This is a genomic window from Flavobacterium pectinovorum, from assembly GCF_900142715.1.
GTDB lineage: Bacteria > Bacteroidota > Bacteroidia > Flavobacteriales > Flavobacteriaceae > Flavobacterium > Flavobacterium pectinovorum.
In genome coordinates this window covers 1-115,343 of sequence record NZ_FRBX01000005.1, presented here as the reverse complement: position 1 = coordinate 115,343, position 115,343 = coordinate 1, and the positions used below count along the sequence as shown (strand labels likewise).

Below are 115,343 nucleotides of genomic sequence, written 5' to 3'. Positions count from 1 at the left end.
AAATTAACCATAAAGCTGCTATAGGTTTAACAGCAGCTCTTTTAGAATGGGTAAATTGGCGCTTTACAGGATATACAAAAGCAGCAAATGATATCGACAGACGTATCGACGCACTTTGGGCTTCAATTGTTAATCCTGAATATTCAAGTCCTCTTGATTTTGATACAGATTTAAACATTCCTGCAACAAATTCTGTAAACGGACCAATTTGGGTTGCTCTTATGAATGTGAAAATGGTAGATGTAAGATATAGAAAAGGATCATACTATCTTCAAAACGAACTTGTTGGTTTAGTTTTACTTGCACGTCATATTTCTCCAAAAAAGAAAGTATTTGATAAATGGTTTAGTAGTAGAATAATAGAATTAGCCCGTTTGTTTCCTTGCCAATATAGTGATGAGAATCTTGACGAAACAGACGAAGCAATTTATGATTCATCAAATGAACCTGTAATTTGCAGAGAGTTTTTCTTCGATCCTAAATTCAAATATTCTCCTGAAGCAGCAACACAATCTCTTAATGAGTTTATAGATCATTTAGATCAAAAAAGAAATTCATTTTTACAAATACAAGAAATGGCTTATTAGTTCAAATAATTTCAAAAAAAACCGAGTCTAAATTTTAGATTCGGTTTTTTATTATTCAAAGGTTTTCAGACCTGAAACTTTTGAAACAAAATTTTAAGGTTGAAACTTCAATGGTAAATGCACGACTTTTTTAGTCTCAAAAAACTCATCCTCAAAAATAGTCGACAAATCATATAATGTTGCTTTTGGGAAATCTTTTAATTCTTCTGCCAAATCACCGCCTTTAAGATATAAAATCCCGTTTTTTAATGTATGCTTATGTTGCTTTTTGATTTTATCCTTAATCCACGAAACAAAATCCGGCATATTGGTAACGGCACGACTTACAATAAAATCAAAATCTCCTTTTACCAATTCGGCACGCTTTTGTTCCGCTTTTACATTTTTCAATTCTAAAGCATCAACAACGCCCTGAACGACTTTTATTTTCTTGGCTATAACATCGATTAAATAAAAACGGGTTTCAGGAAAAAGAATCGCTAACGGAATCCCTGGAAATCCTCCACCGGTTCCAACATCAAGAACAGTTGCTCCAGGTTCAAACTTCATTATTTTTGCAATTCCAAGTGAGTGCAAAATGTGTTTTGTATATAAGGCATCAATGTCTTTTCGCGAAATAACATTGATTTTTTCATTCCAATCGTGATATAAAAAGTCTAATTTTTGAAATTGTTCGATTTGAATGTCGGTCAAATCAGGAAAATATTTCAATATCTCATCCATTGCTCTAATTTTTTAACAAAAGTACTACTTTACGATTGAAATATTTAACTCAATTTTGCAAATTGAAAATTTATAATAATTACCTTTGAAAACTATTTAAATTAATTATGAATAACACTGCGCCTACATTTGCTAAGCAAGACAATCTGAAGTTCTTCAGAACACTTAACTCACGAGTAAACAATTACTTCAAAGAGAACAACATTCAGAAAACCGGAAACTGGAAGCTGCACTTAAAAGCCATTATTCTGTTTGCCGTTTTTTTAACGCCATACTTTTTGATATTAACTCTTGACATGCCTTTTTGGGCACAATTGTTATTAAACATTCTTATGGGAGTTGGAATGGCTGGAATAGGTATGAACGTAATGCACGATGGAAATCATGGGTCTTACTCTTCTAAATCCTGGATCAATAAAATTATGGGCGGAAGCATTTATGTTTTGGCCGGAAATGTACACAATTGGCAAGTACAACACAATGTACTTCATCATACGTATACTAATATTCACGGTCATGATGAAGATCTTGATGCCGGAAGAATTATTCGTTTTACAAAAAATGCTGAATGGCACAAATTTCATAAATTTCAACATTATTATTCTTTTTTCTTATACGGACTTTTGACTTTTAATTGGGCTTTAACGACTGATTTTAAACAAATGAAAAACTATCTGAAGAGAAAATTATCATACGGAACACCACAAAGTCCGGCTAAATTATGGACCGTTTTAGTGATCACTAAAATAATTTATGTTTTAATCTGGATGGTTTTACCAATGGTTTTAGGTGTAACATGGTGGAAAGTTGTTATTGGCTTTTTCGTAATGCATTATGTTGCGGGATTAATTTTAAGTGTCGTTTTTCAATTAGCACACGTAATTGAGGAAACTTCAAATCCGGTTCCAAATGAAAACGGCGAAATGGAAAATACATGGGCCATTCACCAATTATATACAACGGCTAATTTTGCTCCAAAAAACAAAATAATCAACTGGTTTACCGGTGGTTTAAATCACCAGATAGAGCATCATATTTTTCCAAATATCAGTCACATTCACTACGGAAAAATTGCTGAAATTGTAAAACAAACTGCAAAAGAATGCAACTTGCCTTATCATGAATTCAGAACCATGAGAGGAGCTGTTATAGCACATTACAAGCACTTAAAAGATCTTGGAATGAAACCGGAACTAGCATAAAAATCAAAAATCTATTAATAATTAACCTTCCTTAATTAAGTTGAAATTAAGGACATTCAAAATTTTTATAATGAATCATATTCTTTCAGACAGAATTAACAACTTAGCGACATCACAAACCTTAGCAATGGCTGCTTTAGCACGTGAATTAAAATCGCAGGGAAAAGACATTATCAGTTTAAGTTTAGGTGAGCCAGACTTTAATACACCAGATTTTATTAAAGAAGCTGTTAAAAAAGCAGTTGACGAAAATTACAGCACCTATTCTCCGGTAGAAGGTTATTTAGAATTGAGAGAAGCTATTTGCAGAAAATTCAAAAGAGATAATAATTTAGAGTACAAACCAACTCAAATTGTAGTTTCTACAGGAGCAAAACAATCTTTATATAATATTGCACAAGTAATGTTAAATGATGGTGACGAGGTTATTTTACCAGCACCTTACTGGGTTTCTTATTTCGAAATTGTAAAATTGTCTGGCGGAGTTCCTGTTGAGGTTCCAACGTCTGTAGATACTGATTTTAAAATTACACCAGCACAATTAGAAGCTGCCATTACACCAAAAACAAAAATGATGTGGTTCAGTTCTCCTTGTAACCCATCTGGATCTGTGTACAGCAGAGAAGAGTTAACAGCTCTTGCAAAAGTTTTAGAAAAACACCCAAATATATATGTGGTTGCTGATGAAATTTATGAGCACATTAATTTCTCAGGAACTTTCTGCAGTATCGGTTCAATTCCGGGAATGTTTGAAAGAACAATTACTGTAAACGGAGTGGCAAAAGCATTTGCTATGACAGGATACAGAATTGGTTACATCGGTGCGCCGGAATTCATTGCAAAAGCGTGTACAAAAATTCAGGGACAAGTAACTTCAGGAGCAAACTCTGTGGCGCAACGTGCTACAATTACTGCTGTTGATGCAGATCCTAGCGTATTAAACCACATGGTTAAGGCTTTTCACGAACGCAGAGATTTGGTTGTTGGTTTATTAAAAGAAATTCCGGGAGTAAAAATCAACGTTCCTGAAGGAGCATTTTATGTTTTCCCAGACGTTTCTTCTTTCTTCGGAAAAACATTAAAAGGAACAGAAATTAAAGATGCAAACGATTTATCAATGTATCTTTTAGGTGAAGCAAACGTAGCAACCGTAACAGGAGACGCTTTTGGAAATCCAAACTGTATCCGTTTCTCTTACGCAACAAGTAACGACATATTAAAAGAAGCTTTACGCAGAATCAAAGAAGCTTTGGCTGTGTAATCTTATATTAATTATACAAAAAGGGTGCTTCACAGCACCCTTTTTTATTACTCGTTATTGCAATACTAAAGCAGTAATATCTCTCGTAAGCGCGGTTGGCGAATTACAATCACAATTACTCAATCCTATTACATAAACCTGTTCACCAGGTTCATAAACTCCCATTGATTTAAAACCGAAAATACTACCTCCGTGCTCACGTACCAATTTTCCGTTTAAATCTTTTATATGCCAGCCATATCCATAATCAATTTTACTGCCATCCTTTAAAGTATAATTCGTAAACGCTTTGTCGGCAATTTTTGAGCTAATTAATTTATTAGAATCAATTGCATTTTGCCACTTTAGCATATCATCTACATTAGACATAATTGAACCAGAAGCATATGGTATCGAAAAACTAATATAATTTGCATTCACAACTCCGTCCTTGTTACGATAACCAGAAACCCTGTTTTTTATTATTTTATCATGACTTGCATAATAACTGTTCTTCATCCCTATTTTTTCGAAAATATGATTCTGTATAAAATCTTCATAAGTTTGACCAGATACAATTTCAATAATATATCCTAAAACAACATATCCTGAATTACAATACTTAAACTGTTCTCCGGGTTTAAAATCAATAGGCTCATTTTTAAAAAAATCAACCAATTCTTTTGGAGACAAATCCTCTCTGGCAATATTTTTTATAGCTTTCATGCTCGTAAAATCTTTAATTCCAGAAGTGTGTGTCAATAAATGATGTATCGTAATAACATTTCCGTTGGTTGGATAATCCGAAATAAATTTCGTGATATCATCATCCAGCTTAATCTTGCCTTGTTCTACCAGCATTAAGACAGAAACAGCCGTGAATTGTTTGGTCATAGATCCAATTTCAAAAACAAACTCAGGCTGCATTTTTACATTCAATTCCAAATTCGCCTTTCCAACGGCTTTCCTGTAAACCACTTTTCCTTTCTTAGACACTGAAAAAACAGCTCCCGGACCGTCTGCCTTAAATTTCTCGTTTACCAGCTTATCTATTTTAGATTCTAAATTTTGACTAAAAGCAGCCGAATAAAATATTAGAAAAAACACCATGTACACTTTAAAAATTGATTTCATTTTTACTATTAATTAATGATTGATCTACTTTTGACGACATCATCATTAGCTTGGTTACAAAAACAAATAGCACTCAAATATTTTGGGCGTGTCCCTCCGGGTCGGGCTATTCGCTACAAGTCCTCGCACTTCCTTCGTCAGGCTGTGGGCTTTCCGCTGCTATCCCTCACGCAAACAGTAACAACCAATTTTTCGTTTTAAAAAATCAAATTAAATCTGCCTAATCTGCTAAATCTGCGTGAGAAATAAATTTTCCTTTCAAAATTCCCATTCCACAATCCTATAAAAACCCATTGTAATTCTATAAGAATTAAGGCGTTATAAAATCTCAACTTTGTATTATACATTAATTTAAAAATTAAAGTCATGACACATACAGATGAAACAACGACAGAAGCGGTAAGTATCTTAAATGGATTAATTTCTATTTTGGAAGATGGAAAACTGGGTTATACAAACGCCGCAGAACATGTAGAAAATCACGCAATCAAAGCCGAATTTTTGGATTATGCCCGTGAAAGAGCTTTATTTATTGTTGAATTACAAGATGAAATTAACAAATTAGGAAAATCAACAGATACTTCGGGAGGCGGACCATTAGGAGTTTTACACCGCGCCTGGATCGACATTAAATCATCCTTTACAAGCGGTGATACAGAAGCTATCGTAAATGCCTGCGTAACAGGAGAAGAAGCTGCTGTTGAAAAATACAAAATGGCTTTAGAGAAAAACGAATTAGACGGAAGTCAAATCGCAATTCTTTCAAAACAATTAAACAGTATTCAAAGCACATTGGATAGAATTAAAATGAAATCGAATTAATATCTAAGATATTTGTTCTTTCAAAGAAAACCTTCTCAGTTTGGTAAATTGAGAAGGTTTTTTTTGTTTTCAATAGATATTTTTAATTAAATTTGCGAATCGCGAATCGCGAATTAAAAATATGATTATGAAAAAACATAATGGAATGCGACCTCATGATATAGTTATATTATTAAAAATAATTAGCTATGGTCACGAAAATTGGCTGATGAAAGATTTAGGTTATGATCTGTATATTAGCTTAAGTGAAATTAGCGAATCACTAAATAGAAGTGTGCTTAGTGGCTTAATTTCGAGCAATAAAAAGAGAATTATGAAATCTTCCTTATTGGATTTTCTTGTTTTTGGATTAAAATATGTTTTTCCTCAAAAGCCAGGTCCCTTGGTCAGAGGCATTAAAACCTCACATAGTTCATTACCATTATCAAATATAATTTTAAGCGAAGAAATTTATGTTTGGCCTTATTCGGAAGGAAACAGCAGAGGTTTTTCTATAGAACCTTTACATCCTAATGTTCCTAAAGCCTGCATTAAAGATCCTAATCTACATGAATTATTATCATTGGTTGATGCAATAAGGTTAGGCAATAAAAGAGAATTTAATATTGCGGTGGAAGAATTAAAACAAAGAATTTCGTAATGAAAAATACAATTATAAATAAACAAATTATCAATAAGATTTCTAACGCTTTAGGTGAATTAAACAATGAAGTCATTTTTGTAGGAGGAGCAACTGTAAGTTTATACATTAATGATGAAGCTGCCGAAGATGTAAGACCAACTAAAGATATAGACATCAGTGTAAGTGTAGCAACCATTAATGAGCTTGAAGATATAAGAGAAAGATTGGCTTCTAAAGGATTTTTACAATCCGCAGAATTAGATGTAATTTGCAGATTTAAATTTGAAGACATATTAGTCGATGTTATGAATACAAACCCAATTTCATGGGCACCAGCAAATAAATGGTTTATAAAAGGATTTGAAAATATGGAGGGAATTAAAATTGAACAAAACACAATTCAAATTATGCCCTTCAATTATTTTTTAGCAAGTAAATTTACTGCATACGAAGATCGAGGTGGTAATGATCCCCGATTTAGTCACGATATAGAAGACATTACTTATATTTTGGACAATAGAAAAGATTGGGAAAATTTATTAATAAACGAAAAGGACGAAGAAGTTAAAAGCTATATTATTAAAAATCTAAAATTGATAAAAGAAAATTCAAAATTTCAAGAAGCCTTTTTAGGTAATTTATTCTATGAATCAGCAGAAGAACGTTTCAAATTAATTTTAAATAAAATTGATTCTGTATTAAATTATTTTTCTACTACTTTAAAATAATCAATTACCTTTTTTACTAAATCAAAATACAATCATTCCATATTACCTAACTATTTCAAAAAAAGTCCTTTCAGCATTAGTAAACTTGGAATATTTATAAGAACTTTGCAAACTTTTTTCCGTGAATACCACAAAAGCCTAAAGTTCTAAAAATGAAGAAGAAAATTGAAATATTAGCTCCTGCTAAAGATTTAATTGGAGGAATGGCCGCCATCAATAGTGGCGCCGATGCAGTTTATATTGGTGCACCGCAATTTGGCGCGCGCTCAAATGCCAACAATTCTATCGAAGATATTGCCGCATTGGTACAATATGCACACTTATTTAACGCTCAGGTTTTTGTGGTAATGAATACCATTTTGTACGACAACGAACTAGAAACATGTCGCCAAATGATCTGGGAATTATACGAAATTGGTGTTGATGCCCTGATTATTCAGGACATGGCGATTATGGAAATGGAGTTACCTCCTATCGTACTTCATGCCAGTACACAAGCCAACAATCGTGACGCAGATAAAATTAAATTCCTTAAAGATGCGGGAATCAAACGTGTGGTTTTGGCCCGCGAATTAAATCTGCATCAAATTAAAACAATATACGACGAGGCAGATGTTGAACTAGAGTTTTTCGTAACCGGAGCTTTATGTGTTTCGTTTAGTGGAAACTGCTATATGAGTGTGGCGAACGGAGAACGCAGCGCCAACCGTGGTTCTTGCGCTCAAAACTGTCGTTTGCCTTATAACTTAATAGATGGAAATGGAGAAACTTTAATCAAAAACAGTCACTTACTTTCGATAAAAGATTTAGACATTTCAGATCAGATTCCGAATTTGATCGAAGCCGGAATCGTTTCTTTTAAAATCGAAGGAAGATTAAAAGATGTTGTTTATGTAAAAAACAATGTATCGTTTTTACGTCAAAAACTAGACAGTTTCTTAGAAGGCGAAGGAAGCGATAAATACATGAAAGCTTCATCAGGAACCTGTACCTATACTTTCGATTCTTCTCTAAGCAGAACTTTCAACCGCGGTTATACTGACTATTTTGTAAACGATAGAAATCATAGTATCGGATCTTGGGAAAGCCCAAAATCAAAAGGACAATATATTGGAAAATTAATCCGAACTATTGGAAACGCTTACGAAATCGAAAACGGTGAATTTTTAAACAACGGTGACGGACTTTGTTTCATCAACGAAAATAACGAAGCCGACGGAATTTATGTCAACAAAGCCGAAAACGGAAAAATATATCCAAACGTTTTAAAAGAAATAAAAGACGGAACTTTTATTTACCGAAATAACGATGCTGCTTTCATCAAAATTGTAGAAAGAGAAGATAGTGCTGTTCGAAAAATCAGCACAACTTTATTGCTTACAGAAAATGAAACCGGCTTCGAATTAATCGCAACCGACGAAGACGGAAACGTAAGCACCGTAAATTTAGAACATTCAAAAGAGCAGACTAAAACGGGCGAATCAATCGAAGAAAACATCAAAACGCAATTGGCAAAAACAGGTTTTACACCTTATACAGCTAATGAAATTAATGTAATGTTTTCTCAAAACTGGTTCCTTCCTATTTCAAAAATCAACGAAATGAGAAGAACTGTTTACGATCAGTTAACCGAAATTCGTTTAAAGAACTACAAACGCGAAGAACACCAATTGGTAAAAACGTCGCATCCTTATCCTGAAACCAAATTGGATTTCATGTACAACGTTTCGAACAAAACGGCTCGTAAATTCTACGAACGTCACGGCGTAACCGAAATCGAAAAAGCATTCGAATTACAATGGGATCCGGGAAAATCTCGTGTTATGACAACTAAATATTGCATTAAATACGAATTAAAAAAATGCCCAATACACCAAAAAGACATCATGGGTGTTAAAGTAAAAGAACCATTAGTTTTAAAACAAGGCGAGCTTGAATACAAACTAAAATTCAACTGCAAACCTTGTGAAATGGAAATCTGGGAAAAAGACGCCGAATTTGAAATCGAAGAAGATCATTTTCATTAAAATACAAACCGATACTTAATTAAGTATCGGTTTTTTATTTTGGGCGTGTCCCTCCGGGTCGGGCTATCCGCTGCAAGTCCTCGCACTTCCTTCGTCAGGCTGTGGGCTTTCCACTTCTATCCCTCACGCAAATCGTAAAAAAAAGAAAATTCATTTCAAAAAAAAATGAAGCTCCAGGTTGGCTTTAACCAAAACCGAGTATTTGGCTAAAGCCCTGACTATTCAACATTATTCCTCCAGCTAAAGCTGGAGGCAATTCAAACTACTTATTTTCAAAAAACTAAATCCGCCAGATCTGCAAAATCTGCGTGAGAAATCCTTTGCGAACTTTTTTATCTTAAAAACAAAAACTTCGCGTTCTCTGCGTAATCCTTTGCGAACTTTGCGGTTAAAAACATTTTTCCCTACTTTTACTACTCCAAAATTCAAACCTTCCCCCTATGAAAATACTACTCCTCGGTTCAGGTGAATTAGGCAAAGAATTTGTCATTGCCGCACAACGAATCGGTCAAACCATAATTGCAGTTGATAGTTACGAAAATGCTCCTGCAATGCAGGTTGCACACGGTTTCGAAGTCATCAACATGCTAGACGGCGAAGCTCTTGACCGAATTGTAGCCAAACACAAACCAGATTTTATAGTTCCAGAGATAGAAGCCATTCGCACAGAACGTTTTTACGATTACGAAAAACAAGGTATTACTGTTGTTCCTTCAGCGAAAGCGGCCAACTTTACCATGAATCGTAAAGCCATTCGTGATTTGGCAGCAAAAGAATTAGGTCTAAAAACAGCCAAATATCAATACGCAGCTTCGGCAAAAGAATTACAAAAAGCCGTTCAGGAAGTTGGGATACCGTGTGTGGTAAAACCCCTAATGTCTTCTTCAGGAAAAGGACAATCGACAATTAAAACCGAAAGTGATATCGAAAAAGCATGGCAATATGCCGTTGCAGGTTCACGTGGAGATGTTATTGAAGTCATTGTAGAAGCTTTTGTTAATTTTCATTCTGAAATCACGCTTTTAACAATTACGCAAAATAATAATCCAACTTTGTTTTGTGCTCCAATTGGTCACCGACAAGAACGCGGCGATTATCAGGAAAGCTGGCAGCCTGCTTTAGTTTCAGAAAAAGACCTGTACGAAGCGCAGGATATGGCTGAAAAAATTACCGAAGCACTTGGTGGAGCAGGGCTTTTTGGCGTTGAATTTTTCTTAACCAATGAAGGCGTTTATTTCTCAGAACTTTCCCCTCGTCCACACGATACGGGAATGGTAACTTTGGCGGGAACTCAAAACTTCAATGAATTTGAATTGCATTTACGTGCAATTTTAAGTTTGCCTATTTTCGAAATTACATTAGAAAAAGCCGGAGCAAGCGCTGTAATTTTAGCTTCAGAAGATTCTGCAAATCCAACTTTTACCGGAATTGAAAAAGTAGCGGCATTGCCTAAAACTGATTTCAGGATTTTTGGTAAACCAACTTCAAGACCGTACCGAAGAATGGGAGTTGTTTTAAGCAACGATTCATTAGCAACTCCAATCGAAGAAATCATAGAAAGAGCCAAAAAAACAGCAACATTAATCACTGTAAATTCTTAAAAAATGAAAAAAATACTATTCATGATTTTCCTGTTTATCGGAATTTCAATTCAGGCACAGAATAAAAAAGTAATTGATAAACCTCAAATTGTTGAAGCCTCTTGTGGTGAATGCCAATTTGGAATGAAAGGCAAAAGTTGTGATTTAGCCGTACGAATTGACGGAAAAACATATTTTGTTGACGGAACAACAATTCACGATCACGGCGACGCACATGCTGAAGACGGATTTTGTAATGCTATTAGAAAAGCTTCTGTAACGGGAACAATCGAAAAAAACCGTTTTAAAGCAACTTCATTCACTTTGATAAAAGAAAAATAATGGAGTTGATTCTTGAAAACATTGCCAAGCATGTTTCTCTAACAGCAGAGGAACAAGCACTTTTTTTATCCAAATTAGAAACAAACATTTACAAACCTAAAACTATCTTATTGAATGCCGGCGAAATCTGCAAACATTCGTATTTTGTAAATTCAGGGATTTTAAGAAGTTTCAATATTAATGACAATATTGTTGAACATGTTTTATCATTTGCCTGCGAAGGCTGGTGGATGAGCGATATGTACAGCTTTTTTTCGCAAAAACCAGGACAGCTATTTATTGAAGTTTTAGAAGAAGCTGAAGTAGTTTCTTTATCCAAGGAAAATCAGGAACAATTGTATCTGGAGATTCCAAAACTGGAACGTTTTTTCAGGATTTTAATTGAAAACTCATTAGTTGCCAATCAGCAAAGATTAATGGACAACTTAAGTTTACCAGCCGAAGAAAGGTTTGAAAAGTTTTGTACCAAATACGGAACATTGGTTCACAAAGTTCCCCAAAAACAAATTGCTTCTTTCATTGGTGTAACTCCCGAATTTTTCAGCAAAATGAAAGCCAGGCTTTTGAAAAAATAAAAATAATTTCACCATTAAGATATATTAAGTTTCATTAAGAGAAAAGCTTAATATTCTTAATTAAACCTAAAACTTAATTTTCTTAATATCTTAATGGTAAAAAAAATAAAAACCAGTTCAAATGAACTGGTTTTTATTGAATTAAAATTGCTCAACCTCCGTAGAATGCTTCATTGCTGTTGTTGTTGATTTTCCAATTGTTACGGTGTTTTGAACCGCATCAAAATAAGAAGTTCCCACAAAAGCCTGGTGTTTTACAGCTCTGAATCCGTTTTTCTGCAAAGCAAATTCGCGTTCCTGCAATTCAGAATATCCTGCCATTCCGCGCTCTTTGTACGCTTTAGACAATTCGAACATACTCGTGTTTAAAGCATGAAATCCCGCCAAAGTAATGAACTGGAATTTATATCCCATTGCAGCCAAATCTTCTCTAAAAGTTTCCATTTCTGCAACTGATAATTTTGCAGCCCAATTAAATGAAGGCGAACAATTATATGCCAACATTTTATCTGGAAATTCTTTTCGCATTGCATCGGCAAACTTTTTAGCATAAACCAAATCTGGATTACTGGTTTCCATCCAAATCAAATCGGCATAAGGAGCGTAGCTTAAGCCTCTTGCAATTCCCTGATCTATTCCGTTTTTTACATAAAAGAAACCTTCGTTTGTTTTTTCACCCGTAATAAATTTAGCATCTCTTGGGTCGGCATCGCTGGTTAATAAATTAGCCGCATCAGCGTCTGTTCGCGCTACAATAAGCGTAGAAACTCCCATAACATCCGAAGCTAAACGTGCCGCAATCAGTTTATTAATGGCTTCCTGCGTCGGAACTAAAACTTTCCCTCCTAAATGCCCGCATTTTTTAGCAGAACTTAATTGATCTTCAAAATGAACTCCAGATGCTCCGGCTTCAATCATTGATTTCATCAATTCGAAAGCATTCAGATTTCCGCCAAAACCAGCTTCGGCGTCGGCCACAATTGGAACCAGGTAATCTTTTTTATCTTTAACCTCATTTACAACCTGAATCTGATCAGCTCTCAATAAGGCATTGTTTATTTTTTTCACTACAATCGGCACACTATTTACCGGATAAAGCGATTGATCCGGATACATTTCTCCCGCCAAATTCGCATCGGCAGCCACTTGCCAGCCACTTAAATAAATGGCTTCCAAGCCTGCATCGACTTCCTGAATCGCCTGATTTCCTGTCAATGCGCCCAACCCAGCTACATAATCCTGACTTTTTAACTTTTTCCATAATTTTTGCGCTCCCATTTTGGCAATAGAATGCTCAATTTGATAAGAACCCTGAAGCGTCACTACTTCTGTAGCGGTATAAGGACGCTCAACGCCTTTCCATCTCGGGTTCGTAATCCAATCGTTAATCAATTCCTGAATTCTGTCTTCTGTTGTTTTCATAAATAATATAGTTAAGTTGGTTAGTAAAGCATTTCATTCAAATTAAAAATTGAGAATTAAAAATTAAAAATATTTTTTTTACGCAGATTTAGCAGATAGTACAGATTTTTAATTTTTAATTCCAAATTTTTAATTATCTAAAGGTATTTGTAACACGGAATCGTCAAAAAGTCAACAAAATCAGTATTTACAACTAATCTTTCCAATACTTTTTCGGCTAAAGGAAATTGACGTTTTTCGTAATTTTCTTCTCCCAGTTCCGATTTAATTTTCTGATATTCATCTAAAGCCAATTCGTGATAATAAGCAAGATTTAAAATTTTGCCATTATCTAAAGTCACTTTATTCTGAAGCCATTGCCATAATTGCGATCTCGAAATTTCTGCAGTTGCTGCGTCTTCCATCAAGTTATGCAAAGCCGCTGCACCTTGACCGCTCAGCCATGAAGCCAAATACAAAACACCTACATTGATATTTTTTCGAACACCGTTTTCTGTAATGATCCCGATTGGCGGTTCCAGCAAATCTTCTTCCGTAATTTTTCGATATTCTCTTTTAATATGAATTTGATTCGGAGTTGGCATTCCGGCATCAAAAACTGATTTTGCTAAAGAAACTAAATCCGGATGCGCCACCCAGGTTCCGTCGTGACCATTTTTTACCTCGCGTTCTTTATCTGTTTTTACTTTTGCGAAAGCGATGGCATTCGCTTCTTCATCATTTTTAATCGGAATTTGAGCTGCCATTCCGCCAATTGCGTGAATTCCACGTTTGTGACATCTCTGGATTACCAGATTTGAATACGCATTCATAAAAGGCGAAGTCATGTTTACCTGATCGCGATCCGGAACAATGAATTTTGGGTTCTTACCGAATTTCTTTATGTAAGAGAAAATATAATCCCAACGACCGCAATTCAAGCCAACAATATGTTCTTTCAATTCGTAGATAATTTCATCTAATTGAAAACTGGCTGTTATCGTTTCAATTAAAACCGTCACTTTTATAGTTCCTCTTTTCAGTCTTAAATGATTTTCGGTAAAATCAATTACGTTATTCCACCAGCGTGCTTCCAGATAATGTTCCAATTTTGGAATATAGAAATACGGTCCGGAATTGTTCTCCAATAATTTTTTATGATTATGAAAAACATAAAGCCCAAAATCTACCAAAGAACCCGAAACTTCTTTTCCATCAATTAAAAGATGCTTTTCAGGCAAATGCAATCCTCTTGGACGAACGATCAGCGTTGCGATTTTTTCATTTAACTGATAAGATTTATTTTTAACCGAATCTGTATAAGAAATCGTTTTATTGACAGCATCAATTAAATTCATTTGACCTTCCATCAAATTTTGCCAGGTTGGCGAAGTACTATCTTCAAAATCAGCCATAAAAGTCTTTGCTCCCGAATTCAGCGCGTTGATAATCATTTTACGATCAACCGGACCGGTAATTTCTACTCTTCTGTCCAACAAATCCTTCGGAATTTCTCCAGCCACCCAATTACTTTCTCTGACGGTTTTGGTATCTGAAGGAAAAGAAGGCATAATACCCAGATTTAAAGCGACTTGTTTTTGGTCACGTTGTAATAACAATAATTTGCGTTGCGCTTCAAATTTTCGATGCAATTCTGTTATAAAAACAATTGCTTCTTCTGTCCAAATTGTTGGATAAGAAAACTTTTTTTCGGCTAAAAATTCCATTGCCGTTTCGGTAATTTCTAATTGGTTTTTCATAGCTGTGGATTTTATTTTTATTAGTAAAATCAAAATTGTTACTCAATTTGTATCTCTTGTAAAAACATTTTAATTATAACAATCTGATATCTAATAATTTCTACACCACAATATTATAAAAAAGTTTTTTACAAAACAAGCGAACGTTCGCTAAATATTAAAAATAATATTTTGGCGATTATTTTTTAAATAGCTATATTTGAATCATGGATATCGAAAAAGACTATATAAAGCTGATATTTGGGCTCAAACTGAAACAGGTTCGAACTCAAAAAAATCTTTCCCTTTTTGGCTTAGCCAAATTGACAAATCTTTCAAAATCGTATTTAAACGAAATTGAAAAGGGAAAAAAATATCCAAAAACAGATAAAATCTTACTGCTTTGTAAACATCTTGACGTTTCATACGATCAAATGATATCCTTAAAACTCGATAACAACCTCGCTCCTATTGGCGAGATCTTAAAATCCGGAATTTTAAAAGAGATTCCACTAGAACTTTTTGGCATTCAGGAAGCTGATTTAATTGATATTATCGCCAATGCTCCGGCCAAAGTCAATGCTTTTATTAGTACAATTATCGAAATTGCACAGCATTATAATTTAAGCAGAGAAAGTTTTTTCCTGGCTGCGTTACGTTCATATCAGGAAGCGCACAGCAATTATTTTGAAGATTTAGAGGAAAAGGTAATTGCTTTTTCGAAATCCTTTCAAATTAACCTAGATTCGAAAATTACGATTGAAGAATTAGAAGCGATTCTTAAAGAAGAATACGAATATACTATAGAAGAAATTGCTTTTACAGATCAGGAAGCTTTAGAGGATTTACGTTCTATTTATGTTCCAAAAAGCAAAACGTTATTGCTTTCAACAGAAATTGATCATCCACAGAAAGCCTTTATTTTAGCCAAAGAAATAGCCTATAATTACCTAAAAATATCAGATAGACTACTGACTTTCAGCTGGATTAAATTTGATAATTTTGATCAGGTTTTGCATAATTTTTATGCTTCTTATTTTGCCGGAGCTTTATTATTACCAAGACAATTGGTAGTTAATACAATCAATGATTTTCTTTTAAACGAAAAACCAAATCCGGAAGAATTCGTTGCTTTGATCGAAAGTTTTGAAGTTTCTCCCGAGTCTTTTTATCAAAGATTAACCAATTTATTGCCGAAAGATTTTCATCTGAAGAACTTATTCTTTTTAAGAATGTCGCATAAAATTGGTTCTGATTTTTATCAAATCAAAAAAGAATTACACATAACGAATCAGCAGGAACCGCACGCCAATGAAACCAACGAGCATTATTGCAGAAGATGGGTTTCGGTAAAAACCATAGACGAGGCGATCAAACAAAACAAACCTCATTTTTTTGACGCTCAAATTTCGAGTTATGTACATAGCGGAAATGAATATCTGGTTTTTTCATCGGCCACAAAAGATCCTTTTATAAAAGATAATATTCGCAGTATTTCTGTTGGAATTTTAATCAATCCGACAATGAAAAAGAAATTCAAGTTCATTGAAGGAAAACCACTTGTAAAAAGAATTGTAGGCGTAACCTGCGAAACCTGCGATGTAAAAAACTGTCTTGAACGCGTCGCGCCGCCAATTGCATTGGAGAAGAAAAAGCGTCATGAAAATACGGATTTGGTTGTTCAGCAGTTTATTTCTCAGTATAGCTAATTATGATTGTAGATTGTAGATTGTAGATTGTAGATTGTAGATTGTAGATTGTAGATTTTAGATTTTAGATTTTTACGCAACATCGCTAAAGCTCCTTCGGAGCATCATATTTATAGCTAAATATACAATCCAATACCAAAGCTCCAGCGGAGCGAAATATTAGTGCTAAATAAAATATATCGCTCCGCTGGAGCTTTGGTGATGTATTTCAATAATTCCTATAAATATTCTGTCCCTCTGGGACTTCTCTTGTTTCTATCATATTTTCGATCAAGATAAAAAACCTTAGAATCTTAGTGCCTTAGAAACTCAGAACCTTCAAAAAACTTTCTTAATCTACATTAAGTGCTCTTCATTGACCTTGATAGTATCTTTGTACTATAAAAATACAAAACATACACATCATGGAAAATATAGTATTACATAAAGCAGAAACAAGAGGAAATGCAAATCACGGATGGTTAAACGCTTATCACAGTTTTAGTTTCGCAAGCTGGTACAATCCAGATAGAATTCAGTTTGGTGCACTTCGTGTTTTGAACGATGATACAATTGCGGGCGGAATGGGTTTTGGTACGCATCCTCACGATAATATGGAAATTATTACAATACCGCTTGAAGGTGATTTAGCACACAAAGACAGTATGGGAAATACTGAAATCATCAAAAACGGCGATATTCAGGTTATGAGTGCGGGAACTGGTGTGCAGCACAGTGAGTTTAACCCAAATGAAGATCAGCAAACTAAATTGTTGCAAATCTGGTTGTTCCCAAATAAAAGAAATGTAACACCACGTTACCAACAAATAACTTTGGATGTTGCTGACAGACACAATAAATTATCTCAGATTTTATCTCCAAATGCAGATGATGAAGGAGTATGGATTCACCAGGATGCCTGGTTTAATATGGGTAATTTTGACTCAGGTGTATCTACTGAATACACAATCAAAAAAGAAGGAAACGGAGTTTACGCTTTCATCTTAAAAGGAAATGTAACTATTAACGGTCAGGAATTAAACACTCGTGATGCCATTGGTATTTCAGGAACTGATGTTTTGAATATAAAAGCAAACACTGATGCTGAATTTTTATTAATGGATATTCCGATGAACTATTAATTCAGGACTTCTTTCAAACAATAAACAAAACAAATTGGATTCAAAAACACTTCGTTATTTATTTCTTAATCTAGGTTAAGTGCTTAATGAAGACACCCGAAGTAACTTTGTCCTATCAAAATGAAATTAATATTTAAAAAAATAAAAATTATGGCAACTACAAAATGGTCAATTGACCCAACTCACTCAGAAATTGGTTTTAAAGTTAAACACATGATGTTTACAAATGTTTCAGGAAAATTTGGAACTTACGATGCTTCAATCACTACAGAAGGAAATGATTTTGAAAATGCAGCAATCGAATTTTCAGGCGATATTGCTTCTATCGATACTGCAAATGCAGACAGAGACGGTCACTTAAGAAGCGCTGATTTCTTTGATGCTGAAAACAATCCAAAATTAACTTTCAAAGCTTCTTCATTCAAAAAAATTGATGATGGAGATTATGAAATTACTGGAGACCTAAACATCAAAGGTATTTCTAAATCAGTGACTTTTCCTGTAGATTTTAGCGGAATCATGACTGATCCTTGGGGAAATACAAAAGTAGGTTTAAGCATTGAAGGAAAAATTAATCGTAAAGATTGGGGTTTAAACTGGAACTCTGCTCTAGAAACCGGGGGAGTTTTGGTTGGAGAAGAAGTTCGTTTAAACATTGAATTACAATTTGTAAAACAAGCTTAATCTTGTAATAAATAGGTTTTAATTTGGTTGGTTAAAAACCCTGTACTTTTTAGAAAGTGCAGGGTTTTTTCTTTTTGAAATAAAGGAAAAATCGCCACGAATTCACGAATTATATTTTTCCAAACTTTGCGCTATAAAAATTCGTGAATTCGTGGCGGAAAAAAATTATCGCACTGTATTTCTAAATTCAGTTGGAGACATTCCTGTTTGTTTTTTGAAAAATCTCGAGAAATACGAGTAATCTTCGTAGCCAACAGCAAATGCAATTTCGTTTATAGACAATTGTTTATCGATTAACATTCGTTTGATTTCGAGAATAACGCGATCTGTAATTACTTCGGTTGCTGTTTTCTGAAGGATTTCATTACAGATTCTGTTTAAATGTTTTAGGGTGATATTTAATTTTTCTGCATAAAAAGAAGGCAGCTTTTCTTGTCTGAAATATTGTTCCAAAAGCCTTTCAAACATATTAATTTTAATATTATATGAATGTGCCTGATGTGAATAAGTTTCACTATATTTTCTGGAAATTTCAATATGAATGCAATCTAATAAATTCAGCAATTTATCTAATTGCAATTTGTTTTCCTGATTGTTTTCTTGATTGTTTTCCTGAATTAATAAATCAAAATAAAGCTGTATTTTAAGCATTTCTGTTTCTTCAAAAACCATTTCCGGCCGATTGTGAATGGAATGATAAAAATTATAATCCTTTATCTTTTTTTGACCGAAATATAAATTATAAAGTTCCTGCGAAAAAATAACCACAAAGCCTTGAATATCTTCGGATAAACTCCAATGATGCATTTGACCGGGCTGGAGAACGAATAAACTTCCTCTTTTTATTTCAAATTGATCAAAATCAACCTCGTGCAATCCGGAACCATTTGTAAAAAAAACCATTAAATACGAATCGTGTCGATGTGGTTCTTCGACAAAACTGTGGCTTTTTAAATGTTCTGCAAAAGTATTGACGTAAAAATCGCGATGAACATCATTACAGCTAAAATTCTGAACACTATAAATAGGATACTTTTTCATACGTGATTAGATTGTAGATTTTAGATTGTAGATTTTAGATTCCAGATTTTAGATTCCAGATTTTGGATTATAGATTTTGGAATTTGGAATTTAAAATTTCCAGAACAAAATGTCTTTATTGTGCTATAAGTAGCGAAGATATAAAAAAGACTTTTATCCTACTCTGAATTACCTTTGTATAAATAAAAAACATCAAGATCATGTCACATGCATTAACTCATATTTTAAGTAACGAATGTCCTGTTTGTCATAAAGGAAAAGTATTTAAAGATAAAAGTATTTTTTTGACTTTTGGTCTTCCAAAAATGAACGAATATTGCAGTCATTGTAATTATAAATTTCAAAAAGAGCCTGGTTATTTTTTTGGCGCAATGTATGTAAATTACGGATTAACTGTTGCGCAAGGCATTGCTACTTATTGTATTGCACAGTTTTTCTTCGATCAAACGTTTGATTTAAGAATCATTCCCATCATTGCTGTTGTAATTACTTTACTCACTTCTTTCAATCTTCGATTTTCAAGATTAGCGTGGATTTATATGTTTAAGGATTATACGAGCTAAAAAAATACTACTTTTGCCTTTCAATTGAAACTAATTTTCAATTCTAAAAAAAAATAAAAATTAAATTAGACAAATGAAAGCATACGTATTTCCAGGTCAGGGCGCACAGTTTACAGGAATGGGCAAAGACTTATATGAATCATCGGCTTTAGCCAAAGAATTATTCGAAAAAGCTAATGAAATTTTAGGTTTTAGAATTACAGATATTATGTTTGAAGGTACTGCCGAAGAACTAAAAGAAACTAAAGTTACACAGCCGGCCGTATTTTTACACTCGGTTATTTTAGCCAAAACTTTAGGCGAAGATTTTAAGCCTGAAATGGTTGCAGGACATTCTTTAGGAGAATTTTCAGCATTGGTTGCCAACGGAACTTTATCTTTTGAAGACGGTTTGAAATTAGTTTCTCAACGTGCTTTAGCAATGCAAAAAGCTTGCGAAATCACACCATCTACAATGGCTGCAGTTTTAGGTCTTGCTGATAATATTGTTGAAGAAGTTTGCGCTTCTATCGACGGAATTGTGGTTGCTGCAAACTACAACTGCCCGGGACAATTGGTAATTTCAGGAGAAACTTCTGCTGTTGAAAAAGCTTGTGAAGCCATGAAAGCTGCCGGAGCAAAACGTGCCTTAATTTTACCTGTTGGAGGAGCATTTCACTCACCAATGATGGAACCTGCAAGAGAAGAATTAGCTGCTGCAATTGAAGCAACGACTTTCTCAACTCCTATTTGTCCGGTTTACCAAAACGTAACGGCAAATGCAGTTTCTGATGCAAACGAAATCAAAAAGAATTTAATTATACAATTGACTGCTCCTGTAAAATGGACACAATCTGTACAGCAAATGATCGCTGACGGCGCTACTTTGTTTACAGAAGTTGGCCCAGGAAAAGTATTAGCAGGTTTGATCAATAAAATTGATAAAGAAGCGGTTACGGCGAATGCTTAATTTAATAGTTTTAAGTTAAAAACTATACCTATAAAAAATCCTCATAACGAAATGTTATGAGGATTTTGCTTTTACTTATTTAGAAGAATACACTTCAACGATTTAGATTTTATGCTTTAAACACTCTTCTCTTTCTTTTTATAATTAATAATAAAAACTCCCAAAATAATAAGTATCGTTGCTATAATAAAATCTACTGTAATTCTTTCATTTAAAATTAACCAGCCTAAAAAAACTGCAATAATTGTATTCACGTAAGATAAAATAGAAACCTGTACAGCCGTTACATGTTTTAGAGCATAATTATAACAGAAAAAAGCAATAACTGACCCAAATACAGACAAATACAAAGCAGCAAAAACACTTCTTGAACTCCATGAGCTTAAATCAGGATTTGGTGAAAAAATAAAAGCCAAAACAAGCTGAATACACGAAGCCATCGAAAACTGATAAAATAAATTTAACGCAATATTATTCGGTTTATGAGCTTGCATTTTAATATAAATTGTGCCTGCTGCCCATGCCAAAATTGCCAAACTTATAAACATAAGTCCGTGTTTATAATTATCATCCAAGAACGATCCGAGTCCGTCTTTGAAAATAAAAACAACGCCTGAAAATCCGATTATAACCCCTATAAATCCTCTTAAGCTTGCTTTTTGCAATCCAAACAAAATACCTCCAATAAAAATAAGCACTGGCGACAAAGCACTCATTACAGATGCCAGTCCGCTAGGGAGAGTTTGTTCTGCAATTGTGGTAAAACCATTCGCAATAACAATCATTAATACCGACGGGACCAACTGATGTTTTAAATTTTTCCAGCCAATCCATGTCAATTCTTTTTTAAACAGCAAAATGATCATAACGATCAAACCGGCTAATCCCTGACGAATTGATGTTACAAACCATGGCGGAATTGTTTCTACAGCAACGCGAATTCCTAAAAAAGTAGTTCCCCAAATAATCCCTACGGCAGTTAAGGCAAATAGTAATTTGTAATTTAAACTTTGTCTCATAATATTTAAGATGCCTTTGAATAAAAAAATCCCAAATTATAATTGTATAATTTGGGATTTTATAATTTTAATTTAAGAAATTATTTATTCCTTACTTTTTGTTCCCATTCCCAAGCACTTGACATTGCCTCATCTAATGTTAGTTGAGCTTTCCATCCTAAAACATTGTTTGCTTTATCTGTATTTGCATAGGCTTCAGTAATATCACCCTCACGGCGCGGCTTAATTATGTATGGCAGTTTTTTATCGCTTACTTTTTCAAAACTATGAATGACTTCAAGAACAGAACTTCCTGTTCCTGTTCCTAAATTAAAAGTTTCTACTTTTTGTACATTCTTTTTATTCAATAAACGCTGTAATGCAATTACGTGTGCCTTTGCTAAATCTACAACGTGAATGTAATCACGAACAGCCGTACCGTCTGGCGTTGGGTAATCATTACCAAAAACAGATAATTCCTGACGCAATCCCATTCCGGTTTGTGTAATAAATGGAACCAGATTTTGAGGAACCCCTAAAGGTAATTCTCCAATTTCTGCACTTGGATGCGCTCCAACCGGGTTAAAATAACGCAACAAAATAGCACTTATATTAGTAACTTTTGCAGTATCATTGATGATTTCTTCTCCTATTTGTTTGGTATTCCCATAAGGAGACATTGCTGCCTGAACAGGCGCATCTTCTGTAATTGGCATTTTTTCGGCTTGACCGTAAACCGTACAAGACGAACTAAAAATAAAACTTGCCTCAGGTTTTTCTTTTAATTCCTGCAACAAATAAACTAAACTACTAATATTGTTCTCGTAGTATAATAACGGATTTTCAACGCTTTCACCAACTGCTTTTGAAGCTGCAAAATGAATTACGCCCGCAACGTCATTATATTTTTTAAAGAAATCCTTTACTGCGGCTTTTTCTCTTAAATCTATTTTTTCAAACAGAGGTTTTTTCCCCGTAATATTTACAATTCCTTGTATAACATCTTCTGAAGCATTAGAAAGATCATCAATTATAACAACTTCAAAGCCTTCATTTTGCAATTCGACTACGGTATGCGAACCTATAAATCCTAATCCTCCGGTTACTAATATTTTCATTTTTTTTTAGATTACAGAAAATAGAATAAAGAAGATAGATTATATAAGTTTTTCTATTCTCTTTTTCTATTGTCTCTTATGTTCTTTTTCTATTCTCTTTACTCTATATTCTTTCTTATTTCAAAAATTCAATTACGCTATCAGTAATAAATTTAATCTGCTCATCATCTAATTCTGTATGCATTGGCAAAGCAATCACTTCTTTTACTAATTGATTGGTAACCGGAAATTGCTCTTCTTTATAACGAACATCAACATAAGCTTTTTGAGAATGCAAAGGAATTGGATAATAAATTGCACACGGAATTCCTTTGTCTAATAAATGTTGCATTAAGGCATTACGGTCGGCATCGATAATTCTCAATACATATTGATGAAAAACGTGATCATTTTCGTTTGCGTCAAACTCAGGCGTGACAATATTTTTATGACCCGCAAAAGCTGCATTATATTTTGTCGCTGCACGACGGCGCGCCTTATTATATTCATCTAACAAAGGTAATTTTGCATTTAAAACCCCTGCCTGAATACTATCTAAACGAGAATTAACCCCTACAACATCATGATGATAACGCTCATACATTCCGTGATTTACGATTCCTCTAATAATATGCGCCAGTTTATCATCATTTGTAAAAATTGCTCCACCGTCTCCATAACAGCCTAAGTTTTTTGATGGAAAAAATGATGTTGCAGCAACATGACCAATTACACCAACCTTAGTTTTTTCACCAGATTTAGAAACATAATCAGCTCCAATAGCTTGTGCATTATCTTCTATTACATATAAATTATGTTCGGCAGCGATTTCCATAATAGCATCCATATTTGCAGCGCGGCCAAATAAATGTACCGGAACAATTGCTTTTGTTTTTGGAGTAATTGCTTTTTTAATGGCATCGATATCAATATTCATATTTGTGATATCAACATCAACCAAAACCGGAGTTAACTGCAATAAAGCGATAACCTCAACAGTAGCTGCAAAAGTAAAATCGGCAGTAATTACCTCATCACCAGGTTTTAAATCCAATCCCATCATGGCAATTTGCAAAGCATCTGTACCATTTGCACATGGTATTACGTGTTTTGCCCCTAGATAGTCTTCAAGATTTTTTTGAAATTGATGAACCAATGGTCCGTTTATATAAGTATTTGTATCTAAAACTTCTTGAATTGAAGCATCAACAGTGGCTTTTATTTTTTCATATTGACTCTTTAAGTCAACCATTTGAATTTTTTTCATTTATCTTTTTATTTATTTAAAACTTAAGATTTGATTTTGAAACCAAATCTCTAAACGAAGCACAAAAATAGTTATTTAATACCTTTGAACAATGAAAATAATCGAAAGAAGCGTAATTTAGCGCCAAAATTATATCTATGCTTTTTCTTTACAATTTAGTTATTTCCATTGCCGGTTTTTTTCTTAAAATTGTGGCGCTTTTTAGTCCTAAAATCAAACTTTTTATTGACGGTAGGAAAAACGTTTTTTCCATTTTAGAAGAAAAAATAAAAGCCACAGACAAAACTATCTGGTTTCATTCGGCCTCACTTGGCGAGTACGAACAAGGCTTACCTGTAATCGAAAAAATAAAAGAAAAATATCCTTTACATAAAATTGTTGTTACTTTTTTTTCCCCTTCCGGATACGAAGTGCGTAAAAATAACACAGTTGCAGATGTTACTATATACCTACCATTGGATACCAAAAAAAATGCAAAACGTTTTTTAAAACTAGTACATCCTGAAAAAGCTTTTTTTATCAAATATGAATTTTGGCTAAACTATTTAAAAGAATTAGAAACAAGCAAAACCCCAACCTATTTGATTTCGGGAATTTTTAGAGACAGCCAAATGTTTTTTAAATGGTATGGCGGTTTTTACAGAAAAGCATTAAAAGCCTTTACTTATTTTTTTGTTCAGAATGAAAGTTCGAAACAAAAAATTGAAGCCATTGGATTTAACAATGTAATTGTTTCGGGCGATACTCGTTTTGATCGTGTAAATGCTATTTTAGAAAGAGACAATTCGCTTGATTATATCGAAAAATTCAAAAACAACCAAACCACAATTGTTATTGGAAGTTCGTGGCCAAAGGACGAAGCTCTGATAGCTGAATATATAAATCAGGCTCCGGATGATGTGAAATTTATTATTGCCCCGCACAATATTAAGACAGAACAAATTTCAAATCTTAAATCGCAGATAACAAAATCAAGTGTTTTATTTTCAGAGAAGAACAATCTTGATTTATCAAATTATTCCGTTTTTATAATTGACACAATTGGCTTATTAACTAAAATCTATAGCTACGGAACAATCGCTTATGTGGGCGGAGGTTTCGGAAATCCGGGCATTCACAATATTCTGGAACCGGCAACGTTTGGAATTCCGATTATAATTGGACCCAATTTCTCCAATTTTGCCGAAGCCGTAGAACTGGTTAAACTTAAAGGATGCACTGTAATATCGAATAGCGATGAATTAAAAAACAGTTTTGATCAATTGATTAATGATGAAAATTTTCTAAAAGAAAAAGGGCAAATTTGCAAGTCTTATATTCAGGATAATACAGGAGCAACAAACAGCATTATGAAAATCGTTTCTTAAGCATTTTAACACAGTTAAAGCTGGTTTTGTATCATTGTCATGAAAAAGAAGGCTTAAAAGCGTTCTTTTTAGCTTTTACAGCTTGCAGAATAATTAGTCAAAAGCAAAATAAACTGCAATGAAGTGAATCAAAATAGCCAATTCTATTATTGAATATTTAATGAAAAATAATTTATACAAAAAATACAATAATATAATAAATTTTCGCTAATTTGGCACTATCTTTGATAAATAAGATAATCGTGAGCAATGAAAATATTTAAAAAAAAAAAATAAAAAAATATTTTACATATTAAAAAATTTATATCTTTGCCACGAATTAATAATTAACCTTTTATAATAAAGTAAGATGAAAAAAGTATTTTTAAGTTTAGCTGTTGTTGCTGTTTTAACTGTTGTTTCTTGTAAAAAAGCTGATGCTGCTGCAACTGAGTCTGTTGACTCTACTGCTGTTGCTGTTGATTCTGCTGCTGCTGTAGTTGATTCTGCTGCTGCAACTGTTGATTCTGCTGCTGCAAAAGTTGACTCTGCTGCTACTGAAGCTACTAAAGCTGCTGAAGAAGTAAAAAAATAATTAGAACCTAAGTTCTAAAGATTTTAAAACCATCCAATGTGATGGTTTTTTTTTATGCTAAAAATTTAGCACAAAATACCAATATCAAAAAATCCCAAATTTCAAAACACTCTGTTTATGAAATTTGGGATTTTTATATTATTACACTTATTTGCAAACCAAATACTAGCAATTAGAATTTGGAATTTTTAAAATATTGAAATTTTACTCATTATTCCACTTCCTCTTCCTCGACAACTTCCTCATCTTCAAAAATCGACTCATTCGACGAGAAATCTAAAATTTCCGATTTTGAAGAATAAGTAACGATTTCTTTTATTCCTTTCTGCAAAAGCAATTCTGTAGTGTATTTTCGGCTTGTTGCAAAATGAACCTCACCCAACATTAATTTAAAAAAATACTTTCCTCCAGAACCTTTAAATTTTAAAAATCTAGCCTGATCTACATTTAGTTTAAATTTTTCAATATCTTCTTCACATTCAAATTTCAACTCATAACTTAAACTTGTAAATATTACTTTCCCTTTTCGGGAAGTAAATACAAATTTATATTCATCGTTAAATCTTCTACTAATTACGAATGCACCCATTTAGAAATTTTAGATTTTACTGATTTAGATTGATGATTTGGATCTTAGACTAATAACTCCAGAATCCTGATAAGCTTACTGCGTAAATTTATCATTTTAAACTTTGACTTTACACAATAAAAAAAGCCTCTTCAAAAAGAAGAGGCTTTAGTACTCAGAGCGGGACTTGAACCCGCACGAACATTGCTGTTCACTGGATTTTAAGTCCAGCGTGTCTACCAATTTCACCATCCGAGCATTATATGGTTTTGAGCGAAAAACGGGGCTCGAACCCGCGACCTCGACCTTGGCAAGGTCGCGCTCTACCAACTGAGCTATTTTCGCGTTTCAAATTTTTATAAGAACTACAATACTCAACTTGTTTCGTATTGCGAGTGCAAATTTAGGACATTTATTCAATTACACAAGCGTTTTTTGAAAAAAAATTACACTTATTTTATAACTTTCTGATAACCTAAACTTTAAATCTGAATTATTTTCCAACCAGCATTCTTTTAATTTCATTAAGCTTCATTAATGCTTCAACAGGTGTGATTGCATTTATATCAAGACTCATGATCTCTTGTTTTATCTCTTCCAGCAAAGGATCATCCAAATTAAAGAAACTCATTTGCATTTCATCATTCGCAGATTTGATTCCGTTTAAAGCATCGCTGGAATGATTTTTTTCTAACTTTTTTAATAGCTTCTGAGCTTTCAAAATTACAAGTTGAGGCATTCCGGCCATCTTTGCAACATGAATTCCAAAACTATGTGCACTTCCTCCTTTTACTAATTTACGAATAAACAGAACTGTATCTTTTAACTCTTTTACCGCAACATTATAATTCTGGATTCTTGGCAACGATTCTGTCATTTCATTTAATTCATGATAATGCGTTGCAAATAAAGTTTTTGCTTTTGATGGATGTTCGTGCAGAAATTCGGCAATAGCCCAGGCAATCGAAATTCCGTCATAAGTACTGGTACCTCTTCCAATTTCATCTAATAAAACCAAACTACGGTCTGAGATATTATTCAAAATCGAAGCTGTTTCATTCATCTCGACCATAAAAGTAGATTCTCCCATCGAAATATTATCCGACGCTCCTACTCTGGTAAATATTTTATCTACAATTCCCATTCTTACACTATCCGCAGGAACAAAACTTCCCATTTGAGCCAACAATACAATTAATGCCGTTTGTCTCAAAATAGCCGATTTACCAGACATATTCGGACCCGTAATCATAATAATCTGCTGGGTTTCTCTATCTAAATAAACATCATTAGCAATATATGGAGTTCCAACAGGCAATTGTTTTTCGATAACAGGATGTCTTCCGTTTTTAATTTCAAGCTCGAAAGTTTCATCAATTTCCGGACACACATATTGGTTTTCGACGGCTAACTGTGTAAACGAACATAAACAGTCTAATTGTGCCACTAAATTGGCATTCATTTGAACCGGTTTGATATACGTTGCGATCCAGACCACTAATTGTTCGAAAAGATCAGATTCTATCTTATAGATTTTTTCTTCAGCACCTAAAATCTTGGTTTCATATTCTTTTAATTCTTCGGTAATATAACGCTCGGCATTTACCAAAGTTTGTTTACGAATCCATTCTTCCGGAACTTTATCTTTATGCGTATTTCTAACTTCTATATAATAACCAAAAACATTATTGAATGATATTTTCAAAGAGGAGATTCCGGTTCTTTCTGATTCTCTTTTTTCAATTCCTTCCAGATATTCTTTTCCAGAAGTTGAAATGGCGCGTAAATCATCCAGTTCTTCGCTAATTCCTTTTGCAATTGCATTTCCCTTTGCAATCGCAACCGGCGCATCCTGATTTAAGGTTATTTTTATTTTTTCTCTTAATAAATCACAGGCATGTAAACTGTCTCCAATAACTTTTACTGCTTCCTGTGGACTTTGAAGTGCCAATGTTTTTATTGGAATAATAGCATCGAGAGATTCTTTTAAATAAACAATTTCACGCGGAGAAACTTTTCCCGCAGCAATTTTAGAAATCAAACGTTCTAAATCTGAAATTTGCTTGATTTGGTATTGAATATTATGTAAAACTTCATTGTTTGATTTCAGATACGAAACCACATCATGACGCCCTTTTATTTTATTACTGTCTTTTAACGGAAGAGCCAGCCAACGTTTTAACAAGCGTCCTCCCATTGGCGAAAGCGTTCTGTCAATTACATCTAAAAGCGTTACTGCATTTGGATTATAACTGTGATATAATTCTAAATTTCTAATGGTAAAACGATCCATCCAGACATAAGCATCTTCTGCGATACGCTGAATTGCCGTAATGTGCTGCACACGATTATGCTGTGTTTCAGACAAATAATATAAAATTGCTCCTGAAGCAATAATTCCTTCTGTTAATTCTTCAATTCCAAAACCCTTTAAAGAAACGGTTTGAAAATGTTTTGTAAGGGTTTCTAAAGCATAATCTTCTTTATAGATCCAGTCTTCCAGATAAAAACTATGGAAATCTTCTCCAAAAGCATCTTTAAAATTACCTTTATTATTCTTTGGAACCAAAACCTCACTTGGGTTAAAATTCTGCAATAATTTATCTATATATTCGGCATTTCCCTGAGCAGTTAAAAACTCTCCGGTCGAAACATCCAGAAAAGAAATTCCGATACTTTTATTAGCAAAATAAACAGACGCTAAAAAGTTATTTGATTTAGACTGTAAAACTTCATCATTTAAGGAAACTCCCGGAGTTACAAGTTCTGTAACGCCACGCTTCACAATAGTTTTCGTCATTTTAGGATCTTCAAGCTGATCGCAGATTGCGACACGAAGCCCGGCTTTTACCAATTTTGGCAAGTAGGTATTTATAGAATGATGCGGAAAACCGGCCAAAGCTGTTTCAGTTTCAGATCCCGCCCCTCTTTTGGTCAATGTAATTCCAAGAATTTTAGAAGCTCTGATGGCGTCTTCTCCAAAGGTTTCATAAAAATCTCCTACTCTGAAAAGCAGACATGCATCAGGATATTTTCTCTTGATTTCGTTGTACTGTTTCATCAAAGGTGTTTCTTTCACCACTTTCTCTTTCGTTGCCAAATTATTGTTTTTTTAAATGAAAATTAAGACAGCGAATTTATAATATTTTGAAGGAATATCGAAGTGCTATAAAAATTAAAATATTTTAAGAATATTTTAAGTTCAGATATAAGAATTTTATATAGATTTGTCATAATTAAAAAGACTCTTAAAAGATGAAAAAAATAATTTTATTCGCTATGTTGGCTGTAGTTGGAATTACTGCTTCTAACGCTCAAAGTACTAAGAAAGCTAAAGCTGCAAAAGTTGCTAAAATTGAAGGAGCCGGAATGGCTTTTGAAACTGAAACTATTGATTACGGAACTATCGCTCACAATGCTGATGGAAAACGTGAGTTTGTTTTCGTAAACAACGGAACTAAACCATTAATCATTACAAATACACAAGGATCTTGTGGTTGTACTGTACCAACTACACCAAAAGAGCCAATTGCTCCGGGCGCTAAAGGTATTATTGGTGTAAAATATGCTACTGACAGAGTTGGTGCTTTTACAAAAACTGTAACTGTTACTTCAAATGCAGAAGGACAACCAACAAAAGTGCTTACTATTAAAGGTACTGTTTTACCAGATCCAGTAAAAAGCTAATCTGAAAAACAAATAAAATAAATCGAAAAAGCTTCCTTATCTTTGGAAGCTTTTTTTATGACCAGAATTCAATACAATGAGAAAACTTGAAAATAGTGAGCTAGACCGTAAATCTATCGAAGATTTTAAAAAATCAGACAAAACCCCTTTAATTTTGGTTTTGGATGATATTCGCAGCTTACACAATATTGGTTCTGTATTTAGAACCGCCGATGCTTTTTTGATCGAAAAAATAATTTTGTGCGGTATTACAGCAACTCCTCCAAATAAAGAAATTCATAAAACCGCTCTTGGTGCTACCGAAACCGTTGCCTGGGAACATCATGAAAATGTTTTGGAAGTAATTGAAAATCTAAAAAAAGAAAATGTTCTTACTCTTGCTATCGAACAAGTTGAAAGCGCCATTTTTCTTCAGGATTTTAAAGTCGAAAAAAATCAAAAATATGCTCTAGTTTTTGGTAATGAAGTTTATGGGGTTTCTCAGGAAGCAGTTGCTATTTGTGATGGCTGTATTGAAATTCCGCAATTAGGCACCAAACATTCCTTAAATATTTCTGTAAGTGCCGGAATTGTTGTTTGGGATTTGTTTCAAAAATTAAATTTTTAATTAGATAATGAGAAAATGTGTCAATTAGATAATTTATGCATAAGACCTTCATTATCTAATTATCTAATTCCCAAATTGGCACATTACCACATTAATTCAATTTCTTCTGAATTTCGTTTAAAATAAAAAGGTAATCTTCGTGGTTTTTTACAAAATCACGATTAGAGACATCGATAATTAAAACATTCAAATCAGTTTGAGATTTGATGTATTCCAGATATCCGTTATTGATTTTATCCAGATAATCTCCTTCTATATTTTGTTCGTAAGCACGTCCGCGTTTTTTGATGTTTTCCAATAAACGTCCAGTGTTTTGGTACAAATAAATATACAAATCCGGCTTTGGCATTTCCTTATAAATAATGTCGAATAAATTTCGGTACAAACGATATTCATCTTCCTGCAAAGTAATTTTAGCAAAAATCAATGATTTAAAAATATGATAATCGGCTACGATAAAATCTTTGAATAAATCAAATTGAGCCAAATCGTCTGATAATTGCTGATATCTGTCGGCTAAAAAAGACATTTCGAGCGGAAAAGCGTACCTGTTTTGATCTTTATAAAATTTAGGCAAAAACGGATTATCTGCAAAACGCTCTAAAACGGTTTTAGCATTAAAATCTTCTGCAATTTTGTGTACCAAAGTTGTTTTTCCCGCTCCGATATTTCCTTCAAAAGCAATATAATTATAGTTCTCTAAGGGTATTTCCCGTAAAGGACTTTTCAAATCCTGAACCACAGTACAAGAGCTGTCATCCGGAGTACTGGCAATTAATTCATTTATAGTTTTATGTAAAACGGGATGTTTCCAGTCTAATTTTAAATCGCGCATGGGCAGTAATACAAAATTTCGGTTTTGCATTAAAGGATGCGGAATGGTAAGTTTTTCAGATTCGATAATTTCATTATCAAAAACAATCAAATCAATATCAATAATTCTTGACTGATATCCTTCTTGATTTAAACGGATTCTGCCTAATTGTTTTTCGACTTTTAAAACCTGATTTAATATTTTTTGTGCCGATAAGTTACTGTGTAAAAGCAAGGCACAATTGTAAAAAGCATCACTTTCAAATCCCCAGGCGGGTGTTTCATATAGTTTTGAAACCTCGATTACGGTTCCCACTTCCTGATGTATTAACGCAATACAACTTTCGATGTTTGCCAACCGGTTTCCCTGATTACTGCCTATAGATAAAACGACCTGATGCTGTGATTTCATAATTAATGCAAATTAACTAAATCTATTTTAGAATTAACAATATATTTGTGAAACGAGTTCTGAATTTAATTATGAATTTGTGCATTAAAATTTGTAACTTCTTACTCTTTTTTGCTACATATTAAAAAATATATTTTATGAAATTTCTAGGAAATGTAATTGCCAATGTTATTGGTATTTTTGTTTTTATCATGTTATTCTTTTTTGGGGTAATTCTTATTGGTGCTATTTTTGGAGGAGAAGATACCGTTTCAGTCAAAGCTGATTCTGTTATAGAATTAGATTTGAAAAAAATCAATAATGATTATGCCGGAAAATATAAAGATCCCTGGGTAACGGTTTTCTCTGATAAAAAGGAAGTTGGTTTAAGCGATGTAATCAATGCTATTGAGGCTGCAAAAACAGACGACAACATTAAAGGAATTTCTATTTTAAATGATGAATCTTCGTTAGGATTGGCGCAATATAAAGATTTACGAAATGCATTGGAAAGCTTTAAAAAATCAGGAAAATTTGTTTGGGCTTACGCCAATTCATTTTCTCAAAAAGAGTATTATTTAAATTCTGTTGCCAATACTATTTATTTGAATCCTGCAGGAGATCTTGATTTTAAAGGGCTTTCATCTGAAGTGATGTTTTTTAAGGATTTTCAGGACAAATCGGGCATTCATATGGAAGTAATTCGTCACGGGAAATACAAAAGTGCCGTTGAGCCGTTTTTAGAGAACAAAATGAGCGACGCCAACAGAGAACAAATAACTGCGCTTTTAAATTCTATCTGGACAAATGTATCTGAAGATATTTCGAAAAGTAGAAATATTCCCGTTGCCAAATTAAATGAAATTGCAAACGGTTTATTGGCCAGAACACCTGAAATGGCAAAAAGAGAAAATCTAGTAGATATTGTAGCTTATGAAGATGTTTATCATAATGCCATTAAAAAACAATTGAAAGTAACCGGAGATGACGATTATAACAAAATTTCGATTTTAGATTATACACAAAATAATATCACAACTGCTTTAACCAATACATCAAGTGATCAAATTGCCATTATTTATGCTCAGGGAGAAATCGAAAGTGGTGAAGGCGATGTAACCGTAATTGGCGAAGGCGCAATGCGTCGTTCTTTGCAGGAAGCGCGCAAAGATGAAGATGTAAAAGCAATCGTGCTTCGAATTGACAGTCCGGGCGGAAGCGCTTTGACTTCTGATTTGATTTGGAGAGAAATTGAAATTACCAAAAAAGTAAAACCCGTTGTTGTTTCTATGGGTAATTATGCGGCTTCCGGTGGTTATTACATTGCTTGTAATGCCAATAAAATTTTTGCAGAAAAAAATACGATTACCGGTTCTATTGGAGTTTTCGGAATTCTGCCAAACTTTAGTCCGCTAGCCAATAAACTCGGAATTAATACTGAGCAAGTAAAAACACACGAAAACTCAGCAAATTACAGCCCATTTGTTCCTGTTGATGAAAAATTTAAAGCTTTTACATTAGAAGGAGTAGAAAAAATTTACAACACTTTTGTAACTCATGTGGCGCAAGGCCGAAAAATGACTTTTGCACAGGTAGATTCTATTGCACAAGGAAGAGTATGGTCTGGATCTCAGGCAATAAAAATTGGTTTAGTAGATAAAATCGGTGGTTTGGATGACGCTATCGCCGAAGCTGCAAGAATTTCCAAAACAAAATCATACAGTACACAAAACTATCCTGAATACGAAAAAACATTCAACGATGTATTATCTGGTTTGCCTTTTGCAAAATCTAAAGAAGCTTTTATAAAAGAAGAAATTGGTGCCGAAAACTATATGCTGATCGAACAGGTAAAAAGACTTCAAAAACAAAAAGGGGTTCAGGCAATGATGCCTTTTGGATTAAATATTAAATAATTCAACAATGAAAAAAATAGTCGCCGTTTTATTTGTTGTTTTTGTAAATTTCATAAATGCCCAAAGCAAAAGTGAAACAAAATTTACGGAAAGCAATCTTGTTTTAAAAATCAATAAAGATGAGATTTACGGAACTTTAACCACGCCGGATTTAACTAAAAAATACCCTGTTGCCTTAATTATTTCAGGTTCGGGACCAACGGACAGAAACGGAAATAATCCGATGATGAAAAACAATTCCTTAAAAATGCTGGCAGAAGCGCTGGCAAAAAACGGAATTGCATCATTACGATTTGATAAACGCGGAATTGGCGAAAGCAAAGCAGCTGCCGGTCCTGAATCAAGTTTGGTATTTGAACATTATATCGAAGATGCAAAAAGCTGGATTAATTTATTAAAACAAGACAAACGTTTCTCAAAATTAACTGTCATTGGGCATAGTGAAGGCTCGTTAATTGGAATGATTGCGGGTACAAAAGCTGATAAATTCATTTCTATTGCAGGCTCTGGAGAATCTGCAGACAAACTTATCAAAACGCAAATTGCATCTAAATCAAATAAGCAAATTGAAGAAATGACCTTTCCAATTATTGATAGTCTGAAAAACGGAAATAAAGTAAAAAAGGTTGATCCAATGCTAAATTCACTTTTCAGACCAAGCATTCAGCCTTATATAATTTCGTGGTTTAAATATGATCCTTCGGTAGAAATTAAAAAATTAAATGTTCCTATTTTAATTCTGCAGGGAAATAAGGATTTACAAGTAACAGTAAAAGATGCCGAAAATTTATCGCAGGCCAGCAAAAATTCAGAACTTTTGATAATTGACAAAATGAATCATATCATGAAAATTATCGAAGGTGACCAACAGGAAAATTTTGCAAGCTACAGCAACGAAACCTTGCCAATTTCAGAAGAAATGGTGAATAAAATTGTTTCTTTTATTCAAAAATAAATCAACGATCTGGATACAAAAATCCGTTTGAATAACTTCAAACGGATTTTTTCTTTTTATCAAAACAATTTCTTAGCATACATAACACTAAATTCTGTTTTAATTAACTCAAAGTTAATTTCTACTTAACAGCTTTTGCGGGCTGTACCGATTATTTTAGCAAAAAATTACAGGATCAGATAAATCAGAATACATATCATAAAGTTTTAAAAATATTTAAGAATAATTTATTTTTTTTTGATAGCTTGCCCATAATCGAAATTCGATTACGGCAGGCTATTGTTTTTTATGATAAATTTGAAATATATTTTACATTAAAAGTTTATTTTTGCAAGAATAATATGTATAAATTAAGAACCCTAAAACCTCAAATCTATAATTAATTATGTTAAAGAAAATTTTAAAAATCACCGCGATTGTTTTTGTGGTCATCATTGCCGCACTATTTGCCATTCCTTATCTTTTTAAAGATCAGATCAAAGCAAAAATTACAGATGCAATTAATGAAAGTGTAGATGCAAAAGTGAGTTTTGCTGACGCTGATTTAAGTTTGTTTAAAAACTTCCCAAATGCTACTGTTGGAATCGAGAAATTGGTCATCATCAACAAAGCTCCTTTTGAAGGCGATACTTTAGTTTCGTTAGGAGAATTGAACTTAAAGATGAGTATTAAAGAACTTTTTAAAGGAAAAGATGAACCTATGAGCATTGAGGGAATCAGTTCTACAAATGGTTTAATCAATATCATTTTTAATAAAGATGGTGTTGGAAACTTCGATATCGCTTTAAAAGATAAAAAAGACGAAACAAAAACAGACGAAGCAAGCAAACCGCTTTCTTTAAAGATCCAGAACTACAAAATCGAGAATTTTACTTTTAGATATATTGATCAGGGTTCTAAAATAAAAATGGTAATTGACAGTTTAAATCACGAAGGAACGGGAGACTTTACCAATTCTAAGCTTGATTTAACAACAAAATCTACAGCCAATGTTTCTTTGGATATGGATAAGATGAATTACATGAAAAATGTAAAACTGACTTTAGATGCTGTTTTAGGGATCGATCTGGAAAAAAGCAAATATACATTTAAAGAAAACAAAGCTTTAATCAATCAATTGCCTTTAGAATTTGACGGATTTATCCAAATGGTAGAAAAAGGTCAGATTTATGACTTGAAATTTAAAACGCCAACTTCGTCGTTTACTAACTTCCTGGGCTTAATTCCTTCCGCTTATTCTTCAAGTTTAGAAGGCGTTAAAACAACCGGTGACTTTACTGTTGTTGGTTTTGCAAAAGGAGAATTAACAGATACAACTGTACCAAAATTCAATATTGCTATTGCTTCAAACAATTCTTCTTTTCAATATCCGAATCTGCCAAAATCAGTTCAGAATATTGTAATTGATACTAAAATTATCAACGAAACGGGTATTTTGAATGATACTTACGTTAATCTGGATAAACTTTCGTTTAGAATTGATCAGGATATTTTTAGCGCTAAAGCGAATGTGAGAAACATAACTATTAATCCGTTGGTAAAAGCGGCATTAAAAGGAACTGTTAATTTAGCCAATCTTTCAAAAGCATATCCTGTAAAATTGGATAAACCTTTGGCTGGTATTTTAAAAGCTGATGTTACAACAGAATTTGATATGGCTTCTGTAGAAAAAAGTCAATATCAAAACATCAAAAATGCCGGAACTATGAGTTTGTCAGGATTTAAATATACTGATGAAAACAATAAATCTATGAATATCAGTACGGCTTTGGTTGAATTCAATACGAGTACAATCAATCTGAAAAAATTTGATGCTACTACAGGAAAAAGTGATATTAGCATTAATGGAGTTTTAGAAAATTTCTATGGTTTTATGTTTAAAAAACAAGAGCTAAAAGGAAATTTCAACATGAGCTCAAATCAATTAGCTGTTGATGATTTTATGACTTCCGGAGAACCTGCTAAACCTGCCACTACAGGCGGAGCAGAAACCGAAACAAAAGCTACATCGGCAAAACCTGCTGAAGCAATGAAGATTCCTGCGTTTTTAAACTGTACTTTGAATGCAAAAGCAAATACTGTTTTGTATGACAATTTAAAATTAAAAGATGTTTCAGGAAAGTTGATTATCAAAGATGAAAAAGCGCTTTTAGAGAACTTTAAAACCTCAATTTTTGGCGGAACAATTGGTTTAACCGGAGCTGTTTCGACAAAAGCAAAAGTACCAACATTTGATATGAATTTAGGTTTCAATCAGGTTGATATTGCGCAGACTTTTACACAATTAGACATGATGAAAAAAATTGCTCCTTTGGCAGGAATCATCAATGGAAAATTGAATTCGACTATCAAATTAAACGGAAATCTTGATGCAAATGAATTGACTCCGGATTTAAAATCGCTTTCGGGAGATTTAATAGGTCAATTGCTTTCAACTACGGTAAATGCAAAAAATTCAACAGTTTTAAACTCATTGACATCAAATATTAAGTTTCTTGATATGAGTAAATTAAACCTAAATGATGTAAAAATGGCTTTGACTTTTGATGATGGAAAAGTTAACGTAAAACCATTTGACATTAAATATCAGGATATTAAAGTTACAGTTGGAGGAACACACGGTTTTGACCAAACGATGAGTTACAACTTAAAATTAGATGTTCCGGCTAAATATTTAGGAACTGAAGCAAATGCATTCCTGGCTAAATTATCTCCAGCAGATGCTGCAAAACTGGATAACATTCCTATTAATGCATTGGTTACAGGTAATTTCTCAAATCCAAAAGTATCAACAGATATGAAAAGCGCTGTTAGCAGTTTAGCTTCTCAGGTTGCTAATCAGCAAAAAGAGAAATTAACTCAAAAAGGAGCATCAGCACTTTCTGATTTGATTAATAAAAACACAAAAGCAAAAGACACTACGCAAGCCGCAGCAACTGAGAAAGAAAAAAATACTCAGGAAGCTACTAAAAAAGCCAGTGACTTACTAAATGGTTTATTTAAAAAGAAAAAATAAGGACTTAAAAAAGGACTTAAAATAAGAAGGCCAATCATTACGATTGGCCTTTTTTATGTTGTAAATTTTAGAATTTAAACAGCTCTTGAATATGTTTTTAATCTTCCGTTATTCAGGATACCGTTTACTATTTTAAAATAATCATTTTTCGAACAATTTTCAACCTCAACTCCAATGCTGCAATTATCGTAAGGCTCATATTTTTTAAGGTTTGAAACTGAAAATAACCCTACAGTTGGTGTTTGAACTGAACTTGCCAAATGCATCATTCCGCTATCGGCTCCTATAAAAATTTCTGTATTGGCTATTAGCGAACCAATTTCCCTAATATCCTTACTATAAAAAGTTGGTGCTTTAAAAGCTATTTGAGATACATTTTCTATAGGTAATATTTCAATAATATTGTAATCTGTATATTGATTTTTTAGTGAAGTATAAAAATTCTCCCACCAATCTTCAGACAAACATTTTGTTCCTGTCGCAAATGTAAATATGCAAATCGTTTTTTTAGAATTATTGCTATTTAATGTGCTTAATATCTTTTTACCTTCTGACAACTCAAAAGGAGTTAATTTAAGATCTATAGGCTCCACTATTTTATTGCTTTCCTTTAATCCTAATTTTGTTAAATAGTGTCTGAAATTATAAACAGGGTATTTTGCAATATGCTCATAATCAGATTTAGTTTGTTGACGGTCATTTTCTAAATCTCCATAGAATTTATATTTTGCTTTAGAAAAACGTACAGCCAAACGGCCTGATGAAGAATTTTGATCGACATTTATTGCCATATCGTAAGGCTGTTTTCTTATCGAAATCCAAACATTTATATATTCTAATAAGTTTTTAAAAGGTTTTTTGGGTAAATGAATTGTTTTGTAAACAACATCATAATTTTCAAAAATAATGGGCGCAAGCGGTCCTTTAACAAATAAATCAATTTTACAATTTGGAAATGTTTCAGCAACTTCTTTTACGAGTGGTGAGATCAATAAAAGATTTCCTAATCTTGCATTTGGTCTACAAATTAAGACTCTTTTAATTTCAGTTTTATCCACTAAAATTATTCCTGATTCGCTTTTTGGTTTTCCAATGTTCTTTGTCAGATTACGCATTAAGCCTCTTCTGAAAACATTAATTTTGTTTAAAACACCCATTTATTAAATAATTTAAAAATTATAAAAATTACTTTAATTTTAAAAAGAACCTGTAAACTTGAATTACTTCAAATCTAGCTTCTTTTTTTTTCTAAAAGTAATTTCTTTCAATAAGCAATTATTACAAAATTGTAACCAAATGTATCATTTTTCACACATGGTATCTTATTAAAATATAATTTAAAATTACAAAAATTTTATGTAAAGACAAATGAATCAGACGAATAGCTAAAAACCATCGACCTACACGTCGATTGTCACGACGTATCCTTCGGAACCACGGATGTTAAAAACAGTACCGTCTTCAAAAATTAAATATTGCCCTTTTATCCCAATAAGTTTTCCTTGAAAAGAAGGTGTTTTGTCTAAATTTAAGCTTGCGACTTTTGCAGGATAATTTAAAACGGGATAATTTAATTCGAATAAATCATTCTTTTGAGCGTAAAAATATTCTCGTGCTTCAGCGGGAATCAATTCTTCAATTTTTACTTTTTCGGCAATCAAATCAAAAACCGCAGTTGGATTTTGAAGCATTTTTCTCCAATTGGTTTTATCTGTATAATGACTTTTTAAAGCGACTTCGGTAATTCCGGCCAAATATCTGTTAGGAACCTCAACTACGGCAATTGCCTGGCTGGCTCCCTGATCAATCCATCTGGTTGGTACTTGTGTTTTGCGGGTTACGCCCACTTTTATTTCGCTTGCCACAGCCAAATACACAACATGAGGCTGCAATTGTACTTTTTGTTCGTATTCTAAATCACGGTCTGCGATTCCTAAATGCGCCGTACTCAATTCCGGTCTCATAATCCAATCTCCTACAGCAGGGCTTGAGTAAAAACAATCATAACAAAAACCTTGTCTGAATATTTTTTTCTTTTTACAGCAATTCAAACATTGAAAACCTGCAAAATTAATTTCAATTTCTTTATCTAATAATTGATTCATACTGAGAAAGCTATCTTCAAAAACCAAATAATACTGAATTGGATTTCCGATTTCTGTTTGCATTTTTGTAAGTACGCCTTGATATGTCATTATATTTTAGATTGTTGATTTTAGATTTTAGATTGCTTCTCTAGCGCAGAATTTTAATTTTTAAAATTCATTTTTAGTAAAAAATAGAATGTTTTTATTACAAAAAAAACAGTATTTTTGATACAACGACAAAGTTAATGTTTGTCTGGTGATATTTCAAATCTTATATTTTGACTTTTTGCAAAAAGTATAAAATCTAAAATCTAAAATCTAAAATTTCTCATGCCCTTATCAATTATCAACTCGTTCGCCTCCTGGGTTCTCAAACAAAGAATTCACCAAATAGAACTCTTTCTGAAATACCCTAATGAAGTTCAGGAAGAACTGTTGCACAATTTATTAATGGCATCTGAAAATACTGTTGTAGGAAAACAGTATGATTTTGCTTCAATCAACTCTTATCAGACTTTTGCGGAAAGAGTTCCGATTGCGAGCTATGAAGAATTACAACCTTTGATTGAACGCACACGTCAGGGCGAACAAGGCGTTTTTTGGGAAACTCCTATCAAATGGTTTGCAAAATCGAGCGGAACAACCAATGCTAAAAGCAAATTTATTCCGGTTAGTAACGAAGCTCTCGAAGATTGTCATTATAAAGGAAGTAAAGATTTGCTTTGTTTGTATTTGAATAATAATGAAGATTCTGAATTGTTTTTGGGAAAAAGTCTTCGCTTAGGCGGAAGTTCTCAGATTTACGAAAACAACAATACTTATTTTGGAGATTTATCGGCTATATTGATTGAAAACATGCCAATTTGGGCTGAATTTAGTAGTACGCCAAGTAATAAAACTTCGTTGATGAGCGAATGGGAATCTAAAATCGCTGCTATTATAAATGAAACTAAAGTCGAAAATGTAACCAGTTTTGCCGGAGTTCCGTCCTGGATGTTGGTTTTAATGAATAAAGTTTTAGAGAATACCGGTAAGGAAAGTCTATTGGAAATCTGGCCAAATCTTGAGGTTTATTTTCATGGCGGCGTGAGTTTTTCTCCATACAAAGAACAATACAAAAAAATCTTGCCTAGCAAAGATTTTAAATATTACGAAATATACAATGCTTCTGAAGGCTTTTTTGCAATTCAGGATTTAAATAATTCCAGCGATTTATTGCTGATGCTGGATTACGGCATTTTCTACGAATTTATTCCGATGGATACTTTTGGGACTTCAAACCAAAAAGTTATTTGTTTGGCCGATGTAGAACTGAATAAAAATTACGCGCTCGTTATTACGACCAATTCAGGCTTATGGCGTTATTTAATTGGCGATACAGTTCGTTTTACTTCATTAAATCCGTACAGAATTAGAGTTACAGGAAGAACAAAACATCACATCAATGTTTTTGGCGAAGAATTAATGGTCGAAAATACAGATCAGGCGATTGCCAAAGCTTGTCAGATTACCCAAACTGAAGTTATAGATTATACGGTTGCCCCTATTTTTATGCAGGACAAAGAAAAAGGCGCACACGAATGGATGATCGAATTCAAGAAAAAACCAGCTGATGTTGGTCTTTTCCAAAAAGTTTTGGATGAAACTTTACAAACTTTAAATTCTGATTACGAAGCGAAACGTTATAATAATATGACACTAAATCCTTTGGTGATTAATGTAGCGCGTGAAAACTTATTCTACGATTGGTTGAAAGAAAGAGACAAACTTGGCGGTCAGCATAAAATCCCGAGACTTTCGAATCAGAGAGATTATTTGGAGGAGTTGAAGGAAATGTGTGTGCTTAAACACTAATTTCACGAATTTTCACGAATTGATTTGTTGCTAAAATGCAATTAAAAAACGCTAATTCCACTAAATTGCATGAGGGATAGAAGTGGAAATCCTTTTTGTCCGCCGCGGCGGACAAAAAGATTGAAACGGATAGCCCGACCCGGAGGGACATGCCCATAAAAAAACCTTAATTCTGATTTGAACTAAGGTTTTGTTTTTAAGTACTATTTGTGTTTTCTCCTTCGAAATAACAAAAAACTACATCATATCGATATAACGGTCGTGATATCCTAAAAGGTATAAAACACCGTCAAGACCTAAACTTGAAATTGAATTTGAGGCGCTTTCTTTTACTTTTGGTTTGGCGTGAAAAGCGATTCCCAGACCAGCTAAATTGATCATTGGTAAATCATTAGCCCCGTCACCTACTGCAATTGTTTGGTTGATGTGAATTCCTTCTTTGGCTGCAATAGCTGTAAGGTATTCGGCTTTCTTTAAACCATCTACAATATCACCTATATATTTACCAGTTAATTTTCCGTCTTTTATTTCAAGTTGATTGGCGTGAACGTAATCTATACCTAATTCTTTTTGCAGGTATTCTCCAAAATAAGTGAATCCTCCGGATAAAATTGCGGTTTTGTAACCGTAATATTTTAAGGCTTTCATTAAACGATGTGCTCCTTTTGTTATAGGTAGATTTTCGGCTACTTTTTGTAAAACGTCTTCGCTTAAACCTTCTAACAAAGCCATTCGTTGTTTAAAACTTTCGTTAAAATCGATTTCTCCATTCATCGCAGATTCTGTGATGGCTTTTACTTGTGCGCCCACTCCGTTTAGTTCTGCTAATTCGTCTATAACTTCGGCCTGAATTAAAGTCGAATCCATATCGAAACAAACCAAACGCCGGTTTCTTCTGTAAATATTGTCTTCCTGAAAAGAAATATCGACATTTAAAGTTCTTGAAATTGCCATAAAATTGGCAGTCATTTCAATCTTATTTACTATTTCGCCGGTTACAGATAATTGTATGCAGGAACGCGGATATTCTTCTTTTTCGACAACAGAAGTTCTTCCGGTCAATCTTATAATGGAATCAATATTTAAATTTTGATCTGATAATATTTTGGTTACCGCAGCAAGCTGTGCAGCAGTTAGTTTTTCGCCCAAAACATTTATAATATAGCGTTGTCTGGATTGAGATTTAACCCAGGTTTCGTAATAATCTATAGAAATAGGAATGAATTTTACTTTAACTTCTAATTCGTAAGCTTTAAAAAGCAAATCCTTAAGCACTGGACCAGAACTTGAGCCTGCTTCTATTTCGAACAAAATCCCTAAAGACAATGTATCGTGAATATCCGCCTGGCCTATATCAAGGATAATAGCATCGTAAGCAGCTAATACCGATGTTAATCCGGCTGTTACACCCGGTTTGTCATGCCCTGAAACTTTAAGTAAAATAATTTCTTTGTCTTCTGTTGCCATTTTATGCTTATTGATTTTCGAAGCGACAAAAATCGGCAATCTATTTATGATAAAAAAGTATATTCTTTGTTTTTTTGTAGAGAAAAAACACAAATCAACATGTAAGTTTTAAGTAATTTAACATTTAACAAAAGTTAATTGTAATGTTTTTTCCGCCACGAATTCAGGAATCATTTTTAGAATTTTATTTGAATAAAAATTTGTGAACTCGTGGCGGATAAACTAATTATTTATTTGGTTCGTTTACATCGAAATTGACCATCCAGCCTACGCCGAATTTATCTGTGAACATTCCGAAATATGCGCCCCAGAAAGTATTATCCATCGGCATAAAAACGTTTCCACCTGCTGAAAGTCCGTTGAATATTCTGTCTGCTTCTTCTTTGCTTTCTACGTTGATTGAAACTGAAAAGTTTCCGCCAAATGTTACATCTCCCGATTGTTCGTTACTGTCGCTTCCCATTAAAATGGTGTTTCCAATTGGCAAAGAAACGTGCATTATTCTGTTAGCATCTTTTTCTGAAAATTCTGCACAGCCTCCGTCTTCGGCAGCCGGCATATCTTTAAATTTTCCTATATACGGAAATTCACCTCCAAAAACTGATTTGTAAAATAGAAATGCTTCTTCACAATTTCCATTAAATATTAAATAAGGGTTTACTGATGTTGCCATGATATTTTTATTTTTATTTTTGTTTGTTTGTTTGTTATTGTAATCTATTTCTTTCTTCTATTTTCTTGTCTCTATTTTTCAGAAAGTTCTTTTACTGTTTCTAATCCTTTCGGAAACGCTTCTTTAAAATAATCGATATATTTCTCTACTACGTCAACTTGAGCTGTCAAATCTGTAAACTCGTCATCTTGCGTTAAACGATATGTTTCCATTGCGCCGCTCCATTTTTTCGTCTCTTCATCAATAGGCAGTTCTTTAAAGTCTTTTATTTCTCCTATATGTTTGAAAGCCATATATTCATTTGGAATTTTCTTTTCGATAATACTATTCATTCCTTCTCCGTTTGGAGACATAAAATGAATTTTATCACCTTCGTTCCAATCACTTACTGCATACGAGCCTTCGCAAAAAGCTCCTGTCCATTTTTTATAGGTTTCTTCATTCCATAAAACAGCCCAAACGGTTTCTACCGGAGCTTTAATTCTGATTTTAAATTCTAATGTTTCCATATCTAATTTATTTAGGCATTTTACTAAAATCCATATACAAGATATTCCAGCGATGACCATCTAAATCTGCAAAAGCGCTGCCATACATCCAGCCTTGGCTTTCTGCAGGTTTACTAAAAACGGTTCCGCCGGCTTCTTTTACTTTTTCTGTGAACTGATCAACTTCTTCTTTGCTTTCAGCATCAATCGAAATCAATATTTCCGAACTTGATTTTGTATCTGTCAACTTATTTTGAGAAAAACTGGCAAACAAAGATTCTTCAAAAAGCATTACTGCAAATTTCCCTTCGCCAACAATCATACAGGTTGAACTTGGCGTGTCGTGTTTTTCATTAAAAGAGAAACCTATTTTTGAGAAAAAAGCTTTTGATTTTGCCACCTCTTTTACCGGCAAATTCAGCCAAATTTGTTTCGTCATTTTCTTTACTTTTAAATTAATAAACCATATAAGTTACATAAGATAATTTAAGTTTTGCCTGTTAAATTTCATCTCGCGCAAAGTCGCAGAGTCGCAAAGAAAATTTAAAAACATAAACTTTGCGCCTTCGCGACTTTGCGCGATTAATTTACTTCGACATAACTTTTAAAGTTGTCCAAAATTGCCTGCCAGCCGCCGCGTTGCATTTCTTCGGGGTTTTGTGTTTCAGGATCAAAACTTTCCGTTACTTCTACTCCATTTGAAGTTGCTGCAAAACTAATTTCAACCTTTCTTCCGTCAGCCATAACATATTCAATGGTTTTATTTTTTTCTACCAAAGTATATTCGCCTTCAAAATCAAAACTCATACTGCCATCTTTTGCGGCCATCGTCGATTTAAATTTTCCGCCCTCTTTCAAATCATTTTCTGCATAAGGTGTATGCCAATCCGGCGAGGCGAAACTCCATTTTGTAATGTGTTCAGGTAATGTCCATAATTCCCAAACTTTGTCTATTGATGCATTTATTGTACTTTTTACTGTTATCATTATTTATTATTTTATAATTTATTAATTGGTTTACTCTTTAAAATTTTCAACGTACTTTTTAAAATTTTGAATAATTGCAGTACAAAATTGTTCTTCCATATCTGCTGAATCTTTTGTTGTTGGCTCAAATGTTTCGGTAAGTTTTACATGATCACCACTATTTTCAAAACGAACATTTGCCGTTCTGTTATCCAAAAGCTGATATTCTATCCATGAAAATTTTTCGATTTTAGTATATATGCCTTCAAAATCAAAACCATCGCTTCCATCTTTAAGAGCCATTGTAAATTTGAATTTTCCGCCTGCTTTCAAATCATTTTCTACATATGGTGTATGCCAGTCTGCAGAAGCATTATTCCAATTCATAATATGTTCTGGCAATGTCCACAGATCCCAAACTTTTTCTATTGAGGCATTTATTTTATTTTGAACTTGTATCATATTACAGGCTTTAATTTATACTTCGCTTGGTATTTTACTTTCATCCATATAGAAAATCTCCCAATGATGTCCGTCTATATCCAGGAAAGTGCGTTGGTACATCCACCCATAATCCTTCGTTTCCACATATTCTGTTCCTCCTGATCGAATCGCTTTTTCCATTATTTCATCTACTTTTTCACGAGTTTCAAAAGATAGGCAATAAGAACTTCGCTTGTTGTCTCTGCATTGCAAATTTCTTTGTTGGTAAATGTTGCATAAAACTCTTCAACTAAAAGCATTGCATTTATATTTTCGCCAATAATTAAACAAGTTCCTTTGTTATTTGTAAATTGTGGATTGAACGAAAAACCCAACTCAGTAAAAAATGAAATGGATCGATTTAAATCTTTTACCGGAAGATTTATGAAAATTTTTGTTGCCATGATATATAAAATTACAAATTATCAAAACAAATTTAAAGTTAAATAACAAGGCTTGCATTACAAAAAAAGTCATCTTTAGGGGCATTTAAGACAATTTTTCTATTTTTGTAATAACCATAAATGAAATACCATGACTAAGAAAACAGCTTTAATTGTACCTCACTACTATAAATTATTAAGTATAGCAGCTATTTTAGAAGTTTTTGAAACTGCTAATAAATTAAGTAATGGTCCGGAAAAGCCTTTTGAAATTATGGTTTTTCAATCGGCGGAACAAATCAAAGAAAAATTTTTATTTGGTTATGAAGTAAATTCAATCGAAGATTCTGATAAACTTTTAGACCTCATTTTAATTCCGGCTTTTACTACGGATGATATGAGTGAGATGATCGCAAAAAATAAAAATTTTATTCCGTGGCTGCAAAAACAGCATCAGGCCGGAGCCGAATTAGCCAGTTTTTGTACGGGTGCTTTTTTGTTTGCAGCTTCGGGTTTACTTAACGAAAAACTGGCAACAACACATGTCGATGCCTGCAGTGCTTTTACGAAAGCATTTCCGTTGGTAAAATTAAAATCTGAAGAAACCTTAACGGCCGATGGAAGTTTATACACAAGCGGAGGTTCGACTTCATCTTTCCATCTATTGATTCTTTTGGTTCAGAAATATTGCGGAAATGAAATTGCTGTTCAAATCGCAAAGATCTTTTCTATTGATTTAAACCGATACAAACAAAGCTATTTTAGCACCTTCAGACCCAATCATTTACACAACGATTCTTTAGTTGCCATGCTGCAGCAAAAAATAGAAAGCCAATATCATTCTATTGAAAAGTTGGAAGAAATAACAAAAGATATTCCCACAAGTGCCAGAAACATGACACGCCGATTTAAACAAGTAACCGGAATTCCGCCAATTGAATATTTGCAAAATATACGTGTAGAAAGTTCTAAGAAATATTTGGAACAAACGCAGCTTTCAATTTCTGAGATAATCGAAAAAACGGGCTATAATGATCCAAAAGCTTTTAGAAAAGTGTTTTTTAAAATGGTGGGCATGAAACCAATTGAATATCGAGAGAAGTTTAGGGTTCAGTAATTTTTTCAGAAGCAGGAAATTTTAAACACGAATTTCACGAATTTGCACAAATTTCAATCGTTAATTAACTTTGTGAAATTAATTTCACAAACGAATTAGTGACAATTAGTGAAATTCATGTTGTTTTTATAATTTTCAAAAAAAAAACCTGCTCAAATAAATGAACAGGTTTGATATTAAATCTTTGTCAAAGTTTAAAACTTGACAAAGCTGTATTTAGAATTTACGAAGCAATTTCCATTCTCTTCAATAAATTTTTACTTAAAGTATGTTCTGCGTAATCTTTATCAATTGTCAAAACTTTATCGTCTGAACTTGGTAATTCGTACATAGCATCTGTTAGAATTGCTTCGCATAACGAACGCAATCCACGAGCACCTAATTTGTATTCTAAAGCTTTATCAACAATAAAATCTAAAGCTTCATCAGAAATACTGAATTCTACTTCGTCCATCATAAACAATTTTTGATATTGTTTGATTAACGCATTTTTTGGCTGAGTCAGAATGGCACGCAATGTTTCTCTATCTAAAGGATCCATGTGTGTTAAAACTGGTAAACGACCAATAATTTCAGGAATCAATCCAAAATCTTTAATATCTTTTGGAATGATATATTGCAACAAATTGTCTTTGTCGATATTATCAACATTTTTAGAAGTAGAATATCCAACTGCCTGACGGTTTAAACGTTTAGAAATAATACGTTCTACTCCATCAAAAGCACCACCTGCAATAAACAGGATGTTTTGGGTATTTACCTCCACAAATTTCTGGTCCGGATGTTTACGTCCTCCTTTTGGTGGCACGTTTACAACTGTTCCTTCTAATAATTTCAATAATGCCTGTTGAACTCCTTCTCCAGAAACGTCACGTGTTATAGATGGATTATCGCTTTTGCGGGCGATTTTATCTATTTCATCAATAAATACGATTCCTCTTTCTGCTTTGGTTACATCATAATCAGCAGCTTGTAATAAACGTGTCAAAATACTTTCAACATCTTCACCTACATAACCTGCTTCTGTAAGCACTGTCGCATCTACGATTGCCAAAGGAACGTCTAACATTTTTGCGATAGTTTTTGCTACCAATGTTTTTCCTGTTCCGGTTTGACCAACCATAATGATGTTACTTTTTTCAATCTCTACTTCGTCGTCTAATTGCTGTTGCATTAAACGTTTGTAGTGATTGTAAACCGCAACCGACATTACTTTTTTAGTCTGATCCTGTCCAATAACATATTGATCTAAGAAAGCTCTGATCTCTTTTGGTTTCTTTAAAATTAAGTCCCCAACCAGTTTAGCGCTTCCGCTTGATTTTAATTCTTCTATTACAATTCCGTGTGCCTGTTCAATACACTTATCACAAATGTGTGCATTAATACCTGCAATCAATAAATTGGTTTCTGGCTTTTTTCTTCCACAAAACGAACATTCTAATACTACTTTAGCCATTCTTTTTTTATTACTAAGCTGCAAAGTTACTAAGTTTCTGAGAGTTTTCAATAAAACCTTTAAAACTTAGTAACTTATTAACTTATATTTTTGTTTCAAGTCTTAAAAAGGTTTCAAATTTCAGGTTTCAAGTTGCTATTGTTAACTTGAAACCTGAAACTTGAAACATAATAAACTAATTTTTAGCTTCTTCTTAAAACTTCATCAATCATTCCGTATTCTTTTGCTTCGTCAGCTTTCATCCAGTAATCGCGCTCACTGTCTTTGTGCACTTTATCAAAAGTTTGTCCTGAATGTTGAGAGATAATATGATATAATTCATCTTTTAGTTTCAACATTTCGCGTAAGTTGATTTCCATGTCTGTTGCAACACCTTGTGCTCCTCCAGATGGCTGGTGAATCATAACTCTTGAATGCGGTAAAGCTGAACGTTTTCCTTCAGCTCCTGCGCATAATAAAACGGCTCCCATTGAAGCTGCCATACCGGTACAAATTGTAGCTACGTCTGGTTTGATGTATTGCATCGTGTCATAAATTCCCAAACCTGCGTAAACGCTTCCTCCTGGAGAATTTAGATAAATTTGAATATCTTTTGAAGCATCAGCACTTTCTAAGAATAATAATTGTGCCTGAACGATATTTGCGATTTGATCGTCGATACCAGTTCCTAAAAAGATAATTCTGTCCATCATTAATCTTGAAAACACGTCTAATTGAGAAACGTTCAACTGGCGCTCTTCGATAATGTATGGAGTCATGTTTGTTGGGTTCATTGCCGCTACGATTTTATCGTAGTACATTGCGTTTACTCCCTGGTGCTTTGTAGCAAATTTTTTAAATTCTTTACCGTAGTTCATATTTTATGTGTCTAAGTTTTACTTAATTTTTGGTATTATATTTTATTTCCCACAAAGGTCATACCCTTTTATAAAGAATGTCAATATGTCTTATTTCTAGCCCAGATAGCAGTGAAAAGCTTTTTGAAATGACAACTATTTTTTGTTGGTAGAAAAAAGCGACCAGCGGAAGCTCTTTTTTTACCTTACAAAAAAAGGGAGGCATGAAAAAACTTGTAACGGATAGCTGGATTAGCTCCTGAAAAGTAATCAAAAAATAAATTAAAACAAAAGAGCGTCAGGAAAAAACTTCCTGACGCTCCAAATACTATTATCTTAGAAATTATTCGCCGTAAGAAGCTGCAATAAATTCTTCATAAGTTACTTCTTTAGTTGTTGGATTTGCTTTTTCTTTAAACACTTCTAACAATTTTTCAGCAACAACCTGCTCAGAAAGTCTTTTCACTTCTTCCTGGTTAGATAAAACTCTAGCCACGATTCCTTGTACTTCTTCGTCAGTTGGGTTTGTTTGTCCAAATTGAGCCATTTGTTGTCTGATAGCGTTTGTTGTAAAAGCTTTCAAATCTTCAAATGTAATTTGGATATTACTTTGTGCCATTGCTTTTCCTTCAATTAATTGAAAACGTAATCCTTTTTCAGATCTTGCGTATTCAACTTCAGCTTCTTCTGCAGAAAGTTTTTTCTCTCCAACAGTTTGCAACCATTTTTTAAGGAATTCAGCCGGTAAATCAAATTTTGTGTTTTCGATCAGGAAATCCTGAACGTCTAACAATAATTTTTGATCTGCCTGCTGTGCGAATTGAGCTTCAGCATCTTCTTTAATTTTAGCTTTTAAATCTTCAAGAGAAGCTACTTTTCCTTCACCGAAAAGTTTATCAAATAACTCTTGGTTTAATTCTGCCAATTCTGCTCCGTTGATAGCTTCGATAGTAAAGTTTACTTCAACATCTAAACCGTGAACATCATCATGAGATACTTTTAAGTAATCCATTAATTGGTGGTCATCTTCAAATAAACCTTTTGTGCTTACAGTAACAACATCTCCAACTTTTTTACCGATGAATTTGTCACCTGCTTTTTTGTTGAATGTAGAAACTGAAATTGTAGTTGTATTGTCGATACCTTTTTCTTCATTAGAGAAAGTTCCTGTCAAATCAGAATCAGCATCAACTTTATCTTGTGGAATTGCTTTTCCGAATTGTTTTTGGATACGCTCAACTTGTCCGTCGATTAATTTATCATCAGCTGTAACGATATATTTTACGATATTGTTTTTAGCTTCTAAGTCAATTTCAAAGTTTGGTACTAAACCAATTTCGTATTCGAAAGTTAGTTCTTCAGCATCCCAATCAAAGTTTTCGTTTTCTTTAGCAAGAGGAGTTCCTAAAAGATTTAATCTTTCAGATTGAACAAAACGCTCTAAAGCCAAATCAACTACTTTTTTAACTTCTTCCTGCTTAATTGCTTTTCCGTATTGTTTTTCAACAAGGTCTTTAGGAACTTGTCCTTTTCTAAAACCTTTAACGGTAGCCAAAGGCATTTTTTCGTTTATTCTTTTTGCTACTTGACCTTTGTAATCCATGTGAACAACTGTCATTACAATTGTTTCATTCACAGCGTCTGTTGCTACTCTTTTAATATCCATCTTCTTCTTTAATTTACGTAATAAAATTGGGTTGCAAAATTATAAAATTTTTGCAACCCAGCCAAGTTTTTAATCTATTGTATTTGAAGACGTTTTAAACGTCATTTCTATTTTTATTTTTTATCGTCTCCTAGAATTTTGTAAGTAATAGACTGAAGAATAGACAATATGACACTAAAGATTAATGCTGTCCAAAAAGAATCTACCGCAAAACCTCCAACTATATTGGTACACAATAAAATAATGATCGCATTTATAACCAGTAAAAACAAACCTAAAGTAATCACCGTTACCGGCAAAGTCAGGATAACTAAAATTGGTTTTATAAAAAGATTTAGCAATCCTAAAACCACTGCAACAATTACAGCTGTACCAAAACTTGCTACATGTACGCCTGTCAAAAGATTAGCAAGTAATAAAACCAAGGCTGCAGTAACTAGAAGTCTAAGTAATAATTTCATATTTATTTTAATTTAAAATTTTAATAAAAGTAATAAAATATTTGCTAAAATGACTATTCCTTTAAAAAGGCAGTTGTCAATTCAAAAAACATTTTAGGGTTTTCGGCATGAAGCCAATGGCCGGCATTTGGAATTGTTTCTACTTTTAAATCAGGGAAGTGTGTACGAATCTGATCAAGATCGGCATCCTGAACATAACCGGAATTTCCTCCGCGTATAAATAATGTTGGCTTTTCGAAAACCAAATCATCCGGCAAAGCTTTTCCGATGGCATCAAGATTATTATTGAAAACTTCGAGATTGAATCTAAACGCCAATTGTCCAGGTTCTTTCCAGTATAAATTTTTCAATAAAAACTGACGTGTTCCAAAATCAGAAACATATTGCGCAACAATTTCCTCAACATCGTTTCGACTTGGTTTTACGGAAAAATCAACTGCATTTAATCCTGCTAAAATATCCTGATGATGTTGTTTATAAAACTTCGGACCAATATCTGCCACAATCAATTTATCTACAATTTCAGAATGTGTTGTTGCAAAAAGCATCGCTACTTTCCCTCCCATCGAATGTCCTAAAATATCTATCTTACTTAATTGATTGGCCTGGCAATATTCGAAAACATCCTGAACCATAGCTTCGTAACTCCATTCATCTGAATGAAAACTGCGTCCGTGGTTTCTTAAATCTAAAATATGAACCTGAAATCCGGCTTCTACATATTGCCCGGCAAGTGTTTTCCAATTATCAGACATTCCCAGAAATCCGTGCATGATGATGAAAGGTTTCCCTTCGCCTTCTATTTTTGAGTATAACATTTATATATTTTTAAGCTTATTACAAATGTAAAAAACTTATTTATCAATATAAGTGGAAAAATTTTGAAGAAATCATTTTATTGTAAAAAAAGCGTATCGTTTTACGGTTTCCCGTAAACAAAGAACAATCTGAAAGTGTATATTCGCGCTCAGAAATCAACCCAAAATTTGATTCAAATCATTTAATTAAATACCACTCCTATGATTAAAAAATTCCTTTTATTATCATTAGTTGCTTCTCAACTTATGATTTCATGTTCTAGTGATGACAGTCCGGAAACTGACCCTGTTGTAATTGACCCTGTTGTACCTGAGCAAACTTTGGCAGAACAAATTGCTAACATTATCAAACAGCCTTATTCTAAATTGACTCCTACAGAGCAAAAAGTAAAATTAGAGGCAGAAGCTAATGAGATGTTGGTTCAGCTAGACAAAACTAAAAAATTAAGTGCAATTGAAACAATTGAAAACTTAAACAGATTATTAGACGTTAGTCCTGTTGATATTTTTAACGGAAAAAACGATAATGAAGTAGAAGATATTATCAATGTTGCTGGAGTTTACGGAATTTACACTTGGGATAATACCGGTAAAGTTTGGGTAAAAACAGCTTCGACTTCAGAATTAAAATTTGTTTTTCCTGCTAAAGAAACTCAAACTACAAATAATGCTACATTCTCCAGCAAAAGTGTTTCTTCAGATATTAAAGTTAAAATTGAAGATACTTATGATTGGCAATCTGGAGTAAAAACAAACGATTATGTTTTCTTACCAACTTCAGCAGATGCAACTTTAACAATCGACAATACTGCTGTAGCTTCATTTACACAAACTGCAAAATATTCTAACGGAAAAGAAGTTCCTAATGAGTTTGCCTACAAAATGACTCTAAGTGATGGTTATACATGGGAAATGAGTGGTGTTAAAGCTACAGAAAACACTTCAAAAGGTGCTCTAACTTATAACGGTAAAACTTTACTTTCATTTAACTCAGGAAGCAATGCGAGTATTGATGCTTTAATGACTAACGACGAATTAGTACAATATAGAGGTAAAGCAAACGGATTAGTGCAACTTTTAGACAATTTTCTAATTATTGCTGATATGGACTTAGCTATGGCAGCAGCTGACGAAATTGCTTTAGAAAAAACAATGGTATATTCTGATTACGGAACTAAAAACCATTATGCAGATGAAAATTCAAACAACCTTAAATATTCTCAAGGTACTGTTGCAAGTTTCAATAAAAACTCAAAGTTAATTTTAGTATCTAAAAAAGACGGAACTAAAATTGCTGATATTGTTCAGCACTCTGAAAAAGCAGACACCTATACCTATAATATCAAATGGGTAACTGATGCAACTGCAAGCAATGGAGGTTACTGGGCTTATGACGACAACTCGACTGTAACTGTTAATTATTACAACGAAGTTTATTACTTAAAATTCGGAGATAATACAGAAGTAGAAATGGGAGCTTATTTCTCAACAGGATTTAGCAGCTTCGAAGCTAAATTTGAAGAATTCATCAAAGCTTTTGAGAACTAATTATTGCTTTAAAGCATAACATAAATCCGGTTTGAAATAATTTCAAACCGGATTTATTTTTTTGGAGGCGTTTTAACAATTATCGTACTTTGCCCATATCCCGCCCAAATACCAATACCTCCTTTTATATTGGATTTTAAACTTGTATTTGATGGATAAATTGGGTTTTTACTATTTACAATTTCATTTTGCCAACTGTTCCAGAAATCCAAAGCTTCTTTGTTTTGGGTTCTTAGTTTCACATAAATTAAATCTCCATCAGCAAAATATGGCGTAAACTTTGTTTTTGGAAAAAGCAAAATTCCTCTGTTTACCTGTATAGAGACATTTGATGACGTGAAATTTTTATCATCTAAATTTCCATAGAACGCCGGAACAAAAATCGGTTCTTCTGTATCAATTTTTGTAGCAACCTGATAATAGTTTTTATCTTCTAAAGGATCATCAAATTTTACAAAAACATAACCTGTTGTATCTGTAACATTCTTTTTTACATACTCGGCACTTTTAAGCTCCACTGTTTTAGGTATAGTGGTTACAGCTTCGACAACACGATTTAAATATTCTATCTTTAGCGAATACTCTTTTCCAGCTTCACCTTTCAAAGTTGTTCCGTAGTATACAAAGGGCGGAACTCTGTTTTTATCATTTTTTACTCTTAAAACTTCTGAAGTCTGACCATCAGAAATTGTAATTTTTGCCGACCGAATGACATGATTCAAAACATTTGTAGAGTCAATTACATCTGTAACCGGAATACTGCTTGAAAGCAAAACCTGAGCATAATCTCCTTCTTCTATCCAGCCTTCTACAACAATTTTAGATTCGATACTTTGTTCGCTAAAATCATCTTTAGAGCAGCTCATTATTATTAAAGCAAAAAGAAATAATAAATATTTTTTCATCTTTTAAAATTTAAATCTCCAGCTTATTGAAGGCAATATTCGATACAAAACTTTTTTATCCTGTTTTACAACAACACTACTTTTATCATCAGCAACTTTAACATCTAAAACAACATAAATTGGATTATCAATATTGAACGTATTATAAATTGAAAAATTTAAAGCGCTTTCTTTTTTATTTGTTTTAAAGAAGAAATAATTTGCAGAAAGATCGGTACGAATATAATTTGGCATTTGTGCATTATTGTATTCTGAATATTCTTTGACCGGATTATTATTGATAAAATACCAGGAAGTTGGCATTGTAAATCGATTTCCGGAACTAAATATCTGGGTAACACCAAAATTCCATTTTGAATTTAAATCGTACATTCCAACTAACGACAGATTATGACGTCTGTCATATTTGGCAAAATACGTTTTTCCATTATTAAGTTCATCAAAATTTCTATCAGACCAGCTTAAAGTATAACTTAACCAGCCGGTAAATTTTCCGTTATTTTTTCGCAGCATAAATTCAAGACCATACGCTTTTCCCTTACCCACCAATAAATCATTTTTTAGAGTTGTGGTTTCATTAAACTGAGTTATACCATAAGGGTATTCCAGTAAATCTTTCATAGAGCGATAAAATCCTCCTAAAGAAGAAACCAAATTCTTTGAAATATTTTGATTTGAACCAATTGCAAACTCATCTGACGATTGCGGTTTAATTCCATCAGAACTTGCAATCCAGAAATCTGTCGGAATTCCAACACTTGAAGTCGTAATCAAACTCAAATATTGATATTGTTTGTTATAAGATCCGTAAAAAGAAAACTTCTCATTGGCTATATAATTCAACAGCAGACGAGGCTGAAAATGCAAATAAGAACTTTGCGATCCTGAGGTATAATAATTTATCCTCAAGCCCAGTTCTGCGTTTAATTTGTCTGTCAATTTTGGTTTGATGGTAGTAAAAATCGCTGCTTCATTGGCAGTAATCATACTATTTTGGGATGTATTGTTTGAACTGCTGAAGTTTTCAACATTCACTTTTTGAGGCTGTAAATCATGATAAACATATTGCAATCCAGACTCGACAGGAATATTTTTTATCCAAAAACGAAATGAATTTGTAAAACCAAAATCTTTCACATACGAAGAAACACCAAACTGAATTGTTGCCTGTTCCATACTCAAATCATTAGAATATTGGCTAAAATAAACAGCATTTGACATGCTTGTTTTTGAGGAAAGTGCTGTGGTTACAGAAGGAGAAACCGTAAAATTACTCCATTTCAGTCTGGTTTTTAAAGACAAATTATCGTCATTAATTTTTAATTTATCACCACTAACAAAAGCATCTACAGCAAATAGATTATTTTTAGAAATCTGAGATACAAAAGTGATATTTCCGTCTGAAAATCCATATTTCATATTCTGAACATCATTATTCTGGGATGAAGAATTTATCAATGGTTCAATAATTTCGTCGATATACGTTTTTCTTCCTGAAATATATACTCCTGTTTTTTCTGTTACAGGAATGGCAAAATTCAATTGTGAAGCCAAAATACCGACATTTCCCTGAATAGTAAATTCAGTAGGTATTTTTTTGTTCGGAATTAAAAGTGTCGTCGAACTTAATCGTCCTCCGTATTTTGCATTCGAACTTGACTTATCAAATTCTACCTCCTTAATATGATCAGCATTATAAAAAGGAAAAATACCTAATAAATGAGACATTCCATAAACCGGTGTTCCATTATATAATATTGCATTATGTCCCGGATCGCCACCTCTTACATATAAATATCCATTAGCATCGCCAGAATTTTGAACTCCGGGTGTTAATTGCAAAATCTTTATAATATCGGTTGCTCCTAAAACGGTCGGTAACGAAGACAATTCTTTTAAATTGAAAGATAATTTTCCTCCTGATAAAGTTGAAATACCATTTTTTTTGTCATTCTCTATAATCACTTCTTTTAAAAGTGAAATATCTTTTTCTAAAACAATTGAGATTACAGTATCTTTTACAAGATCAATATTGAGGGTTTTATCGAGATAACCCAATTGATTAATTGTAATTGTGATTTTGCCTAAAGAAATATCTTTTGAAAAATTACCAAGTGTGTCACTTAGTACCGAATATTTTTGATTATTTATATCGAAAGAAATACCCGCACCAATTAAATTTTCATTTTCAGAAGATTTTACATTTCCTGTTATATTGGCTTGAGATTGCGCAAATAAACCGGAAAAACAGAATAAACAAAAAATAATAATTGATTTCGACACTAGCTTTTTATATGAAAAGTGCGAAAGTAAACAATTATAACCCAATTATATCAGGTTATAATTGTTTTAATTTTAAACTTATTTCAATTTATTTAGATACATATTCACGACATTATCCAAACCAAGATAAAGTGCTTCAGAAATCAAGGCATGCCCAATAGAAACCTCTAATAAACCGGGAATATTTTGTTTAAAAAACTGAATATTATCTAAACTTAAATCATGTCCTGCATTGATTCCCAAACCTAATTCGTTTGCCAATTCTGCAGCTTTTACATAAGGATCAATTCCGTTTTTATTTCCTAAACTATATTGATGTGCAAATGCTTCGGTATATAATTCGATTCTGTCTGCTCCTGTTTTTTTTGCTCCTTCAATCATTTCATTAATGGGATCAACAAAAATCGAAGTTCTGATTCCGTTACGTTGAAATTCCTGAATAACTTCTATTAAATAAGCCTGATTTTTTACGGTATCCCAACCTGCAGAAGATGTTATAGCTCCAATCGCATCGGGAACCAAGGTAACCTGAGTTGGTTTGCATTCTAAAACCAAATCAATAAAATTATGCTGCGGATTTCCTTCAATATTATATTCGGTATAAACAATTGGTTTTAAATCGCGCGCATCCTGATAACGAATATGACGCTCATCCGGACGTGGATGAATGGTAATTCCCTGACCTCCAAAATTCTGAATATCGGTAGCTACTTTTAGTAAATCAGGAACATTTCCGCCTCTTGCATTACGTAAGGTTGCAATTTTATTGATATTTACACTTAACTTTGTCATATAAAATAGATAATTAATTCTAGTAACACTATATTTGTTACGACAAAAATACAAAGTAAAACGTAGCAGTTTTTGCTATTTTTTGATTATTTTGCATCAAATATCTTCAATTGATTTATGACAGAAATTACAAACTATATCACAAACGATTTTCGAGCAATTGATAGCCAGGAAACGATAGCATCGGTTCAGGACTTTTTTGCCGACTTGAATTTTTCTCATTTTCCAATTTTGGAAAACGGTATTTTCATTGGAAGTATTGCTTCTGACGATGTTGAAACTTTTGACACTGACAAAAAAGCAATTGATTACAAATATACTTTAGAACGTTTTTTTGCCAGAAAATCAATGATGTGGCTCGATGTTTTAGAAGTATTTGCAAAAAATCACACTAATACTGTTCCGGTTATTGATGAAAATAATATCTATGTAGGTTATTATGAAATGGAAGACATCATGAAATTTTTTCAGGAAACTCCATTTTTAAAAGAACAAGGAGGTATTATTATTGTTCAAAAAGGACTTTTGGATTATTCTATGGGCCAGGTAGCACAAATAGTGGAAAGCAATAATGGAAAAATTTTAGGCTGTTTTGTTTCTGAGGCTGATTTAGAAAATGTTCAGATTACAGTAAAAATTGGTGTGGGACCAATGAATGAAATCATTCAGACATTTAGACGATATAATTATGAAATCATTTCAGAACATCAGGAAGACGCTTATATAAACAGCTTAAAAGAACGTTCTGATTATTTAGACAAATACCTTAATATATAATTAGATAATGAAGTTAATATGTCAATTAGATAATTTCTTAACTAGCTGGCTCATTATCTGATTTTCTAATTGACAAATTATCTAATTAAAAAAAATGAAAGTAGCCATTTACGGACAGTATTACCAAAACAGTACCGAACCTATTATAAAAGATATTTTTTTGTTTTTCAATACCAATAATGTTGAAATGGTAATAGAGGAGAACTTTTTAAAAATGCTTCATGAAAAGGAACTCGTAAAAAAAGAATATAAAACTTTTTCATTAAGTACTTCATTAGATAATAGTTTTGAAATGTTAATAAGTATTGGTGGCGATGGAACTATATTAAGAGCTGCAACTTTAGTCCGTAATTCCGGTGTTCCTATTTTGGGAATCAATGCAGGAAGACTTGGTTTTTTGGCTACCGTACAAAAAGAAAATATTGACAGTTTTTTGCAGTTTGTAATTGATAAAAACTACACTATTTCTGAGAGAACCTTATTAAGCATAACCTGCGATCCAAAAAATGATGCTATTGAAGAAGATTTAAATTTTGCCATGAATGAAGTTACAGTAAGTAGAAAAGACACAACTTCGATGATTACCGTTGAAACTTATTTGAACAATGAATATTTAAATTCTTATTGGGCAGATGGTTTGATTATTTCGACGCCAACGGGTTCAACCGGATATTCTTTAAGTTGTGGCGGACCATTGCTTACGCCAGAGGTAAAAAGTTTAGTAATTACGCCTATCGCACCTCATAATTTAACCGCCAGACCACTTGTTATTCCCGATGATACCGAAATTAAGTTACGTGTATCAGGAAGAGAAGATCAGTATTTAGTTTCATTAGATTCCAGAATTGCTTCTGTAAAAAACGAATCTGTTTTAACGATCAAAAAAACAGATTTTAAAATAAAAATGGTTGAAATTCCCGGTGAAACTTTCTTAAAAACCTTAAGAAACAAGCTGCTTTGGGGAGAAGACAAGAGGAATTAAGCCTTTTTCTCACACGCTACTATACGATAATACCACTTTTTCTCGTTCTGCATGTATCGAATCCTCATTAAATGTCTCAAAATCATATTGCAAATTGAAAAAAAAGCACATTTAACTAAAGCGACGTTGATTCGTATCGATAATTATTATATTTGCACGCAATTCCGAATTAAATGAAGAAAATTTTTAATTTATTGTTATGTTTATTCCCCCTAATTACACTAAACGCTCAAATTAATGAGATTGGTGTTTTTCTTGGTGGAAGCAACTTTGTAGGTGATGTTGGTAAAACAAACTATATCGCTCCTGAAAAGTTAGCTTTTGGTATTTTGTATAAATGGAACAAAAGTCCAAGACATTCTTACCGTTTTTCATATACACAATCTACTGTTACAGGAAACGATCGTGAATCTGAAGAAACAGGGCGAAGCAATCGAGGTTACAGATTTGAAAACAATGTTAAAGAACTTTCTGCCGGTTTAGAATTTAATTTTTTTGATTTTAATCTACATGACTATCATCCAAAAATTACTCCTTATATATATTCAGGATTAAGTTACTTTATGTACGATGAATTATATATTTCGGGAGGTCAAACCAGAAAAGATAAAAATTCAAGTTCAATTGCTATTCCTATAACGTTAGGAATCAAGTCAAATGTATCTCCTAATTTTGTTCTGGGCCTTGAAGTTGGAGCCCGTTATACCTTTACAGACGATATTGACGGAAGTAATCCTGGTAACGATGCCTTATCATCTTTACGATTTGGAAATTTAAATAATAACGATTGGTATGTCTTTACAGGTGTTACTTTAACTTATACCTTTGGACTAAAACCTTGCTATTGCGCAGAATAATAAAATGAACCTAATAGACTCTATAGACAAAACAAACTTACCTAAACATCTGGCCATAATCATGGACGGTAATGGTCGCTGGGCAAAACAACAAGGGTTCTTAAGAGCTTTTGGTCACGAAAATGGTACAAAATCAGTAAAAAAAACAATTACCACTTGTGCAAAACTTGGTATTGAGTATCTAACGCTCTATGCTTTTTCAACAGAAAACTGGAATCGCCCAAAATTAGAAGTTGAAGCTTTAATGAAAATATTAATCAATTCATTAAAAAAAGAACTTGGCACTTTACAAGAAAACAATATCAGGCTTAATGCTATTGGAAATCTTGATAAATTACCAAAAACCGCTCAAAAAGAACTTCAGGACGTTATTGATAAAACAAAAAATAATACGCGCCTAACGCTAACATTGGCTTTAAGTTACGGATCACGAGAAGAATTGGTAAATGCCGTTAGAATCATCAGTGATAAAGTTAAAAATAATATAATTTCAATAGACACTATTGACGATTCAATTATAAATGAGCATCTTTACACGCAAAATTTACCTGACGTAGATTTATTAATACGAACAAGTGGAGAACATAGAATAAGTAATTTTTTGCTATGGCAGATTGCCTACGCAGAACTATATTTTACTAATGTCTTGTGGCCAGACTTTAAAGATCAAGATTTATATGAGGCTATTATTAGTTATCAAAAAAGAGAACGTAGATTTGGAAAAACCAGTGAACAAATTAAATAATTTTTTAGTGTTACAAAAAAGAATACAAATAGTCCTTACCCTACTTCTTTTGGGTAGTTTTTCACAAATAAAAGCACAAGAAAGAGTTCCTTTTGATCAGGGAAAAAAATACATTCTTGCTAAAGTTTCTGTTGTTGGTAAAATAAGCTTCAATGAACAAACCGTTGTTACCTTTTCAGGTCTTCAAAAAGGACAGGAAATAGCCGTTCCCGGTGAAGAAATCAGTGGTGCAATTAAAAAACTGGGCAAACTTGGACTTTTTGATGAAATTGCTTTCTACGTAAATAAAATTGATAATGATAGTATTTATCTTGACTTAAATATTGTTGAACTTCCTAAACTAAACGAGGTAAAATTTGTTGGTATCAAGAAAAGTAAAGTCGAAGGATTAATTAAGGATAACAATTTAACCAAAAATAAAATTGTAAACGAAAACTTAATTACAACGACCAAAAATTACATTGAAAATAAATATAAAAAAGAAGGTTATTATAATACAAAAGTTACTATTACAAATACACCTGCTGACACTACCGGTGGAAATCAGGTCAATATGCTTGTTCGCGTAGACAAAGGCGATAAAGTAAAAATTAGTAAAATTGACTTCATTGGCAATGAAAAGCTTACTGACAATCAGTTAAGAGCAGCAATGAAGGACACTAAACAAAAAAACTTTCTGCGTATTCTAAAAAAGTCAAAATTTATTCCTGAAAAATACAAAGCCGATTTAGAAAAGGTTGTTGCTACTTACAAGGAAAAAGGATATCGTGATGCCCGTATCATTTATGATTCTGTTACCTATAATAAGGAGAAGAATATGCTGGCTATAAAAATCAATATGGAAGAAGGAAATAAATACTACTTCGGAAATATTAAATTTTTAGGAAATACAGTATATTCAGATCAACTTTTGAACCGTTATTTAGGAATTAAAAAAGGTGAAACATATAATGGCGTTTTACTTGAAAAAAGAATTGCCGACAAAACAAAACCAGATGCAGAAGATATTACAAACTTATATCAAAACAACGGTTATTTGTTTTCAAACATCAATGCTGTAGAGGTAAGAACAGTTAATGACACTATCGATTTTGAAATTAGAGTTACCGAAGGTCCTATTGCTTATTTTAATAAAATATCAGTTGTAGGAAATGACAAAACAAACGATCATGTTATTTACCGCGAATTAAGAACTAAACCGGGAGAAAAATATAGTAAAGAACAACTAGTTAGAACTATTCGTGAAATTGGACAATTAGGATTTTTTGATCCTGAAGCTATCGATCCAAAATTCAAAAATGTTGATGCAGCTGCAGGAACAGTTGATATTGAATATCACGTAGTAGAAAAAGGATCCAGCCAGGTTGAACTTCAGGGTGGTTACGGCGGAGGTGGTTTCATTGGTACTTTAGGACTTTCGTTTAATAACTTCTCAGTAAGAAATATATTTAAGAAAGAAGCCTATAGGCCTTTACCAATGGGAGATGGTCAAAAAGTATCTCTTCGTTTACAAGGAAGTACATATTTCCAAACGTATAGTTTATCATTCTCTGAACCATGGTTTGGAGGTAAAAAACCGGTACAATTTAGCTCATCTATCTCTTATAGTACGCAATTTCTTAATAATTATATCACGAGAGATGTTGATAAGAGCAAAAGTTTTAATATTTTTACAGTCCAGGTTGGGCTTGCTAAAAGACTAACAGTGCCGGATGATTATTTTGTGTTATCACAATCTATCAGTTATCAGCATTATGATTTAAATAATTATAATACAGGTTTATTTACCTTTGGTAACGGAGCGTCAAGAAACTTAGCTTATACTATCGGAATTTCAAGAAGTAATAAAGGGGTTAACCCAATATTTCCAACTTATGGTTCTGAATTTAGTATCTCTGCAAAAGTGACACCTCCATATTCATTGTTTAATGGAATTAACTATTCAGATTTACAAAATCAAAAGGAGTATAAAACGAAATATACAGGAACAGAAGTAATTTCAGGTGCAGATGGACAGCCAATTAGCCCTGGAGATTACACAAAAACTGAAACAGTAAACGGAACATCCGGTACTGTAGGTGTAGGATCTGATTATGGAAGTGCTGATACTGATGTTGGAAAAGTCGACCAAAAGAAATACAACTGGTTAGAATACTATAAAGTTAAATTTAAAGCAGACTGGTATACTAAAGTATATGGTAAATTAGTTTTAAGAACACTAACAGAATTTGGTTTCTTAGGAGCATATGATCAGTCAAGAGGTGTTGTACCTTTCGAACGTTTTTATTTAGGAGGAGATGGAATGGCCAACTATTCTATGGATGGTAGAGAAACTATTCAGTTAAGAGGTTACCCAAATAACTCATTAACGCCGGTGAATTCAGCCGGAGATCAAATTGGAGCAACTATTTATAATAAATTCTCAATGGAGTTACGTTATCCAATTACGTTAAAAGCATCAGCATCTATTTATGCTTTGACCTTTTTGGAAGCAGGATCATCATATCCAACTTTTAAAGATTATAACCCATTTGATTTAAATCGTTCTGCCGGTGTTGGTTTACGTGTATTTATGCCTGCATTTGGATTATTAGGTATTGACTTTGGTTATGGATTTGACGCTCTGCCAGGATCTGTTACAAATAAAGCAAATGGATGGGAAACACACTTTATCATTGGACAACAATTTTAGTGTAGTTTTTAGTACAAATTTTATTACATTTGGCTAAAAATTTCAAAATAAAGTAATGTTATGAGAAAACAATTTTTATTTATATTTTTAGCCTTGGTTGTAGCTTCTACAAGTCAAGCGCAGACAAGGACGACTAGGATTGGCTACATCGACATGGAATATATTTTAGAAAATGTTTCCGATTATAAGGAAGCAAAAGCCCAATTAGAGCTAAAAGCTCAAAAATGGAAACAAGAAATAGAAGCCAAAAAACTAGAAATCAATAAACTCAAAGAAAATCTTAAAGCCGAAAAAGCTTTACTTACTAAGGAGCTTATTGATGAAAGAGAAAGTGAAATTAAATTTCAGGAAGATGAAATGATGGACTATCAGCAAAAGCAATTTGGTGCTGATGGAAATTTAATTCGACATAAAGCAGCGTTAGCAAAACCTATACAAGATCAGGTTTTTACAGCTGTTCAGGATATTGCAGAAGCTAAAAACTATGATTTTGTTTTTGACAAGTCATCTGATTTAACAATGCTTTTTAGTAATAAAAGATTTGACATTAGTGATCAGGTTATACGTGTACTAAACAGAACTGATAAGCGAGAGCAATTGACTAAAAAACAATTGAAAGAGCAAGAAGTTAAAGAGAGCCGGGAAAATGCCATTGACGAAAATCCTGAAATGGCAGAAAGACAAAAGGTATTAGATGAAAGAAAGGCTGTAAGAGAAAAATTGATCGAAGACAGAAGGCTGGAACAAGAAGCTAAGAAAAAAGAATATGAAGACAGAAGAAAAGCGATCTTAGCAGAAAGAGAAGCCAAAAAAAATGGCACGGTTTCTGAACCAGCTAAAACAGAAGAAACAAAAACTGACGCTACAGCAAAACCTTCTTCAACAACAACCGAGCCCGCAGCTACAACGACGACACCAACAAATACTGCCGCTGACGCAGCAGCAGCCAAGGCCGAAGAAAGACAGAAGATTTACGAACAGAGAAAAAAAGAGTTAGAAGACAGAAAGAAGAAAATTTTAGAAGAACGAGAGGCAGCTAAAAAAGCAAAAGAAGCCGAAACACAGAAAACAAATACGACCGATAATTAATTAATATTTTTTTAAAAATGATGAAACAAATCAAAACTTTACTAATTGCTGCGATACTAGTTTTAGGAGCAAGTAACACAATGAATGCACAAGCTAAAGTAGCTCATGTTGATGTTAGCGAGATTATGTCGAAAATGCCTGCAATGCTTGATGCTCAAAATCAACTACAAAAATTAAGTGGTACATACGATACTGAATACAAAAAAATGGTTGATGAATATCAAGTAAAAATCAAAAAGTATGAAGCTGAAGCTGCTACTGTAACTGAAGCTGTAAACGGTGAGCGTTCTAAAGAAGTTCAAGACATGCAAAAGAGAATTGTTGACTATAGAGACAATGCACAAAAAGAACTACAACAAAAAGAAACTGACATCGTAAAACCATTAATGGAAAAAGTAAGAGCTTCTATCCAAAAAGTTGGAAAAGCTAAAGGTTTCCAATATATATTAGATGGTTCTACTCTTTTATTAGCAGATGGTCCAAACATTACTGCTGATGTTAAAAAAGATTTAGGATTCTAAGAAATAATCTTATTATTAAAATGGCTCAACTTAAAAGTTGAGCCATTTTTTTTGCTCCTATAATTTTATTTTTACTCCTCCGTTTATAGTAAAACCTTCTATATCTATGCATCTCATATATCACCAAAAGTTGGTGCACTGTGCGGATCATTTACAACTCATTTATAGTTACTTTGTTTAGTATCTGTAAAATTCTTAAAGTTGAAAAAGAAAATTTTTACCATAATATTTTTTCAACCATAAATCCAAATTCGCAGTAAGCAGGAATTTTGTATACCATTGTATAAAAATTGCTCATCTGTAAAATATCCTTCCAATCCCATTTTAAAATTATTCTCTTTCTCGTAAATCAAGGCCAGATTAACTTTATTTATCGGCATTAAAGACAAAACCTGATTCGCTGTTAGATACTTTGCTTTTGCATCAGTAAAAGTATAAGATGCTTTTGAAATTGAAAACCAAATTAATTTCATGTCACAAAAACAACAAAATATCCAAGTATTTCTCAACAAATAAAAAAAGGAGTAATAAAACTCCTTTTTTACATTATGATTTTCTTAAATTCCCGGGCATAGAGTTGTTACTGGAACACAATCCCAAAGTAGATTCCCGTTACTATCTTCCCCACGATAGCAAACTTTACCAACCGGACAATAAGGAGCGCTTCCACCATTAATACTTTTAAGTTCTTCTTTTGATAATTTTTCGCAATTTTTAATAAATTTCATAGTTATAGTTATTTAAGGTTAATTGTAAATATAGTACTTTTTTTACATTTTCTTAACCGTTTTATTTAGCATCTAAATTGTAGAAAAACATAGAAATATGTAACTTTGTTCTATGACAAACAACAATCCTATAGGCGTTTTTGATTCCGGTATTGGAGGAACTTCCATTTGGAGCGCCATTCACGAACTACTTCCCAACGAAAAAACCATTTATTTAGCAGACAATAAAAATGCTCCTTATGGCCAGAGAACCAAAGAAGAGATTGTTGCTTTAAGTAAAAAAAATGTTGACTTTTTAATCGAAAACAACTGTAAACTAATTGTTGTTGCCTGCAATACTGCAACCACAAATGCTATTAGGGAACTTCGTGCTGATTATGATATTCCTTTTATTGGGATTGAACCGGCAATAAAACCGGCAGCTAATAATTCGAAAACCCAGGTTATCGGAATTTTAGCTACTCAAGGAACTTTGAACAGTGAATTGTTTAATAAAACAGCCGAAATGTTTCAAAACACAACCATAATTGAACAAGTAGGTCATGGGTTGGTACAGCTTATTGAAGATGGAAATTTGAATTCTCCTGAAATGACTGATCTGTTAGAAACTTACTTGCGACCTATGATCGATGCAAATATTGATTACCTGGTTTTGGGCTGCAGTCATTATCCGTATTTGATTCCTCAGATTAAAAAAATTCTTCCGGAGCATATTCAGATTATTGATTCCGGGGAAGCGGTTGCTCGACAAACTCAAAATGTGCTGCGCGAAAAAGTTGGTTTTTCTGATGAAGGAGAAAGCGAACCTGTATTTTATGCAAATGCAAATCCTTCTGTTCTAAAATCAATTTTGGATAATAAATATGAAGTAATACAAAAGGATTTTTAAGTCACTATTCTATTTTTCGCTTGACGAACCAAATTCCATCTAAAGACAAATTGAGGGATATTTTATGATAATTCTCTTTTATCAGATTTTCTGAAACTTTTCCTTTTTGTCCATAAGAATAGGAAATATTTAAGGCCGAAAAAGTATTTTCTATTGGTAATGTAAGTCCGATAGAAATTGATGCATTATTAACTCTTTTTCCATCAACTTCAAGGTAACCGGTGTCAAAATTGGCACCAGCAGCATATTGAACACGATCCCAATATCTTCTGATATTCTTTTTGGCGCTATATGTAAATCCAAGTGCAAATCGGTCCTGATTAACAAAATCTCCGTATAACTCAGACTGATTGGTATTCTTCCAAAGGCTTTTTTCATAATCTACAGTCATATTTAGATTATTCTTAAAACGTTTGCTAATTCCAACTCCTATTTCTAAAGGCATATAATAATCATCTGCATCTGTAGCAACATCCGATTCTACCGTAGAAACAACCTCATTGGTCAAAGTTTCTACACTTTGCACTTTTGAAGCTTTAACCTTTGTTGGCAATTTAAAAGTGGATGCAACCGTAAAAGTAGAATCAATTTGATACTGAGTGCCTAAAGTTGCGCGTAAACCACTATAATCTGTTTTTTTACTAATACTTGTAATAGAATTTGAGATTAGATAACTCCTGTCATCTGTTGTATTACCAAACAAAACAGTGGCTGAAGCTCCAACGGATATTTTTGTTCCAATTCTATAACCATAAGAAAAATCAAAATTATTTAATCCGCCAGAACCCGCCGCTGTTAAGTAATAATATTCCTGACTATCTGAGATAGGCAATTTTAAATTTGAGATTTTAAATGTCGCACTTGAATATGGTCGCAAAGCCACACTAAATCCTGATTTTTTTGTAACCGGAAAGGCAAAAGCAATATGAGAAAACTGAAAATTATTTCGTTTTTCAGATCTTGATCCGCTTTCATACGTTGTTGCGATTGCCTTTCCTCCAATATCAAACATAAAATGATTTAAAGGTAAGTAAGCTAATGAGGCAGGATTTAAATTATTAATAAAGAGATTTGAAGGCAAGGCTATTCCTGATGAACCAATAGACGGAATTGAACCAAAATCAGAGTCATACAAACTTCCTACACCATATAATGAATAAGGAGAACTTGAAATACTTTGAGAAAATGAAGTTAGCGACATTAGAATGAAGCAGCTTAAAAAAATTATTTTATTTTTCATCTAATATGAGATATAATAAACTTTTAGTTGAATTTTATTGTTTGCGTGCTTTTGGTCTCCTAACACAATTCTGTCTACAGATTTAGAAATTCCGGGCAATGTCAAAATAAGAGAAGATTTTGAATCAGATGTTTTCCACATTTCTTTTTGAAGAAACCCTCCTATCGGAATTGTATAACCAACATTTTCATTGAACTCGTCACTTTTTTGGTTTAATGTTCCATACACTGAACTTCCTGCAGAATTTAATAAAGTTGCACTAATTCGGTTTAAATTATCGGCTACATATACACGTAATGAATCTTCTAAAGGATATTGTTCTGAATAAGAATTATTAACCGGTTTTAAAATCAATTGGGCATCGACAATTGCACCTTTTTCTGAAATGTATTTGAGCTGTTTTATATTTGGAAAATCAATCCGGCAGGCCACTCCTGCTCCTGATTGAATGTACCCTTGCCTGTTTGTTAATGTACTGGATAATTTACTGCTTGAAATGGGTAAATTTTGAATTACCGTTCCGGTTTTATCTGAGGAAATAGAGTTGAACTGCTTTGAAACATCTGCAATGGTAAAGTCTATATAATAAGAAGTTTCATCGTCACTCTGATATTTGGAATAATACATCCTGACGACACTTGTAGTGGCATTAAAACCAATTACACTCGAAGAATTATCAATATTAGGAACCAAAACAAGTCCTTTTAAATATTCTGTTAAGTTTGTTAACCCCGTAATCTCTCTTTTTTTAATTTTCTGGAAAAGCTCACTTCCAAATGTAGCATCCATTTTAATATTAATCGAATCTTTTTCTGTTGGTCTGGGTTTATAGGCGATAGTTCCAAGACTTTCGCTGCCATAACTCAAAGTCGAGTTATTATAAAAACTATCATCGTCTGTATTCGGTTTTACCGTCTGAGTAATTCTATGAATATCAAACGTTTGAACTTTTGTTGTATCTCCATAATAGTAATTATCATATTTTAAGATCATCGAAATAGAATCGAAAACATAATTTACAGCTTCAGTATCAGAACCTGTACTTTCAAGAGTATAAGAACTTCCTGCTAATTGAAAATAGCTGTTTGATTTTATTTTCCCGAATAGAGGATCTTCATAATTACCAATTAAAATTCGGCTTTGACTTGAGGTTACAAGTGAATCAAAGTTTATGGTAGACATTTCGACCGTTACGGTATCAATTAAAATTACTTTATTGCTTACCGCCAAATAATCAGACCCAACAACAAACTCTCCGGCATCTGTATCGGTACCGCATGAAATTATTGTAAGTGCAAAAACCAACATCAATATATACTTATGCATAATCTTATTTTTTGAACAAATATAAAATGCACTCTTCTGCACTACACTATAACATATACAGTCTTGCCTTTTTAGCCTATAAATAGCAAAAAATCATCTACGATAGGTTTCGCCAAACAAATAATTGGTTCAGCCATAAAAAAGGGTATTTAGTCTATCAAAAAGAGCCATACATATATCTTCTTTTTTTTAAAACCATTAGGCACCTACTTTTGAACCAATAATTAAGTAATGAAAATAAGGCTTTTAATAGGTTCTCTTTTTTTGATTTCGTTTTTGAATATGAAAGCTCAGGAAAAATTTTCAGTAAATGCAAATTTGAAAACAGAGCCAACAGATAAAATAGATTTTAATGAAACCAGTATTGGTATATCATTTAGTACAGCAATCAATTCGAAAAACAAAATAAAGAACACAGTAGAATACTCGAATTTGAAGGTGAATTATGATGCCGGAAGTTTTGAGGTATTTGAAAATTTGGATCAATTTATTGAATTGAAAAACAAATTTGAAATTTCACACGAAATTTCAAATACTAAACTGAATCTTTCTTTGACACCAACGGCAAATTTTCAAAAGACTCTTGATTTTTCTGATGTAACGCTCTTAGGAAGTTTTGAAATAAGTCAGCAGTTAAATTTGAATACCAATATAAATGTTGGAGTTGCAAGAACAGCAGTATTTGGTTATCCGCAATTCCTGCCCACTTTATCCGTACAATATAAAGTAAACGATAAAAGTGCCTTGATGATTGGATTTCCGGATTCGAAGATTTCGTATTCTAATAATATTCGAAATGCATTTAGCCTGACGAATAGTTTTAATGGTACTTTTTATAATCTGGATCATACGCTTATTGCTAATAATGGAACAAAAATTAGCACCTCGCAAATGACATCGGCTTTTGAATATGAAAGAAACGTCGATAAAAACTGGTTTATAAATTTTAAGGCAGGTTACGATTTTAATAAAAAATACAATATTATCGATAACGACAATCATAAGGTTTATGATTTTAATACCGGAAACGGTTACATTTTAGGCATTGGCATCAAATACAAACAATAAATAAATTTAATACACTATGATGAATAATTTAAAAAATGGAATATTATTCGCGGCATTATTATCGAGCCTCTTTTTTATAGGCTGTAGTAGTGATGACGATGATGATTTAATAGGAAACTGGATTAAAAAATCAGCATTTGATGGACCAGCAAGATCTAGTGCCACTAGTTTTGTTATTGGTGATTATGCTTATATAGCAACAGGCTATACAGGAGATGAGTATTTAAAGGATTTATGGGCTTACAATTCAACTGGTGACTATTGGGAACAAAAAGCAGACTTTATTGGTATAGGAAGAAGTTCAGCTTCTAGTTTTACGCTTAACGATAAAGGTTATGTTGGAATTGGTTATGACGGAACAAATAAACTGAAAGATTTTTACCAGTACGACCCAACAAGTAATGCATGGACTCAAAAAACTGATTTTGCAGGTACAGCACGTTACGCAGCGGTAGGTTTTCAGGTAGGCGGAAAAGCTTATATTGGAACTGGTTATGATGGAAATTATTTGAAAGATTTTTATCAATACGATGATCAGGCAAATACCTGGACACTTGTAAATGGTTTTAGCGGAAACAAAAGGCGTAATGCTACCGTTTTTATAATTGATAATAAAGCTTATCTGGCTACCGGAATCAACAATGGTGTTTATCAGGAAGATTTTTGGCAATTTGATCCAGCTACAGATGTCTGGACTCGTAAAAGAGATATCGATCAGGATGATGACGATGATGATTCATTCAATGATGATTATGCAATTGTTCGTTCAAATGCCTCAGCTTTTTCTATGAACAATTTAGGTTATGTTGTTGGTGGTGAAAGTGTAAAAACAGTTTGGGAATACAATCCTACAACAGATCTTTGGGTAGAAAGAACGCCAATGGAAGGTGCTACAAGAACTGACGCTGTTGGTTTTGCAATTAACAACAGAGGTTTCTACATGTTAGGAAGAATAGGTACTACTTATTTTGATGATGCATGGGAGTTCAAACCTTTAGAGGAACAAAATGACGATGATAATTAATATGAAAAAACAATTCTTCTGGAGTAAAATCCAGAAGAATTTATTGTTTCTTTTTCTGCTTTTGCAAATTACAGCCTGCACAAGAAATGAAACACTTAAAACTGAATCTTTCAAAACAACTTCGGGTTGGGGATATTCAATTGCTTATAAAAACAAAACAATAATCAAACAATCTATTATTCCTGTTATAAACGATACAAAAAGTTTTTCGACAGAAGAAGATGCATTAAAAGTAGGAAATCTGGTGGCGCAAAAACTCAAAGAGAACAATTCGCCAACAGTAACGAAAAATGATTTAATTTTATTAAAAATAAAATTCTAAATGAACATAGGCAGCATCAAAAATACCAGCTCAAACAAAATTTTGTTCCATAGTATTATATGGACTTTCTTTATACTGACATCATTGATTCAATTTTATGAAAGCCCTTTCAGAATCAATAACGATTTTTATGTACAATGGGCAACGGGAATTATTTTGTTCTATCTCAACTATTTTTATTTGGTGCCTGCCCTACTTTTAGAAAAAAAATACTGGCTGTATTTCGTCTTCGTTTTTGCTCTTATTTTTGTTTTTATGGTTATCAGGATCAATTATTTTATTCCTGAATTTAATCATGTAAGACCAGCCAATATGCTGCCTCCTAAAATGATGCCTCGTTATGCTGAGGATTTTATTAAAGACGGAAGACATGTAGTGATGACCAGAAGACAGCCACTATTTTTTAAAATCGGACCTTCTCTATTCTATATTTTAATTATTACTATTAGCGCAATCATTAAAACATTAACTGAATTTTATAACAACCAACAAAACAAATTAATTGCCGAAACACATAGAACAAATACTGAATTAATTTATTTGCGAAAACAAACCAATCCGCACTTTTTATTCAATTCTTTAAACAGTATTTATTCATTGGCACACAAGAAATCTGATTTGGTCCCTGATGCCATCGTGACATTATCAGAATTAATGCGCTATATGCTGTATGAAACTGATAATAAAACGGTGGCTTTAGAAAAAGAAATCAATTACATTCAAAACTACATCGAATTACAAAAGCTCCGCCTTAATGATATCGAAGACATTTTTATAAATGTTCACGGAAATACCAAAAATAAATTTATTGAGCCTTTGCTGTTAATTTCATTTGTAGAAAATGCTTTTAAATACGGAACCGATTATAAAGGAGCGGCCCATGTAAAAATTAAGGTTTTTATATTAGATGACAATCTTGATTTCTGGATAGAAAACACCATTGAAAATTATGTTAAAGATCCTGACAATTCAGGAATTGGGCTAGTTAATATTCAAAACCGATTAGATTTGCTTTACCCAAATGCGCACGAACTTACCATTACACAAGACAATCAATATTACCGCGTGCACTTAAATTTAAAACTAGATAAAATTCAAACTGCAATAAGTCAATAATTAAGGATTATGGATAGAAAAAAATTCATTCGAAATGGTATTTTAGGAATTGCTTCATTAGCAACAGCTACAAAAATATTAGAATCTTGTTCTAAAAGCGACAATGACGACGATGGTACAGACACTTCTGCCGATGGAAGCTGTACAGTATCTCCTTCTGAAACCAAAGGACCATTCCCTATAAAAACACCAAGTCAGCTAGTTTTAGAAAATATAAAATCAGACCGAATTGGAGTTGCATTGCTGATCAATTTAACTATTGAAAACCAAAGCAAAGATTGTGCACCATTAGAAGGTGTTTTAGTTGATGTTTGGCATTGTGATAAAGACGGAAATTATTCTGAATACGGAGGAACTTCCATGCAGCAAACAGATTACACGTCTGTCCATTTTTTAAGAGGAAGACAAACTTCAGACACAAATGGAGAAGTTTCGTTTATTTCAATTTTTCCAGGCTGGTATCAAGGTCGTGCTCCACATATACATGTTGAAGTTTTAAGTGCTTCAGGCTCTTCATTATTGGTAACGCAAATCGCTTTTCCTGAAAATGTTGCCAGTGAAGTATATTCAAGTACAAATTATGCTTCTCATGGTCAGGCTGACACTTCAAACACATCAGACAATGTTTTTTCAGACAGCTTATCTGATGAATTAGGTACTTTAACAGGTAATTTGACAGATGGTTACACATTAAGTAAAACCATTACTGTAAAAGCATAATTTTATGATAATAGAAAGGTAATTTATGATAATTTTAAAACTTAATTCACTGGTTTGAAACTACTTTTGACTGCCAAAACAAATTTAAAAATCTAATTCCGAGCAAATGAAATGTGTAATTATAGACGATGAACCTTTAGCGGTTGAATTATTAGAAGATTTTGTTCGAAAAGTAGATTCACTAGAATTGGTAAGTACTTTTAACAATGCGATTGACGCCGTTTCCTTCATCAATCAAACCAATATAGATTTGATTTTTCTGGATATACAGATGCCCCATTTTTCGGGAATTGAATTTTTGAATACTATTGAAAAAAAGCCATTAATTATTTTTACAACTGCCTATTCAGACTATGCTGTTGAAGGATTTAATCTGGGCGCAGTTGATTATTTGGTAAAACCAATTCCGTTTCATCGCTTTTTAAAATCGGTAGTAAGAGCACAGCAAATTTTCAACCCAACAGCAGCATCTCAGGCCATTTCCGAAACCACTACAGTTCCGGAATTAGAACAGGATTTTATGTTTGTCAGGGCTGAATACGAAAATGTAAAAATGAATTTTGCTGATATTTTATTCATCGAAGGTTTAAAAGATTACGTAAAAATATATACTACAGATAATAAATTTACTTTAACCTTAATTAGTTTAATCAAATTAGAGAATCTGCTTTCCAGCAAAGGCTTCTCAAGAATTCACAGGTCTTATATCATCAATATAAAACACGTCAAATCTATCCAGAAAAATAAAGTTTTGATAAGTGACAAACGAATTCCGATTAGTGAAAGCTATAAAAATAGTTTTTTTGAAAGGATCAACTTATAAAGTTTAAAATTCCAAAATAAAAATAAATTCCAAATTCCAATTGAAGTTTGAACTTTCTGATTGGAATTTGGAATTTTTATTTTTTGGAATTTATTCATTCTTGAACCATCCTGAATACATAACGTAATTATTAGAAATTCGCTCAATTTCGCCTGCAAAATCGGATTGGTCTATATCTTTTACCTTTTTGGCCGGAACTCCTGCCCAAATACTTCCTGAAGTTACAACCGTGTTTTGAGTTAAAACAGCACCGGCAGCAACAATAGAATTACTTTCTATCACGCAATTATCCATTACAATAGCGCCCATTCCTATTAAAACATTGTCATGAACCGTACACCCGTGAACTATTGCATTGTGACCAATTGAAACATTATTTCCAATAATGGTTGGATGTTTTTGATAAGTACAATGAATAATGGCGCCGTCCTGGATATTTACCTTATTTCCTATTTTAATGAAGTGAACATCACCACGAATTACAGCATTAAACCAAACACTGCAGGAATCACCAAAAGTAACATCGCCTACTATAGTTGCATTTTCGGCAACATAACAATCTTCAGGTATTACCGGAGATTTTCCGTTTACAGATTTAATTAGCATAATAAAAAAGTTTTAATTAATTGCCGGACAGTTACAATCGTAACGTTCCTTTGTACAAAATAAATTGATTCCTAAAGTAATCTGGTGATAAGCACCTGTATCAAATTTCACATCTCCCGTAACTTGCGAATAGGTATAAGCAAACATGAAATTTTTATAATTTACACCTATAATTGGTGTTATATATTGCAATTTTTGAGATTGTACGCCGTTTCCTAAACTGTATTGCGCGCCGTCAAAACTTCTTCTGTACGACAATGCCGCCCAAAGACTTCCAAAGTCCATATTCTTGTATGCTTTTAAATTCATATCAAGAGATTTCTCTTTTGTCTGATCAAATAACTGAAACAAAACAGAAGGTTCCCAGGTAATGTTTTCGTGTTTACCAAAAACATATCCTACGCTCAATAAAAACTTTCTTAAATTATCGCTTTCATAATCTGTATAGATTTCCCTTCTGGTTTCAAGCAAACCCTGAACAGTCGCATGAGCATAAAAATCCATATAGTTATAGGAAGCCCCGACATCAACATTAAAATAAGAATCTTTTTGAATCGCACCAAAAACAATAGGATCAAAAGTAGTTCCGAATTGTGTTTCATCCAATTGATTTTGAATAACTCCCCCACTAATACCAAACGAAAGCTGATTCAAATCTATTTCATCTCTCGAAAACATAATATGATGTGCGTAAGTAAGTTTCAGCCCTTTTTGAGAATGATATCCGTTTTTATCATTAAAAACAATAATTCCGGCTCCTGATCTTTCGCCAATTCTTCCATTAAAACTTAACGTTTGAAGTGAAGGTGCTTCATCCTGACCAAACCATTGCTTTCTCGCGGTCAATCTTATCTTGGCACAATTCGCCGCACCAGCCATCGAAGGGTGAATTAAATAATAATTATCCGACAAATAATCAGAATAAACAGGCAGCCCTTCTTGAGAATAACAAAAAAAAGAAGTTAAAAAGACCAAATATAAAACTCTGATTTTAAACATAATAAAGGTAGTCGTATCGAAATAAATTAGAGACTCTGGAATTTTAGTACGATTAATTTGAAAAGAGTCTTAATTATTTTATTAAAAAATCAAATATAGGTATTAGTAGAAAATAACTTTACTAAATTTGTAAAAATTTAAATCATGACGAAAATCACTATAAAGGAGACTCAAAATCCGACTATTTTAAAATTTGAATTTGAGGATTTTATTACCCAAAATCAAAATTTTGAATTCAAAAATATTGATGAAGCCCAGGCATCACCATTGGCACAGCAATTATTTTATTTGCCGTTTGTAAAAACGGTTTATATTTCCGGAAACTTTATAGCTATAGAAAGATATAGCATTGTAGAATGGGATGATGTAAAAGATGCTGTTGCGGAGCAAATTGAAGCTTTTGTAGAAAAAGGCGGCGTAATTATCAATATTGACGAAACCAAAACAAAAAAACAGCCCATTACGGTTTATGGAGAAACAACTCCAAACCCATCGGCATTAAAATTTGTGGTAAGCAGAATGTTGACTAAAAATCCGGTTGAATATAAAAATATCGATCAGACGGCTTCTTCTCCTTTAGCAAAAGAATTATTTAAATTTCCTTATGTAAAAGAAGTTTTTATCGATGAAAATTACATTTCGGTAACAAAATACGACATCAACGACTGGCAGGAAATTACATTAGAAGTAAGAACATTCATTAAACAATTTATTGAAAATGGAGGAACTGTTTTAGATGAAAATTTAATTGAAGTTACTACAAAAAATGATGTTACAAAAGATGAAAATTTTGATAAATTAGATGTTACTTCACAACAAATCATTAACATTTTAGAGGAATACGTAAAACCTGCAGTTGCTGCCGATGGCGGAAATATTGCATTTGACTCTTATAATGAAGATGATAAAACAGTAAAAGTAATTTTGCAGGGAGCTTGCAGCGGATGTCCATCCTCTACTTTTACTCTAAAAAGCGGAATCGAAAATATGCTGAAAAGCATGCTAAATGATGAAGCAATTAAAGTTGAAGCTATAAACGCATAATTATAACTATTATAGTTAGAAAAAAGCATCTCAATTGGGATGCTTTTTTATTTGTATCTATCTAATTATCAGTAAATTATTTTTAAATTAATATCATAGTGTAATAAAATTGGTTAATATTGTATTCTAAACTAATCAAAACCAGAAAACTATGGGATTAACTTCATTTTTTAAGAATTTATTTGGCTCAGCCAAAGAAACAAGTGTTGATTTAGCTAATAAAGCAGAAGACGCTTTTGAGCAGGCAAAAGAAGAAGCCGCCCCGTTAATCAATAAAGCGGAGACTTTTGCTGAAGAATCTTTTGCAAAAGCAAAAGAAGTTTCAGAACCAATAATTGATAGTGCCACAGAGTATGTCAGTCAGGCTAAAGATATTGCAAGCGAATTTGTTGAAAAAGCCTCTGAATCAATTAGTGATGTGATTGATTCTGTAAAAGAAAAAGCTAGTGAATTTACCGGTGAAGCTAAAACTACGACTACAAAAACTATTGTTGATTTAAGCGAAGAAACAACAACTACAACAGAAGAAATTATCAATAAGAAACCCGCGACAGAATAACAATCGACATTTATTTCTTATAAAAGGAAATATCTATATATTTGCAAAATCTAATACCACCTTCTCTTTTGGGAAGGTTTTTTTATTCTTATAAAATGGACATCAATTCGAACCAGATTGGCAATTACGCCACCAGATTTATCGAGGTATTACTCGACTATTCTCCTAAATTAATTTCAGCAATTTTAATCTTATTTGTTGGTTTATATGCCATACGATTGATTAACCGAATCATTAGAAAGGTAATGATTAAGAGAAATCTGGACCCTACATTAACAAAATTTCTTGCTGATATATTGCTTTGGGCATTACGCGTTTTATTATTTATAACATTTATTTCAAAACTCGGAATTGAAACATCTTCATTTGTTGCTATTTTAGGAGCCATGGGTCTTGCAGTAGGCTTATCATTGCAAGGTTCGCTTTCTAATTTTGCCGGTGGAATGCTTATTATTCTCTTTAAACCTTTTAAAGTTGGAGACACTATTGAAGCACAAGGCGTTATTGCTACGGTTCTTGAAATTCAGATTTTTGTAACAAAAATGCTTACGGGGAATAACCAAACGGTTTTTGTGCCAAATGGCGCTTTATCCAACGGAACAATTATTAACTATTCAATGCAGGGGGAAAGAAGAGCAGATTTGACTTTTGCTGTTTCTTATGATTCTGACATAAAAAAAGCAAAAGATATTTTGTTAGATATTTTAAATAAAAACCCAAAAGTGCTAAAAATGCCCGCACCAGAAGTTTTTGTTAAAAATCTGACTACAAGTTCTGTAGAGTTTGCCGTACGTCCTTGGGCAACAAATGCAAATTACGGAGCTGTTTTTTCTGAAACTTTAGAAAATTGCAAAACAGCTTTGGACGAAGCAGGAATTGCAATCCAGCCGTTTACACTTCAAAAATAAAAAGGTTTTATTATTTTTTTGATGGAGGTGCCATCATAAAATCTTTTAAATAATAAGGTTCAAAATAAGCGACATCCACAGTGTCGCTTTTTTGATATTTATCAAAACTGATTTTACTCATGGCCGAAGCCGAGGGATATTTGATATCTTCTAAAAACACAAAATTCTCTTTTGTTAAAACCTGTTTGCATTTCTCGGCACAATCACCAACAAAATAAATCGTTTCAGTAAAAGCTGCAAATGAATTTTCGTCAATAACTTCTGCCTGAATTTCTCTTTCAATTTCCAAATTAGCATTAAAAATCTCGCTGTAAACCTCCATTCTTCTGGCATCAAGCATCGGGATTATTTTTCCATCAGAGACTTTGGCCTGAGATGCTAAAGTTTGCAAAGTATCAACAGCAATTAACGGAATATTTAAAGCAAAACACAATCCTTTTGCTGCCGAAACTCCAATTCGTAAACCGGTATAAGATCCTGGCCCCTGACTTACTGCAATTGCATCTAAATCCTGAACTGAGATTTTGGCCTCTGCAATTATTTCTTCAATAAAAACGTGCAGTTTTTCGGCGTGTGAATAACCTTCTTCTGCAATTTCTTTACATAAAATAGTCTCTCCATTTTTTGCAATGGATACTGAACAATTTTTTGTAGCTGTTTCGATATTGAGAATAAAAGACAATGTATTTATATTTTAAAAGTTAATTATATTTAATAAAGCTGAGCTTTCTGGTATGAAAAACAAAGATATAGATTAATTTTAAACACGAATTTCACAGATTTACACAAATTTTAATGGTTAGTTTGTGGAATTAATTTCACGAACAAATTAGTGACAATTCGTGAAATTCGTGTTTGTTTTATACTGTATCCAGACGACAAAATCCTTTAAAAATGTTTATTTCTTAGGTATTTCGGCTTTTTTAAGCTTTACTTTATCTCCAGAATTTAATTCTTTAGAAACAGTTGTATAAGGACCTGTAATAACAACATCTCCAGGTTTTAAACCAGACATTACTTCGATATTGGTATCATCCTGAATACCTGTTTTTATGATTTTAATTTTAGCTTTATCGCCTACTTTTACAAAAACACATTCGAATTTTTTATCGCTTTTCGGAGTTGCTTTTTTATCTTCGTTTGGATCTTCTACTTTAAAATCCTTAACTGCCGTTGTATCAGATTTTACTACAACAGAACTAATTGGCACTGCCAAAACATTCGTTTTTGTTTTTGTAATAATATCAACTGTAGCTGTCATTCCTGGTCTAAAAGGAGAATATGTATTTGGCTTACCTTCTAATAAATCCTGATATGATTCTTTTAAAATTCTAACTTTTACTTTAAAATTTGTAACCTGATCTGATGTTAAAGTTGTACTTGCCGAGTTAGAAATACTGGTTACAACACCTCTGAATTTCTTTTTTAAATAAGCATCCACTTCAACATTTGCTTCATCACCAATTTTTATTTTTACGATGTCATTTTCATTTACATCAACTTCAACTTCCATATTGTTTAGGTTGGCAACTCTTAAAAGTTCTGTTCCCGCCATTTGCTGCGTTCCTAAAACACGTTCGCCTAACTCTACATTTAATACTGAAATTGTTCCATCTGCAGGAGCGTAAATTGTTGTACGTCCCAGATTGTCTTTTGCTTCATTTACAGATGCAGAAGCACTTTGAACCGTAAAATAAGCATTCTGTTTAGTGGCTTTTGCAACTTCAAAAGAGGCTATGGCTTTATCCCAGTCAGATTTTGAAATAACACCTTTATCATATAATACCTTATTACGTTCGTAGCTTGCTTTTGCTTCTTTAAAAGATGCTTCAGACTGGCTTAATCCGGCTTTACTTCCAGATAAATTAGAAACTGAACGATTGTAACTTGAGGTATATAAATCCGGGTTTATTTTGACTAATAAATCACCTTTTTTAACAACTTGACCCTCTTTTACATTTAATAAAATAATCTCACCTGAAACTTCAGGTGAGATTTTAACTTCGATTTCCGGTTGAATTTTACCTGTTGCCGAAACTGTTTCGACAATAGTTGAGGCAATTACTTTTGTAATTTCTACTTCTTTACCTTCATCTTTATTTCCTATTACTCCTGATTTCGAAAGACCAACTAATATTGCAATGACAACTATTGCTCCTCCGACTAAGAAATAAACTGTTTTTTTTGACATAATAAATTATTTTGCGATAATTGGAACAATTGGAATTCCAAAGTAAAATTCAAGTATTTTTATTTTGAACATGTAATCGTATTTCGTTCTGATAACATCTGACTGTGCGTTTGTTAGCAATGTCTGTGCTTGTGTAAAATCAAATGAATTCATCAAACCTACATCATACTTTTCTTTTGCATAGTTATATGCCTGCTGTCTGGCTTCTAAAGTTACAGTAGAAGATTCATAAGCATTCAAAGCTCCTTTAGCATCTGTAAAAGCGGTATAAACGTTACGTTGCAAATCTAAACTTTTTTGCTCTAAATCTATTTTAGATTTCTCTAAAGTTACTTTACTTCTTTCAACATTATTTCTAACAGAAAATCCGTTAAAAATTGGAACATTCAATTGAAAACCAAAATTATGTCCTTTATTATCACTAAACTGATCCAAAACAGGATCCGGAGCTACATAAATAGGGTTATTGTTGGCATCAACTCCTGTAAGTCTGTCACTATAACTGGCACTGGTACTAAATTGATAAAAACCTCTAAGTGTTGGCTGATAAGCTCCTCTTGCAATTGCAACACTTTTTTCTGCAATCTCAAGATTCGTTTGTGCTAATTTCACCTCGGTTCTTATTTCTTTGGCTTTATTGTAAATATCAATTGGGGTTTGTGCCATGATATTATTCTCATCCTTAGCATTGGTGTCGTCAATTACATCAAAATCTGCAAATTCTTTAAGTTGTAAAAGCTGCGCCAAACTCAATTTAGAAATTAACAAACTATTTTCGGCAACAATAATTGCTTGCTGATCTGTTGCCACTGTCGCTTTCAAATCAAACAAATCGCCACGCGGAATTGTTCCTGCGTTGACCATTTCTTCAGATCTTGCAAATCGTTTTTCATCAATCGCCAATTGTTCTTTTTTTACTTTTAAATTTTCTTTGTTGAAAAGAATTTCTAAAAACGCATTAGCAACATTCAACGAAATATCTTCCTGCATTTTCAACAATTGATATTGCGATGCAATTATGGAAAGTTTAGCTCTTCTATAAGCATTTTGATTTTGTAAACCTTTGTAAATATCAACACCAGCGTTTACGCCTAATGATGAATACTGTGTGGTTTGAGTTGTAGCAATATTGGTAACCGGGTTAACGTTCAAACCAATATTCCAAGAGTGTGAAGCACTCCCGCTTACTGATGGAAGATAGCTCCCTAAAGCACCTTTTTTATCAATATCAGCACTTTTTACATCTAACTCAGATAGTTTAATTGTGATATTATTGTCTAATGCATATCTCACGCATTCTTCAAGTGTCCATTGCTTTGGTTGTGTCTGAGCAGATAAACCTAACCCAAATAACAAAGCAACAATCAGACTATTATATTTATTTATTTTCATATTTTTAAGATGAAGCATAGCAAAGACACTACGCAAATTTAACATTTTTTAAAAACCAAAAGAACCTTTACACTTTCAGATTATTTTTTTTCTCCTTCGCCTTCAGTAATCAAACCCTGATTCCAGATTTTAATTTTATCCGAAGCTTTAATTCCACTTTTAATCTGAACATAAATTCCATCACTAACTCCTAAAACTAAATCTCTTTTTTGAAATTTTTGTGGAGCAGTTTCTATTTCAACATAAGGTTTTTGTGTTTTTTTGTCAAATTGCACCAATGATTCTTTGATGGCCAAAACTTTATCTGCTTTTTCTAAAATAATAGAAGCATTTGCACTTAAGCCTGCTCTGATAAAAGTAGCATCTTTATTTTCTAAAGAGGCTTTAATTTCAAACTGAATAGCACCATTTTCTACTACTCCTTTTGGCGCAATATCAGTAAGAACAGCTGTGAATTTTTTGTTTTCAATAGCTCCAACTGTAATTTCAATTGGCATTTGAACTTTTATTTTTCCAACTTCAGACTCGTCAATTTTTCCAATAAAAATCATTCTTCCCACATCAGCAACGCTGGCAATTGTTGTTCCTTCATTAAAGTTATTACTTTCAATAACCTGATTACCCACCTTTACAGGAACGGCCAAAACCATTCCGTTTACTGTTGAGCGAATCAAGGTATTTGCATAACTTCCTAAAGATGTTGTTGTCCCTGTTTTTACAATATCCAGACTTTGTCTAGCAGCCTGATAATTTTGTTTTGCCTGTGTGTAAGCCAATTGTGCGGCATCAAAATCATTGGCAGAAATAACATCTTTATCAAACAATGTTTTTTGTCTTTTATAAATTTTTTCCTGATTGTCTAAAGCAATTTTAGCAGTTTGCACCTGATTTTGAGTAGAACTCACATTGGATACATTGGCAACAACCCTGATTTTTGCGATCATATCTCCGGCTTTGATTTTTTCGCCTGCTTTAATATAAACCTGCTCGATAATTCCTGAAATGTTTGGTTTGATTAGAACCTCTTCATCAGGCTGAATATTACCCGTCGCAATTGTACTTTTTACGATCGTTTTAATTTCTGCTTTCTCCGTTTTAAATACAATTGGAGACTCTTGATTCTTAGCGTATAAATAATACAGCGCGCCAAAGAAAACTATAGCAATAAAAATTAAAATGGTTACAGTTACTCCTTTTTTCATTTTGTTTTGGTTTAATTCGATTATTTTTGATTGATAATTTTATTCTGTTCGTAAAGCATCTACGGGCTTTACATTAATTGCGGTTTGAGCCGGAATAAATCCTGCCAATAAACCAGATCCCACTAATATTAATAAAGCAACAAATACAACTCCTAAATCAACACTTGGATTCGCAAACATGGTATCACTGCCCGGTGGCATCGAATCTAAAGCCATATTTAAAAGTGCTATAAGCCCGGTTGCAAAAGCAATTCCAAACATACCGGAAATAATAGTCAGGAATATTGATTCTGATAAAATTTGTCCGCGAATCGCTGCTGGCGTTGCTCCCAGAGCCCTGCGAATTCCAATTTCTTTGGTACGTTCTTTAACTACAATAAGCATGATATTCGAAATACCAATCACTCCTGAAATCAACACTAAAGTTCCTACAAAATAAGCAATGATTTTTAATATATTAAACAAACTTTGCACTTTATTAAACTGCTCGTATAAATCAAAATTTCCAACAGCTCTGTCATCTGCAGGATTTACAGAATGCAGTGCTTTAATTAATTCTAAAATTTTGGGTTTTAGGTCTGTAATCGAAGTTTCATCTTTTGCTGTAATGGCCATCCAGCCAACTTTATCACCATAATTAAATGCTTGTTGAAAAGTAGTAAACGGAATAAAAATATTTTTTTGTTCCTGTTCTGCATTTCCGCCTTGCTGTTTAGAATTGTAAATTCCAACAACCATAAAATTGATGCCATTTATTTTTACATAACTGCCTATTGTTTCTTCTTCTTTACCATAAAGTTCACTAATAACTCCTTTACCAATAATGGCAACTTTTCTTTTATCATTAATATCCTGCTGATTTATAAAACGTCCTTTAATGATATCCATAGGCTGCTGTTTGATCAGCTCCGGATAATCACCATAAATTGTAAAAGAAGAAGTTTTAGTTCCTCGCACCACATTATTAGTACCGTTAAAATCTCCCAGCTGATTTCTTGGAGAAACATACAGCAAATCTGGCAACGCCGCTTTTAAAGCAGGAACATCGCTATTTCTAAAGTCAAAACGACGTGTTTTTGGTAATCCTTTATATGCTTTTGATGTTGTCTGACTCCACATAAACATGGTGTTTGTGGCAATTCCGTCAAAACCTTTTTTTACACCGTTTTCCAGCCCCTTACTTGCAGCCAGTAAAATTACCAGGATAAATATTCCCCAAAAGACACCAAACGCAGTTAAAATCGTTCTGAAAACATTTGCTGTTAAAGCCTGTAAAATCTCGTCCCAATTATCTTTATTAAACATAGTTATTCGTCTCTAAGTGCTACAATAGGTTTTATTTTGGCTGCTCTGTATGCAGGAAAAAATCCTGCCAGTGCTCCTGCAAATACAAGTAAAACAAGTGTTGTTAAAGCCACACTAAAGTCTACTTCGGGATTTCTAAAATATTCACTCTGCACCATCGGCCCTACAAACTCCAGCAATAACAAACTTGCCAATAAACCTGTAAAACCAGCAATAGTGGTTATAAAAATTGATTCGTGAAGTATCATAGAAATTATCGAAAATGGAGATGCCCCTAAGGCCTTACGAATACCTATTTCCTTTGTTCGTTCTTTTACAACAATAAGCATGATATTACTTACACCCACAACACCTGCAATTATGGTAAAAATACCAACCCACCAAAAAAACAATCTGATATATAAGTTTAAATCATAAAACTGTTTAGCGTCTTTAACCGAATTATAGGCATTTATTCCACCATCATCTTCGGGAGCAACAACATTTTTACTCTTAAGTAAATTTTTTAAATCCTGAGTAAATTTTTCAGATTGCGCCAAAGCTTCATCATAATTATTTGTCTTTTTTAAAGTAAAAAACAAATTGCTTATTTTATCTCCTCCGCCAAAAGTTCTCTGCACAGTCGTTTTAGGCAAATAAGCTCTTGTCTCTTCTCTCTCTCCACCCGGATCTGTAAAAACTCCTATTACCTTAAAGTTGATATTATTAATTAAAATTTCTTTTCCAATTGCATCACTGTCTTTAAACAGATCTGTTTTTACCTTCATTCCAATAGTCGCGACTTTTTCATTATTAGCCAAATCTTTGGCATTTACAAATCGTCCCTGAACAATTGTAAGATTTTCAATTCCGCCATAATCAGGATCTACACCTCTATATTGATAACTTCCTGATTCTTTACCATAGGTAAAATTGGCACCCCAAAAATTAAAAGTCGACGCTCGCAAATCGAGTTTGTCATCAAATTTCTGAACTGATTGTGAGTAATCGCTATTGCGAAACTGAATTTGTCTTCCGGGATTTAATCCTTTATATTCTTTTGTAGTTGTACCAGACCAAACTTCAATGATTCCGGCTGCATCGCGCTCAAATTGTTTTTCAATTCCGTTTTGAAGTCCTTTTCCGGCTCCCAACAGAATCACTAAAATAAAAATACCCGAAGCCACAGAAATCCCGGTAAGAAATGTTCTTAACCGGTTTTTAGAAATTGCCTCAAATATTTCCTGCCAACGCTCTATATTAAACATAAGATGAAGCTCTAACTTGTTCTACCTTTTTATCATCGATAATTAATCCATCTTTCAGGACCACATTTCTTTTGCACATTGCAGCAATATCAGGTTCGTGGGTTACGATCAAAATGGTTTTACCCTCGTCATTAATTCCCTGAATAAGTTCCATAACTTCATACGAAGTCTTAGTATCCAAAGCACCTGTTGGTTCATCGGCCAGCAAAACTTTTGGATTTGATGCCAGAGCCCTTGCAATCGCTACACGCTGTTTTTGCCCCCCGGAAAGTTCGTTTGGTAAATGATGTGAGTGAGATCCTAAACCTACTTTCTCCAAATATTTCATGGCAATTTCGTAGCGTTCTTTTCTTTTTATTCCCTGATAATATAAAGGCATCGCTACGTTATCAAGAGCAGTTTTATAATTAATCAGATTAAATGACTGAAAAACAAATCCTAAAAACTTATTTCGATATTTTGAAGCTATCGTTTCGTTTAGTTTTTTTATTGGTGTTTTGTCTAAAATATAACTACCAGAATCGGCCTCATCCAAAATTCCTAAAATATTAAGAAGTGTCGATTTTCCAGATCCCGAAGATCCCATAATCGCAACTAACTCGCCTTCTTCTATATTAAAATTTATTCCTTTTAACACATGCAGCGTAGAACTTCCCATTTTATAGGACTTATGCAAATCTTTGATTTCGATCATGATATTGTTAAATTTTAAGACAATAATAATATTTTTATTAAGTATTTTATGGTAATAAAAAGTTAATAATTGTGCGATACTATTTCAATAAGACTCAATTTATTATCAAATGTTACACTTTTTCATAATAATATAATTGTTTTCTTAATTTTGCATTACTAAAAAAATCTTAACGATGAAGTTTTCTTCAATACTATCAGTATTTATAGCACTTACAACACTTGTTAGCTGTTCAACATCTCAAAAATTAGAAACATTAAAACCAGAACCAGACGACGCAAGTCCTTTAGTGTACGATGCAAACCCATCATTTATTAATTTACCAATAACCGTAAAACTTCATGATATCGAAAATCAGACGAATACACTTTTAAATGGATTAATTTTCGAAGACAATAATATTGAAGATGATGATATTGAAATGAAAATCTGGAAACAGGCTCCAATAAAAATTCAAAATGATGCAGCAAATCCCGATAAAAAAATAAAAACTATTTTACCCTTAAAAGCCACAATTAAATATCGCATTGGCACCAAAAAACTAGGGGTAGAACTTTATGATACACGCGAGTTCAACTTAAATGGGGTAATTACTTTATCAAGTGAAGTGGCTTTAACCAATTGGAAACTAAACACAAAAACAGAGTTTAAATCTCTCGATTGGAGTGAAAGCCCAACCATGACAGTTTTTGGAAAAAACATGCCTATTACCTATTTGGTAAATCCTGCAATTTCTATTTTCAAATCGAAAATTGAAAAAAGCATCGACGATGCCATCGAAAAATCTATGGATTTTAAACCTAATGTTTTATCTGCTTTAGAAAAAATCTGTACTCCATTTAAAATGAATGATACTTATGAAAGCTGGCTGCGCATTGTTCCGGTTGAAGTTTATTCGACCAATGCAAAACTTAAAAACGATTTGTTTTTATTAGACATGGGAATGAAGTGCAATATGGAAACTATTATCGGAAAACAACCTGAATCTAAATTCAATGCCAGTAAAATTGTTTTAAAACCTGTAGCTAAAATTCCGAATCAAATTTCAGCTAATATTGCTGCTATTTCCACTTATGCCGATGCATCAAAAATAATGACAAACAATTTTGCTGGTCAGGAATTTGGTTCGGGAAGCAAAAAAATCACCGTTAAAAACGTTACGATCTGGCATAAAAATGGCAAAATGGTAATTGCATTAGATGTTTTAGGATCTGTAAATGGAACGCTTTATTTAAACGGAGTTCCACAATATAATGTTCAAACCAAAGAAATTTACTTCGACAAATTAGATTATGTTTTAGACACCAAAAGCAAACTAATGCGTACTGCCAGTTGGTTAGGACAAGGTTATATCCTAAAAAAAATGGAAGAAAGCTGTCGTTATTCGATACAGCCAAATTTAGAAGAAGGCAAAAAAAACATGGCAGCTTATCTTAAAAACTATTCCCCTTTACCCGGAGTTTTTGTTAATGGAAAAATGGAAGATATTCAGTTTGATAAAATCCAGTTAACCAATCAGGCTATTATTGCTTTTATAAAGATAAACGGAACGGTAAATGTTTCGGTTGATGGATTGAAATAGAAATATCAAATAATCTAAAAAGAAAAAAGCAGTATAAAATTTATACTGCTTTTTTCTTTTTAGATTGATACATTCTGTAAATCAGATATCCAATAACTGCAACCAATAAATACGGAATCACCATTAAGTAAACGATTCCATCATTTACAGCTTCTGCTTTTTTAACATTTGAATCTCCTGCAAGCGCAGCACGACACATCGCACATTGAGCGTTTGCACTCAGAGAAAAGAAAATAGAGAATAGAACATAGAGGCATTTTGATAAAAGAGAACTTTTAAATTTGCCTTCCACTCTATTTTCTTTATTCTTTATTCTATTTTCTATTTTATACATAATAAGGAGAAATCATTAAATAAACCACTACGCCTGTAACTGCAACATATAACCAAAGCGGGAAAGTGATTTTTGCTATTTTTCTATGTCTGTCAAAATTTTCTGCAAGTGCTCTTACATACGTTATTAACACCAAGGGAATAATTGCAATAGATAATAAAATGTGAGTTACTAAAATAAAGAAATATACATATCTAATAATTCCTTCTCCACCAAATTTGGTAGAATCAGAGGTCATATGGTAAGCTACATACATAACCAGGAAAGCAACTGATAACGAAATAGCAAAAGTCATTAACCGTTCATGAAGTTTACGTTTTCCATTTTTAATTGCGATTACTGCCCAAACCAAAACGATAGCAGTAATACCATTCGTTGTAGCATAAATTGGAGGTAAAAAGGATAACGGTTCAACATTAAAACCAAAATCTTTTAATTTTACTCCAAATAAGATAGCTACCACTACCGGAATTATAATTGAAACCGCAACAATAAACTTGCTGAATTTTTTTTCTAATGAATAATCTTCCATTTCTATTCTTCTAATAATATTTTAATGTCTTGTTGAATGTCTCTAACCCCTTTTTTATCTAATCCATCATAATATAAAATTGGATTCCCAAAATCATCCTTACGGCAACGAATATTTCCATCTTTATCAATTAAAGCAAAAAGTCCGGAATGTTCAAAACCACCATTTACTTTAGCGTTTTCACCGGCATATAAATTAAAACCTTTGTTAGACAAATCCATAATGACCGCTTTATCACCTGTCAGGAAATTCCAGTTTGAAGATTTAACACCTAATAATTTAGCATGGTCTTTTAAAACTTGCGGTGTATCATGATTAGGGTCAATTGTAATAGAAACAATTCCGAAATTAGGGTTTCCAAAAAAAGTCTTTTCGATTTCCAACATGCTCAAATTCATTTTTGGACAAATAGAAGGACATGTAGTAAAGAAAAACTCCAATACATAAACTTTTCCTTTATAGGTTTCATTTGAAACTTTAACGTTATCCTGATTCGTTAATTCAAATTTTGGAGCCGGACCAATCGTTAACAATTTTGCATCAGATTTATCTGTTTTCAAACCTACATTATCCAATCGGTTTCCTTTTACAACTTCACCGTTTTTTATTCTGTCAACAATTTTTGGGACAGCATAAATTCCGAAAATTAAAATGATAAATGAAATTCCGATATATGATTTATTTTTAAACATTATAATTGCTATTTAAAGTTGTTTAGTGGCATTATGATTCTTTTTTAGAGCAGCACGATATTCGTATAAAATGATTTTAAAATCATCAAGCATTTCATTACTTAATTCAGATGGATGAAAAGTATCATATCCTTCCTTATACTCATCTGTACTGTCTTTATTCTCTTTATTTGCTCCTTTTCTGCCTCTTAAGTTTCTTTCCTTATCAACTATATAAACATTTGAAGTCCCTAAATTAGCATCCAGCTTTCCTTTTAAATGTAACTGATTGTAGAATGTTTTGATTTCTTCCGGAGAAGCAAAAACAAAATTCCAGCCTTTGACATCTGTAAAAGGTTTTAATGCATCTAAAACTTTTTGGGCTTGTTCTTCTGTTCCGACAGGGCAAAGTATTACAAACTGAAGATCTTCAAAACCATTGTAACGTTTGTATATTTTTTCGTTTAAGTTGAAATAGTTACCACGATTATTTAAAATTTCTGAACCTGAAAAACCTAAAACTGTTATCTTTTTATCAAGTGAAACTTTTTTTCCATTTAAAGATTTCCAATCACCAAAATCTGCAATCTTTGGAGTTATTGTAGGCAGTTTAGAAAAACTATTAACCCCGGAAGCAAAAAACAAATAGGCAACAATTGGCAGAACAAAAAGTACAAAGAGAACTATATTTTTTTTCATTGTATTAATGGAAGTTATTGAGATACAAAAATAAAAAAATCCCGATGTTATCGGGACTCTTTTCGAATTAATATCATGTTAAAAATTCCATTTAATAGTAGAATCTTTAAAAACCCCATAAATATAATGTCCTTCTGTTAACAGAATAAACAATAAATATAAAACTAGGAATATAACTGGAGAAACAACAGACCATCTAAGGCTGCTTTTCTCACCTTCCATGTGCATAAATGCCCATACTATATAATATGCTTTGAAGATTGTCAGGATATAGAAAATCCAGTTTAACAAATTCAAACCAATAAAATGATTAAATTCTAATGATGCTGGTTTTAAAATACCAAGGATAACTTCTACTGTAGTTACTACTGATAATAGTCCGAAAACAAACCAGATTCTTTTTGTATTTGATACGTGCTCGTGTGACATAATGATAAAATCTAAAATTAAACTAAGTAGAAAACTGTAAATACAAATACCCAAACTAAATCGACAAAGTGCCAGTATAAACCAACTTTCTCTACCATTTCGTAGCTTCTTCTTTTCTCGTAAGTACCTAATAACACATTAAAGAAAATAATGATATTAATGATAACTCCGGAAAATACGTGGAATCCGTGGAATCCTGTAATGAAGAAGAAGAAATCAGCAAACAATTTACTTCCGTATTCGTTTCTAGTTAAGTTTGCACCTTCTACAACGTATTTTGCAGTATTTAAACGAGACTCAGATTCTGCTCTTGTTAAAACTGTTTTTTTCTTTGCTGCTGTAAGCGTTTCTGTTCTTATCAATAAATCAGGATGTGCTTTAAAACCGGCCTGAATTTCAGCTACAGAATATGTTGGCTGCGTTTCAGCATCTTCCATAAACCATTTTTCTTTGCTTCTTGTTAAAGCTTCTCTTTGCTCCGGTAATTTTACAGCAAACTCTTCAAGAGCTACTCTTTTACCATCTTTATCAACGAATTGCAATAAACTACCACCTGCAGTTTCAACCGCACCATATTCTCCTTTAATGAAGTTTTTCCATTCCCATGCTTGAGAACCAACGAAAATTAAACCTCCAATAATAGTTAAGAACATATATACAGCAACTTTTGACTTTTTCAAGTGATGACCTGCATCAACAGCTAAAACCATTGTTACAGATGAGAAAATCAAAATAAAAGTCATTAAGGCTACATAATACATAGGAGCCGAAACGCCATGCATAAATGGGAAGTGAGTAAACACTTCATCAGCCAAAGGCCAGGTTTCAATAAATTTGAATCTAGAAAAACCATAAGCAGCAAGGAATCCAGAGAATGTAAGGGCATCTGATACGATAAAAAACCACATCATCATTTTACCATAACTTGCTCCTAATGGCTGGATATCTCCGCCTCCCCAAGTTTTTTCGTCGTTATTTGCAGTAGTAACTGTCGCTTCCATAAAAGATATTCGTTAAAAAGTTCCCAAATTTACGTTTTTTTCTTATTTAAAGAAATATAAAAATAAAAATAAATATACCCATAATAAATCCAAAAAGTGCCAATACATCGCACCTAGTTCTATACCAAGAGTTTGAGTCGAATTGTATTTTTGTTTAAAATGATTATAAATTATAATTAAAAGTGAAATTAATCCTCCAGCCAAGTGTAATAAGTGCGTCACCGTTACAACATAAAGAAAAGTTGTAGTAATTGAGCTACCTTCTCCTGTAAAATAATATCCGCTTTCTACAATTTGTCCAAAACCTGCAAATTGCAAAACCACAAATAAAATCCCCAACGCTAATGTCCCTAAAAGAAAAGCTGTTGTTGCACTTCTGTTATCTTTCTGAATAGCTTTTTTTGCCAAATAAAAAGTAACACTACAACCCAAAATTACAGCTGTGCTATAATAAAATGCGATTGGTAATTCAAAATTCTTCAACCAATCTGCTCTTGATTTACTTACTACAAATGCACTTGTAAGTCCGGCGAACATCATGGTCATACTTACCATTGCAAATAACAAAATCAGTTTTGCCGATTTTGATTTTTGTACCTGTTCTTCGCTTGTTGTCATTGTCATTTCCATAACTATCTTAAAAATTTATCTACTATAAACACAATTTGCAGCAACGAAATATACGAAACGCTTACCAGCATTAATGTTCTCGCGGCTTTTGCAGTTCGCAATTGATATAATCGTATTGCATAAAATAACATCCACAATCCCAATAAAAAAACTAAAACTGCCGCAATTGGCGTTATAAACAATTGTCCTGTATATCCTAAAACCGGCAATAATGACGCTATTATTAACCAAATTGTGTATAAAATAATCTGCAACGCGGTCCCTTTATCTTTTTTACCTGTTGGAAGCATAAAGATTCCTGCCTTTTCATAATCTTCATATAAAAACCAGCCAATTGCCCAAAAATGAGGGAATTGCCAAAAAAACTGAATTAAAAACAAAGTCCCGGCTTCTATTCCAAAATCTCCTGTAGCCGCAACCCATCCTAACATAAACGGAATTGCACCCGGAAATGCGCCCACAAAAACCGATAACGAAGTTACTGTTTTTAAAGGTGTATAAATACTTGTATATAAAAATATTGAAATTGCTGCAAACATTGCCGACTTTGCATTAATGGTATAAAGCAAAGCGATACCAATAATTGTAAGCAAACTTGCCACAACCAAAGCCATTGTTGGAGACATACGCCCCGAAGGAACCGGACGATTTTTTGTTCGATCCATTAATGAATCGATATCTTTTTCTATTACCTGATTAAAAGCATTTGAAGCTCCAACCATGCAATATCCGCCAATAGACAAAACCAGCAAAACACTCCATTGAAAAGGGTGTTTATCATTTACCCCTAATAAATATCCCGCAATTGAAGAAAACAAAACACTAATAGCTAAACCAGCCTTAGTGATCTCTTTGAAATCCAGAAATATCGATTTTAATGAAATTGTATTTTTTGTAGCGTTCAAACCTTAATTGTTTGTATATTTTTTGAGTGGTGCAAATGTACAAATTAGATTGTAGAATCCTGAACTATAAAATTAGATTTTTTCAATAAAACCTTTACAAAATAAGGACTTGTACATTTTTAACACTATTATTTCGAAAAATCTTATTAAATGCTAGTAATCAAAATACCAATTAAAGACATCAGAACGTAATCCGATGGTAAACCATGTTGTACTTTGTTTAAAAGTGGTTGCTGTTTCTTGTGTTGGATCAAAGTTCCTATAAATAAAACTTCCAAATAATTTTAAATTAGTCATCGGATTTATTAAGTATCCTCCTTGAATGTCAGCAATAAAAATACTTGTTTTGTTACCTTGTCCTACTTTAACGCCAGTATCATATGGACGCTTTTCATCATAACTCTTATAAATATTTCCACCATAATTAAAGCTGTTCCCCGCAGTATCAAAATCTAAACCTCGTGTTCCCATTGTAAATTTAGCATCTCCAAAAATACGTCCTTTATGATAACGGCCAATTGCTACTAATTCTTCAAAATTACCTCCCCATTGATGCCCGATACTTTGATTATTATGACCATAGTTTGTAATAACTGCGCTATGCTCGTAAACGTAAGGACGCACATGATTATACTCAAGCTGTAACAATAAATCTTTAACTTTAAAAGCATTAAAATATTTAGCCCCAAGCTGATATCCGAATTTATTTTTCCAGCTCTGCTCTCCGGCTCCCATATCAGAAACTGAAAATTCATCTAATAAAAACTGAGCGTAAAAATTAACATCGTTATTCCACTTGTATTTAGCAGTCATCCCTAAAAGCGCATTTCCACTTCTTGAAGAAGATGCAAACTCAACAGAACGATAAAATATAATAGGGTTTACAAAATTTACATCAAATCCTCTATTATTTGTATCTGTCCAAACTACCGATTCAAAGAAACCAAAATTCAGTTTATTCGAAACGTTCCAGCTTAAATAATGATTCGCCATATACTTAGACGCATAGGTTTTTTCTACAGTAACATCTGGGCGCACATCTTTAAGCCACATATAAGTATTGGTGTATTTTATTTTCCAGAAAGTGGTATTGATTTTAAAATACGGATAAGGGCTCGCTCCATCACTTTCAAGCAACGAACGATATCCGTCTCCAATAAAATTTCTTCCATAACCTAACTGAAAATCAAAAATTTTACTTGGCGCAAAAGTAATATTGGCTTCTGCTAAAGGAAAATCGTAAGCATCACTTTTAAATCTTTTCCCAATGCCCATTCCGGGAATAATAGCAGGATTTCCACCTGAAGGCTTTAAGCTTTCTGCATAATCATTATAATAACCCGCAAATCGGCCTTGGCTTTCAAAAACAGTTGTTGTAAAATTAATTTGTTTTCCTAAACCTCCTCTAAAATTTAAAGCACGTGTATTTACAAAAGTATAAGAAGCATCAAGATCTGAAGCTTTACCCATTTGCAAATCAAGAATAGGATTTAGTGCTATCCAATAATCTTCACCCTGAATCTGAACTAAATTTTGATTCCAAAACTTTCTTCCCAACCAGGTCGAAACATTTTTTTGAAGTGATTCATTTACGGCTTTTAAATTATAATATTTTGAAACTTCAGCATAAGTATAAGGTTTTGAAGCAGTATGGTTGTTACTTCCAACCTGATTCATTGCGCCATCAAACTGCGCATAATAACTATGTGAAAACGGAATATTTAAATGACTTTCAAATTCAGGATTATTATATTTTTTATACACAATACTATCCAACTCAGTCATTGGTTTTTCGAGTGGTTTTTCAATTTCGGCTGCAGCCAAAGCTTCTGCTTCAATTTGATCGGCACTTTTTAAAGGAATGGCAATCGAAATTGTATATTTAGAATATGTTGGCTTTCCACTATATGATGAAGGTTTAATTTTCGGAAATGTACCAAAAACACGCTTAGCTTCTTCTGATAAAGCTTCGTTCTCTGCATTAACATAGATTACTTTAAATTCACCGTTAACATCTACTTCAAAAAGCACTTTTACTTCTCCCTGATAATTTGTTTGTTTTAAGTTTTCAGGAATTTGAAAATTATGATAAACAAAATCCTGAACTTCTTTATAAAAACAATTCTCTAATTTTTTTGATTGCAAATTTTCACAATTAGGAAAAACAGGAAATTGCTCTGTTGCAAAACCAGGCTTAACAGAACTATTATTCCTTTCCTGAGAAAGGGCAACTAAGGAAGACAGGATAAGAATAAAAGATAAAAAATTCTTAACGGTGTAAAATTTAATTTTCATTTAATATTGATTTGGGGTATTTCCTCCGTCTACAATTGTTTTTGCTGCCGAAGTTCCAATTCGCTTAACTCCTAAACGAATCATTTCTATTGCTTCATTATATGTCCGAACACCTCCGGCTGCTTTTACTGGCAACGGCGATGCATTTTCTAACATCATAATTATTGTTGGAATTGTCGCTCCGTTTGGCAAATCATTTTCAGTTTTAAAAAAACCGGTGGAAGATTTTACAAAAACCGAAGCATAATTTTCTTCTTTGAAATTTGATATAACAATATTTTTTATCAAAGCCGAAAACTGAATAATTTCTTTATCTGTCAAAGCAGCGACTTCAATAATCCATTTTACTGTTTTATTGTGTGCTAATCCAATTTGTGTACCTAATAAAACTTCCTCTTTCACTAATGTCAGATTTCCGTTTTTAAAAGCTTCATAATTGCAAACAAAGTCTAAATCATCTGCTCCATTTTCAATTGCTTCATTTGCTTCTTTAATTTTGGTTTCTATATCTGATTTACCTTCCGGAAAATCGATAACTGTTCCAACAAGTAAAGCCGAATTTGCTTTTAAAATCATTTCTTTTGCCAAACTTACATATTCCGAACGAATCATGATCAGTTTAAAACTTTCGCTAATGGCTTCAGAAATTGCTTTTTTTACCACGGTAAGATTTTCTACTTCCGAAAGTCCGGCTTGAGAGGCAGTTTTTAAGTACGTAGAATCTAAATATTGCTTAACATTCATGATTTTTAGATACATGTGGAATTTCGACAAAAATACATTTAAAATTCAGAAAAAAAACCTCTTTTTGAATCTTGCTTTTTTGGCAATAAAAAAACCCACCGAAGTGGGTCTTATTTTTATATTCTATCGATTTGTTTTTTTAAAGCTATAGCTGTAAAAAGACCTATTGTAGCTCCAATCGTATTTGCTAAAATATCTCTAACATCTGCCGCTCTTGTTGTTGTAAAAACACTTTGCAAAATTTCGATTGTAATTCCGAAAAAAACCGAAAATATGAACGAAATCAAATAAGCTTTATAATCATCAGGAGCTTTCCCTTTTAATTCTTTTTTAAAGAATAAAATCCAGGAAATTGTAAATCCAAAATGAAAACAAAAATGTACAATTTTGTCAATATTTGGAATATTTGCTACTGCAGGAAGATTACTTGAATCTGTTAAACAAAAATAAGTGATAATTCCTGAACAAATAATTGCCCAAAGAAGCAGTAGCTGTTTAGGCACCGATAAGTTGTTTATAAGCTTCGTCAGATAATAAAGTATCTATTTCTGATGCATCAGCAATTTTTATTTTAATCATCCATCCAGCTCCATAAGGATCAGAATTTACAGTTTCCGGAGCACTTTCTAAACTATCGTTAAAAGCAATAATTTCTCCTGTTAAAGGCAAAAACAAATCCGAAACTGTTTTTACAGCTTCAACAGTTCCAAAAACCTCGTCTTTATCAAGTGTCTGGTCTAAAGTTTCTACTTCAACATACACGATATCTCCTAACTCTTTTTGAGCAAAATGAGTAATTCCTACTGTTGCCACATCTCCTTCGATGCTAACCCATTCGTGATCTTTTGTGTACTTTAAATTTGCTGGTATGCTCATAATAGTATGTTTGAAAATTGATAATTTAATAATTTAGGCACAAATGTAATAATCTTCTAATGAAATCCCCTTTAGAAACTTAAAATTAATTTCCGAAATTATATCGAAGCGTAAAGCCTGAACGAATGTTCGTTAACGGAAACGATGTTGAAATTACCGCTTTCGAGAATGAATGATCATAATAGAATATTGCGGTTAAGTTTTTACTAAACGAATAATCAGCAGTAAGTTTTAAAGACCAAATATTTTGACCCGCTGCCAACTGATTGTTATCGTAATCTAAATATCGAACCAAAGTTTCATTATTTCTAAAAGAAAAATCAGCTTTTATATTGATGTCACTTTTAATGATTCCGGTTGGGTTATCTGCAAGTCTTGAAGAGAAAATTACATCTTTAAAACGATACCCTAATCCCACTACATATTCAATTCCTTTTACTTCCGTCAATAAATTATTATCGAAACTCATCGATAAAGCTCTGTCTTTTTTGATTTCAGTTAACAATCGTAAAGAACTTTTCAACTCAAAATCTACCCGAATAAGCGGACTAAACTGCTCTACCAAGTTGACGTTTGACATAATCGTTTTATTAAAGAAGTTTGTATTTACATCTTGAGTCGGATTGAGTACAGGATCTGCTATTGCTTTATCATAATCAAAATTAGACCTAAACTGGTTTATTGTATACGAAGCTCTATAATTGTGCTGCAATGAGAAACGTTTGAATTTATCTTTAAAAAATTTGTATCTCATTAAACCGTTGTATTTTATACTCCAGTTTGGAATTGGGAAATTTCTAAAAATGCCTGTCGATGTTTTCTCAGCATCACCTCCTGTGTACGCAGCAAGGAAAGCCGGTAATAATACAGCCTGATTACTTTTTCCGTAGCCTATAGGATATCCTTGATTAGATTCATAAATCTCTCTCTGTTTTTTATACGGATCTTCTGCTGCAGGATCTGTTGGTGCCGCCGGAATATCATTAACATCATATCTAGGTATTGCATTTCCTGCCCCATAATGATCCTCTGCCAAACGATTTGCTATGATTAAACGATTACTTCTAAAATCATCAAATGCAGCAGATTGAGTTTCATTACTTGTAGAAAAAGCTGTTCCTATCATAACAGTCGAAATCGAAAACATTCCATATGTATATGGAGATAGAGGTGTATAATTTCCATCTACCACACTATATTGTTCTGATGAATTTTCAGAATAAGAACGATCCATCGTTAAATCGATTTTTAAGTCTGGCAACAAATCTATATTAGTTGTTACTTTTAACAGTTTGCTTGTTACTTGTGTAAAGTTTTGATTAAACTCATCATAAGTGGTTAACCATCCGTTTTTGGCAGCTTCATATCGCACATCATCCTGACTTCCAAAAACGAATCCTAAAGATGGTTTTGAAGTCCCTAAGAAACCAACACTTGGTGTGTATCCCGGTAAAACAGTACCACTATTTTTAGTGTAATTGATCTGAATGTTTTTTACACTTGTCAAAATACCAATTAAGCCATCATAAAAAGGACTGCTGCTCGTCACAGGTTTTGCAGTATTCACAATTTTTTCTCCCGGTTTTGGTGGTGCTGCAGCTTTAGGTTTTGCCGTTTTTTTACCTCCAGGTGTCAAACCTAAATACTTATACAACGTATTCATATTTAATGTTGTTGTTAAAGTATTTGAATTTGCATTCTGGATAGTATTACCCAAATCAAATACATTACCATTATCATCAGTGTATTCAGAAAAAGCTGTTGAAGAACGCTGCCAATTATAGTCTGCTGTATAAGAATAACTAGCTTTTACAAAACTAAATATTGGAATTTTATTAATCGGAATATCATAATTCAATACCAATTGCTGCATGTGTTGATTTGGTGTTCCGATATCCCAATAGTCATCCCAAATATTAAAATCTTCTTTTGGGGTGTTATCATCATTTAAAAAATTCCTAACAATATTATTAGACGCTGCTGTATAATTTAATTTTAATGATTTTGTAAGGTTATAACCAAAACCGTATTGATAATTAAACGCGAAATTTCTTCTGTAAAGTGGATCAAGACCAATTCCCTCAACTTCGACTTCTCTATATTGCTGGCGATTGCTTTGTCTTAAAATATTAGTATTAAAAGTAATATTAGAAGGCAAATAATTAAAATTGAAGTCACTTAAAATTTTCCAATACTCACTTTTCTTCATGAATTTGGTTTGTTTAAAAGGTACTACTTCTTTAGGCTGAAAAGTATAAGCATAGTTTATTGCCGTATTTGACTGCTCATCTTCGTAATCTTCTACTTCATAATCATGGCGTTCCACCTGATTGTAAGATTGTGAAAAAGTTAAATTTTCAACATCGTAAATATGCTGTTTTTGTTCTGGAGCCCTGTCTTTTCTTACTCCAATAAAGTTGATACTTTTTCTTTTGGTATAATCTACAGCGCGTGTTCTGATATTATCTTTTTCTGCCTGATCAGTTGTTTCTCTTAACAATTGATCTAACTTAATATCCTGATTAAAAGGGTCGTATTCTGGCGTGATAACCTCTTCTCCGATAGCGTAATTAAATGGTAAATTAATTCCCCATTTTGGAGGAAGCAGTTTTCCTAAATTTAAATTCGTTACAATGTTATATTGTTGAATATCTTCACGATCTCTCTCGTTGGCACCTTGTTCTAATGATCCAAAACCAATAGTACTCTTTTTACCCGTTGCTGAAATAGTCGCAAAATCAGCCATATTGGTATCGATATTTAATATCGCAGCCATACCGCCTTTGTTATCCAAATCAGACATACGAAGTTCATTAAACCAAACTTCTCCTTTAATATCTTTATGATCTGCCCTACTTTTTACACCAACCATTAAATTTCGAACCAAACCAAAGTTAGGATTTCCTTTTATTCCTAATCGCAACGCACCATCTCCATCTCCTCCGTCAATTGTTGCATCATCATCTGGGTAATAGATTCCATTTATATCTCTCTTATCAGAATTAATATCGACACTCATTGCCTTAATTTTCATTCTGGTCAATAATTCAAGTGCAAGATCAATATCATTTTCTTCCAGCCAAACCTGATCTGCGCCTATTGAACATGATCCACCGGTTCTTGTTACTTTTAAAGGAATTTCGACTTGGTAAAAGTTTTGGGTAAAGTCATTTCCAAAACGAATAAAACCAACCATTTCATCATCTAATAATGTATTTTCGTTTGGCAATGATTCAGCGTGTAAAAACATTTTTAGTTTTTTGTACTGACGCATATCAACACTTACATTTTTAAAAACTGCTCTTGAATCTTGGTATTGTAAACCTGAACCTGAAACTCGTAACGCTAATGATTGTTCGTTTTGATTAATAACTGTATTGTTATTGTATAATTGTTCTCTTTGTACTCCTGGTGGAATTACATAATTTACCGGACATTTTGTACCGTTTTCCTGAACGTTTACTGCTAAAACATCAAAGTCTGTACCGTCATCATCCTGATTTGTATCGTTTGCGTCAAGAGTACTTGTATATCTTCTCCACTCTCCTCTAACTAAATCTAAAGCTCCAAAACGAACTGTCATCTGATCATTAAAACCTGTCATGAACATACGCATAAATCGAATAGATCTAAAATCCGTAATGTTTCCGATTGTATTTTGAGGCTGAGCAACAGGAATTTTAAACTGAATCCATCTTGCATTTGTTGTAGCTCCATTTGGCAGCTCAATATTACTTACTTCACGAATATCGGTGATGTAGTTTTGTCCAACCTGCATTCCCGGTTTTAAATCAATACTATATTCATAATAAGCATTAATCGTGTTCATTGTATTATCACGGTTAATATCCTCAACATCCGGCAATGTTGTAGAACCACGATTTGGATCATCTATACTAACAGGAGAATTCCCTTCTACTCCATTATATTTTTTATAACGGTCCAGAACTCCTCCTTCGGTATTTAAATAATAGGTATAATCATCTGCCGCAGGGTCAGCTTCTCCTGCATAATTCGTGTACACAGATCCTTCTTTAGAATTTGGTAAACCATCCAGACCTACGTCTTGATTTTTACGATTATCGGCATTTGTATCAAACGCATAAATTAAGGATTGAGATGCCGGAACATCTCCCCAAATTGGCTGAGGGTTTACTAAAACCTGACCTGGGCCTAATCCGTTTTCATACTGTTTTCTTCCGTCTTTTAATACATCTTCAGAAACTTCACCTAAATTGAAATAGATTTTACCGGTGTTATTTGTTTGTGCTTCACCATTTCCAACATAAGGATCCAGTACCCAAAACTGTATGTATTCAACATTTCCCTGCTCAAAATTAGTTGAGTTTAAAGAACGCATGATTCCACCAAAATTAGAAGTTGCCGGATCTGAATTGAAAGTTGGGTTATTGTTATATGGTCCTCTTTCAGAAGGATAATAACTTAAATCCAATGTGTTTATTACTTGTATCTGACCCTGGGCAATATCTGTGTTTGGATATAATTCTCTGCTATATATTCTTCTTGTTGTATTTAATGATAAATCATCGTTTGAAATACCAGATGGTTTTGAGGAATAAAACACTGGATCAATCGTATACCATGACAATTTTGCTCTTTTAAAACCATAGTCTAATGTACTTGAACTAGCATTAAAAGTGTTATCGTTTATTGAATTTAAAAATGGTGTAGAAGCTAAACTCCACGCATAAGCCGAACGCATATCAATAGTAGATTGTGACCCTTCAAAATCATCTATATAAATAGTTGCTTCTCCTTCAAAATCACTCGCTTTTGGAGCATCTGGTTTTAAAAATGCAATTTCTCCCCGAACAGAAAGATTAGAAGGAACATCTGTATCTATATTTGGCAGTTTATTTACTAGTCTTGTAAAGAAAGGAACTTCGGTTGAAAAATTCCCATTAAAACCAAAAATGGTATTATTTACGGATTCCTGACCATAACTTGACTTTTGAGTAAATGGTCTTTCAGTCATTTTTAGGTACGTTCCTCCAACAACAAAATTCTCCGAAATTTTATGTTCGATATTGAATCCCATAAACCTTCTGGTTTGTTGTCCAAAGATTGAATTGTTTTCTAAAGAAACTTCAATTGGTGTATTTGACGCCTGAAGTGAAGGATCAAGAATCTGAACTCTTCCTAATTGATAATCGACACTATAATCAATACCTTCAACAAGAACTCTTCCCGCAGCCGTAACTACAACAGAACCCTGAGGAACATTGAATGCACCAATAGGAATACCATTACTTCCTGAAGATTTGTATTTTCCTCTCAATAAAAACTTATTTTTATCACTGTCCTGTAAAGCTCCGGATTGTGTGTTTCTATACATATTTCTAAACACATATTTCTGCTGATTCGCATTATATGTACTTGGATCATTATAGTTTTCACCTGAACCTGTATTTTGTAATTTTTTAAATATCAGTTCCCCAAATGGTTCTTTGGTGGTAAAAACAATTCGGCCGTTTTGAACATCTACTGTTATTCCCGGAATATAATCAAAGAAACCATCACCTCCTGTTTGCGGATCGTTATTATAATTTAATCGGTCAAGATTAAATACGTTTAATAATGGTGTCTGGTCTACTTTGTTATCTCCAGTTGGACTTGGAGGAAAGTTAGTTCCCGCAACTGGTGATATATAATTTATAGGAGACGGATCTGTATAAAGAATATTCAACCTGAAATCGTCTTGTTTTATTTGATAGGCTTGTGGAATTTGATACACGTTTTTCATCATCAGGTTCCAAACCGGATTCTGAACGTTGGTTAAACTACTTTTCAGCATTTTTAAAATCAAACTCTGTGTAATAACGGCCTGATTAGATGTGTTATTTCCTGTAACCACAGTTGCATCAACACCATCACTACCAAATTCTCCAACCTGATACACCTGGCCTCCAACAGTATATTCAAAAGCTACTGCAAGAATTTCATCATTAGCCAAACGCTGTTGCAATGAAATATAACCTAATTGCGCGTTAAAAGTATATTCGTTTGTAGTCAGCTTTCGGGCATTTTCTAAAACGGAATAATCTGTTCCTTCACTTACATTCGCATTATTGAAACCTGATTTTGCTGTTACAATTTCTCTAATGTTTGAATTTAAGAATGAACCTGCCTGCCCAATAAGTTCAGGATCATATTTGTTGTTATTGTTATCTGTTGGCGAATCTATTGGATTGTTAAAAAATCCTGCTGTTGGATTGGTAACAACAATTTCATTATCAGGAATACCGGTTAATTGCCCTTCTCCTAAATCCTGAAGCGCGATAACATTTCTTAAGTTATTGTTCGTTGTGCTTACCCTGTTTTGTTTATTGGTAACCCAAACTTCTAATCTGGTAATTTGAACACGGCTATCTATAAAAGGATAGTTCCTTAATGAGGTATCGTACTTGTTTCTAAAGTACTGCGAAAGGAAGAAATGTCGATCGTTATCATAGTCTAATGCATAAAGATCAAAATTTTGAACCGTTCCTCCACCTTCTGCAACTATACTTTTTGTTTGTGATTTTTGTTCTGAGAAAACTCCTGTAACTGTCGTCTTTCCAAATTGCAATTGCGTTTTCACACCAAATAAGCTCTGAGCCCCACGAATCAGGGAGCTGTTTAATGGCATGCTAACATTACCAACTTCTACTTTTTGAATAATATCATCTTCAGAAGGCGTGTAAGCTAATTTGAATAAGTTTTGAAAGGCAAATGTAGATTGTGTATCATAATTAGCATTTACTTCTAATCTGGTACCTACTTTACCCATTAAACTCATACTGATACGCTGATCAAAATCAAAAGTAAGACTTGATCTGTTTCTTGGAGAAAATGAAGGATTATCCTGCTTGGTATAACGAACACCCAAGTCCATTTCTACAGATCCTGTAGGTTTTACATCAATTGTATTACTACCGAAGATACTTTCGAAAAGACTTGAATTGATATAATATCTTGGCAGCAAATCTTTCTTAGCCGCCTCACTTCCTGTCTTTTTACCATCAATAGCATCGGATTTTTTCCTAAAATAATCTCTTCTTGATTCTTTTAAAACTAAATCTTCGTATTCTTTTGGTGTTAGAATAATAGGGTAATTTATAGAGAAACCATCTACAGAATTTGTATAAATATATCGATCTGTAATTGGATCGTATCTATATGCCGAAAGAATACTTGGAGGATCTGCGAGTTCTACTTTACCGGTAGAAAATTGAGTTTTAGTTGTATCTTGAACTGTTTGATTTACTTGCGCACGCAAAACATTCCCGCAAAACAAAACAAGTAAAAAAATACAAATTTTACGCATAGAATTAGTTTAACTTAATGAGTTTATAAGCTTTTTAACGCCTTTTTAATGATGGTTTCTACAGTAGCCTCAGGATCTTCTTTTACGATCTTCTCTACTACTTTTTCAGAAGTCTTTCGAACAAAACCTAAAACTTCCAAAGCAGATAACGCTTCATCTCGATTTGTATTGTTTTGAACTACCGAAACTTCATCTAAATCGTACAATTTTAACACTTTTTCTTTTAAATCAAGTATTACTCTTTGTGCTGTTTTGTTTCCAATTCCCTTAATAGACTGGATTATACCTACATCTCCTGAGGCAATTGCGTTTATAATTTGTCTTGGTTCTATTGATGATAACATTGTTCTGGCAATGTTTGCACCAATACCTGAAACCGAAAGCAGCATTCTAAATATCTCACGTTCTGATTTTTCGACAAATCCAAATAAAGTATGCGCATCTTCTTTGATCAGAAGATGCGTATACAATTTTATAAAATCAGCATTAGGAAGTAGTGAAAAGGTATGTAAAGATATATTTATGTGATATCCTACACCTCCACAATCTATCACAACTTCGGTGGGATTCTTTTCCACCAATTTCCCTTGCAAATGTGTTATCATAATTTAATTTAAAGCCCCAAATATAACAATAATTGCAATAAAAAGACGACAAAATTATTGTTAAATTAAAATATAGTTATTCTCTGGCAAGTTTATTTTTTTTATTTTCTTTTTCCTGAGCATCAATTACTGCGATTGCAGCCATGTTAACCATTTCTTCTACGCTTGCACCTAATTGAAAAATATGGACCGGTTTGCCCATACCCATCATAATAGGACCAATAGAATTTACTTTATATAATTCTTTTAATAACTTATAAGTAATATTTGCCGATTCTAAGTTAGGGAAAATTAAGGTATTAACTTTTTTACCTGCTAATTTAGAGAAAGGAAATTTTTCCTGAAGCATTTCCGGATTCAAAGCAAAATCTGCCTGAATTTCTCCATCAACAATCATTTCAGGGTGATTTTTATGCAAATAAGCTACAGCTTCTCTTACTTTTGACGCTCCAGGACTTGTAGATGATCCAAAGTTTGAAAATGACACCATTGCAATCACTGGTTCAACACCAAACATTTTAGCTGTTTTTGCTGTCATAATAGCAATATTCACTAAATCCTCAGAAGATGGATTTATATTTATTGCTGTATCTGATAAAAACATTGGTCCTCGAGATGTTAACATCATGTTTGCGGTTGCGACAAGTGACGCTCCGTGTGCTTTGTCTATTAATTGCAACATTGGTTTTACAACACTTGGATAACTTCTTGTATGACCTGTTACCAAAGCATCTGCTTCGCCTGAGTTTACCATCATGGCTGCAAAATAGTTTCTTTCGCGCATGAATTTTTGAGAATCAAGAAGCGAAACTCCTCTTCTTTCTCTTGTTTCCCAATATAAAGTGGCAAATCTGTTTCTTCTTGCCTCTTCTTCAGTAGTTTTAGGATCAATGATTTCAATATCAGCATCAAAACCTAACTCTTTTTTAAGTCCTAAAATAATCTCTTTATCTCCTAATAAAATCGGAAAACCAATTCCGTCTTCATGAACAATCTGCGCTGCTTTAAGAACGTTTAATTGGTCTGCTTCTGCAAAAACAATTCTTTTTGGATCCATTTTTGCACGGTTTGTCATTAAACGCACCATTTTATTATCGTTACCCATACGCTCACGAAGTGCATCTTCATAAGCTGCCCAGTCTGTAATAGGATTTTTTGCAACTCCTGATTCCATTGCAGCTCTTGCAACAGCTGGCGCTACAATTGTAATCAACCTTGGATCAAATGGTTTTGGAATGATATATTCCTGACCAAAACCTAATTTTGTTGCTCCGTAAGCTACGTTAACCTGCTCCGGAACTGGTTCTTTTGCCAAAATAGCCAAAGCCTTAACAGCAGCCATTTTCATCGCTTCGTTAATTTTTGTAGCTCTTACATCCAGCGCTCCTCTAAAAATATAAGGAAAACCAAGAACATTGTTTACCTGATTAGGAAAATCAGAACGTCCCGTAGCCATAATCACGTCTTTACGCGTTTCTACAGCTAAATTATAATCGATTTCCGGATTTGGATTTGCCATTGCAAAAACAATCGGATTGTCTTTCATTGTTAATAACATTGCCGGCGTTAAAATATCTCCCGAAGATAATCCGATGAAAACATCAGCTCCGTTTACGGCTTCTGCCAATTCAATTTTGGCACCGTCAACCGCGTATTTTAATTGTAATTCTGATAACGAAGGATTGTCTTTTGTTAAAAGTCCTTTACTATTAAACATCATTATATTCTCGACTTTTACGCCTAACAAAACATATAAATCAGTACACGCAATCGCAGCCGAACCTGCTCCTGAAACTACGACTTTTACATCTTCTGCTTTTTTTCCTGCCAATTCAAGCGCATTAATCAATGCTGCCGAAGAGATAATTGCCGTACCATGCTGATCATCGTGCATTACCGGAATATCCAATTCTTCTACCAATCTTCTTTCTATTTCAAAAGATTCCGGCGCTTTAATATCTTCCAGATTAATCCCTCCAAAAGTTGGGGCAATATTTTTTACAGTCTGAATAAATTCTTCAACATTTTCTGTATTTACTTCAATATCAAAAACGTCAATATCAGAGAATATTTTAAAAAGTAATCCTTTCCCTTCCATTACCGGTTTAGAAGCTTCCGGACCTATATTTCCTAATCCTAAAACAGCTGTACCGTTTGAGATAACGGCAACTAAATTTCCTTTTGCTGTATATTTGTAAACGTCTTCTACGTTTGCTGCAATATCTAAACATGGCTCTGCAACTCCTGGCGAATAAGCCAAAGATAAATCTCTTTGTGTTGCATATTTTTTTGTTGGAACTACCTGAATTTTTCCTGGAGTTGGTTCTGAATGGTACAGTAACGCCTCTCTTCTTTTACTCTCTTTGTTCATTGTTTTTTGCTTTTATTCTAGCTTACAAAGATATAAGTCTTCACTTAAAATGGCGTGTTTTTATAGCTTTCTTTTGTTAAAAAGAAAATTGAGGTAATAAAAAAATAGCCCAAATTATGTTGGACTATTTAATTACTAGGTGTCTTTTTTATTTATTTTATTGTGAAATATAAGAATTCAAATGATTAATTGTGTCTTTTTGAATTTCTATAATTGCTTTAACAACGTCGCTTATAGAAATTATTCCAACTACAATTTCATTTTCTAAAACCGGTAAATGTCTGATTCTTTTTGTACTCATCAGTTCCATGCAATCTTCAATATTATTGGAGAGTTTGACAGAAAAAACATGGCTTTCCATAATTTCATGAACAAAAGTTTCTTTGGATGATTTGTCCTTTAAAACAATTTTTCGAGCATAATCCCTTTCAGACAAAATACCTTTTAAATCAGATCCGTCTATGACAAGAATAGCTCCGATATTTTTTTCGCCCATTACTTTCAATGCTTCAAAAACAGTTGTTGTTGAACGTACTGAATACACATTTCTCCCTTTTGTGTTTAATATTTGTTCTACAGTCATATCTGAAAAATTTAGTCCTATAAAGTTAGAAAAAAATAAACATAAAAATCATTCAGCCTCATTTTTTAACCCCATAAATATCTCATTTTAAACATTATACATCGTATTTTTGAATTTAAGAATTTTCTAACAAAGAATAGAATCATTTTCAAAGTTTTTTTGCGAATAACACACCACTTTTGATCAAACTTAGTTTTTACAAATAAAAAAGCCCTTTTCTAAAAATTTAGAAAAGGGCTTATATTGATAAATTTATTTACAAATAAGTAATAATAAATTCGCTTCGTCTGTTTTGCTGATGTTCTTGCTCGGTACATTTTACACCATCGGCGCAGCGGTTTACCAATTTGGTTTCTCCGTATCCTTTTGCTGCTAATCGATTGCCGTCGATTCCTTTTTGAATCAGCCAATTTTTGGTAGATTGTGCTCTTTTTTCTGAAAGGACCATATTGTTTTCTGCAGATTGCCTACTGTCTGTATGAGAACGAATGTCTAATTTTAATGTTGGATACTGGTTTAAGATATCAACAATTTTCTGCAATTGTGGTTCTGAACTTTTTTTAATCGTCGCTTTACCCAAATCAAAAAAGTTCATCGGAATATGTAGTAATTTCGCCAGATCTGTTCCTACTTTAATAGATTTAATTATTACAGGATTAACTTTAGTGGTTTTAACAACTACTTGTTTTGCAATCAAAGGTGTAAATTTCTTTTGGATAGCAATTGCCAAAGTGGTTTTTCCATTTATTCTTTTTAATGCTATTGGAACTTCCTTAATTTCATAATCTGTTTTGGATGTTTTTATGAAATATTTTTTACCGCATTTTACATTTGGAAAAATATAATTTCCGTTTTGATCTGAAACTACTTCTGCAACAAATTGATAGGCTTCATTAAATAATGACAATGTTACATTCGAAAGTGTTTGATTTGTTTCTGCATCAGTAACAGTTCCCATTAAATCCTGCTCACAAACTAGTTTTCGAATTTCTGTAAATCTGTAAACATCATCAAGTCCAAGACTATTTTCTCTGTTTGAAGAGAAAAAACCATTTCTGTTTTTACTATTAATTATAAATGCAAAATCATCTTGTTTGCTATTTATTGGTTCTCCAAGGTTTTGTACTTCTTCAAATGAACCATCATTGTTTATTTTTGCAACAAAAACATCAAGTCCGCCTAAACCAGGACGGCCATCACTGGCAAAGTAAATTTCGTTATCGTTTGATATAAATGGAAATGTTTCTCTGCCTTCAGTATTGATATCTGCGCCTAAATTTTCGGGTTTCCCATAAGTTCCATCATTATTGATGCTTGCTTTAAATAAATCAGACAAACCTAAAGTTCCCGGCATATCTGATGCAAAATACAAGATCTTTTCATCAAAACTCAATGCAGGATGCGCAACGCTGTATTGATCGCTATTAAAAGGAAGTTCCTGCACGTTGCTCCATTCATCATTAATTAAAATTGCTTTATAAAGCTTTAGCAATGTTACTTTATTTTCGCTTTGACCTCTTTTACCTTTTATAGAATTGTTTTTGGTAAAATACATCGTTTTTCCGTCTTTTGTAAAAACGGGTGTCGATTCGTTGAATCTTGTTTTTAAACCTTTTTTATGAAAAAATACAGGATTGCTAATACTTCCGTCTGGCATTAAGTCAACAGCATATAAAGCAGAAATAGATTTATTTGTCCATTTAAAGTTCTTTTTTATGATTCCGCCTGTATCTCTGGCAGAGGTAAAAACGAGTTTATTATCTATAAGAGCACTTCCGTAATCAGAATCTTTAGAATTAATTCCGGCATCGGCAATTTCATATCGCCCTGAATTTGCTTTAATATCATCTAAATAATTTCGGTTTTTCTTAAACAAAATTCCTCTTTTGTCCAAAGGCGCTTTTTCGCTAAAAATATCTAAAATTTCATCTGATTTAGTATAATTTCCAGCCGATTTTAAGCATTGAGAATATATATACAAATACTCTGCTTCCTGATTTCGATTAATCGCAAATAATTCCTGATAGCATTTTAAGGCTTGTTTCAAATCACCGGTAAAGTAATACGAGTTGCCCAGTTTCTGAAATACGTTTTCTTCGGTACTGCCTTCTTTTATTGCATTTTCGTATAATTTTATTGCATCAGCGTAAGCATAATTATTATACTTTTTATCTGCCTGCCTTACGCTTAAACTTTGAGCATTTGCATTAAGAAAAAAATTAAATAACAAAAAGGTATAAAGTAAATTTTTAATCTTCATATTTAAATTGCTTAAAAGAATCTTGGTGATGTCATTCTATTATAATTATTTAAAAAGTCAAAGCGCAGGAAAATTTCATGTGAACCTGAATTGTATTTTCGTAAATTAGTAGTTTCATGATCGTAACCATACCCGATGTACAAACCATTTGTAACCTGAAAACCTGCCAACGCACTTACTGAAGCGCTCCAGCGATAAGCAAGACCTACAACAAACTTATCATTAAACATAAAATTACCCGAAACATCAACCTGCAAAGGCGCTCCTTCTACCATTTTTGTTAATATGGCAGGTTTGAATTTTATATACTCTAAACGATCTAAATTAAACACATAACCCGCTATAAAATAGTAGTTAATTTTGTCTTTAAAAATGGCAATATCATTATCATTATAGCGATTTGTCTGAATAAAATTAGGAACAGATAATCCTAAATATGCTTTATCAGAATGCCAATAAATACCGGCGCCCACATTTGGAGTAAACTTATTTTTTAAGTCCTGAAATTGCGGATCATCCTGATCTTCAAAACTTAATTTGTTTAAATCAATATTAAAAAGATTTGCTGTTCCTTTTATACCAAAGGAAAGCTTAGCCGATTCGGAAGTTTGAATACTATAAGAGAAATCAGCCGACAATGTATTTTCGTTTGTTGGCCCGATTTTATCATTTACCAATGAAACTCCCAACCCTAATTTCTTATTATTTAATGGTGTATTTATAGAAAAAGTACTCGTTTCCGGAGCGCCATCAAGACCAACCCATTGCGTACGATATAAACCAAAAACACTTAAAACGCCTCGTGATCCTGCATAAGCCGGATTAATTTCTATGGTATTGTACATGTATTGTGTATATTGTGCATCTTGTTGCGCTGAACACACAACTGAAAAAAACATAAAAACTAAAATTAATTTTTTCATTTAATAAGTTTTAAAAACGGCTTAGCTAAACTAAGCTGCATATTTTTTTATTTATTGATATATAAGTAACCTGATTTTTCATGTTGATTTGACTCACTGTCTCTATATTTCAGAATATAGAAATAAGTCCCAACAGGTAATCCTTCTGATTGTTTCATGGTTGTTCGTCCTGCAGAATATCCAAAAAAAGCTCTGTCTTCATTGTTATAGTGATCAATATCAAAAACTAAAACTCCCCAACGGTTGTATATTTCAACTGTATTCTCAGGATAACATTCTAAGCCCTGAATATAAAATCTCTCGTTTTTACTATCTCCATTTGGAGAGAATCCATTAAGAACTGTTATCTGACAACCATTTAATGGTAAAACTGTAGGTTTATCTTCCATGTTATTAGAATCATCTGATTTATCCTCAACTACAACTCCTGCTGCACTTTTTCCTTGCACAATTGCCTGATTGCTTACACTTCCACCATTGATATCACTTTGGTTTATCTTATAAATAGCTGTAAAATTATTTTCATCAGATTCGTTTACACCTAAATCAATTGCATCTCCTGAAAGTATAATTCCTGGTAATAAATCCGAAACTATAATTTTCATTAAAGGAACATTACCTGTATTTGTTATTTTGAATTTATAGGTAATTGTCTCTCCTGCATTTGCATATCCGTCTTTATTTTCGTCATTGAAAATTGCTGTTTTAATAATTGCAATTGCCGGAACTTCAACAAAAACACTTAATGTTGCTGTAGCACAATTTGTTGAATTTGCTTTTTCGCAGATTTGGTATGTTAATGTATAACTTCCTCCAGGTGTATTTGGTAATACATTTACCGTTCCGTCTGAATTAAATTCAAAATAAGAATTTGGTGTATTTGAAATCACAACATCTGATTCATTTACAGGCAAACCGTTTAATAGGTCATTATCTAAAATATTGATGAAAGCTAATTGCCCATTGATTCCGTCTACAAAAACTTGTCCATCATTATTAGCAACAATTGGCGTTGCAGGAGTAACTGGCATAACTGCATTAACTTTAACACGTACAATAGCCTGGCTGCAGTTTTTTGAATCTAGTTTCTCACAGATTTGATAGGTAAGTTCATAAGTTCCTGAAGGTGCGTTTGCTCCTAAATTTACTACTCCATCAGAACCTACGGTTAAGAAACCTGTTGGATCTGCCGTTACAATTGTTAAGTTTAAATCATTAGGTACCACAGCAATTCCGTTGTTTGTATCATTATCAAAAACATTCACAAGAACCTGGGGCAGTTTTGATTCCACAACTGAAGGAATTACATCAGGATTTGCCTGAAGTCCATCACCTGTAACCACAATTATTGAAGTTGCACTGTCACAGTTTGTCGGATTATTGATCTCGCAAATTTTGTATTCTACATTATAGTTTCCTGCCGGAGTATTGGCCGGTACAGTTACAGTTCCGTCTGCATTCAATACAAATCCTGTTGGAAATGTTACCGCTGAAAGCTTTACTTCTCCAGGATTTGTTCCGATAACAACCGGATTTCCGTTTAAGGTATCATTGGCAATTAACGATTCTGTTGTTCCACCAAGAACTCCATTAACTACAGCTGTTGTTGTTTCTTCAACTGCATTGATAACTGGTGTGCCAACTGTTACTTTTACTGAAGCCGAACTGCAATTTGCCGGATTTAGCTTCTCACAGATTTGGTAAACGATTTCATAAATTCCTGAAGGTGCATTTGCTCCCAAGGTTACGGTTCCGTCAGGGTTTAAAGTTAAAAATCCTGTTGGATCTGCTGTTACTATTGTTAAGTTGACGTCATTTGGTACAACAGCGATGCCGTTGTTTGTATCATTATCAAAAACATTTACCACAGTTTGTGGCTGGTTTGTAGCAACTACCAAAGCTCCTGCATCAAGATTTGCGATTAATACACCGCCTGTAACAACAATTATTGAAGTTGCACTGTCACAGTTTGTCGGATTATTGATCTCGCAAATTCTGTACTCTACATTATAATTTCCTGCCGGAGTACTTGCCGGCACAGTTACGGTTCCGTCTGCATTTAATAGAAATCCTGTTGGAAGCGTTACCGCTGAAAGTTTTATTTCTCCTGGATTTGTTCCGATAACAACTGGGTTTCCATTTAAGGTATCATTGGCAATTAACGATTCTGTTGTTCCGCCAACAACTCCATTAACTACAGCTGTTGTTGTTTCTTCCACTGCATTGATAACTGGTGTGCCAACTGTTACTTTTACTGAAGCCGAGCTGCAATTTGTCGGGTTTAGTTTCTCACAGATTTGATACACGATTTCATAAATTCCTGAAGGTGCGTTTGCTCCCAAGGTTACGGTTCCGTCAGGGTTTAAAGTTAAAAATCCTGTTGGATCTGCTGTTACTATTGTTAAGTTGACGTCATTTGGCACAAGAGCGATGCCGTTGTTTGTATCATTATCAAAAACATTTACCACAGTCTGTGGCTGGTTTGTAGCAACTACCAAAGCTCCTGCATCAAGATTTGCGATTAATACACCGCCTGTAACAACAATTATTGAAGTTGCACTGTCACAGTTTGTAGGGTTATTGATCTCGCAAATTTTGTATTCTACATTATAATTTCCTGCCGGAGTACTTGCCGGCACAGTTATGGTTCCGTCTGAATTTAATACGAATCCTGTTGGAAGCATTACTCCTGAAAGTTTTATTTCTCCTGGATTTGTTCCGATAACAACTGGGTTTCCATTTAAGGTATCATTGGCAATTAACGATTCTGTTGTTCCGCCAAGAACTCCATTAACTACAGCTGCTGTTGTTTCTTCCACTGCATCAATAACCGGCGTACCAACTGTTACTTTTACTGAAGCCGAACTGCAATTTGAAGGGTTTAATTTCTCACAGATTTGATACACAATTTCGTAAGTTCCTGAAGGTGCGTTTGCTCCCAAGGTTACGGTTCCGTCAGGGTTTAAAGTTAAAAATCCTGTTGGATCTGCTGTTACTATTGTTAAGTTGACGTCATTTGGTACAACAGCGATGCTGTTGTTTGTATCATTGTCAAAAACATTTACCACAGTTTGTGGCTGGTTTGTGGCAACTACAGAAACTACTGCATCAGGGTTTGCGATTAATACACCGCCTGTAACAACAATTATTGAAGTCGCACTATCACAGTTTGTCGGGTTGTT

Annotated in this window: 103 protein-coding genes and 2 tRNA genes (1 of these 105 running past the window's edge); 43 read left to right on the top strand and 62 right to left on the bottom strand. The window is 33.1% G+C overall.

The features are described from left to right. A protein-coding gene (locus BUE22_RS17355; RefSeq protein WP_073396997.1) for a hypothetical protein crosses the window boundary here: on the top strand, positions 1 to 587 show its 3' portion. 145 nt of this gene lie to the left of the window's left edge; the window shows 587 of its 732 coding nt (coding positions 146–732); its start codon lies beyond the left edge, outside the window; the stop codon is at positions 585 to 587. Positions 588 to 680: 93 nt separating this feature from the next. On the opposite strand, the gene rsmG is transcribed toward BUE22_RS17355, so the two are convergent. After that, positions 681 to 1,310 (bottom strand): 16S rRNA (guanine(527)-N(7))-methyltransferase RsmG, encoded by a 630-nt coding sequence (gene rsmG, locus BUE22_RS17350; RefSeq protein WP_073396994.1) that lies wholly within the window; start codon positions 1,308 to 1,310, stop codon positions 681 to 683. A gap of 107 nt (positions 1,311 to 1,417) precedes the next feature. Here rsmG and BUE22_RS17345 point away from each other — a divergent pair, with 107 nt between their 5' ends. Next, positions 1,418 to 2,512, top strand: coding sequence for a fatty acid desaturase family protein (locus tag BUE22_RS17345; RefSeq protein ID WP_042563748.1), 1,095 nt, complete (start codon positions 1,418 to 1,420; stop codon positions 2,510 to 2,512). A gap of 70 nt (positions 2,513 to 2,582) precedes the next feature. Then, positions 2,583 to 3,773: a pyridoxal phosphate-dependent aminotransferase gene (locus BUE22_RS17340; protein WP_073396990.1), complete on the top strand. Its 1,191-nt coding sequence runs from the start codon at positions 2,583 to 2,585 to the stop codon at positions 3,771 to 3,773. 54 nt (positions 3,774 to 3,827) lie between these two features. Here the strand turns inward: BUE22_RS17340 and BUE22_RS17335 are convergent, their stop codons facing one another. Further along, a complete protein-coding gene (locus tag BUE22_RS17335) occupies positions 3,828 to 4,886 on the bottom strand; it encodes a serine hydrolase domain-containing protein (RefSeq protein ID WP_073396987.1) in 1,059 nt (352 codons plus the stop codon). Between the two features lie 366 nt (positions 4,887 to 5,252). Here BUE22_RS17335 and BUE22_RS17330 point away from each other — a divergent pair, with 366 nt between their 5' ends. The 7 genes from BUE22_RS17330 (at position 5,253) to BUE22_RS17300 (ending at position 11,582) form a co-directional block, all read left to right on the top strand. After that, on the top strand, positions 5,253 to 5,708 hold the full coding sequence (locus tag BUE22_RS17330; RefSeq protein WP_073396984.1) for a ferritin-like domain-containing protein: 456 nt from the start codon (positions 5,253 to 5,255) through the stop codon (positions 5,706 to 5,708). Between the two features lie 127 nt (positions 5,709 to 5,835). Continuing rightward, positions 5,836 to 6,348, top strand: coding sequence for a hypothetical protein (locus BUE22_RS17325; protein ID WP_073397349.1), 513 nt, complete (start codon positions 5,836 to 5,838; stop codon positions 6,346 to 6,348). Next, on the top strand, positions 6,348 to 7,058 hold the full coding sequence (locus BUE22_RS17320) for a nucleotidyl transferase AbiEii/AbiGii toxin family protein (protein WP_073396981.1): 711 nt from the start codon (positions 6,348 to 6,350) through the stop codon (positions 7,056 to 7,058). The genes BUE22_RS17325 and BUE22_RS17320 overlap by 1 nt, the downstream gene beginning before the upstream one ends. 152 nt (positions 7,059 to 7,210) lie before the next feature. Next, on the top strand, positions 7,211 to 9,085 hold the full coding sequence (locus BUE22_RS17315; protein ID WP_073396979.1) for a peptidase U32 family protein: 1,875 nt from the start codon (positions 7,211 to 7,213) through the stop codon (positions 9,083 to 9,085). 440 nt (positions 9,086 to 9,525) lie between these two features. Beyond that, positions 9,526 to 10,686: a formate-dependent phosphoribosylglycinamide formyltransferase gene (purT, locus tag BUE22_RS17310; RefSeq protein WP_073396976.1), complete on the top strand. Its 1,161-nt coding sequence runs from the start codon at positions 9,526 to 9,528 to the stop codon at positions 10,684 to 10,686. Positions 10,687 to 10,689: 3 nt separating this feature from the next. Further along, entirely contained in the window at positions 10,690 to 11,007 is a 318-nt protein-coding gene (locus BUE22_RS17305) for a DUF6370 family protein (protein WP_073396973.1), read from the top strand. Beyond that, positions 11,007 to 11,582, top strand: a complete 576-nt coding sequence (locus BUE22_RS17300; protein ID WP_042565721.1) for a Crp/Fnr family transcriptional regulator — start codon at positions 11,007 to 11,009, stop codon at positions 11,580 to 11,582. The genes BUE22_RS17305 and BUE22_RS17300 overlap by 1 nt, the downstream gene beginning before the upstream one ends. A 141-nt stretch (positions 11,583 to 11,723) precedes the next feature. On the opposite strand, the gene aceA is transcribed toward BUE22_RS17300, so the two are convergent. Together aceA and aceB are read right to left on the bottom strand one after the other, a co-directional pair. After that, entirely contained in the window at positions 11,724 to 13,004 is a 1,281-nt protein-coding gene (gene aceA / locus BUE22_RS17295; protein WP_073396970.1) for an isocitrate lyase, read from the bottom strand. A gap of 137 nt (positions 13,005 to 13,141) precedes the next feature. After that, positions 13,142 to 14,743, bottom strand: a complete 1,602-nt coding sequence (gene aceB / locus BUE22_RS17290; protein WP_073396967.1) for a malate synthase A — start codon at positions 14,741 to 14,743, stop codon at positions 13,142 to 13,144. Between the two features lie 206 nt (positions 14,744 to 14,949). Here aceB and BUE22_RS17285 point away from each other — a divergent pair, with 206 nt between their 5' ends. From BUE22_RS17285 to BUE22_RS17275, 3 genes are all read left to right on the top strand, one after another. Then, the gene (locus BUE22_RS17285; RefSeq protein ID WP_073396964.1) at positions 14,950 to 16,431 is read left to right on the top strand and encodes a helix-turn-helix domain-containing protein; all 1,482 of its coding nucleotides are present in this window, start codon (positions 14,950 to 14,952) and stop codon (positions 16,429 to 16,431) included. Positions 16,432 to 16,835: 404 nt separating this feature from the next. Further along, the gene (locus BUE22_RS17280; protein WP_073396961.1) at positions 16,836 to 17,552 is read left to right on the top strand and encodes a pirin family protein; all 717 of its coding nucleotides are present in this window, start codon (positions 16,836 to 16,838) and stop codon (positions 17,550 to 17,552) included. 150 nt (positions 17,553 to 17,702) lie between these two features. Then, complete coding sequence (locus BUE22_RS17275; RefSeq protein WP_073397347.1) at positions 17,703 to 18,236, top strand: YceI family protein; 534 nt, start codon at positions 17,703 to 17,705, stop codon at positions 18,234 to 18,236. 165 nt (positions 18,237 to 18,401) lie between these two features. On the opposite strand, the gene BUE22_RS17270 is transcribed toward BUE22_RS17275, so the two are convergent. Beyond that, positions 18,402 to 19,277: an AraC family transcriptional regulator gene (locus tag BUE22_RS17270; protein ID WP_073396958.1), complete on the bottom strand. Its 876-nt coding sequence runs from the start codon at positions 19,275 to 19,277 to the stop codon at positions 18,402 to 18,404. Between the two features lie 200 nt (positions 19,278 to 19,477). Here BUE22_RS17270 and BUE22_RS17265 point away from each other — a divergent pair, with 200 nt between their 5' ends. Both BUE22_RS17265 and fabD read left to right on the top strand, forming a co-directional pair. Then, on the top strand, positions 19,478 to 19,840 hold the full coding sequence (locus BUE22_RS17265) for a DUF983 domain-containing protein (RefSeq protein ID WP_042565714.1): 363 nt from the start codon (positions 19,478 to 19,480) through the stop codon (positions 19,838 to 19,840). 73 nt (positions 19,841 to 19,913) lie between these two features. Further along, the gene (gene fabD, locus BUE22_RS17260; protein ID WP_035651657.1) at positions 19,914 to 20,789 is read left to right on the top strand and encodes an ACP S-malonyltransferase; all 876 of its coding nucleotides are present in this window, start codon (positions 19,914 to 19,916) and stop codon (positions 20,787 to 20,789) included. Between the two features lie 116 nt (positions 20,790 to 20,905). On the opposite strand, the gene BUE22_RS17255 is transcribed toward fabD, so the two are convergent. The 3 genes from BUE22_RS17255 to BUE22_RS17245 all read right to left on the bottom strand — a co-directional run bounded on the left by BUE22_RS17255 (position 20,906) and on the right by BUE22_RS17245 (position 24,151). Then, positions 20,906 to 21,808 carry a DMT family transporter gene (locus tag BUE22_RS17255; protein WP_073396955.1) on the bottom strand — a complete coding sequence of 301 codons (903 nt, stop codon included), beginning with the start codon at positions 21,806 to 21,808 and terminating at the stop codon, positions 20,906 to 20,908. 80 nt (positions 21,809 to 21,888) lie between these two features. Then, positions 21,889 to 22,905 carry a UDP-glucose 4-epimerase GalE gene (gene galE / locus BUE22_RS17250; RefSeq protein ID WP_073396952.1) on the bottom strand — a complete coding sequence of 339 codons (1,017 nt, stop codon included), beginning with the start codon at positions 22,903 to 22,905 and terminating at the stop codon, positions 21,889 to 21,891. Positions 22,906 to 23,020: 115 nt separating this feature from the next. Further along, the gene (locus BUE22_RS17245) at positions 23,021 to 24,151 is read right to left on the bottom strand and encodes a DegT/DnrJ/EryC1/StrS family aminotransferase (RefSeq protein WP_073396949.1); all 1,131 of its coding nucleotides are present in this window, start codon (positions 24,149 to 24,151) and stop codon (positions 23,021 to 23,023) included. A 137-nt stretch (positions 24,152 to 24,288) separates the two neighbouring features. On the opposite strand from BUE22_RS17245, the gene BUE22_RS17240 reads away from it, so the two are divergent. Both BUE22_RS17240 and BUE22_RS17235 read left to right on the top strand, forming a co-directional pair. Then, positions 24,289 to 25,518, top strand: coding sequence for a 3-deoxy-D-manno-octulosonic acid transferase (locus tag BUE22_RS17240; protein ID WP_073396946.1), 1,230 nt, complete (start codon positions 24,289 to 24,291; stop codon positions 25,516 to 25,518). Positions 25,519 to 25,867: 349 nt separating this feature from the next. Beyond that, entirely contained in the window at positions 25,868 to 26,092 is a 225-nt protein-coding gene (locus BUE22_RS17235; RefSeq protein ID WP_042565709.1) for a PG1828 family lipoprotein, read from the top strand. A 211-nt stretch (positions 26,093 to 26,303) separates the two neighbouring features. On the opposite strand, the gene BUE22_RS17230 is transcribed toward BUE22_RS17235, so the two are convergent. The 4 genes from BUE22_RS17230 to mutS all read right to left on the bottom strand — a co-directional run bounded on the left by BUE22_RS17230 (position 26,304) and on the right by mutS (position 29,760). Further along, the gene (locus BUE22_RS17230) at positions 26,304 to 26,681 is read right to left on the bottom strand and encodes a DUF1508 domain-containing protein (protein ID WP_073396943.1); all 378 of its coding nucleotides are present in this window, start codon (positions 26,679 to 26,681) and stop codon (positions 26,304 to 26,306) included. Between the two features lie 151 nt (positions 26,682 to 26,832). After that, positions 26,833 to 26,918: transfer RNA gene (locus tag BUE22_RS17225), tRNA-Leu, on the bottom strand. 14 nt (positions 26,919 to 26,932) lie between these two features. Further along, positions 26,933 to 27,005: transfer RNA gene (locus BUE22_RS17220), tRNA-Gly, on the bottom strand. Positions 27,006 to 27,153: 148 nt separating this feature from the next. After that, positions 27,154 to 29,760: a DNA mismatch repair protein MutS gene (gene mutS / locus BUE22_RS17215; RefSeq protein ID WP_073396941.1), complete on the bottom strand. Its 2,607-nt coding sequence runs from the start codon at positions 29,758 to 29,760 to the stop codon at positions 27,154 to 27,156. A 155-nt stretch (positions 29,761 to 29,915) separates the two neighbouring features. On the opposite strand from mutS, the gene BUE22_RS17210 reads away from it, so the two are divergent. Then, a complete protein-coding gene (locus BUE22_RS17210) occupies positions 29,916 to 30,347 on the top strand; it encodes a DUF1573 domain-containing protein (RefSeq protein WP_042565706.1) in 432 nt (143 codons plus the stop codon). Between the two features lie 76 nt (positions 30,348 to 30,423). Continuing rightward, on the top strand, positions 30,424 to 30,954 hold the full coding sequence (locus tag BUE22_RS17205) for an RNA methyltransferase (RefSeq protein ID WP_073396938.1): 531 nt from the start codon (positions 30,424 to 30,426) through the stop codon (positions 30,952 to 30,954). 91 nt (positions 30,955 to 31,045) lie between these two features. Here the strand turns inward: BUE22_RS17205 and folK are convergent, their stop codons facing one another. Beyond that, on the bottom strand, positions 31,046 to 32,179 hold the full coding sequence (folK, locus tag BUE22_RS17200) for a 2-amino-4-hydroxy-6-hydroxymethyldihydropteridine diphosphokinase (RefSeq protein WP_073396935.1): 1,134 nt from the start codon (positions 32,177 to 32,179) through the stop codon (positions 31,046 to 31,048). Between the two features lie 137 nt (positions 32,180 to 32,316). Between folK and sppA the strand changes: the two genes are divergently transcribed. The 3 genes from sppA to BUE22_RS17185 all read left to right on the top strand — a co-directional run bounded on the left by sppA (position 32,317) and on the right by BUE22_RS17185 (position 38,045). Further along, entirely contained in the window at positions 32,317 to 34,074 is a 1,758-nt protein-coding gene (gene sppA, locus BUE22_RS17195; protein WP_073396932.1) for a signal peptide peptidase SppA, read from the top strand. A gap of 7 nt (positions 34,075 to 34,081) precedes the next feature. Beyond that, positions 34,082 to 35,029 carry an alpha/beta hydrolase family protein gene (locus tag BUE22_RS17190; protein WP_073396929.1) on the top strand — a complete coding sequence of 316 codons (948 nt, stop codon included), beginning with the start codon at positions 34,082 to 34,084 and terminating at the stop codon, positions 35,027 to 35,029. A 385-nt stretch (positions 35,030 to 35,414) separates the two neighbouring features. Then, positions 35,415 to 38,045, top strand: coding sequence for an AsmA-like C-terminal region-containing protein (locus BUE22_RS17185; protein ID WP_073396926.1), 2,631 nt, complete (start codon positions 35,415 to 35,417; stop codon positions 38,043 to 38,045). Positions 38,046 to 38,119: 74 nt separating this feature from the next. On the opposite strand, the gene BUE22_RS17180 is transcribed toward BUE22_RS17185, so the two are convergent. Further along, positions 38,120 to 39,202 carry a glycosyltransferase family 9 protein gene (locus BUE22_RS17180; RefSeq protein WP_073396923.1) on the bottom strand — a complete coding sequence of 361 codons (1,083 nt, stop codon included), beginning with the start codon at positions 39,200 to 39,202 and terminating at the stop codon, positions 38,120 to 38,122. A gap of 243 nt (positions 39,203 to 39,445) precedes the next feature. Next, complete coding sequence (locus tag BUE22_RS17175) at positions 39,446 to 40,240, bottom strand: DUF2797 domain-containing protein (protein WP_073396920.1); 795 nt, start codon at positions 40,238 to 40,240, stop codon at positions 39,446 to 39,448. Between the two features lie 222 nt (positions 40,241 to 40,462). On the opposite strand from BUE22_RS17175, the gene BUE22_RS17170 reads away from it, so the two are divergent. Continuing rightward, a complete protein-coding gene (locus tag BUE22_RS17170) occupies positions 40,463 to 41,986 on the top strand; it encodes a GH3 auxin-responsive promoter family protein (RefSeq protein WP_073396917.1) in 1,524 nt (507 codons plus the stop codon). A gap of 237 nt (positions 41,987 to 42,223) precedes the next feature. Here the strand turns inward: BUE22_RS17170 and serB are convergent, their stop codons facing one another. The 7 genes from serB to BUE22_RS23930 all read right to left on the bottom strand — a co-directional run bounded on the left by serB (position 42,224) and on the right by BUE22_RS23930 (position 46,467). Next, entirely contained in the window at positions 42,224 to 43,453 is a 1,230-nt protein-coding gene (gene serB / locus BUE22_RS17165) for a phosphoserine phosphatase SerB (RefSeq protein ID WP_073396914.1), read from the bottom strand. Between the two features lie 226 nt (positions 43,454 to 43,679). After that, positions 43,680 to 44,126: a VOC family protein gene (locus BUE22_RS17160; protein ID WP_073396911.1), complete on the bottom strand. Its 447-nt coding sequence runs from the start codon at positions 44,124 to 44,126 to the stop codon at positions 43,680 to 43,682. A 71-nt stretch (positions 44,127 to 44,197) separates the two neighbouring features. Further along, positions 44,198 to 44,635 carry an SRPBCC domain-containing protein gene (locus tag BUE22_RS17155; protein ID WP_073396908.1) on the bottom strand — a complete coding sequence of 146 codons (438 nt, stop codon included), beginning with the start codon at positions 44,633 to 44,635 and terminating at the stop codon, positions 44,198 to 44,200. 7 nt (positions 44,636 to 44,642) lie between these two features. Continuing rightward, positions 44,643 to 45,053: a VOC family protein gene (locus tag BUE22_RS17150; protein ID WP_073396904.1), complete on the bottom strand. Its 411-nt coding sequence runs from the start codon at positions 45,051 to 45,053 to the stop codon at positions 44,643 to 44,645. A 143-nt stretch (positions 45,054 to 45,196) separates the two neighbouring features. Continuing rightward, a complete protein-coding gene (locus tag BUE22_RS17145) occupies positions 45,197 to 45,601 on the bottom strand; it encodes an SRPBCC family protein (protein WP_073396901.1) in 405 nt (134 codons plus the stop codon). A gap of 30 nt (positions 45,602 to 45,631) precedes the next feature. After that, positions 45,632 to 46,042 (bottom strand): SRPBCC domain-containing protein, encoded by a 411-nt coding sequence (locus BUE22_RS17140; RefSeq protein ID WP_073396898.1) that lies wholly within the window; start codon positions 46,040 to 46,042, stop codon positions 45,632 to 45,634. Between the two features lie 170 nt (positions 46,043 to 46,212). Beyond that, positions 46,213 to 46,467 (bottom strand): VOC family protein, encoded by a 255-nt coding sequence (locus BUE22_RS23930; protein ID WP_243396788.1) that lies wholly within the window; start codon positions 46,465 to 46,467, stop codon positions 46,213 to 46,215. 130 nt (positions 46,468 to 46,597) lie between these two features. Between BUE22_RS23930 and BUE22_RS17130 the strand changes: the two genes are divergently transcribed. Beyond that, positions 46,598 to 47,563: a GlxA family transcriptional regulator gene (locus tag BUE22_RS17130; protein ID WP_073396896.1), complete on the top strand. Its 966-nt coding sequence runs from the start codon at positions 46,598 to 46,600 to the stop codon at positions 47,561 to 47,563. A 223-nt stretch (positions 47,564 to 47,786) separates the two neighbouring features. Here BUE22_RS17130 and clpX read toward each other — a convergent pair whose 3' ends face one another. The 5 genes from clpX to BUE22_RS17105 form a co-directional block, all read right to left on the bottom strand. Continuing rightward, entirely contained in the window at positions 47,787 to 49,019 is a 1,233-nt protein-coding gene (gene clpX / locus BUE22_RS17125; RefSeq protein ID WP_073396894.1) for an ATP-dependent Clp protease ATP-binding subunit ClpX, read from the bottom strand. Between the two features lie 182 nt (positions 49,020 to 49,201). After that, on the bottom strand, positions 49,202 to 49,876 hold the full coding sequence (gene clpP / locus BUE22_RS17120; RefSeq protein ID WP_073396892.1) for an ATP-dependent Clp endopeptidase proteolytic subunit ClpP: 675 nt from the start codon (positions 49,874 to 49,876) through the stop codon (positions 49,202 to 49,204). Between the two features lie 322 nt (positions 49,877 to 50,198). Further along, positions 50,199 to 51,521 carry a trigger factor gene (locus BUE22_RS17115; protein ID WP_073396890.1) on the bottom strand — a complete coding sequence of 441 codons (1,323 nt, stop codon included), beginning with the start codon at positions 51,519 to 51,521 and terminating at the stop codon, positions 50,199 to 50,201. Between the two features lie 113 nt (positions 51,522 to 51,634). Beyond that, the gene (locus BUE22_RS17110) at positions 51,635 to 51,982 is read right to left on the bottom strand and encodes a phage holin family protein (RefSeq protein WP_042565688.1); all 348 of its coding nucleotides are present in this window, start codon (positions 51,980 to 51,982) and stop codon (positions 51,635 to 51,637) included. Between the two features lie 53 nt (positions 51,983 to 52,035). Next, the gene (locus tag BUE22_RS17105; protein WP_073396888.1) at positions 52,036 to 52,800 is read right to left on the bottom strand and encodes an alpha/beta fold hydrolase; all 765 of its coding nucleotides are present in this window, start codon (positions 52,798 to 52,800) and stop codon (positions 52,036 to 52,038) included. Between the two features lie 201 nt (positions 52,801 to 53,001). Here BUE22_RS17105 and BUE22_RS17100 point away from each other — a divergent pair, with 201 nt between their 5' ends. Continuing rightward, positions 53,002 to 54,348 (top strand): hypothetical protein, encoded by a 1,347-nt coding sequence (locus BUE22_RS17100; protein WP_073396885.1) that lies wholly within the window; start codon positions 53,002 to 53,004, stop codon positions 54,346 to 54,348. A 53-nt stretch (positions 54,349 to 54,401) separates the two neighbouring features. Here BUE22_RS17100 and BUE22_RS17095 read toward each other — a convergent pair whose 3' ends face one another. The 3 genes from BUE22_RS17095 to BUE22_RS17085 form a co-directional block, all read right to left on the bottom strand. Beyond that, a complete protein-coding gene (locus BUE22_RS17095) occupies positions 54,402 to 55,253 on the bottom strand; it encodes a DUF4249 domain-containing protein (RefSeq protein ID WP_073396882.1) in 852 nt (283 codons plus the stop codon). 3 nt (positions 55,254 to 55,256) lie between these two features. Then, positions 55,257 to 57,536 carry a TonB-dependent receptor plug domain-containing protein gene (locus BUE22_RS17090; protein WP_073396879.1) on the bottom strand — a complete coding sequence of 760 codons (2,280 nt, stop codon included), beginning with the start codon at positions 57,534 to 57,536 and terminating at the stop codon, positions 55,257 to 55,259. A gap of 78 nt (positions 57,537 to 57,614) precedes the next feature. Next, complete coding sequence (locus tag BUE22_RS17085) at positions 57,615 to 58,328, bottom strand: pyridoxine 5'-phosphate synthase (RefSeq protein ID WP_073396876.1); 714 nt, start codon at positions 58,326 to 58,328, stop codon at positions 57,615 to 57,617. Between the two features lie 117 nt (positions 58,329 to 58,445). Here BUE22_RS17085 and BUE22_RS17080 point away from each other — a divergent pair, with 117 nt between their 5' ends. The 7 genes from BUE22_RS17080 (at position 58,446) to BUE22_RS17050 (ending at position 65,991) form a co-directional block, all read left to right on the top strand. Next, on the top strand, positions 58,446 to 59,105 hold the full coding sequence (locus BUE22_RS17080; protein WP_042565682.1) for a CBS domain-containing protein: 660 nt from the start codon (positions 58,446 to 58,448) through the stop codon (positions 59,103 to 59,105). A gap of 94 nt (positions 59,106 to 59,199) precedes the next feature. Then, positions 59,200 to 60,087, top strand: a complete 888-nt coding sequence (locus BUE22_RS17075) for an NAD kinase (RefSeq protein WP_042565681.1) — start codon at positions 59,200 to 59,202, stop codon at positions 60,085 to 60,087. Positions 60,088 to 60,260: 173 nt separating this feature from the next. Continuing rightward, a complete protein-coding gene (porG, locus tag BUE22_RS17070) occupies positions 60,261 to 60,944 on the top strand; it encodes a type IX secretion system protein PorG (RefSeq protein WP_073396873.1) in 684 nt (227 codons plus the stop codon). A gap of 4 nt (positions 60,945 to 60,948) precedes the next feature. After that, the gene (locus BUE22_RS17065; RefSeq protein ID WP_042565727.1) at positions 60,949 to 61,689 is read left to right on the top strand and encodes an isoprenyl transferase; all 741 of its coding nucleotides are present in this window, start codon (positions 60,949 to 60,951) and stop codon (positions 61,687 to 61,689) included. Next, a complete protein-coding gene (locus BUE22_RS17060) occupies positions 61,622 to 64,381 on the top strand; it encodes a BamA/OMP85 family outer membrane protein (protein ID WP_042565679.1) in 2,760 nt (919 codons plus the stop codon). The genes BUE22_RS17065 and BUE22_RS17060 overlap by 68 nt, the downstream gene beginning before the upstream one ends. Before the next feature lie 60 nt (positions 64,382 to 64,441). Further along, positions 64,442 to 65,470, top strand: coding sequence for an OmpH/Skp family outer membrane protein (locus tag BUE22_RS17055; protein WP_073396870.1), 1,029 nt, complete (start codon positions 64,442 to 64,444; stop codon positions 65,468 to 65,470). A gap of 17 nt (positions 65,471 to 65,487) precedes the next feature. Further along, on the top strand, positions 65,488 to 65,991 hold the full coding sequence (locus tag BUE22_RS17050) for an OmpH/Skp family outer membrane protein (protein WP_207761264.1): 504 nt from the start codon (positions 65,488 to 65,490) through the stop codon (positions 65,989 to 65,991). A 233-nt stretch (positions 65,992 to 66,224) separates the two neighbouring features. Here BUE22_RS17050 and BUE22_RS17045 read toward each other — a convergent pair whose 3' ends face one another. Then, positions 66,225 to 66,464: a hypothetical protein gene (locus BUE22_RS17045; protein ID WP_073396868.1), complete on the bottom strand. Its 240-nt coding sequence runs from the start codon at positions 66,462 to 66,464 to the stop codon at positions 66,225 to 66,227. Between the two features lie 84 nt (positions 66,465 to 66,548). Beyond that, positions 66,549 to 66,719 carry a bacteriocin-like protein gene (locus tag BUE22_RS23625; protein WP_117614823.1) on the bottom strand — a complete coding sequence of 57 codons (171 nt, stop codon included), beginning with the start codon at positions 66,717 to 66,719 and terminating at the stop codon, positions 66,549 to 66,551. Positions 66,720 to 66,831: 112 nt separating this feature from the next. On the opposite strand from BUE22_RS23625, the gene murI reads away from it, so the two are divergent. Continuing rightward, entirely contained in the window at positions 66,832 to 67,608 is a 777-nt protein-coding gene (gene murI, locus BUE22_RS17040; protein WP_073396865.1) for a glutamate racemase, read from the top strand. Between the two features lie 4 nt (positions 67,609 to 67,612). On the opposite strand, the gene BUE22_RS17035 is transcribed toward murI, so the two are convergent. Then, positions 67,613 to 68,809, bottom strand: a complete 1,197-nt coding sequence (locus BUE22_RS17035; RefSeq protein WP_243396787.1) for a BamG family beta-barrel-assembly machinery protein — start codon at positions 68,807 to 68,809, stop codon at positions 67,613 to 67,615. Between the two features lie 39 nt (positions 68,810 to 68,848). Next, entirely contained in the window at positions 68,849 to 70,174 is a 1,326-nt protein-coding gene (locus tag BUE22_RS17030; RefSeq protein WP_073396859.1) for a DUF4270 family protein, read from the bottom strand. A gap of 231 nt (positions 70,175 to 70,405) precedes the next feature. On the opposite strand from BUE22_RS17030, the gene BUE22_RS17025 reads away from it, so the two are divergent. From BUE22_RS17025 to BUE22_RS17000, 6 genes are all read left to right on the top strand, one after another. Next, a complete protein-coding gene (locus BUE22_RS17025) occupies positions 70,406 to 71,242 on the top strand; it encodes a DUF6268 family outer membrane beta-barrel protein (RefSeq protein WP_073396856.1) in 837 nt (278 codons plus the stop codon). A gap of 19 nt (positions 71,243 to 71,261) precedes the next feature. Then, positions 71,262 to 72,266: a Kelch repeat-containing protein gene (locus BUE22_RS17020; RefSeq protein ID WP_073397340.1), complete on the top strand. Its 1,005-nt coding sequence runs from the start codon at positions 71,262 to 71,264 to the stop codon at positions 72,264 to 72,266. A gap of 1 nt (position 72,267) precedes the next feature. Continuing rightward, positions 72,268 to 72,588, top strand: coding sequence for a DUF4907 domain-containing protein (locus tag BUE22_RS17015; RefSeq protein WP_243396786.1), 321 nt, complete (start codon positions 72,268 to 72,270; stop codon positions 72,586 to 72,588). Beyond that, positions 72,589 to 73,704: a sensor histidine kinase gene (locus BUE22_RS17010; protein WP_073396851.1), complete on the top strand. Its 1,116-nt coding sequence runs from the start codon at positions 72,589 to 72,591 to the stop codon at positions 73,702 to 73,704. 9 nt (positions 73,705 to 73,713) lie between these two features. Beyond that, positions 73,714 to 74,424: a dioxygenase family protein gene (locus BUE22_RS17005; RefSeq protein WP_073396848.1), complete on the top strand. Its 711-nt coding sequence runs from the start codon at positions 73,714 to 73,716 to the stop codon at positions 74,422 to 74,424. 106 nt (positions 74,425 to 74,530) lie between these two features. Beyond that, positions 74,531 to 75,247, top strand: coding sequence for a LytR/AlgR family response regulator transcription factor (locus BUE22_RS17000; protein WP_073396845.1), 717 nt, complete (start codon positions 74,531 to 74,533; stop codon positions 75,245 to 75,247). Between the two features lie 90 nt (positions 75,248 to 75,337). Here the strand turns inward: BUE22_RS17000 and BUE22_RS16995 are convergent, their stop codons facing one another. After that, positions 75,338 to 75,853: a gamma carbonic anhydrase family protein gene (locus tag BUE22_RS16995; RefSeq protein WP_042565668.1), complete on the bottom strand. Its 516-nt coding sequence runs from the start codon at positions 75,851 to 75,853 to the stop codon at positions 75,338 to 75,340. A 12-nt stretch (positions 75,854 to 75,865) separates the two neighbouring features. Continuing rightward, positions 75,866 to 76,852: a PorP/SprF family type IX secretion system membrane protein gene (locus tag BUE22_RS16990; RefSeq protein WP_042565667.1), complete on the bottom strand. Its 987-nt coding sequence runs from the start codon at positions 76,850 to 76,852 to the stop codon at positions 75,866 to 75,868. A gap of 144 nt (positions 76,853 to 76,996) precedes the next feature. On the opposite strand from BUE22_RS16990, the gene BUE22_RS16985 reads away from it, so the two are divergent. The 3 genes from BUE22_RS16985 to BUE22_RS16975 all read left to right on the top strand — a co-directional run bounded on the left by BUE22_RS16985 (position 76,997) and on the right by BUE22_RS16975 (position 79,363). Next, positions 76,997 to 77,896, top strand: coding sequence for a NifU family protein (locus BUE22_RS16985; RefSeq protein WP_073396841.1), 900 nt, complete (start codon positions 76,997 to 76,999; stop codon positions 77,894 to 77,896). A 151-nt stretch (positions 77,897 to 78,047) separates the two neighbouring features. After that, positions 78,048 to 78,455, top strand: coding sequence for a hypothetical protein (locus BUE22_RS16980; protein ID WP_073396838.1), 408 nt, complete (start codon positions 78,048 to 78,050; stop codon positions 78,453 to 78,455). Positions 78,456 to 78,550: 95 nt separating this feature from the next. After that, a complete protein-coding gene (locus tag BUE22_RS16975; protein WP_042565724.1) occupies positions 78,551 to 79,363 on the top strand; it encodes a mechanosensitive ion channel family protein in 813 nt (270 codons plus the stop codon). A 10-nt stretch (positions 79,364 to 79,373) separates the two neighbouring features. On the opposite strand, the gene tsaB is transcribed toward BUE22_RS16975, so the two are convergent. The 7 genes from tsaB to BUE22_RS16940 all read right to left on the bottom strand — a co-directional run bounded on the left by tsaB (position 79,374) and on the right by BUE22_RS16940 (position 87,394). Continuing rightward, positions 79,374 to 80,045 (bottom strand): tRNA (adenosine(37)-N6)-threonylcarbamoyltransferase complex dimerization subunit type 1 TsaB, encoded by a 672-nt coding sequence (gene tsaB, locus BUE22_RS16970; protein ID WP_042565664.1) that lies wholly within the window; start codon positions 80,043 to 80,045, stop codon positions 79,374 to 79,376. 216 nt (positions 80,046 to 80,261) lie between these two features. Further along, a complete protein-coding gene (locus BUE22_RS16965; protein WP_073396835.1) occupies positions 80,262 to 81,554 on the bottom strand; it encodes an efflux RND transporter periplasmic adaptor subunit in 1,293 nt (430 codons plus the stop codon). A gap of 6 nt (positions 81,555 to 81,560) precedes the next feature. Next, entirely contained in the window at positions 81,561 to 82,946 is a 1,386-nt protein-coding gene (locus BUE22_RS16960; protein WP_042565662.1) for a TolC family protein, read from the bottom strand. A gap of 80 nt (positions 82,947 to 83,026) precedes the next feature. Continuing rightward, on the bottom strand, positions 83,027 to 84,148 hold the full coding sequence (locus BUE22_RS16955; RefSeq protein WP_042565661.1) for an efflux RND transporter periplasmic adaptor subunit: 1,122 nt from the start codon (positions 84,146 to 84,148) through the stop codon (positions 83,027 to 83,029). A 39-nt stretch (positions 84,149 to 84,187) separates the two neighbouring features. Next, positions 84,188 to 85,453, bottom strand: coding sequence for an ABC transporter permease (locus BUE22_RS16950; RefSeq protein WP_073396832.1), 1,266 nt, complete (start codon positions 85,451 to 85,453; stop codon positions 84,188 to 84,190). 2 nt (positions 85,454 to 85,455) lie between these two features. After that, entirely contained in the window at positions 85,456 to 86,700 is a 1,245-nt protein-coding gene (locus tag BUE22_RS16945; RefSeq protein WP_042565659.1) for an ABC transporter permease, read from the bottom strand. Beyond that, positions 86,693 to 87,394: an ABC transporter ATP-binding protein gene (locus BUE22_RS16940; RefSeq protein WP_073396830.1), complete on the bottom strand. Its 702-nt coding sequence runs from the start codon at positions 87,392 to 87,394 to the stop codon at positions 86,693 to 86,695. The genes BUE22_RS16945 and BUE22_RS16940 overlap by 8 nt, the downstream gene beginning before the upstream one ends. 175 nt (positions 87,395 to 87,569) lie before the next feature. Between BUE22_RS16940 and BUE22_RS16935 the strand changes: the two genes are divergently transcribed. After that, the gene (locus tag BUE22_RS16935) at positions 87,570 to 88,976 is read left to right on the top strand and encodes a DUF4403 family protein (protein ID WP_073396827.1); all 1,407 of its coding nucleotides are present in this window, start codon (positions 87,570 to 87,572) and stop codon (positions 88,974 to 88,976) included. 40 nt (positions 88,977 to 89,016) lie between these two features. On the opposite strand, the gene BUE22_RS16930 is transcribed toward BUE22_RS16935, so the two are convergent. From BUE22_RS16930 to BUE22_RS16840, 19 genes are all read right to left on the bottom strand, one after another. Continuing rightward, a complete protein-coding gene (locus tag BUE22_RS16930) occupies positions 89,017 to 89,310 on the bottom strand; it encodes a hypothetical protein (RefSeq protein ID WP_073396824.1) in 294 nt (97 codons plus the stop codon). Continuing rightward, complete coding sequence (locus BUE22_RS16925) at positions 89,303 to 89,842, bottom strand: DUF420 domain-containing protein (RefSeq protein ID WP_073396821.1); 540 nt, start codon at positions 89,840 to 89,842, stop codon at positions 89,303 to 89,305. Before BUE22_RS16925 ends, BUE22_RS16930 begins: the two co-directional genes overlap by 8 nt. Positions 89,843 to 89,844: 2 nt before the next feature. Next, positions 89,845 to 90,534 carry an SCO family protein gene (locus tag BUE22_RS16920; RefSeq protein WP_073396819.1) on the bottom strand — a complete coding sequence of 230 codons (690 nt, stop codon included), beginning with the start codon at positions 90,532 to 90,534 and terminating at the stop codon, positions 89,845 to 89,847. A gap of 12 nt (positions 90,535 to 90,546) precedes the next feature. Beyond that, positions 90,547 to 91,212, bottom strand: coding sequence for a hypothetical protein (locus BUE22_RS16915; RefSeq protein WP_073396816.1), 666 nt, complete (start codon positions 91,210 to 91,212; stop codon positions 90,547 to 90,549). A 78-nt stretch (positions 91,213 to 91,290) separates the two neighbouring features. Continuing rightward, positions 91,291 to 91,641, bottom strand: coding sequence for a cytochrome C oxidase subunit IV family protein (locus tag BUE22_RS16910; RefSeq protein WP_042565652.1), 351 nt, complete (start codon positions 91,639 to 91,641; stop codon positions 91,291 to 91,293). 17 nt (positions 91,642 to 91,658) lie between these two features. Further along, entirely contained in the window at positions 91,659 to 92,642 is a 984-nt protein-coding gene (locus tag BUE22_RS16905; protein WP_073396813.1) for a cytochrome c oxidase subunit 3, read from the bottom strand. Positions 92,643 to 92,684: 42 nt separating this feature from the next. After that, complete coding sequence (locus tag BUE22_RS16900) at positions 92,685 to 93,272, bottom strand: cytochrome c oxidase subunit 3 (protein WP_042565650.1); 588 nt, start codon at positions 93,270 to 93,272, stop codon at positions 92,685 to 92,687. Positions 93,273 to 93,274: 2 nt separating this feature from the next. Continuing rightward, positions 93,275 to 94,177 (bottom strand): heme o synthase, encoded by a 903-nt coding sequence (cyoE, locus tag BUE22_RS16895; RefSeq protein ID WP_073396810.1) that lies wholly within the window; start codon positions 94,175 to 94,177, stop codon positions 93,275 to 93,277. Between the two features lie 153 nt (positions 94,178 to 94,330). Further along, on the bottom strand, positions 94,331 to 96,472 hold the full coding sequence (locus BUE22_RS16890; RefSeq protein WP_073396808.1) for a gliding motility protein RemB: 2,142 nt from the start codon (positions 96,470 to 96,472) through the stop codon (positions 94,331 to 94,333). Next, positions 96,473 to 97,216, bottom strand: a complete 744-nt coding sequence (deoC, locus tag BUE22_RS16885; RefSeq protein WP_073396805.1) for a deoxyribose-phosphate aldolase — start codon at positions 97,214 to 97,216, stop codon at positions 96,473 to 96,475. It lies immediately after the preceding gene. A gap of 116 nt (positions 97,217 to 97,332) precedes the next feature. After that, positions 97,333 to 97,719: a VanZ family protein gene (locus BUE22_RS16880; RefSeq protein ID WP_042565647.1), complete on the bottom strand. Its 387-nt coding sequence runs from the start codon at positions 97,717 to 97,719 to the stop codon at positions 97,333 to 97,335. After that, complete coding sequence (gene gcvH / locus BUE22_RS16875; RefSeq protein ID WP_042565646.1) at positions 97,712 to 98,092, bottom strand: glycine cleavage system protein GcvH; 381 nt, start codon at positions 98,090 to 98,092, stop codon at positions 97,712 to 97,714. The genes BUE22_RS16880 and gcvH overlap by 8 nt, the downstream gene beginning before the upstream one ends. Positions 98,093 to 98,177: 85 nt before the next feature. Further along, positions 98,178 to 105,419: a T9SS outer membrane translocon Sov/SprA gene (sov, locus tag BUE22_RS16870; protein WP_073396803.1), complete on the bottom strand. Its 7,242-nt coding sequence runs from the start codon at positions 105,417 to 105,419 to the stop codon at positions 98,178 to 98,180. A 23-nt stretch (positions 105,420 to 105,442) separates the two neighbouring features. Beyond that, the gene (gene ruvA, locus BUE22_RS16865; protein WP_042565644.1) at positions 105,443 to 106,024 is read right to left on the bottom strand and encodes a Holliday junction branch migration protein RuvA; all 582 of its coding nucleotides are present in this window, start codon (positions 106,022 to 106,024) and stop codon (positions 105,443 to 105,445) included. A gap of 76 nt (positions 106,025 to 106,100) precedes the next feature. Continuing rightward, entirely contained in the window at positions 106,101 to 108,395 is a 2,295-nt protein-coding gene (locus tag BUE22_RS16860) for an NADP-dependent malic enzyme (protein ID WP_073396800.1), read from the bottom strand. 157 nt (positions 108,396 to 108,552) lie between these two features. Further along, positions 108,553 to 108,978, bottom strand: coding sequence for a CBS domain-containing protein (locus tag BUE22_RS16855; protein ID WP_042565642.1), 426 nt, complete (start codon positions 108,976 to 108,978; stop codon positions 108,553 to 108,555). Positions 108,979 to 109,234: 256 nt separating this feature from the next. Further along, the gene (locus tag BUE22_RS16850) at positions 109,235 to 111,238 is read right to left on the bottom strand and encodes an OmpA family protein (protein WP_073396797.1); all 2,004 of its coding nucleotides are present in this window, start codon (positions 111,236 to 111,238) and stop codon (positions 109,235 to 109,237) included. Between the two features lie 11 nt (positions 111,239 to 111,249). Beyond that, entirely contained in the window at positions 111,250 to 112,161 is a 912-nt protein-coding gene (locus BUE22_RS16845) for a PorP/SprF family type IX secretion system membrane protein (RefSeq protein ID WP_042565640.1), read from the bottom strand. A gap of 47 nt (positions 112,162 to 112,208) precedes the next feature. Further along, on the bottom strand, positions 112,209 to 115,343 hold a 3,135-nt coding region (locus tag BUE22_RS16840), incomplete at its 5' end, for a T9SS type B sorting domain-containing protein (RefSeq protein WP_143165856.1).

Bases quoted from the DNA above. Each gene is read 5' to 3' on its own strand.
- BUE22_RS17105 (WP_073396888.1), bottom strand. From the start codon at position 52,800: ATGTTATACTCAAAAATAGAAGGCGAAGGGAAACCTTTCATCATCATG.
- BUE22_RS16935 (WP_073396827.1), top strand. From the start codon at position 87,570: ATGAAGTTTTCTTCAATACTATCAGTATTTATAGCACTTACAACACTT.
- BUE22_RS17065 (WP_042565727.1), top strand. From the start codon at position 60,949: ATGAACCTAATAGACTCTATAGACAAAACAAACTTACCTAAACATCTG.
- BUE22_RS17205 (WP_073396938.1), top strand. From the start codon at position 30,424: ATGAGAAAACTTGAAAATAGTGAGCTAGACCGTAAATCTATCGAAGAT.
- BUE22_RS16960 (WP_042565662.1), bottom strand. From the start codon at position 82,946: ATGAAAATAAATAAATATAATAGTCTGATTGTTGCTTTGTTATTTGGG.
- BUE22_RS17005 (WP_073396848.1), top strand. From the start codon at position 73,714: ATGGATAGAAAAAAATTCATTCGAAATGGTATTTTAGGAATTGCTTCA.
- BUE22_RS23930 (WP_243396788.1), bottom strand. From the start codon at position 46,467: ATGGCAACAAAAATTTTCATAAATCTTCCGGTAAAAGATTTAAATCGA.
- BUE22_RS17025 (WP_073396856.1), top strand. From the start codon at position 70,406: ATGAAAATAAGGCTTTTAATAGGTTCTCTTTTTTTGATTTCGTTTTTG.
- BUE22_RS17140 (WP_073396898.1), bottom strand. From the start codon at position 46,042: ATGATACAAGTTCAAAATAAAATAAATGCCTCAATAGAAAAAGTTTGG.
- BUE22_RS16945 (WP_042565659.1), bottom strand. From the start codon at position 86,700: ATGTTTAATATAGAGCGTTGGCAGGAAATATTTGAGGCAATTTCTAAA.
- BUE22_RS17110 (WP_042565688.1), bottom strand. From the start codon at position 51,982: ATGAAATTATTACTTAGACTTCTAGTTACTGCAGCCTTGGTTTTATTA.
- BUE22_RS17340 (WP_073396990.1), top strand. From the start codon at position 2,583: ATGAATCATATTCTTTCAGACAGAATTAACAACTTAGCGACATCACAA.
- BUE22_RS17275 (WP_073397347.1), top strand. From the start codon at position 17,703: ATGGCAACTACAAAATGGTCAATTGACCCAACTCACTCAGAAATTGGT.
- BUE22_RS23625 (WP_117614823.1), bottom strand. From the start codon at position 66,719: ATGAAATTTATTAAAAATTGCGAAAAATTATCAAAAGAAGAACTTAAA.
- BUE22_RS17100 (WP_073396885.1), top strand. From the start codon at position 53,002: ATGATTAAAAAATTCCTTTTATTATCATTAGTTGCTTCTCAACTTATG.
- rsmG (WP_073396994.1), bottom strand. From the start codon at position 1,310: ATGGATGAGATATTGAAATATTTTCCTGATTTGACCGACATTCAAATC.
- folK (WP_073396935.1), bottom strand. From the start codon at position 32,179: ATGAAATCACAGCATCAGGTCGTTTTATCTATAGGCAGTAATCAGGGA.
- BUE22_RS17085 (WP_073396876.1), bottom strand. From the start codon at position 58,328: ATGACAAAGTTAAGTGTAAATATCAATAAAATTGCAACCTTACGTAAT.
- BUE22_RS17060 (WP_042565679.1), top strand. From the start codon at position 61,622: ATGAGGCTATTATTAGTTATCAAAAAAGAGAACGTAGATTTGGAAAAA.
- BUE22_RS17020 (WP_073397340.1), top strand. From the start codon at position 71,262: ATGAATAATTTAAAAAATGGAATATTATTCGCGGCATTATTATCGAGC.
- BUE22_RS17240 (WP_073396946.1), top strand. From the start codon at position 24,289: ATGCTTTTTCTTTACAATTTAGTTATTTCCATTGCCGGTTTTTTTCTT.
- BUE22_RS17325 (WP_073397349.1), top strand. From the start codon at position 5,836: ATGAAAAAACATAATGGAATGCGACCTCATGATATAGTTATATTATTA.
- gcvH (WP_042565646.1), bottom strand. From the start codon at position 98,092: ATGAGCATACCAGCAAATTTAAAGTACACAAAAGATCACGAATGGGTT.
- BUE22_RS17175 (WP_073396920.1), bottom strand. From the start codon at position 40,240: ATGACATATCAAGGCGTACTTACAAAAATGCAAACAGAAATCGGAAAT.
- BUE22_RS17130 (WP_073396896.1), top strand. From the start codon at position 46,598: ATGACTAAGAAAACAGCTTTAATTGTACCTCACTACTATAAATTATTA.
- BUE22_RS17050 (WP_207761264.1), top strand. From the start codon at position 65,488: ATGATGAAACAAATCAAAACTTTACTAATTGCTGCGATACTAGTTTTA.
- BUE22_RS17190 (WP_073396929.1), top strand. From the start codon at position 34,082: ATGAAAAAAATAGTCGCCGTTTTATTTGTTGTTTTTGTAAATTTCATA.
- porG (WP_073396873.1), top strand. From the start codon at position 60,261: ATGAAGAAAATTTTTAATTTATTGTTATGTTTATTCCCCCTAATTACA.
- BUE22_RS17330 (WP_073396984.1), top strand. From the start codon at position 5,253: ATGACACATACAGATGAAACAACGACAGAAGCGGTAAGTATCTTAAAT.
- ruvA (WP_042565644.1), bottom strand. From the start codon at position 106,024: ATGATAACACATTTGCAAGGGAAATTGGTGGAAAAGAATCCCACCGAA.
- BUE22_RS17285 (WP_073396964.1), top strand. From the start codon at position 14,950: ATGGATATCGAAAAAGACTATATAAAGCTGATATTTGGGCTCAAACTG.
- BUE22_RS17245 (WP_073396949.1), bottom strand. From the start codon at position 24,151: ATGAAAAAAATTCAAATGGTTGACTTAAAGAGTCAATATGAAAAAATA.
- BUE22_RS16855 (WP_042565642.1), bottom strand. From the start codon at position 108,978: ATGACTGTAGAACAAATATTAAACACAAAAGGGAGAAATGTGTATTCA.
- BUE22_RS17170 (WP_073396917.1), top strand. From the start codon at position 40,463: ATGCCCTTATCAATTATCAACTCGTTCGCCTCCTGGGTTCTCAAACAA.
- BUE22_RS16930 (WP_073396824.1), bottom strand. From the start codon at position 89,310: ATGTATAAAATAGAAAATAGAATAAAGAATAAAGAAAATAGAGTGGAA.
- BUE22_RS17345 (WP_042563748.1), top strand. From the start codon at position 1,418: ATGAATAACACTGCGCCTACATTTGCTAAGCAAGACAATCTGAAGTTC.
- clpP (WP_073396892.1), bottom strand. From the start codon at position 49,876: ATGAACTACGGTAAAGAATTTAAAAAATTTGCTACAAAGCACCAGGGA.
- BUE22_RS17320 (WP_073396981.1), top strand. From the start codon at position 6,348: ATGAAAAATACAATTATAAATAAACAAATTATCAATAAGATTTCTAAC.
- BUE22_RS17255 (WP_073396955.1), bottom strand. From the start codon at position 21,808: ATGAGACAAAGTTTAAATTACAAATTACTATTTGCCTTAACTGCCGTA.
- BUE22_RS17235 (WP_042565709.1), top strand. From the start codon at position 25,868: ATGAAAAAAGTATTTTTAAGTTTAGCTGTTGTTGCTGTTTTAACTGTT.
- aceA (WP_073396970.1), bottom strand. From the start codon at position 13,004: ATGAAAACAACAGAAGACAGAATTCAGGAATTGATTAACGATTGGATT.
- BUE22_RS17000 (WP_073396845.1), top strand. From the start codon at position 74,531: ATGAAATGTGTAATTATAGACGATGAACCTTTAGCGGTTGAATTATTA.
- BUE22_RS17160 (WP_073396911.1), bottom strand. From the start codon at position 44,126: ATGGCAACATCAGTAAACCCTTATTTAATATTTAATGGAAATTGTGAA.
- BUE22_RS17155 (WP_073396908.1), bottom strand. From the start codon at position 44,635: ATGGAAACATTAGAATTTAAAATCAGAATTAAAGCTCCGGTAGAAACC.
- BUE22_RS17095 (WP_073396882.1), bottom strand. From the start codon at position 55,253: ATGAAAAAATATTTATTATTTCTTTTTGCTTTAATAATAATGAGCTGC.
- BUE22_RS17150 (WP_073396904.1), bottom strand. From the start codon at position 45,053: ATGACGAAACAAATTTGGCTGAATTTGCCGGTAAAAGAGGTGGCAAAA.
- BUE22_RS17230 (WP_073396943.1), bottom strand. From the start codon at position 26,681: ATGGGTGCATTCGTAATTAGTAGAAGATTTAACGATGAATATAAATTT.
- BUE22_RS17305 (WP_073396973.1), top strand. From the start codon at position 10,690: ATGAAAAAAATACTATTCATGATTTTCCTGTTTATCGGAATTTCAATT.
- BUE22_RS17185 (WP_073396926.1), top strand. From the start codon at position 35,415: ATGTTAAAGAAAATTTTAAAAATCACCGCGATTGTTTTTGTGGTCATC.
- BUE22_RS16940 (WP_073396830.1), bottom strand. From the start codon at position 87,394: ATGATCGAAATCAAAGATTTGCATAAGTCCTATAAAATGGGAAGTTCT.
- BUE22_RS16975 (WP_042565724.1), top strand. From the start codon at position 78,551: ATGGACATCAATTCGAACCAGATTGGCAATTACGCCACCAGATTTATC.
- BUE22_RS16985 (WP_073396841.1), top strand. From the start codon at position 76,997: ATGACGAAAATCACTATAAAGGAGACTCAAAATCCGACTATTTTAAAA.
- deoC (WP_073396805.1), bottom strand. From the start codon at position 97,216: ATGAATGTTAAGCAATATTTAGATTCTACGTACTTAAAAACTGCCTCT.
- BUE22_RS16915 (WP_073396816.1), bottom strand. From the start codon at position 91,212: ATGAAAAAAAATATAGTTCTCTTTGTACTTTTTGTTCTGCCAATTGTT.
- BUE22_RS16905 (WP_073396813.1), bottom strand. From the start codon at position 92,642: ATGGAAGCGACAGTTACTACTGCAAATAACGACGAAAAAACTTGGGGA.
- BUE22_RS16980 (WP_073396838.1), top strand. From the start codon at position 78,048: ATGGGATTAACTTCATTTTTTAAGAATTTATTTGGCTCAGCCAAAGAA.
- BUE22_RS17315 (WP_073396979.1), top strand. From the start codon at position 7,211: ATGAAGAAGAAAATTGAAATATTAGCTCCTGCTAAAGATTTAATTGGA.
- murI (WP_073396865.1), top strand. From the start codon at position 66,832: ATGACAAACAACAATCCTATAGGCGTTTTTGATTCCGGTATTGGAGGA.
- BUE22_RS16910 (WP_042565652.1), bottom strand. From the start codon at position 91,641: ATGTCACACGAGCACGTATCAAATACAAAAAGAATCTGGTTTGTTTTC.
- BUE22_RS17045 (WP_073396868.1), bottom strand. From the start codon at position 66,464: ATGAAATTAATTTGGTTTTCAATTTCAAAAGCATCTTATACTTTTACT.
- BUE22_RS17075 (WP_042565681.1), top strand. From the start codon at position 59,200: ATGAAAGTAGCCATTTACGGACAGTATTACCAAAACAGTACCGAACCT.
- BUE22_RS17335 (WP_073396987.1), bottom strand. From the start codon at position 4,886: ATGAAATCAATTTTTAAAGTGTACATGGTGTTTTTTCTAATATTTTAT.
- BUE22_RS17010 (WP_073396851.1), top strand. From the start codon at position 72,589: ATGAACATAGGCAGCATCAAAAATACCAGCTCAAACAAAATTTTGTTC.
- BUE22_RS16955 (WP_042565661.1), bottom strand. From the start codon at position 84,148: ATGAAAAAAGGAGTAACTGTAACCATTTTAATTTTTATTGCTATAGTT.
- BUE22_RS17210 (WP_042565706.1), top strand. From the start codon at position 29,916: ATGAAAAAAATAATTTTATTCGCTATGTTGGCTGTAGTTGGAATTACT.
- BUE22_RS16990 (WP_042565667.1), bottom strand. From the start codon at position 76,852: ATGTTTAAAATCAGAGTTTTATATTTGGTCTTTTTAACTTCTTTTTTT.
- BUE22_RS17280 (WP_073396961.1), top strand. From the start codon at position 16,836: ATGGAAAATATAGTATTACATAAAGCAGAAACAAGAGGAAATGCAAAT.
- BUE22_RS16900 (WP_042565650.1), bottom strand. From the start codon at position 93,272: ATGGAAATGACAATGACAACAAGCGAAGAACAGGTACAAAAATCAAAA.
- sppA (WP_073396932.1), top strand. From the start codon at position 32,317: ATGAAATTTCTAGGAAATGTAATTGCCAATGTTATTGGTATTTTTGTT.
- BUE22_RS16950 (WP_073396832.1), bottom strand. From the start codon at position 85,453: ATGTTTAATAAAGATAATTGGGACGAGATTTTACAGGCTTTAACAGCA.
- sov (WP_073396803.1), bottom strand. From the start codon at position 105,419: ATGCGTAAAATTTGTATTTTTTTACTTGTTTTGTTTTGCGGGAATGTT.
- BUE22_RS17055 (WP_073396870.1), top strand. From the start codon at position 64,442: ATGAGAAAACAATTTTTATTTATATTTTTAGCCTTGGTTGTAGCTTCT.
- BUE22_RS17265 (WP_042565714.1), top strand. From the start codon at position 19,478: ATGTCACATGCATTAACTCATATTTTAAGTAACGAATGTCCTGTTTGT.
- BUE22_RS17180 (WP_073396923.1), bottom strand. From the start codon at position 39,202: ATGGGTGTTTTAAACAAAATTAATGTTTTCAGAAGAGGCTTAATGCGT.
- BUE22_RS17300 (WP_042565721.1), top strand. From the start codon at position 11,007: ATGGAGTTGATTCTTGAAAACATTGCCAAGCATGTTTCTCTAACAGCA.
- BUE22_RS17270 (WP_073396958.1), bottom strand. From the start codon at position 19,277: ATGAAAAAGTATCCTATTTATAGTGTTCAGAATTTTAGCTGTAATGAT.
- galE (WP_073396952.1), bottom strand. From the start codon at position 22,905: ATGAAAATATTAGTAACCGGAGGATTAGGATTTATAGGTTCGCATACC.
- BUE22_RS16995 (WP_042565668.1), bottom strand. From the start codon at position 75,853: ATGCTAATTAAATCTGTAAACGGAAAATCTCCGGTAATACCTGAAGAT.
- BUE22_RS17080 (WP_042565682.1), top strand. From the start codon at position 58,446: ATGACAGAAATTACAAACTATATCACAAACGATTTTCGAGCAATTGAT.
- BUE22_RS17145 (WP_073396901.1), bottom strand. From the start codon at position 45,601: ATGATAACAGTAAAAAGTACAATAAATGCATCAATAGACAAAGTTTGG.
- BUE22_RS16965 (WP_073396835.1), bottom strand. From the start codon at position 81,554: ATGTCAAAAAAAACAGTTTATTTCTTAGTCGGAGGAGCAATAGTTGTC.
- BUE22_RS16920 (WP_073396819.1), bottom strand. From the start codon at position 90,534: ATGTTTAAAAATAAATCATATATCGGAATTTCATTTATCATTTTAATT.
- purT (WP_073396976.1), top strand. From the start codon at position 9,526: ATGAAAATACTACTCCTCGGTTCAGGTGAATTAGGCAAAGAATTTGTC.
- BUE22_RS17030 (WP_073396859.1), bottom strand. From the start codon at position 70,174: ATGCATAAGTATATATTGATGTTGGTTTTTGCACTTACAATAATTTCA.
- BUE22_RS16845 (WP_042565640.1), bottom strand. From the start codon at position 112,161: ATGAAAAAATTAATTTTAGTTTTTATGTTTTTTTCAGTTGTGTGTTCA.
- clpX (WP_073396894.1), bottom strand. From the start codon at position 49,019: ATGGCTAAAGTAGTATTAGAATGTTCGTTTTGTGGAAGAAAAAAGCCA.
- BUE22_RS16925 (WP_073396821.1), bottom strand. From the start codon at position 89,842: ATGGAAGATTATTCATTAGAAAAAAAATTCAGCAAGTTTATTGTTGCG.
- BUE22_RS16890 (WP_073396808.1), bottom strand. From the start codon at position 96,472: ATGAAAATTAAATTTTACACCGTTAAGAATTTTTTATCTTTTATTCTT.
- fabD (WP_035651657.1), top strand. From the start codon at position 19,914: ATGAAAGCATACGTATTTCCAGGTCAGGGCGCACAGTTTACAGGAATG.
- BUE22_RS16850 (WP_073396797.1), bottom strand. From the start codon at position 111,238: ATGAAGATTAAAAATTTACTTTATACCTTTTTGTTATTTAATTTTTTT.
- serB (WP_073396914.1), bottom strand. From the start codon at position 43,453: ATGGCAACAGAAGACAAAGAAATTATTTTACTTAAAGTTTCAGGGCAT.
- BUE22_RS17035 (WP_243396787.1), bottom strand. From the start codon at position 68,809: ATGTCGCTAACTTCATTTTCTCAAAGTATTTCAAGTTCTCCTTATTCA.
- BUE22_RS16860 (WP_073396800.1), bottom strand. From the start codon at position 108,395: ATGAACAAAGAGAGTAAAAGAAGAGAGGCGTTACTGTACCATTCAGAA.
- BUE22_RS17115 (WP_073396890.1), bottom strand. From the start codon at position 51,521: ATGGATATTAAAAGAGTAGCAACAGACGCTGTGAATGAAACAATTGTA.
- BUE22_RS17015 (WP_243396786.1), top strand. From the start codon at position 72,268: ATGAAAAAACAATTCTTCTGGAGTAAAATCCAGAAGAATTTATTGTTT.
- aceB (WP_073396967.1), bottom strand. From the start codon at position 14,743: ATGAAAAACCAATTAGAAATTACCGAAACGGCAATGGAATTTTTAGCC.